We start from the raw sequence: 115,343 nt of genomic DNA on the forward strand, positions 1-115,343 counted from the left end.
AGTTCGGCGTTCGCGCGCAGGTGGCGCCATTCGCCGTGGACTGGCATGACGTTGCGGGGCTTGCAGATGTTGTAGAAGTACAGCAGCTCGCCGGCCGAGGCGTGGCCCGAGACGTGGACCTTGGCGTTGCCCTTGTGGACGACGTTGGCGCCCCAGCGGGTGAGGCCGTTGATCACGCGGTAGACGGCGTTCTCGTTCCCCGGGATCAGGGACGAGGCGAGGATGACCGTGTCGCCGGCGACGATGCGGATCTGGTGGTCGCGGTTGGCCATGCGGGACAGGGCGGCCATCGGCTCGCCCTGCGAGCCCGTGCAGACGAGGACGACCTCGTGGTCCGGCAGGTCGTCGAGGGTCTTCACGTCGACGACGAGGCCGGGGGGCACGCGCAGGTAGCCGAGGTCGCGGGCGATGCCCATGTTGCGGACCATGGAGCGGCCGACGAAGGCGACCTTCCGCCGGTACGCGTGCGCCGCGTCCAGGACCTGCTGGATGCGGTGCACGTGGCTCGCGAAGCTGGCCACGATGATGCGCCTCTGCGCCGCCGCGAACACTCCCCGCAGTACCCCGGAGATGTCCTTCTCGGGCGCCACGAACCCCGGGACCTCGGCGTTGGTGGAGTCGACGAGCAGCAGGTCGATGCCCTCCTCGCCGAGGCGCGCGAACGCGGGCAGGTCGGTGAGGCGGCCGTCGAGCGGCAGTTGGTCCATCTTGAAGTCGCCGGTGTGCACGACGACGCCCGCGGGGGTGCGGACGGCGACGGCGAGGCTGTCCGGGATGGAGTGGTTGACGGAGACGAACTCGCAGTCGAAGGGCCCGATGCGCTCCCTGCCGCCCTCGGCGACCTGGAGGGTGTACGGGCGGATGCGGTGCTCCTGGAGCTTGGCCTCGATGAGGGCGAGGGTCAGCTTGGAGCCGATGAGGGGGATGTCCGCCTTCTCGCGGAGCAGGTAGGGCACGGCGCCGATGTGGTCCTCGTGCCCGTGCGTGAGGACGATGCCCTCGATGTCGTCGAGGCGGTCCCTGATGGTGGAGAAGTCGGGAAGGATCAGATCGACCCCGGGCTGCTCCTCCTCGGGGAAGAGGACGCCGCAGTCGACGATGAGCAGGCGGCCGTCGTATTCGAGGACCGTCATGTTGCGGCCGATCTCGCCGAGTCCGCCGAGCGGGGTGACCCGCAGGGCGCCCTCCGCGAGTGCGGGGGGCGGGCCGAGTTCGGGATGGGGATGGCTCAAAGGTGTCTCCTCACCATGCGCACCGGCCGGGTCCCGGCGGCGGGCCCGGGCGGGGCGCACATGGATGCGTGCGACGGCGGCTTCCCTGAAGCCGCGCCGCGGCTTTCTCGGTATGCGGTTGTGACGTCTCTGTGGCGGTGAGGACGGCGGGTGTGCGACGCGTACGCCCGGGCGCGTACGGCTATACCTGCACGCCGCCGCCCTTGAGGTCCCGCTTGAGCTGCTCGGTCTCCTCCGGCGAGAGCCCCACGAGGGGCAGCCGCAGCGGGCCGCCGGGCATCTGCCGCAGGGCGAGCGCCGCCTTGACGGTGATGACGCCCTGGGTGCGGAACATGCCGGTGTAGACGGGGAGCAGTTGCTGGTGGAGTTCGGTGGCCTTGGCCACGTCGCCGCCGGTGTACGCCTCGACGAGGGCGACCAGCTCGGGGGTGACGAGGTGGCCGACGACGGAGACGAAGCCGACGCCGCCGACGGACAGCAGCGGCAGGTTCAGCATGTCGTCGCCGGAGTACCAGGCGAGGCCCGTCTGGGCGATGGCCCAGCTCGCGCGGCCGAGGTCGCCCTTGGCGTCCTTGTTGGCGACGATCCGGGGGTGTTCGGCCAGCCGGACCATGGTCTCGGTATTGATGGGGACGCCGCTGCGGCCGGGGATGTCGTAGAGCATCACGGGCAGGTCGGTGGCGTCGGCGATGGCCTTGAAGTGGGCGTAGAGGCCCTGCTGCGGCGGCTTGCTGTAGTACGGCGTGACGGTCAGCAGTCCGTGGGCGCCGGCGTCCTGGGCGGCGCGGGCCAGCTCGATGCTGTGCCGGGTGTCGTTCGTCGAGGCTCCGGCGACGACGTGGGCGCGGTCGCCGACGGCGTCCACCACGGCCCGTACGAGTTGGGCTTTCTCCGCATCGCTCGTGGTGGGCGACTCGCCGGTGGTGCCGTTGAGCACCAGCCCGTCGTTGCCTGCGTCGACGAGGTGGGCGGCGAGTCGCTGGGCGCCGTCGAGGTCGAGGGCGCCGTCGGGGGTGAACGGCGTGACCATGGCGGTCAGCATCCGTCCGAAGGGCGTCTGCGGGGTGGATGTCGGAGCCATGAGTGACACGCTACTCGCAAGAATGCCCTGAGTGCGCGCTTGGGTGGCGTGCGGTGTTGCAGGCGCGGGAGAACCCGGCACTGCCTGCTCGGGGGTTCAAGCAGTGCCGGGTCCGTATCCTCAGCCTAGGCGAACTTCGCGATAACCACCATTCCAGACATTTGACGGGCTTCGCGCGCCCGCGGGCCCCGCCGGTACGCCGGGCGTCCACCGCGCCCGGGTACCTTTGAGAGGTATTCGGCACATGGCCCTGGATCTGGGCACTTTACGGGACGTTCCGACGTTGTCCGGGTGGCAGGAGTCAAGTCGACAAACCCACGAGTCCTGAGGTGGTGCCCCAGCATGCTTCGCCGTCGGCGTGAGCCCGTTCCGTACGCCTTCATAGCGGAGGCCGACCGCTTCCGCAGCGACGTCCCCGTGCCGCCACCCGTGCCGCGCGCCGGGATCGGGGAGATCGCCGGGCGGGCGCTGGTGGGCGTGTTGATAGTGGCGGGGCTCGTCGGCGCGGTGGTCTTCGGCGTCCCGGCGATGCAGCTCACCGACGACCCCGGGTCCGCGCAGGACACGGAGACGGTGCAGACCCCCTGACGCCGCCCGCGGTGCCCGTGCACCGCCGTCACGGCCGTCGCGGGTGCCCCGTCCGCACCCCCGGGGTGGTGGGCCCGCCGGGGCCTCGCTAGCCTCGCAGGCGTGCCCCTGCCCTTCCTGACGGCCGACCGCGACTTCGGAGACGTCGCCGGCGACGCGCCGCTCCCCTACGCCGATCGCGACCGCTGGCGCCGGCCGTACCGCCCGGGCCCCTGGCGCGTGCTCATGGCCGCCGTCGAGCTGCTGCTCGCCTCGTATCTGCTCTTCGCGACCGTGATCATGCTGCTCGCCGGCTCGGTCACGGGCGCGCTGACATGCGCGGGCGTGGGGGCGGGCTTCATCGTGGCGGCGCTGCGGCTGCTGCGGGTCGGGGTGTGGGTGAGCGCGCACGGGCTGCGGCAGGTGCACCTCTTCCACACCGTCACCCTGCCGTGGGACGAGATCGCCGCCGTGCGGACCGTGCAGCAGCCGGTGAAGTGGCTCGGCCTGCCCCGCACGGTGCAGGGACAGGCGCTCCTGGTGACCCCGGCGGCGCGGCGGCGCGGGCGGGGCGGGGCCCAGGCGCCGCTGCGGCCGCTGCTGACGGACAGCAACGCGGACTTCCTCGGCCGCCCCGAGGCGTTCGACCGGGCGGCCGACACCGTCGAGGCATGGGCCACGGAGCTGCGCTGACGCGTTACCGCCCGTAGGCGCCGTTCGGCCGCTAGCCCGCCACTCTGCGCAGGGTGATCGCCCGCTGCATCGCCTTGCGCGCCCGCGGGGTGTCGCGCGCGTCGTGGTACGCGACCGCCAGCCGGAACCAGCACCGCCAGTCCTCCGGCGCGGCCTCCGTCTCCGCCTTGCGCCGCCGGAAGACCTCGTCGGCCGAGTCGCGGTCGATCCGGCCGCTCGGCGTGCGCTTCAGTTCGTCGACCGGCAGCCCGCCCTCGGCGTCCAGCTCCCGCGCCAGCGCGTTCGCGGCGCGGGCGAAGGCGGTGGTGTGCCACAGGAACCAGAGACCGATGGCGGGGAGCACGAGCACGGCGGCGCCGAAGGCGACGGTCAGCGGCGTGCCCTCGCGCAGCAGGTACCAGCCGCGGGTGCCGGCGAGGAAGAAGTAGACGACCAGCACGGCCGACAGCACGACGTACGTGATCTTCGAGCGCATGAGCGGTGTCCGGGCGTCGGCGTCAGCCGAGGTCGAGGAAGTGTTCGAGGCCGACCGTCAGCCCCGGGGTCTCCGGCACCCGGCGGGCGGCGAGCAGGATGCCCGGCATGAAGCTGCTGTGGTGCAGCGAGTCGTGCCGGATGGTGAGGGTCTCCCCGGTGTCGCCGAGCAGCACCTCCTGGTGGGCGAGGAGCCCCCGCAGCCGGACGGCGTGCACGGGCACCCCGTCGACGTCGGCGCCGCGGGCGCCGGGCAGGGCCGTGGCGGTGGCGTCGGGCTGCGGCGGCAGGCCGGCCTCGCGGCGGGCCTCGGCGATGAGGCGGGCGGTGCGGGTGGCGGTGCCGGACGGGGCGTCGGCCTTGTTCGGGTGGTGCAGCTCCACGACCTCGGCGGACTCGAAGAACCGGGCGGCCTGCCGGGCGAAGTGCATGGTGAGGACGGCGCCGAGGGAGAAGTTGGGGGCGATGAGCACGCCGGTGCCGGGGCTGTCGGCCAGCCGGGCGCGCAGCGCGTCGAGGCGGTCGTCGGTCCAGCCGGTGGTGCCGACGACGGCGTGGATCCCGTTGCGTACGCAGAAGTCGACGTTGGCGGGGGCGGAGTCCGGATGCGTCAGCTCGACGGCGACCTCGGCGCCGGCCTTCGCCAGCTCCGCGAGGTCGTCGTCGCGGTCGACGGCCGCGACGAGATCCATGTCCTCGGCGGCCTCGACGGCCCGGGCGGCCTCGGAGCCGATACGGCCGCGGGCGCCGATGACGCCGACCTTGAGCTGGCTGGTCATGCGCGTACTACCTCCGGTGTCGGTGGGTCGGTGGGGAGCACCCGGTGCCGCTCAGGCCACCGCCTCCCGCAGCGCGGTGGCCTGCCGGTCGGTGACCGGCCCGATGACGGACAGGGACGGGCGGCGCCCCAGGACGGCCGCCGCCACGTCGCGTACGTCGTCGGGGGTGACGGCGCGGATCCGGGCGAGGATCTCGTCGACCGACATCTGCTCGCCCCAGCACAGCTCGCTCTTGCCGAGGCGGTGCATCAGCGCGCCGGTGTCCTCCAGGCCCAGCACCAGGGAGCCGCACAACTGGCCGACGGCGCGGGCGACCTCGTCGTCGGCCAGGCCGTGCCGCGCGACGTGCGCCAGTTCCTCGCGGCAGAGCTTGAGCACGTCGGCGGCCTGCGCGGGGCGGCAGCCGGCGTAGACGCCGAAGAGGCCGCAGTCGGCGAAGCCGGAGGTGTACGAGTACACGGAGTACGCCAGGCCGCGCTTCTCCCGGATCTCCTGGAAGAGCCGGGAGCTCATGCCGCCGCCCAGGGCCGCGGACAGCACGCTCAGCGCCCAGCGGCGCTCGTCGTGCCGGCCGACGCCGGGGGCGCCGAGGACGAGGTGGGTCTGCTCGGTGCGGCGCTCCTGCAGTTCGAAGCGGCCCGCGGTACGGATCGTGCGGCTGCCGGCGCGCGGGCCGTGCGGTGCGGTGTCGGGGGCGTCGAGGGCGCCGGCCCGGTCGAAGGCGGCGGCGACGCGGCGTACTACGTCGTCGTGGTCGACGTTGCCCGCGGCGGCGACGACGAGCCGCGTGGGCGTGTAGTGGCGCTGGTAGAAGCGGGCGACGCGGTCGCGGGTGAGCGCCGTGACGGTCTCGACGGTGCCGAGGACGGGGCGGCCGAGGGGGGTGTCGCCGAGCATCGTGCGGGCGAAGAGGTCGTGGACGCAGTCGCCGGGGTCGTCCTCGGTCATCGCGATCTCTTCGAGGACGACGCCGCGCTCGGCCTCGACGTCCTCGGCGCGGATGACGGAGCCGGTGAGCATGTCGCAGACGATGTCGATGGCCAGCGGCAGGTCGGTGTCGAGGACCCGCGCGTAGTAGCAGGTGTACTCCTTGGCCGTGAACGCGTTCATCTCGCCGCCGACCGCGTCGATGGGCGCGGAGATGTCGAGGGCGGAGCGCGTCCTCGTGCCCTTGAAGAGCAGGTGTTCCAGGTAGTGGGTGGCGCCGCCGAGGGCCGGGGTCTCGTCGCGGGAGCCGACGTGCGCCCAGATGCCGAAGGTCGCCGAGCGGACGGAGGGCAGGGTCTCGGTGAGCACGCGCAGCCCGCCGGGCAGCACCGTCTTGCGTACGGTGCCGGAGCCGTCGGGGCCCTTCAGGACCGTGGCGGGGGTGGCGCGCGGACGGGGGACGGCCCGCCCCCGGTACGGGGGGCGGGCCGCCTTCCGGCTGCTGCGGGGCAGGGTCACGTCGCGGACTCGTCCCCGGACTTCTCGGAGTCGCCGTCCTTGTCCTTGTCCTCGTCCTCCAGGACGGGGATGAGGGACAGCTTGCCGCGCTGGTCGATCTCGGCGATCTCGACCTGGACCTTCTGGCCGACGCCGAGGACGTCCTCGACGTTCTCGACGCGCTTGCCGCCGGCGAGCTTGCGGATCTGCGAGATGTGCAGCAGTCCGTCCTTGCCGGGCAGCAGGGAGACGAAGGCGCCGAAGGAGGTGGTCTTCACGACCGTGCCCAGGTAGCGCTCGCCGACCTCGGGCATCGTCGGGTTGGCGATGCCGTTGATGGTCGTACGGGCGGCCTCGGCGGCCGGGCCGTCGGCGGCGCCGATGTAGATCGTGCCGTCGTCCTCGATGGTGATCTCGGCGCCGGTGTCCTCCTGGATCTGGTTGATCATCTTGCCCTTGGGGCCGATGACCTCGCCGATCTTGTCCACGGGGATCTTGATGGTGATGATCCGCGGGGCGTGCGGGGACATCTCGTCCGGCCGGTCGATGGCCTCCATCATCACGTCGAGGATGTGCAGCCGGGCGTCGCGGGCCTGCTTCAGGGCCGCGGCCAGCACGGAGGCGGGGATGCCGTCGAGCTTGGTGTCGAGCTGCAGCGCGGTGACGAACTCCTTGGTGCCGGCGACCTTGAAGTCCATGTCGCCGAAGGCGTCCTCGGCGCCGAGGATGTCGGTCAGCGTCACGTAGTGCGTCTCGCCCTCGATCTCCTTGGAGATCAGGCCCATCGCGATGCCGGCGACCGGGGCCTTCAGCGGCACGCCGGCGTTCAGCAGCGACATCGTCGAGGCGCAGACGGAGCCCATGGACGTCGAGCCGTTGGAGCCGAGCGCCTCGGAGACCTGGCGGATCGCGTACGGGAAGTCCTCGCGGCTGGGCAGCACCGGCACGATGGCGCGCTCGGCGAGCGCGCCGTGGCCGATCTCGCGGCGCTTGGGGGTGCCGACGCGGCCGGTCTCGCCGGTGGAGTAGGGCGGGAAGATGTAGTTGTGCATGTAGCGCTTGCGCGTCACCGGGTTGAGGGTGTCGAGCTGCTGCTCCATGCGCAGCATGTTCAGCGTCGTCACGCCCATGATCTGGGTCTCGCCGCGCTCGAAGAGCGCCGAGCCGTGCACCCGCGGGATCGCCTCGACCTCGACCGCCAGCGGCCGGATGTCGGTGACGCCGCGGCCGTCGATACGGACCTTCTCGCGGATGACGCGCTCGCGCACCAGTTCCTTGGTGAGCGCGCGGTAGGCCGCGGAGATCTCCTTCTCGCGGCCCTCGAACTGCGGCAGCAGCTTCTCGGCGGCGACGTCCTTGACGCGGTCCAGTTCGGCCTCGCGCTCCAGCTTGTTGCTGATGGTGAGGGCCTGGGCCAGCTCGTCGCGGACGGCCTGGGTGAGCGCCTGGAGCACGTCGTCCTGGTAGTCGAGGAAGACGGGGAACTCGCCGGTGGGCTTGGCGGCCTTGGCGGCGAGGTCGGCCTGCGCCTTGCACAGGGCCTTGATGAAGGGCTTGGCGGCCTCCAGGCCGGCGGCGACGACCTCCTCGGTCGGCGCGGTGGTGCCGCCCTTGACCAGCTCGACGGTCTGGTCGGTGGCCTCGGCCTCGACCATCATGATCGCGACGTCGCCGTCGTCGAGGACGCGGCCGGCGACGACCATGTCGAAGACGGCCTCCTCCAGCTCGGTGTGGGTGGGGAAGGCCACCCACTGGCCGCGGATGAGGGCGACGCGGGTGCCGCCGATGGGGCCGGAGAACGGCAGACCCGCCAGTTGGGTGGAGGCGGAGGCGGCGTTGATGGCGACCACGTCGTAGAGGTGGTCGGGGTTGAGCGCCTCGATGGTGGCGACGATCTGGATCTCGTTGCGCAGGCCCTTCCTGAAGGAGGGGCGCAGCGGCCGGTCGATGAGCCGGCAGGTGAGGATGGCGTCCTCGCTGGGGCGGCCCTCCCGGCGGAAGAAGGAGCCGGGGATCTTGCCGATGGCGTACATGCGCTCTTCGACGTCCACCGTCAGGGGGAAGAAGTCGAGCTGGTCCTTGGGCTGCTTGGAGGCGCTGGTCGCCGCGAGAACCATGGTCTCGTCGTCGAGGTAGGCGACGGCGGAGCCGGCGGCGAGCTTGGCGAGCCGGCCGGTCTCGAAGCGGATGGTGCGGGTGCCGAACGAGCCGTTGTCGATGACGGCCTCGCTGTAGTGGGTTTCGTTCTCCACCAGGAAATTCTCCTCGTCTGCGCCCACGCCCGTGTGGCGTGGGCGGTGAGCGGTGGAGCACCCGCGCGGCAGGCTCGGGCCGGATGAGCGGCTGTAGGCCGGGCCGGTCTTCGATCGAAGCCACCGGGGTGCGCGCTCTCGCGTGCTCCGAAGGCCACTACCGAGGACCGGCGCCCGCTGTCGGCACAGGTCCGGCGGCTGCGGGCGGTTGCTCCCCGTATTCACTCTGTGCTGATGTCCTGCCGACCAGAGTACAAGTCACCCCGGCGGCATCTCGACGGCTGGCTGGCAACCGTTCGGTAAGGGTCCGTACGGACGGACCGGCCCGCCCCGGCGTCCGGACGGGACCGGAGCCACTGCGGGCATACGCCGAGGGAGCGGCTCCCGGTGCGGGGGCCGCTCCCTCGTGCGGCGCTAGCGGGCGCCGGCGGCGCCGCGGCGGATGCCGAGGCGTTCGACCAGCGTACGGAAGCGGGCGATGTCCTTCTTCGCCAGGTACTGCAGCAGCCGGCGGCGGCGGCCGACGAGCAGGAGCAGACCGCGGCGCGAGTGGTGGTCGTGCTTGTGGGTCTTCAGGTGCTCGGTCAGGTCGCTGATGCGCTGGGTGAGCATCGCCACCTGCACCTCGGGGGAGCCGGTGTCGCCTTCCTTCGTGGCGTACTCGGCCATGATCTTCTTCTTCGTCGCGGTGTCGAGCGACATACTCTTTCCCAACTCCTCTGGTCGGCGCCGCCGAGCGTCCCTGGTTTTGGTCACAGGGAATCTGCGGTGACTCGGCAGGCGGGGCGGTCGCGGCGCCTCGCCCGTGGGATACGGGGGCGCTCACGCGAACCGTCCGCCAGCCTAGCAGCCGTGCGGCGGCCCGAGGACCGCCGCCGGCGCCGCCCGGCGGGGCCGGGGGTGCGGGTCAGATGTCAGATCTTGACGTCGTGCTTGGTCAGGAACGCGACCGGGTCCACGGCGGAGCCGTAGTAGGGGCTGGTGCGGACCTCGAAGTGCAGGTGCGGGCCCGTGGAGTTGCCGGTCGTACCGATCTTGCCGATCTCGGTCTTGGCGTTGACCGTCTCGCCGACCGAAACGTCGATCTTGGACAGGTGGGCGTACTGGGTGTAGATGCCGTCGCCGTGCTTGATCACGATGTTGTTGCCGTACGCGCCGCCCCAGCCGGCCTCGACCACGGTGCCGCTGTGGACCGAGCGGACGTTCGTGCCCGTGGGGGCGGCGAAGTCCTGGCCGCTGTGCTTCGAGGTCCAGCGGGCACCGCCCTGGTTGTACGAGGCGGTGAGGTCGTAGTCGGCCGAGACGGGCTTGACCCAGTCGGGCTTGCTGTCGGCCGTGGCCACCCCGGAACCGAGGGCGACGACCATGCCGGCGCCGGCGGCGAGCATGGCGGACGTGGCTATCGGGGCGGTGAACTTGGCGTGCTTGAACATTCTCGGAATTCCCTCCAGACAAGGTTTCGACCCCGGCTGCGCTCCGAGGTCGCTCCACCTTGGTAACGCGCCGGACCGGGACGGACAAGGACCCTTGGTACGAGCCGGGGTCGTAGCGACGAGTCGGGTTTTTCTGCCCCTTGCACACCCGTGGAGACCACCCGCGAGAAGGGTCCCGGAGGGCGTTCCGGAGGGCTGGAGGCGTACGAATATGCAGGTCAGAGCCTCTACTCGGGGCCGTTTCCAAAAGTCCGGCGGGCTCCCCTGCCGAAAGTCCGGCAACCGCAGAGTCGAAAGTCCCGGACCCTCGTCCGATTCATCTACTACCGCCTTTAGAATTCCTTCAGACGCCTGTGGCGCACGCCACTGCCGGATAAGAATGTGCGGCTTGCGAGCGGGACTTTCTCCCCTGCCGCGCGGGACCTTTTACCCCCCGCCTGGCGCGGCGCCCGCCCATCCCCGGTAGGCTGCGTGCGGCCAGTTCCTAGGAGGGGGTATGGAACCGCTGCGACTCGACGACCCCGAGCAGTTCGGGGCGTACCGGCCGCTGGGGCGTCTGGATACGGACGCGAGCGACCTGCGCGCGCCGGTCGCGCGCTACATCGCGCAGGCGCCGGGTGGCGAACGCACAGTCCTGATCACCGCACCGCGCGCTGAGGCGACGGCCGCCGACCACGGCCACGCCGGGCGCTTCCACGCCGCCGCCGCCGAGGCCCAGCGCCTCGGCGGTACGGGGGGCCCGTGGCTGGCGCCGGTGACCGAGCTCTCGGCCGGCGGCGCGCCGTGGTGGGCGATGCCGTACCGGCCCGCGCTGCCGCTGCCCGCCGCGCTGGACGCCCAGCAGGGGCCGCTGCCCGAGCGCACCGTGTACGCGGTGGGCGCCGCGCTGGCCGAGACGCTGGCCGCGCTGCACGCCGCGGGGGCGGCGCACGGCGGGCTCGACCCGACGGCCGTGCTGCTCACCGGCGACGGCCCGCTGCTGACCGGCTACGGCACGGTGAGCGCGGCGGGCGCCGACGGCAGCCCGCGCGAGAGCCTTGCCGGGCTCATACCGGAGTTCCTGCCGCCGGAGCAGGCGGCGGGCGGGCGGCCGCGGCCGCTGGGGGACGTGTACGCGCTGGCCGCGGTGCTCGTGTTCGCCGCGACCGGCCGGGTCCCCGGTGACCACGGGGCGGCGGATCCGCAGGCCGGTGCCTTCGGCGACCCGCTGACGGACCCGCTCGCCGGCGATCCCGCGTACGGCACGGACCCGTACGCCTCCGACCCCTACGGCACCCCCGCGAACCCGCTGGACCTCCTCCAGCCCGCACTCCGCGCCGCCCTGGAGCCCTGCCTCCACCCCGATCCCGCCCGCCGCCCCACCGCCGCCGCGCTCCTGCCCGAGCTGCTCCACGGCGCCGCGCCGGGTGGCACCCCCTGGGCGGCAGGGCCGGCCGCCCCCGGGACCGTGCTCGACGCGGCGACCACCCGCTCCGGGGCCGCCCTGGCCCCCGGCTGGCTGCCCCGCCGGGTCAGCGCCGCCCTGGCGCTCCAGGCCGCCGACGTGCTCGCCGCCGAGACCGAGCCCGACCCCGCCTTCCTCGCGGCGCCGGCCCCCGGCACCCCCGGCGCTCCGGACCTGATCGGCGGCGCCACCGTCATCGGCCGCCCCGCCACCCGGCGCGCCCTGCTCGCCGGCATCGTCGGCGGCGCGGTGGGCGTCGCGGCCGGCGGCGCCGCAGCCTGGGCCGCGACCGCCGAGGACCCGCCCCCGCCGCCGACCACCGCCGAGCGGCTGGCGTCCCGCAACACCGGGAACAAGCGGCTGACCGGCGCCCCGCCCTCCGTCCTGTGGGGCATGGGCCTGGGCAAGGTGGAGCCGGTCGGCCCCCCGGTGGTCGCGGGCGGCACGGCCGCGCTGGTCGTCGCCAGGTCCGGCGTGTACGCGAGGGACCTGCGCACCGGCGACGAGCTGTGGGAGCAGTCGGACGTCAGCGCCAGGGGCCCCGCGGTGCCGCTGGGCGGCGGGATGGTGCTGGTGCCCGGCAAGGACCTGACGGTGCTCGACGCCGCGGACGGCTCGGTCGCCTGGACGTCCGACAAGTTCAAAAAGGGCGGCAAGGCGCCGTACGGGACGCTCCTCGGCGTAGCGGGCGACACCGCGGCGTTCACCGTCGAGGAGGGCGGCGAGCTGACCGTCGTCGGCTACGACCTCGCCGAGCGGCGCGAGCTGTGGCGCTCGCCCGGCTCGGCCGCCGCGACCGCCGCGCTCTTCCTCGGCGGCTCCGTCGTCCTGGTGCCCGAGGCCGACGAGGACGCCGAGCACCGTGACGAGCCGGCCGCGGTCTCCGCACTCGACCTCGGCAGCGGCGAGGAGCGCTGGGCGCAGGAGTACGCCGGGATGGCGGGCGGCCACTGGGCCGCGGCCGGCAAGGACCTGCTCGTCGCCACCGCGGGCAAGACGATGCGCGGGTACGACGCGAGCGGTGACGGTGCCGAGGTGTGGAGCGTGACCGCGGAACCGTGGGACGAGGACATGGAGAGCACCAATCCGCAGAACTTCGGCCCGCCGGCGGTGCAGGGCGAGGTGATCCACGCCCTCGACACGTTCCGCGCGGTGCACTCGGTGGCGCGGGACTCGGGCGAGGAGCAGTGGAAGCGCAACCCGCTGCTCGCCTACGTCGGCGTGCTCGTGCAGGCCCCGGCGCTGCACGTCACGCCCGACGAGCGGTTCCTGATCGCCGGCGACGACACGCAGGTGCTGGCGTACGACGCGGACGGCGGCGACCTGCTGTGGCGGTTCACCGACATGCGGCCGGGCAAGCCGAAGTACGCTCACCGGCGCCGGGTGGCGGTCGGCAAGAACACGGCCGTGGTCGCGAGCGGGAGCAGCGTGTACGCGCTGCCGCTGGACTGAGCGCGCGGCGGCAAGGGGGATTGTTCGTATGCACACGTTGACCGGCTCCGGCGGCCCGAACGGCGGCGCGACCGGTGGCGCGACGGGCGCCGCGGGCGGCACGACCGCCGGCGGCCCGCGGCAGGGCGTGGGCCCGCACCGGATCGTCGCGCCGCTCGGCCCGTACGCCCCGGAGGGCGGCCCCGGCGCCGACGGGCCGCAGTTCCACCTGGCGTTCAGCGAGCCGCTGGGCCGGGTCGTGGTGCTCATGACGCCGCCCGCCGCGCTCGCCGCCGACCCCGGCTTCCGGGTCAGGTTCGCCTCCGAGGCCGGTACCTCCGCGCGGCTGGCGGGACCGGCCGCCGCGCCGGTGGCCGGGGTGGCGCCGCAGGACGAGGAGCCGTGGGTGGCGTACGACTGCGCGCCCGCGCTGCCGCTGCCCGCGGCGCTGGCGGCGCACGGCGGGCCGCTGCCGGTGCCGTACGTCTGCCAGGTGGGGGTCTCGCTGGCCGCCGCGGTGCTGCAGGCGCACGCCCAGGGTCTGGTGTACGCGGGGCTGACGCCCGCCGCCGTGCTGCTGACGGCGGCCGGGCCGCGCCTCGTCGCGTACGGCGCGGTGCGCGCGGCGGCGCCGGGCGACGGCCCGCGTACCGCGGTGCCCGGGCTGCCGCCCGCGTGGCTGCCGCCCGAGCAGCACGCCGGCGGGGTGCCCCGGCCGCTGGGCGACATCTACGCGCTGGGCGTGGTGCTGGCGTACGCCGCCACCGGCGCCCACTCCCCCGACCCGGGCGCGGTGCCGGAGCCGCTGGCCGCGGTCCTCGCGGGCTGCCTCGCCCCGGACCCGGCACAGCGCCCCCGCGCGGACGCGCTGCTGCAACAGCTCCAGCAGGCGCAGCAGGCCCTGCCCGCGGAGCCGGGGCAGGAGCAGGTGCCCGGTGCCGTGGCGGCGGCGCTGGCCGCCCAGGTGCCGGCGCTGCCGGCGCAGGGCCCGCTCACGCCCCCGCCGGGCCCCGGCGCGCCGGGCGGGCCCGGTGGCCCGCCCCTCCCCGGGCAGACGCCGGACACGTCGGCCGGGGCCGGCCTCGGGGAGACCTCCGTGTCCCCGGCGCGCCCGGGCCGCCGCGCGCTGCTGCGCGGCCTCGCCTTCGGCGCCGCGGGCCTCGCGGTCGGCGGGGGCGGCGTCTACGCGTACCGCCGTGCGACGAAGGAGGATCCACCCGTCTACCGCACCACCCCCGCGAAGGGCGCCCCGCCCAAGCCGCTGTGGCAGTACCCGCTGCAGGGCCAGGAGGCCAGGGTGGTCAGCCTCATCGGCAGGATCGCCGTCGTGCAGACGATGGGCGCCCTCACCGCCGTGAACGTGCGCACCGGCAAGAAGGCGTGGGACTCCGACGTGTTCGCGGACGCACCGCTGATCGACCTCGGCCGGGGCGAGGCGCTCGTCACGGGGACTCTGAGCGGCATCGAAGTCGTCGAGCTGGCCGGCGGCAAGTCGAAGGGCCCCATCGAGGAATACTCGCTGAACAGCAAGCTGGCCCTCCAGGAGGCCGTCGGCGCCGCCGACGGGATCCTCTACTTCCTGGCCACGGTCGGTTCCGACCTGGAGAAGTTCGCCATGGTGGCGTACGACACCCGCAAGGGCGAGGAGGTGTGGAACAAGCCGCTGCCCGAGGGCTACGGGGACCTGAGCGACACTCCGCTCAGCGACGGCGAGAGGATGAAGATCCGCGGGCGCGAACTCCTCATCCCCAGCGCCCCCACCTCCGGCTTCGCCTTCACGTACCTCGCGCTCGACCGGCGCAGCGGCGACAAGGCGTGGGAGCAGAAGTTCGAGGACATCAAGGACTACGACGGTCCCGGCACCTTCGCGACCGACGCCGGGACGCTCGTCAGCCCGGACAACGAGGCCGACACGCTGCGGGGGTTCGAGATGCGCGGCGCCAAGAAGTTGTGGGAGCGCCCGACGAAGGAGCACTTCTTCAGTGAGCTGACCGATGCGCGCTCCCGCGTGCTGTACGGCACGCAGGGTGCCGCGGTGACGGCGCTGTCGGTACAGAACGGCAAGCCGGTGTGGCGTACCCCGGTCTACTCCGGCGGCCGGTTCGACGTCACGGACGTCGTCCTCAGCGGCACCGGCCGGACCCTCTTCTACAGCAACGACGCCGAGGTACAGGCTTTCGACACCCGCGACGGCGCGCCGCTGTGGCGGTTCGCGACGGTCAGCGAGGGCGGGTCTTCCTCCGACGACGGCCCCGGCGTCTCCGGCCGGGTGCTCGCCGCGGACGACGGCATCGCCCTCGTCCTGTCCAAGGACGCCCTCTACGCACTCCCGGTGGACTGATCCCATGGTTACGCCCCTCACCCACGACGACCCGCAGCAGTTGGGCCCGTACCGGCTCGTCTCCCGCCTCGGCAGCGGCGGCATGGGCACCGTCTACCTCGCCCGCTCCGCGGGCGGGCGCACCGTGGCGCTGAAGACCATGCACGCCGACCTCGTCAGCGGCGAGGCCGGCACCGCGGGCGCCGAGTTCCGCACCCGGTTCCGGCTGGAGACCGACGCCGCCCGCGTCATCGGCGACCGCTACGGCGCCGAGGTCGTCGACGCCGACCCGCTGGCCGAGACGCCGTGGCTGGCGACCGAGTACGTGCTCGGCCCGCCGCTGGACGAGGCGGTCGCGGTGTCCGGCCCGCTGCCCGAGACCACGACGCGGGCGCTCGGCGCCGCGCTCTGCGAGGCGCTGGGGCAGTTGCACCGCTCCGGCGTCGTCCACCGCGACCTGAAGCCGTCGAACATCCTGCTGACCTCGTCGGGGCCGAAGGTCATCGACTTCGGCATCGCCCGCGCGGCGGGCGACGACCACCTGACCCGTACCGGCACCGCGGCGGGCACCCCCGCCTTCATGTCGCCCGAGCAGGCGTCCGGCGTCGAACACACCCCGGTCGGCGACGTGTTCGCGCTCGCGGGCGTGCTGGTCTTCGCCTGTACGGGCCACGGGCCCTTCGGCGGCGGGCAGGCCGCGGACCTGCTGTACCGGGTCCGCTACGGCGAGGCCGACCTGTCCGGCGTGCCCGCGGGGCTGCTGCCGCTGCTCCAGCGCTGCCTGGCCAAGGAGCCGGAGACGCGCCCCGGCACCGACGAACTGGCGGGGCTGCTCGCCGAGGGACTGCCGGGCGGCGCGGCGGACTTCGCCGACCATCTCCCGGACGCGCTGCACGCCGACATCCTGCGCCGCGCCGCCGTCGCCTGGCAGCCGCAGCCGCCCCGGCTGCCGTCGCCGGAGCAGGCCGCCATGGAGACCCAGTCGGGCGCGGCATCCGGTCCGTCGCGGCGCAAGGTGCTGGCGCTCGCGGGCGCGGGCGCCGTGGCGGTCGGCGGCGCGGGAGCCGGGGCGTGGGCGTTCCTCCGCGACGACGAGAAGGAGCCGGAGGCCAAGCCCGAGGCGAAGAAGCCGAAGGCGCCGAAGGAGCTGTGGACGCGCCCGGTCGTCGGCGGCGGCGGCGCGTTCAGCCTGGCCACCGGCCGCAACTACGTGCTGCTCCTCACCACGGCCGGCGGCGGGCAGTTCGTGGACGCGCGCAACGGGAAGCTGCGGGGGGTCAGCGAGTTCGTCTCCCCGTCCACCGGCATCATCGGCGACGACTCCGGGTTCTTCTCCCTCGCCAGCCGCAGCGTGTCGGGCGAGGGCACCCACGCGCTCTTCACCAACGACCCCGAGACGGGCGAGCAGGAGGAGGACGTCGTCCTCAACGGGGCGGACATCAAGGGAACGGCCATCGAGGCCGCCGAGAACGGCATCGTGCTGATGCGGGCGACCGCCCGCTGGGTCACCCGGGTCTACCGCGACAAGAAGACGAAGGAACGCATCGTCGAGAAGACGCCGTGGGCCTCGCAGTTCGTGGCGGCGGACATGAAGACCGGGAAGCTGCTGTGGGGGTACGACAACAAGTCCCCCGACACCGGCCCCTCGTACGCCACCGCCCTGACGAAGAACGAGGCGCTCATCCGCGTCGAGTCCACCCTGACGTGCCTCGACGCCAGGACCGGCGAGGAGCGCTGGACCTGGAAGGCGCCGGAGGCGGACCGCGAGTCGCTCGCCGGGCTGCAGCAGTTCCCCACCGCCGCGGGCCACGTCCTCCTCGGCCTGCGCGACCTGACCGCGCTGAAGCTGTCCGACGGCGAGGTGGGCTGGTCCCTCGGCAAGGACCGCGAGGCCCGCGCCGCCCTCGGCCCCGACACCCGCCTGTACGGCACCCCCGCGGTCAAGGACGGCAAGGTCTACGTCGTCGAGAACGGCAACGGCCTCATCGCCATCGACGGCGCCAGCGGCGAGGTCGAGTGGGAGGCCAAGGCCGACTGGGCCGGGCCGCAGGCGTTCATCGTCGCGCCCGTGGTCGGCAAGAAGTACGCGTACGTGGGCACCGGCGGGCGCGACTGGGTGCGGGCGGTCGACCTTGAGGAGCACCGGACGGCCTGGTCGTACCGAGGGCCCGAGGACAACGAGCGCCCCATGGTCCTCGAACAGGACGACGCGAAGGTCGTCCTCGTCGTCACCGCAGCCGAAGTGCGCGGGCTCCCCCTTCAGTAGGAACTTCCACCAGGAGCGGCACGTCCATGAAACCCCTCGGCACCGGAGACCCGCTGCGCCTCGGCCCGTACCGCCTCATCGGCGTGCTCGGCGCGGGCGGCATGGGCAAGGTGTACCTCGGCCGGGACTCCTCCGGGCGCCCCGCCGCGATCAAGGTGCTGCGGCCGGAGCTGGCCCACCAGTCGAACCTCGCGCAGCGCTTCGTGCGCGAGGCGCACGCCGCGCAGGCCGTGCAGAGCCCCGGCGTGGCGCGGGTGCTCGGCGCCGAGACGGAGGGCGGCCGGCCGTGGATCGCCTGCGAGTTCCTCGCCGGGCCGACCCTCGCCGAGGCCGTCGAGCGCTACGGGCCGCTGGACGGCACGGCGCTGCGCGCGGTCGGCGCGGCGCTGGCGAGCACGCTCACCGACATCCACGCGGCCGGCCTCGTCCACCGCGACGTCAAGCCGCCCAACATCGTGCTGACCGCGACCGGGCCGCGCATCATCGACTTCGGCATCGCCCGCCCCGAGCACGGCCTGACGCTCACCAGCACCGGCGAGGCCCCCGTCACCCCGGGCTACGGGCCGCCGGAGCAGGTGCTCGGGCAGCGCGTGGGCCCGCCGGCGGACGTCTTCGCGCTGGGCGCCGTGCTCACGCTGGCGGCGACGGGGCAGACGGCGTACCAGGGCAGCCATGTGGCCGCCGTGCAGTACGAAGTGGTGCACGGGGAGCCGCGGCTCGAAGGGCTGCCGCCCGACCTGTACCCGCTGATCGCCCCCTGCCTGGCCAAGGACCCCGCGTACCGCCCCACTCCGCCGCAGATCGCCGCCGCCCTCGCCCCGCCGCCCGGCGCCGAGGCCGTCTGGCAGCGGGGCCCGCTCGCCGAGGACATCGCGGGCCGCGAGCACGAGGCGGCCCGCCTCGCCGCGCTCCCCGCGGCCGGCGACACCCAGGTGCCGGGCCCTTCGCGGCGGCGGCTGCTGGTCGCGCTCGGCACCGGGGGCGCGGTGGTGGCGGCGAGCGCGGGCACGGCCGCCTGGTGGTGGCTGGGCAAGGACGACGGCGGCACGACCGCGGCGCCCCAGCGCGACCCGTGGGCGGCGCAGCCGCTGAAGGGCTACAGCGCGAACAACGCCCCCGCGGCTCTCTGGGGCCCGATAAGCGGGCTCAACTCCGATGCGCCGCTGCTGCTCCCGCTGCGCGAGACGCTGGTCGTCGCGATGGCCGACGGCACCATCGCGGGCCTGGACATCCGCACCGGCAAGCAGAAGTGGCGCCAGGAGGACGCCGCTGCGGCGGCCCGCGCGGCGGCGCTCGACGAGAACACGTTCGCCGCCGCGGACGCCGACGGCGCCCTGTACGGGCTGCGCGGGCGGGACCGGCGCGAGCAGTGGTCGGCGCCGGACGCCCGGGCGGAGGTCGTGCTCGCGGGCGACGCGAACGCGGCGTACGTGACGACGAAGGACGGCGAGCTGCGCGCGGTCGGCACCGGGGGCAGGGAGCGGTGGACGGTCGAGCTGCCGGTCCAGTCGTCCGTCAGCAAGCCGGCGTGGGCCACGACGGCCGACGGCATGCTCGTGCTCTCCGGCTCGGACGGCAAGCTCGCGGTGGTCGACACCGAGGACGGCAAGACGGTGTGGGACACCCCGAAGCGCAGCTCGTACGCGATGCCGTGCGCGGTCGGCGGGGGCTTCGTGTACGCGGGCGGGGACGGGCTGACGGCGTACGCGCTGAAGGGCGACGGCGAGCCGGAGTGGAACGAGAAGCCGAAGGGCGAGTACATCTGGAGCGCGCCTGCGCTGCACGACGGCCTGCTCTACGCCGTGAACGACGCGAAGCTCGTCGTGCGGAACGCGAAGACGCGGGAGACCGAGTGGACCGACGAGGCCCTGGCGGTCGCGCTCAAGTACCCGCCGGTGATCCAGGGGAACTCGCTGTGGGCCGGGACGACTTCGAACTTCGACCCCGACGCCCTGAAGGTCTACGACATCGCCAAGGGCAGGGTGGCGTGGGAGGATCGCCGCACGTCGCGTGAGCGGGACGACTGGACCATGGCCGCGGCGGACAACAGGGTGTTCGTCCTCTACACGGGGTCGCTGACCGCAAACCCGGTGTTCTGAGCGGCCGTCGGGCGGACGGCCGGCAGGGGTGCGCCGCGCCCACCGCGGGACCGGTGTTCTGAACGGTGACACATCCGTTGCCGATTGCGACAGTCCGGCCTGCCGACGCGCTCGGTACTCCCCTTAGGGTGGGAGAGGCACACGGCACCGGGCAGGCGCCGGCACGACCGCCGTGGTGCGAGGGGATACGGGAGGCACAGTGAGCAGCGATCGGGACGAGAACGGCGCGGGCCGGACCAGCCCCGATGTCGAGCGGTCCGGTACGGAGGCGGAGGGCACGGGCGAGTTCACCACCGGCCCGGCGCCCGCGGCCTGGTACACGCAGGGGGTGCCGGCCCCGGCCCCCAGACAGGACGAGGAGGCGGGCACCGGCTCGTCCCACGCCGGCTCGGCGATGCCCCCGTTGCCCAACGGCTTCACCGCCGCCCACGCGCAGGCCCCCGGGCCGGTGCCGGAGTCGATGACGCCGCCGCCGTTCCTGCTGACGCTGCCGGACGAGCCGTCGCCGGCTCCGGAGCCTCCCGCGACGCCGGAGACGGCACCGGAGGCCGCGGAGCCCGCCGAGGACCCGGACGTGGACGACCACCAGGACGACGACGACCAGGACGAGGCGTACGCGGCCGAGGACGACTCCCCGCCGCTGACGGCGGCGACGGACCCGGGCGCGGTGGCGTTCGCCGCGCTGCCGGTGGCCCCGGAGGTGCCGGAGGCCGCGGCGGACGAGACGGACGACGAGCCGGCGGCGGAGGCAGAGGAGTTCACGTCGTCCCCGGTGAGCGCGCCGAGTTGGTACGGAGGCGGCGCCTCCGCGACGACGGCGGGCACCGACGAGACGGACGACCGGGAGACGGCGGCGTACGACGAGCAGGACTCCGACTCCGCCGGTTCTGAGCCGGACGAGGAGCCCGCCGGCGCGGACGACGACCCGGACACCGGCGCGGCGTGGCCCGCCGCCGCCGAGGAGTTCACCGGCGCGGAGACCACCGACGCGTCCGGCGACGAGGACTCCGGCGCCTTCCCCGGGCCGGCGGCCGAGGCGGACGAGGACGACAGGGCCGACGAGACGTGGCGCAGCACCGGGCCGGATTCGGGGTGGCCCTTCCCGCCCGCGAGCACGTCCGCTGACAGGGCTGACGACGACGAACCGGCCGACGACGAACCGGCCGCGGCCACCGCGGACGCCGACGAGACCGGCGAGGCCCCCGCGGCAGACTCCGGGGCGTCCGGCACCGACTGGCACAGCCCCGCCGCGCCGGCCGCGGACGCGAGCGAGGGGTCCGACGCGGGAACGGGCCGGCCGTTCACGGCCGCCGCGGAGGCGGACGGCGACGAGGCCGCCGCGGCGGCGCCGGACCCGGCCGGTGCCCCGGCCGTCGACGGCTGGCGGAGCAGCGTGCCCGAGGCCGACACCGACGAGCCCGCGGAGTCCGGGTCCGCGTGGCCCGCCTTCGCCGGCGGCCCGGCGACCGCGGACGGCGGGGCCGACGCTCCCACTGACGGCGCCGAGGCGCCGGAGGCGGGGGCCGCCTGGCCGGCTCCGCCCGGGGCGCCGCCCGCCGCGGACCCGGGTGCCGAAGCCCCGTCCGCGGCCGGGGAATCCGCCTTCCCCGCACCGCAGTTCGCGCCGCCCCCGCGGCCGGACGCCGACGAGGCGGGTACGCCCGCCCCGTACCGCGACGACGCCACCCGGACGCTGACCCCGCTCGTCGCCCACGCCCCGCCCGGCGCGGCGCCGGCGGCACAGGAGCAGGACCAGGACCAGGACGACGACGAGGCGCCGGCCGACCCGGACAAGGGCGACGTGGTGAGCGGCGCGACCATGCGCTTCTCGCCCGCGTCGCTGCGCGCGCAGGCCGCGGAGATCCAGGACCGTACGCCCGCGGACGACGAGCCGAACGACGCCGTGCCCGCCGCCGCCGCCGAGGTGCAGGACCGGGTGCCGGCGGACGCCGCGCCCGCCCGCGACGACGAGCCGCAGGACGCGCCGCCGCAGGCCAGCCCGTACGTGACGGACCGCGCGCCCGCCGGTGCGAACCCGTGGGCCCCCGCGCCCGCCCCCGGCGACTCCGCCTCGCCGACGGCGCTGCCGCCGCTTCCCCCGCAGTTCCCGGCCGCCGAGCCGCAGCGCCCCGCGGCGGCGGACCTGCCGTCCGGCCCGCCGCCCGCCGCGGGCGCACCCTGGCAGTCGCCCACCCCGCAGCCCGTACCCGAGCAGTCCGCACCGCAGCCCCCCGCGGCTCCCCCGGCGGCGCCCTCCGCCCCGCCGGCCGTCCCGCCGCCCGGGCAGCCGTACCCGGCCCAGCCCGCTCCGGGCGCCGTCCCACCCGGCACCCCGGTGCCCGGCGCCGCCCCGGAGTCCGCCGGCGCCACGCCCGCGGCGTCCGCGCCGCCGGCCGGCGGCCCCGGCCCGGCGGCCCCGGCCTCGCCGCCGCCGGCCACCCCGCCCGGCGCCCCCGGCACGCACTCCGCGCCCGGCAGCCGGCTCCCGGCCCCGCACACCCCGCCCGGCGCCGGCGAGGCGCCCCGCTCCGGGCCTGCCGCCGAGCCGCCGCCCGGCTGGACCGTGGCGTCGCCCGCCGGCGTGCCCGTACCCCCGGCCGGCCAGCAGCCCGACTCCCGCGCCCCGCAGGGCGGTTACGGCTGGCCCCAGCCGCCCGGCGCGCAGCCCGGACAGCCCGGACAGCACAGCCAGATGGGCCAGCAGGGCCAACCCGGACAACCGGGACAGCAGCCCGGACAGCCCGGCGCCTACCCGGGCCCGCCCGGCCAGCCCCCGCAGCAGGCCCAGCCCGGCCACCCCGGCCAGCAGCCTCCCGGCCTGCCGCCCGCGGGCGGCTCCCAGCCCGGCGCCCCCGGCCAGGGCGCCCTCTCCCCCGCCACGTCCCCGGCGCCCCCGGCACAGCCCGGCCAGCCCGCCCAGCCCGGCGGCGACCCGCGGTCCGGCGGCTGGCCCGAGGTCACGCCCGAGCAGCGCCGCCAGCCGGTGCACAACGCCCCGCTGGGCTACACCGCCGCCGTCGAGCTGTCCTCCGAGCAACTGCTGCACGACAAGCACAAGCCGCAGCGCAAGTCGGAGCGCGGCGGCCTGTCCCGGTTCAAGCTCGGCGGCAAGGCGGCCGAGGAGGAGCGGCAGCGCAAGATCGCCCTCGTCCGCACGCCGGTGCTGTCCTGCTACCGCATCGCCGTGATCTCCCTCAAGGGCGGCGTCGGTAAGACGACGACCACCACCGCGCTCGGCGCGACCCTCGCCGCCGAGCGGCAGGACAAGGTCATCGCGATCGACGCCAACCCGGACGCCGGCACGCTGGGCCGCCGGGTGCGCCGCGAGACCGGCGCGACGATCCGCGACCTGGTGACGGCGATCCCGTACCTGAACAGCTACATGGACATCCGCCGGTTCACCTCGCAGGCGCCCTCCGGCCTGGAGATCCTCGCCAACGACGTCGATCCGGCGGTCTCCACGACGTTCAACGACGAGGACTACCGCCGCGTCATAGACGTGCTGGGCAAGCAGTATCCGGTGATCCTCACCGACTCGGGCACGGGCCTGCTCTACAGCGCCATGCGCGGCGTGCTCGACCTCGCCGACCAGCTCATCGTCGTGGCCACGCCGTCCGTCGACGGCGCGTCCAGCGCGAGCACCACGCTGGACTGGCTGCACGCCCACGGCTACGCGGACCTGGTGTCGCGGAGCATCACGGTCATCTCGGGCGTCCGCGAGACGGCCAAGATGATCAAGATCGACGACATCGTCAACCACTTCAAGCAGCGCACCCGCGCGGTGCAGGTGATCCCCTTCGACGAGCACCTGTCGGCCGGTGCCGAGCTGGACCTGTCGATGATGCGGCCGAAGACCAAGGAGGCGTACTTCAACCTCGCCGCGCTCGTCGCGGAGGACTTCACCCGCGCCCAGCAGGCGCAGGGCCTGTGGACCGGCGAGGGCGGCCAGCAGCCGCCGCACGCGATGCCGCCGCTGCCCGGCCAGTCCGGCGGCGCCGGGGGATACGGCGCGGGCGGGGGTTACCCGGGCGGCGGCGGCTATCCGGGTGGCGCTCCCGGCACGGGCCCGTCGCAGGCGCAGTCGGGGCCGAGCCCGTACGGGTGACGCCCCGGGCGCATCCGCCCGCCGCCCCGGCCGCGGTTCGCCCGGCCTGCCGCCATTGGGTTGAACCAATGAGGCCCGCAGCCTTTTTGAAGGCGCGGGCCTCATTCGCGTTTCAGCCGGGTATCGCCCTCGTACAGGCCGGTCACGGCCGTTGACATGGTTAGACCAACCTCGCTAGACAGACCCGACCCCGGGCCGGTCAGCCCGGCATCCCGCCCCCTTCAGCCCGCGAGGTGTCATGCAGCCCACCGACGAGAACGCCCCGACGCCCGGCCCGCTCAGCCCACCGACCCCCGCCGCCCGCTCCGGCCGCCGGCTGCGCCGCGCGCTCTGCGCGGGCGCCGCGGCCCTCGCCCTGATCGGGGCCGCCGCCGTCGGCCCGGCCGCGGCCCGGCCCGCCCAGGACGACGGCGGCGACGACGGCGACAAGAAGGTGCTGACGGCCGCCGTCGCGCAGAGCGTCGACTCGCTCAGCCCGTTCCTCGCGGTCAGCCTCGTGGCCACGAGCCTGAACCGGCTCATGTACGACTCCCTCGTCAACTACGACGTCAAGACGCAGGAGCCCATCCCGGGCCTGGCCGAGAAGTGGGAGCCCACGAACGCGGGCAAGACGTGGACGTACACCATCCGCGACGGCGTGAAGTGGTCGGACGGCAAGCCGCTGACCGCGGAGGACGCCCGCTGGACGTTCCACACGATGATGACCGACGAGGCCGCCGGCGCGGCCAACGGCTCGTACGTCGCCAACTTCGCGAAGGTCTCGGCGCCCGACGCGCGCACGCTCGTCGTGGAGCTGAAGGAGCCGCAGGCCACGATGAACTCGATGGACCTGCCCATCGTGCCCAAGCACGTCTGGCAGGACGTCGACGACCTCGGGAAGTTCAACAACGACGCCGAGTTCCCGGTCGTCGGCAGCGGCCCGTACGTCCTCACGGACTTCAAGACCGACTCGCACGTCACCTTCGAGCCGAACGAGAACTTCTGGCGGGGCGCACCGAAGTTCGACGAGCTGACGTTCAAGTACTACAAGGAGACCGACGCCGCCGTCGCCGCCCTGCGCAAGGGCGAGGTGTCCTTCGTACCGGACCTGACGCCGGCGCACGCCGCGTCCCTGAAGGGCCAGCCCGACATCAAGGTCAACGACGGCCAGGGCCGGCGCTTCTGGGCCATCGCCACGAACCCCGGGGCGCGAGACGTCAAGGGCCGCAAGTTCGGCGACGGCCACCCGGCGCTGCTCGACCCGAAGGTGCGCGAGGCTCTCTTCCTCGCGGTGGACCGTACGGCGATCGTGGACAAGGTGCTGCAGGGGCACGGCGTCGAGGGCGAGGGCTACATCCCGCCGCGCTTCGCCGACTACCACTGGAAGCCGTCGGCCGAGCAGAAGATCGCGTACGACCCGCGGAAGGCGGCGCGGCTGCTGGACGAGGCGGGCTACGAGCTGGAGGACGGCAAGCGCGTCGGCAAGGACGGCAAGCCGCTGAACTTCCGGATGCTGTGCCACGCCACCGACCCCAAGGACAAGGCCGCGGGCAAGTTCCTGGAGGAGTGGTGGGGCGACCTGGGCATCGGCCTGGACCTGCAGTGCCTGGACAACGTCGGCGACCCGTGGGTCGCCGGTGAGTACGACCTCGCCTTCGACGGCTGGTCGGTCAACCCCGACCCGGACTTCGTCCTGGCCATCCACACCTGCGCCGCGCTGCCGGCGTCCGAGGACGTCGTGGGGCAGACGGACAACTTCATCTGCAACAAGGACTTCGACCGGCTCTACGCCGAGCAGTTGGCGGCCTACGACGACCCGGCCAAGCGCGCGGAGATAGTCCGGGAGATGCAGTCGGTGCTCTACGACACCGGGTACATGAACGTGCTGGCGTACCCGAACTCCGTGGAGGCGTACCGCACCGACCACATCGAGTCGATCACCGCGATGCCCGCCGGCAACGGCAACATCTGGGGCCAGGACGGCTCCTGGAGCTGGGCCACCGCGGTCCCGGCCGCCGAGGCGTCCGACGACGGCGGCTCGGCGACGGGCGTGGTGCTCGGCGGCGGCGCGGCGGTCGTCGTGGCGGTCGCGGCGGGCGTGGTCTTCACGCTGCGCCGCCGGGCCACGGCGGAGGACCGCGAGTAGCCGGTACGCACCCTCGCCACCCCGGGGTGTCCGGCGCCGCGGCGCCGGACACCCGCCCGACCGACCCGAGCAAAGCGAGGGCCATGTCCACGACAGACCCACCCGTCACCCCCGCCGCCGTGAAGACGGCGCCGTCGGCACCGGCGGCACCCGACGCCCGCGGCGCCGCGGGCGGCTCCCGCCGCGCCTACCTCAGCTACGTGGCGGGCAAGCTCGCCGGCGCCGCGGTCTCCCTCTTCGCCATCCTCGTCACCAGCTTCTTCCTCTTCCGGATCATCCCCGGCGACCCGGTCAAGACGATGACGCACGGCCGCAAGGTCGACGCCGAGCAACTCGCCGCGCTGCGCCGGCAGTACGGCCTCGACCTGCCGCTGTGGGAGCAGTTCACGCACTACGTCGGGGACGCGCTGACCGGCAACCTCGGCGACTCGTACCAGTTCAACAAGCCGGTGCTGGACCTCATCTGGGAGCGCGTGCCGGCCACCGTGCTGCTCACCGGCACGGCGGTGGTGCTCTACAGCGCGCTCGGGCTGTGGCTCGGCACGCGCGCCGCCTGGCGGCACGGCGGGCTCGGCGACAAGGTCAACACGGGCATCGCGCTCACCTTCTGGTCGGTGCCGCACTTCTGGCTCGGGATGCTGCTCATCATCGTCTTCTCCGTCGGCATCGGGCCGATCCCCGGGCTGTTCCCCACCGGGGGCATGGAGTCGGGCGGCGAGGAGGGCCTCGCGTACGTCGTGGACGTGATCCACCACATGGTCCTGCCGGTGCTCACTCTCGTGGCCGCGAGCTACGCCCAGACGCTGCTCGTCATGCGCTCCTCGCTGCTCGACGAGATGGGCAGCGACTACCTGACGGCCGCCCGCGCCAAGGGGCTGCGCGACGACCTCGTACGCCGCCGGCACGCCGTGCCGAACGCCCTGCTGCCGACGATCACGCTCGTCTTCGTCAACCTCGGCTTCATCGCGGCCGGCTCCATCCTGGTCGAGACGGTCTTCTCCTGGCCGGGCCTGGGCGGGCTGTTCTACCAGGCGCTGAGCGTCCCCGACCTGCCGCTGATCCAGGGCCTGTTCATCGTCTACGCGGGCACGATGATCCTGATGAGCGTGGTCGCCGACCTGATCTATCCGCTGTTCGATCCCCGGGTGGGCCGATGAGTACGGAAGCACTGGGCGGCGAGCCGGGTCCCGAGCCCACCGTCACGCCCCCCGCAGAACCCGCCGGCACCGACCCGCGCGCACTCGCCCGCGCGCGCCGGCGCCGCTCCGCGGCCCGCTTCTGGCGCGCGTACCGCCGGCAGCGCGCGGGCCTCGTGGGCCTCGTCGCGCTCGTCGTCATCGCGTTCGTGGCGCTGGCCGCGCCGCTGCTGGTCGGCGCGGACGCCGACAGCGTCACCGACGCGCCGGGCACGGCGCTGGAGGACCCCAGCACGACGTTCCCGCTGGGCACCGACCAGTTCGGCCGCTCCGTCCTCGACCTCCTCGTCCACGGAGCGCGCATCTCGCTCACCGTCGGGCTGCTGGCCGCCGCGCTGACCGTCGGCATCGGCACCCTCGTCGGCATGATCGCCGGGCACTACGGCGGCTGGCTGTCCGGCGTGCTGATGCGCGTCACGGACTTCTTCCTCGTCATGCCGACACTCGTGCTGGCGATCGTGCTGGCCACGGTGATGTCCCGCTCGGTCACCACGGTCATCATCGCCATCGGCGTGGCGGCCTGGCCCAAGACCGCCCGGCTGGTACGGGCGCAGACGCTGGCCATCGAGGCGCGCCCGTACGTCGAGCGCGCCCGGGCGCTCGGCGGCGGGCACACGCACATCATGCTCCGGCACGTGCTGCCGAACGTGATGCCGCTGGTCCTCGCCCAGACCACCCTGGTCATCTCCGAGGCCATCCTCACCGAGGCCACGCTCGCGTTCCTCGGCCTGGGCGACCCGCAGGTCGTCTCCTGGGGCGGCATGCTCCAGGACGCCCGGGAGGCGGGCGCGATCAGCTCCGGGCACTGGTCGTTCCTGGTGCCGCCGGGCATCGCCATCGCGGTGGTCGCGCTGTGCTTCACGCTGTCCGGCCGGGCGCTGGAGTCCGTGCTCAACCCGAAGCTGGGGGTGGCGAAGTGACGCTCCTCGACGTGCGCGACCTGCACGTGACGTACGGTACGGGCGCCGAAGCCGTGCCCGCGGTGCGCGGCGTGGACCTCACCCTGGCCGCCGGGCAGAAGCTCGGCCTCGCCGGGGAGTCGGGCTGCGGCAAGTCGACGCTGGCGCTGGCGCTGCTGCGGCTGCTGCCGCGCTCGGCGCGGCTGGGCGGGGAGATCCTGCTCGACGGCGAGGACGTGCTCACCATGGCGTGGGGGCGGCTGCGCGCGGTGCGCTGGGCGGGAGCGTCGATCGTCTTCCAGGGCGCGATGCACTCGCTCAACGCCGTGCACCGCGTCCGCGACCAGATCGCCGAGCCGATCCTGCTGCACCGGCTGGAGACGTCCCAGGGTGCGGCCCGGCGGCGCGCGGAGGGGCTGCTGGAGCAGGTCGGGCTGCCGGCCGCCCGGGGCGGGGCGTACCCGCACGAGCTGTCCGGCGGCCAGCGGCAGCGGGTGATGATCGCGATGGCGCTGGCGTGCGAGCCGCGGCTGATCGTCGCCGACGAGCCGACGACGGCGCTGGACGTGATGATCCAGGCGCAGATCCTGCGGCTCATCGAGCGGCTGGTCGCCGACCAGGGCATCAGCCTGCTGATGATCAGCCACGACCTGGCGGTGCTGTCGGACACCTGCGACCGGCTGGCCGTCATGTACGCGGGCCGGATCGTCGAGGAGGGGCCGGCGCAGCGGGTGTTCACGGCGGCGGAGCACCCGTACAGCGGAGCGCTGGCGGCGGCGTTCCCGACCGTCGGCCGCGCCGCGGACCGCCGCGCACCGCAGGGCCTGCCCGGCGACCCGCCGGACCCGGCACACCTGCCGCCGGGCTGCGCGTTCCACCCGCGCTGCCCGGTGGCGCTGGAGAGCTGCGCGACGGCGGACCCGCGACTGCGGGAGGCGGGCCCGGGGCGGCGGGCGGCGTGTGTACACGTGGACAGCGTCAAGAGCGTGAAGGAGACACGGTGAGCGGGGAGCCGGCGGAGAAGGACGTAGGTGAGGACCGGGGCGGCGCCGGGGAGCCGCTACTCGCCGCCGAAGGGCTGCGGGTCGTCTTCCCCGGGCGGCACGGCGCACCGGCCGCCCGGGCGGTCGACGGCGTCAACCTGGCCATCGGCGCGGGCGAGATCGTCGCCCTCGTCGGCGAGTCCGGCTGCGGCAAGACCACCCTGGCCCGCGCGCTCCTCGGCCTGGTCCGCCCCACCGCCGGCGAGGTCGCGTTCCGCGGCTCCCCGCTGGCGTACGGCAGCCGCGCGCTCAAGGCGTACCGCCGGCGGGTGCAGCTCGTGCTGCAGGACCCCAGCGGGTCGCTCAACCCGCGGCACACCGTCTACGACGCCGTCGCCGAGGGCCTGCGCATCCACGGCCACCGCGGCGACGAACGCGCCGCGGTTGCCTCCGCGCTCTCCCGGGCCGGTCTGCGCCCGCCGGAGCGCTTCTTCCTGCGCTACCCGCACGAGCTGTCCGGCGGGCAGCGCCAGCGCGTGGTCATCGCGGGCGCCCTCGTCCTCGACCCGGAGCTGATCGTCGCGGACGAGCCGGTGGCCTCGCTCGACGCCTCGGTGCGCGGCGAGATCCTGGCCCTGCTGCTGCGGCTCCGCGCAGAACTGGGGCTGTCCGCGCTGGTCGTCACCCACGACCTGGGGCTGGCGTGGAACATCGCGGACCGGGTGGCGGTGATGTACCTGGGCCGGATCGTGGAGGCGGGCCCGGTGGAGGAGGTGCTGACCGCGCCGCGGCACCCGTACACGAAGGCCCTGCTGTCGGTGCTGCCGGAGTCGGGGACGGAGCCGGTGGTGCTGACCGGCGAGCCGCCGGACCCGGCACGGATCCCGGGCGGCTGCCGGTTCCACGCCCGTTGCCAACACCTCGCCTCCGGCGAGGCGGCCGCGGCAGGCGTCGCGGACGCCTGCCGCGGCACGGACCTGCCGGTACTGGACGGCGCCTCGGCGGGCGTGGCCTGCCACCTGGCCGAAACGCCGACGCCGGCCCCGGCGCCGTAGCGCCGGGGCCGGCGAGGCGACGGCGGCGTGGGCAGGCCGTCGTGCCGGGCACCGTGTCCGCCGCCGCGGGTCAGTTCCAGTCGCAACCGATGCCGTCGGCGTCCCTGTCGAGCCGGTGCGGGTCGCTGTCGCCGACCCAGACCGGGCCGGCGAGATCAGGGCAGTCGACATCGGGGCCGGGCGGCGGGCCGTCCGGGTAGCCGGAGGTGTTGGCGTCCCCCGCCCGGTCGTCCGAGCCCGGGTCGGCCCCGGAGTCGCCGCCGCCGTCCGGGGGCGGCTCCGCGGTGACGGTCTCCGTCTCGGTGACCTCGACCTCGACCTTCTCGGTCCTGGTGACGGTGGGCGCGGGCTCCGGCGTCGCGGTGACCGTCTCGGTGGACTCGGCGGTGGCGGTGACGGTCGGCGCCGCTCCCGCGGCGTCCGACTCGTCGCCGCCGCCGACGGCGGCTCCGATGCCGAAGACGACGACCGCGCCGGCCACGCCGATCGCTGTCCGGATCCGGCGGCTCCGCCGGGACGGGCCCGGGTCTGCCGCGGGTTGGCGGGGCCCCTCGGGGTGGAGCGGGTATGGCGAGTTACTCATGATCCCCCCTGCAAATGCGTGCAGGCGGGGACAGTAGCGGCGTTCTACGCGTGTCCGGCAGGGGCCGGACGGCACCGTCCGGCCCCTGCCGGACGGCCCTCTCCGGTCACCGGGCCGCGGTCAGGTCGCGGCTGGCGTCGACGTCGCGGCGCATCTGGGCCTTCAGGTCCTCGACCGTGTCGAAGCGCTCCTGGCCGCGGACGAAGGCGAGGAAGTCGACGGCCACGTGCAGCCCGTACAGGTCGAGGTCGTCGCGGTCGAGCGCGTACGCCTCGACCGTCCGCTCCGTGCCGTCGAACTGCGGGTTCGTGCCCACCGAGATCGCCGCCGGCATGCGCTCGCCGACGGCGTCCAGCCAGCCCGCGTACACCCCGTCCGCGGGGATCGCCGTGTGCGGCAGCGTCTCCAGGTTGGCCGTCGGGAAGCCCAGTTCCCGGCCGCGCTGCGCGCCCCGGACGACGATGCCCTCGACCCGGTGCGGCCGGCCCAGCACCTCCGCCGCCCCCGCGACGTCGCCGTCGGCGATCAGCCGGCGCGCGAGCGTGGAGGAGAACGGCGCGCCGTCGTCCGCGGCGCCGCTGACCTGGAGGTCGAGGACGTCCACGGTGTAGTCGTACGTCTCCCCGAGCGAGGAGAGGAACGCGACGTCGCCGGCGGCCCTGTGGCCGAAGCGGAAGTTGGGACCCTCCACCACCGCCCGCGCGTGCAACTTGTCGACCAGCACCTTCACCACGAAGTCCGCGGGCGACAGCTTCGAGAACTCCGCGGTGAACGGCAGGATCAGCAGCGCGTCCACGCCGAGGTCCGCCACCAGCTCCGCCCGCCGGTGGTGCGCGGTCAGCAGCGGGGGGTGGCTGCCGGGCCGGACGACCTCGCTGGGGTGCGGGTCGAAGGTCACGACGACCGACGCGACGCCCAGCTCCCGGGCGCGCTCCACCGTCCGGCCGATGATGAGCTGGTGGCCGCGGTGTACGCCGTCGAACGAGCCGATGGTGACGACGCTGCGCCCCCACCCCTCGGGGATGTCCTCCAAGCCACGCCAGCGCTGCACTGTGCCCGCTCCTCGGTCCGCCGTTGTCGTGCCTGCCCGTACAGGACTGTCGGAAGACAAGACTGCCATGCTCGCGGCCCGGCGCAGGACCCGGGCGCCGGTCGGCCCGGCGGGACGGCCGGTTTCGTGGCCCGGCGGCCGGTACCGGCGCCGCCGTCCGCCGGACGCGCGCGCCCGCGCGGTCAGGACGCGCGCCGCGGGTGCGACGTGCCGACGGCGAGCTGCGCGCTCGGCCCGAGCAGCACCGCCCACGCGTCCCGGTCCGCGGCCAGCCAGCCGCGCAGTTGGTCCGCGAACGCGGGCAGCTCGGCGGCGAGCGCCACCAGCCGCCGGTCGAAGACCGCCGCCCCCTCCGGCGTACGGGACAGCAGCAGCCCGATGCCCTGGACGAGGTCCCGCGTGCGGCACTCCGGGCGCCCGGCCGTGGTGCGGCCGACCGCGGCGAGCAGCGCGTCGAGGACGGCGGGTTCGCGCTCGCGGTCAAGGAGTACGCCGAGCAGCTCGCGGCGCAGGGGGCGGGACGTGCGGGTCCCCGGGGCCGCGACGACCGGCGCGAGCGCACGGCGCACCACCGGCGAGTGCGCGGTCAGCAACTCGACGGCGAGCGGGAAGAGCACGGCGCGCTCGCTCTGCCCGTGCTCCAGCCGCCGGTCGACGAAGTCGGCGGCGGCCGCGGCGCCTTCGGGGTGGTGGTCGACGTACTCGCGGACGAGGTCCGCGGCGCTCCGGGCGAGCGCCGGGGTGCAGGGCCGTACGCGAGCGAGGGTGCGCAGCACGTCGGCGGCTCCCGTCCCGGGGCGGTGGAGGAGGTCCCGGAAGGCGTCGAGCACGGGCCCGGGGTGGGTGGCGAGGGCGGGGGCGAAGTCCGCGGGGGCGAGGTGCGGGTCGTCCGCGGCGAGGAGGGCCAGGGCGCGGTCGAGGTGCCCGGCGCGGCTGTGGGGGTCGCGGAGGAGCACGGCGAGGGCGGGGCCGTGGAGGGCGTCGTCGTCGGCGTGCGCGAGCAGCGCCTGCGCGGCGTAGCGGAGCAGGGCGCGGTCGGCGGCGCCGCGCGCGTGCCGGGCGGTCGCCGGCGCGTACGCGGCGGCGGCTACGCGGCGCTCCGCGCGGGGGTCGCGCGCCCAGCGGTCCACGGCGCGGCAGAGGCCGGACGGCTCGTCCTCGGCGAGCTCGGCGAGGAGTTCGGCGGCGCGCGGGTGGGCGGAGGCGACGAGGGCCTCGGCGAGGTCGTCGACGGCGCGGGCGCGGTGGGTGTGCAGGAGCGCCTGGGCGGCGTCGGCGACGGTGGCGCCCCCGTGGGGCAGGGCGCGGTCGTCGTCGAACCAGCCGACGAGGAGCGGCTGCACGGCGGTCGGGTCGGCCTGGAGGAGCTCCCCCGCGGCGGTCAGGTACGCGGACGGGCGGCGGGTGTCCGCGGGCAGGAGGAGGCGCAGCAGGTCGAGGCGGTCGGCGAGCGGGAGGGGCAGCCGGGTGAAGAACGCGGGCCCGAAGGGGGCGAGGACGCCGGGGAGTTGGGCGGTGCCGCCGAAGCGGGCGGCATGGCCGGCGAGGCAGGTGGCGAGGCGCCGGAGCACGTGCCGGTACGGGCGGGCGTCGGGCACGCGCAGCAGGGTCTCGCCGAGCAGGTGGGCGCCCCACCAGCCGCCGTCGGCGGCGGGGGGCGTGCCGGCCCCCGGCTCCTCCGGGAACGCCGAGCGGCGGCTGACCGCGGCGTCGGCGGCGCCCAGCAGGTCCGTCAGCCGGTGCCCCAGCTCCGTACGCCCGTGCCGCCGCTCCAGCAGGAGAAGCGCCTCGACGCACGCCCCGATCCGGTGCGGCGCCACCGGCAGCGCGCGGCGCCCGGCGCCGCCGTCCGCGGAGGACGGCAGGTCGCCGGGGCGCCAGCGCTCGGAGGTCCGGTGGACGAGCACGGCGAGGGCGGCGTCGACGTCGAGATGCGCGCCCTGCAGCCAGTCGGCGAACTCCTCGTGCGCGAAACGGTAACCGGCACCCGCGGGCACCAAGAGCCCTTCGGCGAGCACCGCGGAGGCCCAGCCGGTGAGCCCGGCGAGGTGATCCGGCACCCGCCACGGAAACAGTTCCTCGAACGCGGCCCGCTCCAACTCCCCCTGGCCGGGGCCCAGACACCGCCGCGCCGCCTCGTGCACCTGCCCGGCGACGTACGCGGCGAGCCGGCCGACGGCGGCCCCGCGCGGGCCGGCGGGGCCGGCGCCGTGGGCAAGGCGCTCGGCGACGCGCAGGCTGACGAGCGCGAGATACGCCTCGAACACCTCCCACCGCCGCGGCCCCGGGCCGACCGCGACCGCCGCGATCCGGCGCGGCGGGCCGACACCACCGCCCGGGCCCGCGCCCGGCGCGGCGGAACCCGGTCCCGCCCCCGCGGGCGTCCCCGGGGAGCGAGCCCCCGGTACCGCGGACACCGTCGCGACGCCCGCATCCGGCAACTCCGCCCCGCCACTGCCCGATCCGTCCCCCTCCGCGCCCTCACCCGGCAGTGGCGCCGGGGACACAGGCCCGGCGCCCGCCCCCGGCGAGTCCGCGCCGGCGCCGATCGATGGACCTCCCGCCGCGGCTCCACCCGGCAGCGGTGCCGCGGACCCCGTGCCGGCGCTCACGCCCGGCGCCCGCACCGCGGCCGGCGGTGCAGCCGCCGCCGGTGCGGCCGGCCCCCTCCCACCCTGCGCGACGGCGTGGTCCGCAGGCGCCCCCAGACCGCGCCCCGCCCCCCGCGCCGCACCCCGGTATGCCGCCGCCGCGGCCCCGCCCGGCTGCGCCGGGCCCGCGACCCCGTACCCGTGCGACCCGGCGCCCCGCGGCAGCGCCGCGCGGACCTCCGCCAGCAGCCGCAGCGTCAGCGGGTGGCGGGCGTCCGCGGGCCGCAGGGCCGTGGCGGGGATGCCGTAGCGGGTGCGGGCCTCGCCCGCCTCCGCCGGAGTGAAGTCCCCCAGCGGCACGCACGGCGGCAGCGTCTCCGGGCACGCCTGCCCGGCGTGCAGCATCTCCGCCGGGAACAGCGCGCCCGCCCGCTCCCAGTACTCCGGCCGGCACGCCAGCACCAGCCGTACGCCGTGCTCGCCCAGCCACTCCGCCGTGTGCGCCGTCCACTCCCCCAGCGCCTGCGCCAGCACCGGCGGCATCTCCTCCGGGCAGTCGAGCAGGACGAGCAACGGCCGCCCCGCGACGTGCGCTTGCGCGGCGACCGCCTCCGGCGTGGCCGTCGCCGGGTCGCCCGCGCAGCCCGCGGCGCCCGCCGCCGCGGTCACCACCCCCGCGGCGTCGCGCAGCGCGCGGGCCACGGCATCCCGTACGCCCGCGTCCGCGACCTTCAGGTCCGCGCCGCGCAGGCACACCGACGGCGCGGGTGCCGCGCCGGCGGCGCGGCGGGCCGCGAGCCGGGCGAGTTCGGTGGACCGCCCGGTGCCGGGATGGCCGACGAGCGCGAGGACGTGCGCGGCACCGCCGAAGAACCGACCGAACTCCGCCGCCACCGCCCGCCGCTCGACGGGCTCCCCCCACACCGGCGCGGCCAGGCGTCCGGCTCCCGCGGCGCCGGCCGCGAAGGCGACGGGCCCACCCTCCGGCCCGACTCCCGTGGCCGCGACCGTCCCGCCCCGCGCACCACCGCCCGCGGCCCAGGCTCCCCCCGTCCCCGCCGCACCACCGTCCGCGACCGCACCGGCCCCCGCCGCCCCCAGCTCCAGCGCCCCCGCCAGGTTCAGGTCCCGCCCGTACGCCGCCACCTGCGCCCCGCCCCGGTCCAGCGCGTCCCCCAGGGTGCCCGCCGCGTCGTCCGCCGCCCCGCGCAGCGGCACCGCGAGCGCCACCCCGCCGCGGTCCGCGTGCAGCGCGGTGCCGACCACGGCGACCACCGCCCCGCTCGCCGCGTCCAGCACCGGCGCGCCGCTCGCCTCACCGCCCACGCGCAGCGACTCGTGCGGGGCGAGGGCGAGTTGCCGCACCCCCTCGACGAGGTGGTAGCGATCGGTCGCGGTGTACGTGGCCGTGGCCGCGGCCACCACCCGCCCCGGCACCCGTGCCCGCGGCAGCGCGACGGCCACCTCCGCGCCGTCGTCGGGCACCGCGGCGGCGAGCGCGAACGGCCGGGCGCCGGCCAGCCCCCGGGCCCGTACGACCGCGAGGTCCGCGCCCGGCAGCGATGTGACGTCCGGGGACTCGATCAGCCACGTGTGCCCGTCGCCCGGCGCGTACAGCACCAGCCGGGTGAGCCCGTCGACGGCCTCGTGGCTGGTGAGCACGGTGCCCTCGGCGTCGACGACGAATCCGGTGCCCCGCGGGCGGCCGGCGAGGTCGCGGATGCGTACGACGGTGCCGGGCGCGCGCGGCGGCGGCGATGAATGCGGCAACGGCCAGCCTCCCCGGGTGAGCCCCAGGGCATGGCTTGCCACCGGCTGATCACGGGAAACGAGGAGTGGCGCGATGCGCCCCCCTCGACACCCGTTCGGCGTAATCCCGGCCGCCGCAGGCACCCGCCGGGGCGACCGGAACGGCGGTCACGTCCCCGGCGCAACGGCTACGCGAACACCGCCAGCGCCTTCGCCCGCCCCCCGGCCGGCTCCACCAGCGCCAGAAAGCGCCCGTCCGGCCCGAACACCGCGTGCGGCCCCTCGGCCAGCCCCGCCGGCACCGCCACCCGCACCCCGTGCGACAGCAGCCGCGCCTGCTCGGCGTCCACGTCCCAGCGCGGGAAGGCCGCCGCCGCGGCGTCGCCGATCGGCAGCACGTCGAGCCGCTCCGCCAACTGCTCCAGCGTCCGCGCCCCGTCCAGCCCGTACGGGCCGACGCGGGTGCGCCGCAGGGCGGTGAGATGGCCGCCGACGCCCAGCCCGGCGCCGAGGTCGCGGGCGAGGGCGCGGATGTACGTGCCGGAGGAGCACGCCACCGTCACGTCCAGGTCCGTCACCCGCGTGCCGTCCCCGGCCGTCGCCGCCCGCACGCCGTGCAGGACGAACGTGCTCACGGTCACCGGCCGCGCCGGCAGCTCCACGGCCTCGCCGTCCAGCACGCGCTTGTACGACCGCTTGCCGTCCACCTTGATCGCGCTGACGGCCGACGGCACCTGCATGATGTCGCCGGTCAGCCCGGCGATGCCGGCGTCGACCGCGCCGGGCGGCAGGTCACCCGCGTCGGCGGTGGCCGTCACGTCGCCCTCGGCGTCGTCGGTCAGCGTCGTCTGGCCGAGCCGGATCGTGGCCCGGTACTCCTTGTCGGTGAGCGCGAGGTGGCCCAGCAGCCGGGTCGCCTTCTCCACCCCGACGACGAGCACTCCCGTCGCCATCGGATCCAGCGTCCCGGCGTGGCCGACGCGCCGGGTACCGGCGAGCCGGCGCAGCCGGCCGACGACGTCGTGCGAGGTCAGCCCGGCCGGCTTGTCGACGATGACGAGGCCGTCCGGGCCGGTCGACTTCCCCCTCATGCCCCCGCCGGGCCTCCGTCCGCGTCGCCGCGGGCCCCGCCGTCGCCGGTGCCGTCGTCGGCCCCGCTCTCGTCGGCCCCGCCCTCGTCGTCCTCGTCGCGGTCCCGCCTGTACGGGTCCGCCCCCGCCGCGTACTCCGCGCCCGCGGCGACGCTGCGCACCTGCTCGTCCTGGAGCCGGGCGCGCTCCAGGACGTCGTCGATGTTCTTGGCGTTCTCGGGCAGGGCGTCCGGCACGAACGCGAGCGTGGGGGTGAACTTCACCCCGGCCGCGGCGCCGACCGCCGAGCGCAGCACGCCCTTGGCGCTCTCCAGCCCCTTCGCCGCCTGCGCCCGCTCCTCGTCGTCGCCGTACACCGTGTAGAAGACGGTCGCCTCCCGGAGGTCGCCGGTCACGCGCGTGTCGGTGATGGTCACCCGGGAGCCGAGCCGCGGGTCCTTGATGCCCCGCTGCAGCTTCTCGGCCACGACCTCACGGATGAGGTCCGCCAAGCGCTTCGCCCGTGCGTTGTCGGCCACTGGTCCGTCTCCTTGCCCACTTGTCTACTCGTCGTCTTCGTGGTGGATCCGCCGCCGTACGGTCAGCAGCTCCACCTCCGGCCGGGCCGCGAGCATCCGCTCGCACCGGTCCAGCACATCGGTGAGGTGTCCGGCGTCCCCGGAGACCGTCGCGAGACCGATCACGGTCCGGCGGTGCAGGTCCTGGTGCCCGACCTCCGCGGCGGTCACCGCGTACTTGCGGATCAGCTCCGCGACGATCGGGCGGACGACGGAGCGCTTCTCCTTCAGCGACCGTACGTCGCCGAGGAGGAAGTCGCAGGAAAGCGTTCCTACGTACACGTGGTGTCCGGATCACCCGCCGGTACGGGATATACGGGAGTCAGGGGCGGCGAGGGGGCGGCCCTTCGTGAAGGGCCGCCCCCTGCCGGCGGTGCTGCGGATCAGCCGCGCGGCTTCTCGCGCATCTCGTACGTCGCGATGACGTCGTCGACCTTGATGTCGTTGAAGTTCCCGAGGTTGATACCGCCCTCGAAGCCTTCGCGGATCTCGGTGACGTCGTCCTTGAAGCGGCGCAGGCCCTCGATGTTGAGGTTCTCCGCGACCACCTTGCCGTCGCGGACGACCCGGGCCTTGGAGTTGCGCCTGACCTCGCCGGAGCGGATGAGCACACCGGCGATGTTGCCCAGCTTGGAGGAGCGGAAGACCTCGCGGATCTCGGCGGTGCCGAGCTCCACCTCCTCGTACTCCGGCTTGAGCATGCCCTTCAGCGCGGCCTCGATCTCCTCGATGACCTGGTAGATCACCGAGTAGTAGCGGACGTCGACGCCCTCGCGCTCGGCCATCTGCGTCGCCCGGCCCTCGGCGCGGACGTTGAAGCCGATCACGATCGCGTCCGAGCCCGTGGCCAGGTCGATGTCGGTCTCGGTGACCGCACCCACGCCGCGGTGCAGCACGCGCAGATCGACCTCTTCACCGACGTCCAACTGCATGAGCGAGGACTCCAGCGCCTCGACGGAACCCGCCGCGTCGCCCTTGATGATGAGGTTGAGCTGCTGCACCTCGCCGGCCTTGAGCACCTTGTCCAGGTCCTCCAGCGACACCCGGCGGGTGCGCTTGGCGAAGGCGGCGTTGCGCTCGCGCGCGGCGCGCTTCTCGGCGATCTGGCGGGCCGTCCGGTCCTCCTCGACCACCAGGAAGTTGTCCCCGGCGCCGGGGACGCTGGTCAGACCGAGCACCTGGGCGGGGGTCGAGGGTCCGACCTCGTCCAGGGGGTTGCCCAGGTCGTCGAGCATGGCGCGCACGCGGCCGTAGGCGTCGCCGACGACCATCGTGTCCCCGACGCGCAGCGTGCCGCGCTGGACCAGCACGGTCGCCAGGGCGCCGCGGCCGCGGTCGAGGTGGGCCTCGATCGCGATGCCCTCGGCGGCCTGCTTGGGGTTCGCGCGCAGGTCCAGGCTGGCGTCCGCGGTGAGGACGACGGCCTCCAGCAGGTCCTCGATGTGCAGGCCCTGCTTGGCGGAGATGTCGACGAACATCGTCTCGCCGCCGTACTCCTCGGCCACCAGCCCGTACTCGGTGAGCTGGCCGCGCACCTTCGACGGGTCCGCGCCCTCGACGTCGATCTTGTTGACCGCGACGACGATCGGCACGTCGGCCGCCTTGGCGTGGTTCAGCGCCTCGACCGTCTGCGGCATCACGCCGTCGTTGGCCGCGACCACGAGGATCGCGATGTCGGTCGCCTTCGCACCGCGGGCACGCATGGCGGTGAACGCCTCGTGACCCGGGGTGTCGATGAAGGTGATCCGGCGCTCCTCGCCGTTGACGTCGGTCGCCACCTGGTACGCGCCGATGTGCTGGGTGATGCCGCCGGCCTCGCCCTCCAGGACGTTGGTCTTGCGGATCGCGTCCAGCAGGCGCGTCTTGCCGTGGTCGACGTGACCCATGACGGTGACCACCGGGGGCCGCGCCACGAGCGCTTCCTCGCCGCCCTCGTCCTCGCCGAACTCGATGTCGAAGGAGTCGAGCAGCTCCCGGTCCTCCTCCTCCGGGCTGACGACCTGGACGGTGTAGTTCATCTCCTCGCCCAGGAGGTGCAGCGTCTCGTCGGAGACGGACTGCGTCGCGGTGACCATCTCGCCCAGGTTGAACATCACCTGGACCAGGGACGCCGGGTTGGCGTTGATCTTCTCCGCGAAGTCCGTGAGCGACGCGCCGCGGGAGAGACGGACCGTCTCGCCCTTGCCGCGCGGGAGCATCACGCCGCCGATGGACGGCGCCTGCATCTGCTCGTACTCCTGGCGGCGCTGCCGCTTCGACTTGCGACCGCGGCGCGCGGGACCGCCCGGACGTCCGAAGGCGCCCTGGGTGCCGCCGCGGCCACCGGGACCGCCGGGACGGCCGGCGAAGCCGGGACGGCCACCGCCGCCACCGCCGCCGCCGGGACGACCGCCGAAGCCGCCGCCACCGCCGCCGCCCCCACCGGGACGACCGCCGAAGCCGCCGCCACCGCCGGGACGACCGCCGCCACCGCCGCCGCCGCCCGGACGACCGCCGGGACCGCCGCCGCCCGGACGGCCACCGCCGCCGGGACGACCGCCGGCCGGGGCGCCGGGGCGCCCGCCGGGGGCGGGGCGCTGCGGCATCATGCCGGGGTTCGGGCGCGGGCCGCCGGGACGCGCGCCGCCGCCCTGGCCGCCCTGCGGCCGGGGCATGCCGCCCGGGGTGGGCCGGGAGCCGCCCGGCGCCTGCGGGCGCGGGCCGCCGCCCTGCGCGCCGCCCTGGGCACCGGCGGGGCGGGGGGCCTGCGGGCGCGGGGCCTGCGGCCGGGCCATGCCGGTGGAGCCGCTGGAGGTGAACGGGTTGTTGCCGGGGCGCGGGCCCGCGGGCCGGCCACCGGGACGCGGGCCGGGCGCGCCGGGGCGCGCACCGCCGGTACGGCCGCCGGCGCCGCCGGGCTGGCCACCGCCCTGACCGCCGCCGCGCGCGGGGGCGGGCGGACGGGGACCCGGCTTCGCGCCGGGCTTCGGGGCGCCGCCGCGGTCCGCGGCGGGCGGCGCGGTGAACTCCGGCGCCTCGGGCGCCGGGGCCTTCTGCGCCGGCGGGGTCGGGCCCGGAGCCGGACGGGGCGCCGGGGTGGGCGCGGGCCTGCCGGCGTCGGTGCCGGGGCGCGGCGCGGGCTTGCGCTCCGCGGCCTGCTCGGGCTTGACGGGGGCGGGCTTCGCCGCTTGCGCGCCGGGGACGCCGGGCTTGGCGGCGGCCTTCTTCTTCGGCGCGGCGGGCTTGCCGGCGGGCTTGGCCGCAGCCGAGCCGTTGCCGGACTGGAATGCATCAGTCAGTTTGCGTACGACCGGCGCCTCGATGGTCGAGGACGCCGAGCGGACGAATTCGCCAAGTTCTTGGAGCTTGGCCATGACGACCTTGCTCTCGACGCCGAACTCCTTGGCGAGCTCGTATACCCGGACCTTAGCCACTTCGCTCCTTCTGGTCCGGGGGTGTCCGCCGGACCGTCGCTACTTCTGCATGGGCGTACTCATCGCGTACTCATCGAGTGCTCATCGCAATCTCGACCCACTTCCGACTCGCGAGGTACCTGGCCGCGCGGGGTTCCGCACGGCGCTCGTGTTCTTCGTGCTCATGTCTGCCTCCACGGCCTGCTGCTCCACGAAACGGTCCACGTCCGCGGTGCCGAGCGGGCCCCGGGCCCGCAGGGCCCGGACGAACGCCCGGCGGCGGACCGCCAGGTCGAGGCATGCCTGAACGGGGTGCAGATAAGCGCCCCGGCCGGGCAGCGTACCGCGGGGATCGGGGACGCACGCGCCGCCGACCTCCACCACACGCAGCAGATCGTCTTTGGTCGCACGCACCCGGCACCCCACGCAGGTGCGCTCAGGGCAGCCCCCGGCGCGCGTCCGGCCAGACACGCTCAAGTCTACCTCCACGACCGACGGACACCCGCTTCGGGGTGCCAATCGAACGACTGTTTTCGCCCAGGGCAGCCCGCGGCCCACGGCGGGCCCGACGATACGTGATCTACGCGCGGCGGTGCGACCCGGTTTTCGCGGGACGGCCTCCCGCCCCGGCACGCGGGAGCGGACCGTCCGGGCCGGGCGCGGACGGTCCGGGCTCAGTCCGCCGGCTGCTCCGTGTCCGGGCGGATGTCGATGCGCCAGCCCGTCAGCCTGGCCGCCAGCCGCGCGTTCTGGCCCTCTTTGCCGATCGCCAGCGAGAGCTGGTAGTCCGGCACCGTCACCCGCGCCGAGCGCGCCGCCAGGTCCACGATGTCGACCTTGGTGACCCGCGCCGGCGACAGCGCGTTGCCGACGAGGTCCGCCGGCTCGTCGGACCAGTCGACGATGTCGATCTTCTCGCCGCCCAGCTCCGCCATCACGTTGCGCACCCGGCCGCCCATCGGCCCGATGCAGGCGCCCTTCGCGTTCAGCCCGGAGCGGGTGGACCGTACCGCGATCTTCGTGCGGTGCCCGGCCTCGCGCGCGATGGCCGCGATCTCCACCGAGCCGTCGGCGATCTCCGGCACCTCCAGCGCGAAGAGCTTCTTCACGAGGTTCGGATGTGTGCGCGACAGGGTCACGGACGGGCCGCGTACGCCCTTGGTCACCCGCACCACGTACGTACGCAGCCGGGTGCCGTGCTTGTACTCCTCGCCCGGCACCTGCTCCTGCACCGGCAGGATGGCCTCCAGCCGGCCGATGTCGACCAGCACGTTGTTCGGGTCCTTGCCCTGCTGCACGACGCCCGTGACGATGTCGCCCTCGCGGCCCGCGTACTCGCCGAAGGTGATCTCCTCCTCGGCGTCCCGCAGCCGCTGCAGGATGACCTGCTTCGCGGTGGTGGCGGCGATCCGGCCGAACCCCGACGGGGTGTCGTCGAACTCCCGCGCCTCCCCGCCCTCCGGCACGTCGTCCGGGTCCTCCTTGGCCCACACCGTGACGTGCCCGGTCTCCCGGTTCAGCTCCACGCGGGCCTGCTGGCGGCTGCCCTCGGTGCGGTGGTAGGCGATGAGGAGGGCCGACTCGATGGCCTCGACCAGCAGGTCGAAGGAGATCTCCTTCTCCCGCACCAAGCCGCGCAGGGCGCTCATGTCGATGTCCACGGCTACGAGCCCTCCTCGTCCTTCGTCACCTTGCGGTTGAACTCGATCTCGACCCGGGCCCCGGCGATCTCGCCGAAGTCCAGCCGCCGGGCGCCGGGCTTGCGGCCCTTCACCCCCGGCACCTCCAGCTCCAGTCCCGCGTCGTCCACCGCGGTGATCCGTCCCACGACCTCGCCGCCCTCCCGTAGCCGCACCTTGACCAGCCGGCCCGCGGCACGACGGTAGTGGCGTGGCAGGGTCAGCGGGCGGTCCGTACCCGGAGACGTGACTTCCAGGACGTACGGGCGGTCGCCCATGGCGTCGGAGGCGTCCAGCTCCTCCGCGACGCGCCGGCTCAGCTCCGCGCAGGTGTCCAGGCCCACGCCGCCGTCGGCGTCGACCACGACCCGCAGGACACGCCGCCGGCCCGTCGGGGTGAGCTCGATCTCCTCCAGATCGAGGTCGCGTTCCTTGACGAGCGGCTCCAGCAGATCGCGCAGCCTCTCGTTCTGGGTGGTGCTCATCCGGGTGACTCCTCGGCCGCGTGTGCTGTTGTGTGACGTCACGTGTCCGGTCAAAGCGTATCCGCTCCACGACGGGTGCGTTGCCCACCGGTACGCTCGGCTCGTGCGGATCAAGGGACTCCCGGCGAGAAGAACCGTGCTGGCCGGTGCCGCCGTGCTGGCGGCGACAGGCACCACCGCGGGCTGCTCCGGAGACGGCGACGACGGGGACGCCGACTCCGCCCGTACCGAGCGGCTCCGGCGCCGGGCCGCGGAGGAGTCGCGCGGCCTGCTGCGCCGCTACGACGCGACGGCGGCGGCGCACCCCGGCCTGGCCGGGGCGCTCGACCCGCTGCGCACGGAGGTGGCGCAGCACGTCTCCGCCCTGGCCCGCGGTCTGCCCGCGGACACCCGCGCCGCGTCCCCGGGCCCGGAGGCCGAAGGGTCCGGCGACCGCGCGGACGCCGCTCCCCCGCCGGCGGGCAAGCGCGGCGGCGAGGCGGTTCCCGCGGACCCGGCGGAGGCGGTCGCCGCGCTGGTCGCCGCCGAGAAGAGAGCCGCGGACGCCCACAACGCCACCCTGGCCACGGCCCCGGGCGAGTTCGCCGGGCTGCTGGCGTCGGTCGCCGCGGCGGGTGCGGCGCACGTCTACCTCCTCGGGGCGATGGCGTGAGAGCCACGGCGCGCGGCCCCCGGCGCCGCCGCGGCGCCGGGCCCGGCCCTGCGGGCGGCCCGGTCCGCGGTGAGCGGGCCGGACGTCCGTCACGCCCGGTGCCGCCGACCGGTCATGGCGCCACCGGGCGGCCGGCGGGCCGCCCCCGTCCCGTAGCCCAGGAGTCATCGTGAGCGAACCGTCCGACGAGGCCCGCGCCGCGGCACAGCGCGCGCTGGCCGCCGAGCACGCCGCCGTCTACGGCTACGGCGTCGTCGGCGCCCGCGCCGGGCGCCTGGCCGACCAGGCGCGCGCCGGCTACGACGCCCACCGCGCCCGCCGCGACGCCCTGAGCCGCGTCGTCAGCGACCTCGGCGACCGGCCGCAGCCCGCCGCCGCCGCGTACGCGCTGCCGTTCGCGGTGCCGGACGAGGCCGCCGCCGTGCGGCTGGCGACGGAGCTGGAGGACCGGATCGCGGGCAGCTACGCCGACCTCGTCCGGGCCGCCGAGGGCGGCCTGCGCCGCGACGCGGCGGCGGCGCTGCGGGAGGCGGCGGTCCGGGCGGCGCGCTGGCGCGGGGGGAGCGTAGCCTTCCCTGGGCTGGCCGAACGCACGCCCGACACCGCACCCGCGGGCCGGCAGGAGGGCGCCGGCCGCACGGACTGATCCGCCCGCCCCGGTCTGACCCAGCAAGAGGACACCGCGCGTATGGCATCTGCAGCGCAGTACCGGCCCCAGCCGCCGGAGCGCCTGGTGCGCCACGTCTCGGCCCACGGCGAGCCGGGCCGCGCCTGGCTGGCGGGGCTGTCCGGGCTGGTGGACGGCCTGCTGCGGCGCTGGGCGCTGACCGCAGAGCGGGTGCACGCGCCGGGCGGCCGGACCAGCGTCCTCGTCCTCGTCCGGCAGGAGGACGGCACTCCGGCCGCGCTCAAGGTCGCGTACGAGCCGGAGCGCATCGCGGCGGAGCAGCGCGCGCTGGAGCACTGGAACGGCGTCGGCGCCGCGCGGCTGCTGCGCGCCGACGCCGCCTCGGGGGCGCTGCTGCTCGAACGGCTGCAGGCGGACGTCAGCCTCCGGTCGCTGGCGGAGGCGAAGGCGCAACTGGAGGCGGCGGCGACGCTGCAACGGCTGTGGACCGCCCCACCCCCGGACCACGCGCTGCCGACGGTGGCGGACCACACCGGGCGGCTCGCGGAACGCCTGCGCGAGCTGCGCGCGGAGCCGTACGCGGAACTGGTCGACGCGGCTCTGGAGCGCCGCGAGGCGCTGCTGGGCGACCGGGCGGCGGCGGGCCCCGACGTGCTGCTGCACGGCGACTACCACCAGGGGCACGTGCTGGCCGCCGAGCGGATGCCGTGGCTCGCGGTGGGCCCGCGCCCGCTGGTGGGCGAGCGGGCGTACGACCTGGCCTGGCCGGCCCGGGACCGCGTCGACACCCTCGTGGCCGCGCCGGGCGCGGCGGCGGCGACGCGGCGGCGGCTGACGAAGCTGGCGGACTCCCTGGACGTCGACCGCGACCGGCTGCGGGACTGGACGCTCTTCCGCTGCGTCGCGACGGGCGTGACGGCGCTGGCCCGCGGCGACCGCAACGGCGGCGAACTCCACCTGGAGTACGCGGGCTGGCTCTGACCGCTCCGGGACCGGCGGCGGCAGCCGACCGCCGTTCGCGGACGGCCTGTTGGCGGCCCGTCGCCGTCTCCCTGCGGCCGGGACGACGGGCCTAGGATGCCCGCATGGATCTGGCTCCGCCCGCGCGCGTACGGTCCCGGTGGGCCCTGGTCGCCGGGGCCGTCGTGGTCGCGGCCGGGGTGCTGGCCGGCGGCATCGCGTACGTGTCGGGCGGCGGCGACGGGGCCGCCGCCGAGGCGCGTCAGGAGGTGCGGGCGTACACGGCCGCCTGGGCGCGCGGCGCCCAGGAGGAGGCCGCGCGCCACACCGACAGGCCCCGGGCCGCCGCCGACCTGCTGAACTCCGTCCAGCGCGGGCTCGGCCCGCAGGATGTGCGCGTGTCCCTGGACGACGCCGAGAAGGGCGACGACGGCACGTACACCGTGCCGTTCTCCGTCCGCATGCGGCTGCCGGGCTTCGGCACCTGGGAGTACGAGACCCGCGCGGTGGCCCTGCCGCCGGACGACGGCGAGGGCGGCGAGGCCGGCGAGGCCGGCGAGGGAAGCGGCCCGGCGGAGGCGGCGGGCGGGCGGGACGGCGGCTGGCGGGTGCGCTGGGAGCCCCGGCTCGTCCACCCCGCGCTGCGCCGCCACCAGACCCTCGTCACCACCACCCGGCGCGCCGAGCGCGCCCCGATACTCGCCGCCGACGGCTCCGAACTGGCCGGCGACGCCAAGGTGTGGGCCGTCTCCATCTGGCCCGCGAAGCTGTCGGAGCCCGACCGCGCGTACGCCGTCCTCGCCGACCCGGCGCTCGACGCCGGCCTCGACGTGCCGCGGCTGAAGAAGCGCGTGGCCGACGCCGAACCCGACGAGTCGGTGCCGGTCGTGACGCTGCGGGACGAGGTCTACCGGCAGCACCGCGACCGGCTGCTGGGCGTCCCCGGGCTGCAGTTCGTGGACTCCATGCAGCCCGTCGCGCATCTCGCCCGCTCCCTGGTCGGCGCCGTCGCACCGGACACCGGCAGGGGCGCCACGGCGCTCCAGGCACGCTACGACGAGCGGCTGTACGCGGCGCCCGGCGGCGAGGTCGTGGTCGCCGACCGGGCGACGGGCGCACCCGTGCGCACCCTGGCCCGCAAGAAGCCGGGCGCGGGCGAGCCGGTACGCACGACGATCGACCCCGGGGTGCAGCGCGCCGCCGAGGAGGCGGTCGGCGGGCTCGGCAAGACCGCCTCGATCGTCGCCGTCGACCCCGGTACGGGCCGGGTGCTGGCCGTCGCCGACAGCCCGGACTCCGGCGAGAGCCGCGCGCTGACCGGCCGCTTCCCGCCCGGCTCCACGTTCAAGACGGTCACCGCCGCCGCGCTCCTCGACGGCGGCCTCGCCGCCGGGGACCGGGTGGCCTGCCCGGCGGCGGCGCACGTGGCGGGGCAACGCTTCGAGAACCAGGACGAGTTCGACCTCCCGGCCGGCAGCACCTTCGCCGAGGCGTTCGCGCAGTCCTGCAACACCGCCTTCGTCGGCCTGCGCGACGAACTGGACGAGCGGACCCTGACGCGCACGGCCCGCGCCTTCGGCATCGGCGGCACCTGGCAGGTCGGCGCGGCCACCTTCGACGGCAGCGTGCCGGCGGCCGACGGCGCCAACGACCAGGCGGCGGCGATGATCGGCCAGGGCCGGGTGGAGGCGAGCCCGCTGGTGATGGCGTCGGTGGCGGCGACGGTGAAGGCCGGCCGGTTCCGGCAGCCGGTGCTGGTGCCGGACGCGGTGGACAAGCCCTACCGGGCGCCGGAGACCCTCGACGCGCGCACCTACGAGCAGGTGCGCGCGCTGATGCGCGACGTGGTCACCGACGGCTCGGGATCGGCGCTCGCCGGCCTGCCTGGCCTCCCGCACGCGAAGACGGGCACCGCCGAGTTCGGCACGGAGAACCCGCCGCGCACCCACGCCTGGATGATCGGCTACCTGGAGGACGCCGATCTCGCCTTCAGCGTGCTCGTCGAGGACGGCGGCTCCGGCGGCAGGGACGCGGGCCCGGTCGCCGCCGAATTCCTCCGCGCCGCCACCGACGCCGGCTAGCGCCCCTGCGCGTACGCCGACGTCAGCCCGCCGCGCTCACCCGGTCGTCGTCAGCCGCGCCAGGGCCTCGTCCACCGGCAGTTCCTCGCGCTCCCCGGTGCGGCGGTCCTTCAGCTCCACCACGCGGTCGCCCGCGCGCCGGCCCGCGACCAGGATCTGCGGCACCCCGATCAGCTCGGCGTCGGTGAACTTCACGCCCGGCGACACCGACGCCCGGTCGTCCACGAGCACCCGCACGCCCGCCGCGCCCAGCTTCTCCGCCAGCTCCAGCGCCAGCTCCGTCTGCTTGGCCTTGCCGGCCGCGACGATGTGCACGTCCGCCGGGGCCACCTCGCGGGGCCAGCACAGCCCCAGCTCGTCGTGGGTCTGCTCGGCGAGCGCGGCGACGGCCCGGGAGACCCCGATCCCGTACGAACCCATGGTCACCCGCACCGGCTTGCCGTCCTGGCCGAGGACGTCCAGCTCGAAGGCGTCGGCGTACTTGCGGCCGAGCTGGAAGATGTGGCCGATCTCGATGGCCCGGTCCAGCTCGATGCCCGCGCCGCAGCGCGGGCAGGGGTCGCCGGGCTCGACGACGACCACGTCGAGGTACTGGTCGACCTCGAAGTCGCGGCCGCACACCACGTTGCGCGCGTGCGAGTCGGGCTTGTTGGAGCCGGTCACCCACGACGTGCCCGGGGCGACGCGGGGGTCCGCGAGGTAGCGGAACGCCCTCTTCTCGGGGGGCCCGGTCATGCCCTGCGGGCCGACGTACCCGCGGACGAGGTCGGGGCGATCGGCGAAGTCCTCGGCGGTGACGACCTCGACCTCCGCCGGGGCCAGGTGCTCGGCGAGCTTGCCGAGGTCCACCTCGCGGTCGCCGGGGACGCCGACCGCGGTGATCTCGCCGTCGACCTTCACCAGCAGGTTCTTCAGCGTCGCGGAGGCGGGGACGCCCAGGTACGCGGCGAGGGTCTCGATCGTCGGGGTGTCCGGCGTGTCCAGCTCCTCGACCGGCGGGTGCCCGTCGGCCGGGACGGGCGCCACCGTCGTCGTCAGCGCCTCGGTGTTCGCGGCGAAGCCGCAGGAGGGGCACTGCACGTACGTGTCCTCACCCGCGGCGGCGGGGGCGAGGAACTCCTCGCTGGCCGAGCCGCCCATGGCGCCGGAGACGGCGGAGACGATCCGGAAGTCGAAGCCGAGCCGCTCGAAGATCCGCCGGTACGCCTCGCGGTGCAGCCCGTAGGAGGCGGCGAGGCCCTCGTCGGTGGTGTCGAAGGAGTACGAGTCCTTCATGTGGAACTCGCGGCCGCGCAGCACCCCGGAGCGGGGCCGGGCCTCGTCCCGGTACTTGATCTGGATCTGGTAGAGGATCACGGGCATGTCCTTGTAGGACGAGCACTGATCCTTGACCACCTGGGCGAACAGCTCCTCGTGCGTGGGACCAAGCACGTAGTCGACGCCCTTGCGGTCCTTGAGCGCGAACAGCAGGTCGCCGTACTCCTCGGCGCGGCCCGTCGTCTCGTACAGCTCGCGGGGCAGGAGCGCGGGCAGCAGCACCTCCTGGCCGCCGATCGCGTCCATCTCCTCGCGGACGACCCGCGCCACGTTCTCCAGGACCCGCTTGCCGAGCGGCAGCCACGTCCACACCCCGGCGGACGAGCGGCGGACGTAGCCGGCGCGGACGAGCAGCTTGTGGCTCGCGGTCTCGGCGTCGGCGGGGTCGTCGCGCAGCGTCTTGAGCATCATCCGGGACATGCGCTGAACGTGGCTGTGCTGGCTCATGCCCCGGACTCTAGCGCCGGACGCGGGCCCGCCGGTAATTCGTCCGCCGAACCTGTGGACAACCGGCCGGTTGTGGACAACTCAGCGCAGCAGCGGCAGCTTCGCGCCCATCACCACGTACGGGCTGGGTGCGCCGGGGAAGACCACGCGGCGGGCGAGGTCGCGGTAGCCGAGCTGCCGGTACAGATGGCGCGCCGGGCTCTCCACGTCGATCGCCGAGAGCAGGCTCTTCGGCTGCGCGGCGGTGTCGGTGATCCGCGTGATCAGCTCGCGGCCGATGCCGCGCTGCTGGAAGGCGGGATGCACGTGGAGTTCGGTGATGACGAAGGAGTCGTCGAGCCAGCGCTCCTCGCCCACGGCGCGCAGGTACGGCTGGACGACGGTGGACCACCAGTAGACGTGGTTGTTCGGCATGCCGTAGACGAACCCGGCGAGCCGGCCGGTGGCGGTGGTGGCGCCCAGCGCGCGGGCGCCCGCGTTGGTCAGGTGCCGCAGCACGACGTGGCGGCGGACGGCGATCTCGTCGTCGGTGAGCCCGAAGGCGACGGCCTGTACCGCGAGCGCGTCGTCCACGCGGGCGGCGAGGTCGAGAGGGCCGACGACGACGTCATCCATGGCTGGGCACCCTACCGTGCGGTCGCGGGCCGCCCGGCCACCCCCGCGGCGGTGCCCCCGCAAGGCCCCGGCACGGTGCCGGAACGCCGCGGACACGACGCCGTCCGAGGCCCGCACAGCCCGCGGACGGGCCCCTCAGAACAGCACGCTCATGAACGCGCCGACCTCGCGGAAGCCCACCCTGCGGTACGCCGCGCGGGCCACCGTGTTGTAGTCGTTCACGTACAGGCTGACCACCGGCGCCACCTCGCGCAGCGCGTACCGCAGGACCGCCGCCAGGCCCGTCTCCGACAGCCCGCGCCCGCGGTGCTCCGGCGCCACCCACACGCCCTGGATCTGGCACGCGTGCGCCGTCGCCGCGCCGATCTCCGCCTTGAAGACGACCTCGCCGTCCTCCACGCGCGCGAAGGACCGGCCGCCGCCGACGAGTTCGGCGACCCGCGCCTGGTACAGCAGCCCGCCGTCCCCGGCGAGCGGCGAGACGCCGACCTCCTCGGTGAACATCGCCACGCAGGCCGGCATGATCAGGTCCATCTCGTCCTTGCGGATGCGGCGGACCAGCGGGTCCGGCTCGACGTCCGCGGGCACCGAGGTGGTGACCATCAGCGGCTGCCGCGCGCGCACCTCGCGCGCGGGCCCCCAGGCGGGCTCCAGCAGGGACCACAGCCCGGCGGTGGGGCCGGCCGGGCCGACGATCGAGGAGCAGCGCCGCCCGGCGCGCCGGGCGCGCTCGGCGAAGCCGCGTACGGCCTCGGGGGTGGCGCAGACGGGCACCAGGTTGGCGCCCGCGTAGCAGAGGGACTCCAGTCGCCCGCCCGCGTACCAGCCCCACAGCTCACCGCCGAGCCGCCAGGGGTCGAGGCCCGCGACGGCGACGCGGGAGGCGACGAACGCGTTGGCGACCGGTTCGCGGTCGAGCACGGCGCGAGCCGCGTCGAGCTCGGCGGGCTCCAGCAGCCGTGTGGTGGTGGTCGTCAACACAGCGGCACTGTACCTGTGCGCGCGTCCGCCCGCTTCCTGTGGGTACGTGCCGTGCCCGGCGGTCAGCCGACGGTGACCTCCGGCTCGCCGGCGGCGGCGCCGTCGGCCTCCATCCGGTCGGCGATCTTCATCGCCTCCTCGATCAGCGTCTCGACGATCTTCGACTCGGGAACGGTCTTGATGACCTCTCCCTTGACGAAGATCTGGCCCTTGCCGTTGCCGGAGGCAACGCCGAGGTCGGCCTCGCGGGCCTCGCCCGGGCCGTTGACGACGCAGCCCATGACGGCGACGCGCAGCGGCACCTCCATGCCGTCCAGGCCGGCGGTGACCTCGTCGGCGAGCTTGTAGACGTCGACCTGGGCGCGGCCGCAGGACGGGCAGGAGACGATCTCCAGCCGGCGCTCGCGCAGCCCGAGGGACTCCAGGATCTGGATGCCGACCTTGACCTCCTCCACCGGCGGGGCGGAGAGGGAGACGCGGATGGTGTCGCCGATGCCCTCGCCGAGGAGCGAGCCGAAGGCGACGGCGGACTTGATGGTGCCCTGGAAGGCGGGGCCCGCCTCGGTGACGCCGAGGTGCAGCGGGTAGTCGCACCGGGCGGCGAGCTGCCGGTAGGCGTTGACCATGACGACCGGGTCGTTGTGCTTCACCGAGATCTTGATGTCCGTGAAGCCGTGCTCCTCGAAGAGCGAGCACTCCCAGAGCGCGGACTCGACCAGCGCCTCCGGGGTGGCCTTGCCGTACTTCGCGAGCAGCCGCTGGTCGAGCGAGCCGGCGTTGACCCCGATGCGGATGGGGGTGCCGGCGGCGGAGGCGGCCCGGGCGATCTGCTTGACCTGGTCGTCGAACTTCTTGATGTTGCCGGGGTTCACGCGGACCGCGGCGCAGCCGGCGTCGATCGCGGCGTAGACGTACTTGGGCTGGAAGTGGATGTCCGCGATGACGGGGATCTGCGACTTCTCGGCGATCACGGACAGCGCGTCGGCGTCGTCCTGCGTGGGACAGGCCACCCGGACGATCTGGCAGCCGGAGGCGGTCAGCTCGGCGATCTGCTGGAGGGTGGCGCCGACGTCGGAGGTGCGGGTGGTGGTCATCGACTGGACGGAGACCGGCGCGTCGCCGCCGACGGCGACGGACCCGACCTGCAACTTACGACTCGCCCTGCGCTCGGCCATCTTCAGCGGAACGGACGGCATTCCCAGCGAAACGGCAGTCATCTGGCGGCAACCCCTGTTGGACGGATCACGGCCCCCACATGGACGGGGGCCCGGCTACCGAGATTACGGCACCCGCGCGCCGCGCCGCCGCCGGTCCCGGGGAGGTCACCGGAAGTGTCGACAAACCGGCACCGGGCGTTCACCGCGGCGCGCCGGGCGGGCGACCCGCGTACGCCCGAGGGGGCGCGGGCGGCGGAGCGGGCGCGTACGCCGTGGGTACGCGCCCGCTCCGCCGCCCGGGTCAGCCGGTGAGCTTCACCGGGTTCACCACGTCCGCGACGAGCACCAGCAGCGTGAAGCAGATGAACACCCCGGCGACCACGTACGCCACCGGCATCAGTTTGGCGACGTCGAACGGCCCGGGGTCGGGTCGCCGGAAGACCCGCGCGAACGCGCGCCGCACCGACTCCCACAGCGCCCCGGCGATGTGCCCGCCGTCCAGCGGCAGCAGCGGCAGCATGTTGAACAAGAACAGCGAGAGGTTGAAGCCGGCGACCAGCAGCAGCATGGACGCCACCCGCTGCTCGGGCGGGATGTCGAGGTTCAGCACCTCGCCGCCGACCCGGGCCGCGCCGACGACGCCGACCGGCGAGTCCTCCTTGCGCTCCTCCCCCTGGAACGCCGCGTTCCACAGGTCGGGAACCTTCGACGGCAGCGCGATGAGCGCGTCGACGCCGTTGACGACCATGTCGCCCATGCGCTCCACGGACTGGCCGAAGTCCTGCCTGACCACGCCGGTGGCGGGCGTGAAGCCGAGGAAGCCGGCCTTGACGTACTCGCCGTCGACGTAGCCGCCGTCGCCGTCGCTCTTGCTCACCGTGTTCTCGGTGAGGGTGGGGTGCAGGTCGACGCGTCGGCCGTCACGCTCGACGGTGACGGTGGCCGGGCCGATGGTGTTGCGGATGCTGTTCTGCAGGCCCTCCCAGTCGTCGACCGGGCGGCCGTTGAACGCCACGATCTCGTCGCCGCGCTCCAGTCCCGCCTTCTTCGCGGGCGCGGCGGGGTCGCCTTCCCGGCACTTGCGGTCCGGGTTCTCGGCGACCGACTCGGCCTTGATCACGCAGTCGGAGACCGAGCCGACGGTGGTGGTCTGCGTGGCGATGCCGAACGTCATCATGACGCCGACGAACACCACGACGGCCAGCACCAGGTTCATGAACGGCCCGGCGAACATCACGATGACCCGCTTCCACGGGGCCCGCGTGTAGAACAGCCGGCTCTCGTCGCCGGGCTTCAGCTCCTCGTACGCCGCCTGCCGTGCGTCCTCGATCATCCCGCGGAACGGCGAGGTGGAGCGCTGCTGCACCCGCCCGTCCTCGCCGGGCGGGAACATCCCGATCATGCGGATGTAGCCGCCGAGCGGGATCCACTTGATGCCGTACTCCGTCTCCCCCTTCTTCCGGGACCACATGGTGGGGCCGAAGCCGACCATGTACTGGGGGACGCGGATGCCGAACATCTTGGCCGTGCTGAGGTGGCCGAGTTCGTGCCAGGCGATGGAGACGAGGAGCCCGAAGGCGAAGACGACGATGCCGAGAATCGTCATGAGTGTCGTCATGGGCGCACCTTCGTCATCAGTTGTCGGTCGTCACTTGTCGTGCTGGTCGGCCGGCAGCCCGGCCAGCTCCCTGGCCCGGGCGCGCGCCCAGGTCTCGGCTTCGAGGACGTCCGCGACCGTCAGCCGGGTTCCCGGAGCGTCCGTGCCGTGTTCCGCGACGACCTGGCTGACCGTGTCCATGATGCCAAGGAACGGGAGCCTGCCGGTGAGGAAGGCGTCGACACACTCCTCGTTCGCGGCGTTGAAGACCGCCGGGGCGGTGCCGCCGAGCGCGCCGACGTGGCAGGCGAGCGGCACGGACGGGAACGCCTTCTCGTCCAGCGGGAAGAACTCCCAGGTGGCGGCGGTGGACCAGGAGAAGGCGGGCGCGGCGTCCGGCACCCGGGCCGGCCAGCCCAGCGCCAGCGAGATCGGCATCCGCATGTCGGGCGGACTCGCCTGGGCCAGCGTGGAGCCGTCCGTGAACTCGACCATGGAGTGCACGTGGGACTGCGGGTGGACGACGACCTCGATGCGGTCGAAGGGCACGTCGTAGAGCAGGTGCGCCTCGATGACCTCCAGGCCCTTGTTGACGAGGGTCGCGGAGTTGATGGTGACGACCGGGCCCATGGCCCACGTGGGGTGGGCGAGCGCCTGCTCCGGGGTGACGTCCGTCAGCTCCTCGCGCGTCCTGCCGCGGAACGGGCCGCCGGAGGCGGTGACGAGCAGCTTGCGCACCTCGCCGCGGGCGCCGCCGAGCAGGGCCTGGTAGAGGGCGGAGTGCTCGGAGTCCACGGGCACGATCTGGCCGTGCCGGGCCACGTCCTTGACCAGCGGGCCGCCGACGATCAGCGACTCCTTGTTGGCCAGCGCCAGCATCCGGCCGGCCCCGAGGGCGGCCAGGGTGGGCGCGAGGCCGATGGAGCCGGTGATGCCGTTGAGCACGGTGTGGCACTCGCCGGCGGCGACCTCGGCGGCGGCGTCCGGGCCCGCCAGCACTTCGGGCAGCGGCTCCCCGGCCCCGTACCGCGCGGCCAGCGCCTTCGCCACCTCGCCGGCCTTGTCCGCGCGGGCGACGGCGACGCGGCGCACCCGCAGCCTGTGCGCCTGCTCGGCCAGCAGCTCCACCCGGCCGCCGGCCGCGGACAGGGCCGTGACCCGGAACCGGTCCGGGTTGCGCAGCACGATGTCGACGGCCTGGGTGCCGACGGAGCCGGTGGAGCCGAGGACGACGATCTCGCGGGGGCCTTCATCGGCGGTCCCGCCGGTCGCGCCGGTCGCGGCGGTGGCGGAACGCAGGTGCGGATCGGCGAGCGGGGCAGCGGGGGTGTCGGTCATCGCCCCATTGTGACCGCTCAGAGCCGGCGCGGAGCAGACGCCCTCTCGATGCCGTCCCCCGCCTCACCCGCCGGTCCGCCGTCCGCCCCCGCGGTGGCGGCGGCGGTCGCGGCCCGCGGGCGCCGGGGGCGGCTGCTGACCACGGCGTACGCGGCGAGGACGACGCAGGCGGGCACGATGACGGTCTCCGGCACGTGCACCAGGGACAGTCCGGTGGCGAGCAGGATGACCGCCAGCACCCAGCGCAGCACGGCACCGGGGGCGCGGGTGGAGAGCACGGCGCCGACCAGCACGCCCGGAATCGCGCCGAGGAGCAGCACGGCGGCCAGCCCGAGGCTGGCGTCGCCGACGATGAAGTGGCCGGCCGCCGCCGCGGCGACGATCGGGATGGCCTGGACGAGGTCGGTGCCGACGAGGTGGTTGGCCTTGAGCCTGGGGTGCACGAGCATCAGCATCACGATGATCAGCGAGCCCGAGCCGACCGACGTCATGCCGACGACGAGGCCGCCGACGAGGCCGATGAGCAGCGTGGCCCCGGGCCGTACGGGCACGTGCGCGTCCTCGGTCTCCTCGCCGTCGCGCGCGGCGCGCCGCCGGTCGAGCCACATCCGGGCGAGCATGCCGGTGACGGCGAGCAGCAGGGCGGCGCCGATGACGATCTTCACCCGGCTCTGCAGATCGTCCCCCTCGCCGAGGAACTGCAGCAGAAAGGCGCCGCAGAACGCGGCCGGCACCCCGGTGGGCAGCAGCCAGCGCACCACGTCCCAGCGGACGGTGCCCGCCTTCTGGTGCACGGCGGCGCCGAAGGGCTTCATGAACACCGACGTCGCCAGGTCGCTGCCGATGGCCTGGGTGGGATTGACACCGAAGACCGTCACCATGATGGGGGTCATGAGGGCGCCGCCGCCCATGCCCGTGAGGCCGACCATGCAGCCCACGAGGGCGCCGGCCACGACCATCGACCACGAAAAGTCCATAGACATCGATACTAGGGATTTCCTATCGGGATGCTAGGGATAGCCTTCTGTCATTTTTGCCCGCGAACCGTGAGCTGCGCCACTCGGGAGGCCCGGCTTGACAGGCAACCATTTGGTTGCCAATCTGGGCCAACGAGGTGGTGACCATGGACGACGTCTTCCGGGCGCTCGCCGACGGCAGCCGCAGAGAGCTGCTCGACCGCCTCAACGAACGGAACGGCCAGACCCTGCGGGAGTTGTGCGCGGGGCTGGAGATGAGCAGGCAGGCGGTGAGCAAGCACCTGGCGGTGCTGGAGTCCGCCGGCCTGGTCACCGCGGTACGGCACGGCCGGGAGAAGCTGCACTACCTCAACCCCGTGCCGATCCACGACCTGGCCGACCGCTGGATCGGCCGGTACGAGCGCGGGCGTCTCACGGCCCTGTCCGCGCTCAGGCAAGCGTTGGAAGGAAATTCCGTGAACAAGCCCGCGTTCGTCTACACGATCTACATCGACACCACGGCCGAGCGGCTCTACGAGGCGCTGACGACACCCGAGTTCCTGAAGCAGTACCACGGCGGCTGGGCGCCCCGCTCCGACTGGCAGGCCGGCTCCACCGTCTACTGGCCCACGGAGGAGAACGGCGAGCCCCAGGACCTGGGCCAGCGCGTCCTGGTGGCCGAGCCCGGCAAGCGGCTGGTGTACACCTGGCACACGCTGCAGCCGATGCACCAGGAGATGCTGGGCATGTCCGACGCGGAGTTCGAAGCGGCACGCACGGAGCGTTCGCAGGTCGCCTTCGACATCGAGCCGGCCGAGATCCCGCAGTTGGGGGTGAAGCTGACCATCACCCACGACGGCTTCGACAGCCCGGAGAGCAAGATGCTCGAAAGCGTCAGCGGCGGCTGGATCATGCTCGCCTCGCAGCTCAAGTCGATCCTGGAGCGGCAGCCGGCCTGACGGCCGTGCGCGGACGGCCGCACCGGTCCGGGAGCGGTGCGGCCGTCCGCGGGCGCTAGCGGATGGGCCGGTGCAGGTTCGGCGTCTTCGCCGGGCCCGGCTCGGCCTCGGCGATCCACGGGCCGTCGCCCGACGGGTCGACGATGCCCTCCTCCAGCCAGGTGTACGCGTCGTCCAGCACCTGCCGCACCACACGGCGGTCAAGGTCGTCGGTGTTCGTCCACAGCCGGCCGAACAGCTCCTCGACCCGGATGCGGGCCTGCCGGCAGAAGGCGTCGGCCAGTTCGTACGCCTCCTTGCCGTGCCCGCCCCGGCCGGCCGCGGTGCGCAGCATCTCGGCCCGTACGCACGCGGCGCTCATCGCGAACAGCTCCGCGCCGATGTCCACCACCCGGCCGAGGAACCCCTGCTTGGTCTCCATCCGGCCCTGCCAGCGGGACATCCCGTAGAAGGTGGAGCGCGCCAGCCGGCGGGCGCCGCGCTCGACGAAGCGCAGGTGGGTGGAGAGGTCGCGGTGCCCGGGCGGATGGAACTCGCCGTACGTCCGCGGCACCTGCCCCTTGCCCGCGACCAGCTTCGGCAGCCAGCGGGCGTAGAAGCCGCCGGCCCGGGCGCCGGCGCGCGCCTTCTCGGAGAGGTTCTTCTGCGGGTCGATGAGGTCGCCGGCCACCTTGAGGTGCGCGTCCACCGCCTCGCGGGCGATGAGCAGGTGCATGATCTCGGTCGAGCCCTCGAAGATCCGGTTGATCCGCAGGTCCCGGACGATCTGCTCGGCCGGGATCGCCCTCTCGCCGCGGGCGGCGAGCGACTCGGCGGTCTCGTAGCCCCGGCCGCCGCGGATCTGGATCAGCTCGTCGGCCATGAGGCTGGCCATCTCCGAGCCGTAGAGCTTCGCGAGCGCCGCCTCGATGCGGATGTCGTTGCGGTCCTCGTCGGCCATCTGCGACGACAGGTCGAGCACCGCTTCCAGCGCGAAGGTCGTCGCCGCGATGAAGGAGATCTTCGCGCCCACGGCCTCGTGCGCGGCGACCGGCCGGCCCCACTGCTCGCGGGCGCCGCCCCAGCCGCGGGCGATCTTCAGGCACCACTTGCCCGCGCCCACGCACAGCGCGGGCAGCGAGAGCCGCCCGGTGTTGAGCGTGGTGAGCGCGATCTTCAGGCCCGCGCCCTCGGGGCCGATGCGGTTGGCGGCGGGGACGCGCACCTGATGGAAGCGGGTGACGCCGTTCTCGATGCCGCGCAGGCCCATGAAGCTGTTGCGGTTCTCCACCGTGACGCCCTCGGCGGCGGCCTCGACGACGAACGCCGAGATGCCGCCCCGGTGGCCCTCGGACTTCGGCACCCGCGCCATGACCACGAGCAGGTCGGCGACGACGCCGTTGGTGGTCCAGAGCTTCACCCCGTCGAGCAGGTAGTCCGCGTCGGGTCCTTCGCCGTCGGGGACCGCGGTGGCCGCCAGCCGGGCCGGGTCGGAGCCGACGTCGGGCTCGGTGAGCAGGAAGGCGGAGATGTCCGTACGGGCGCACCGGGGCAGGAACTCCTCCTTCTGCTCCTCGGTGCCGAAGATCTTCAGCGGCTGCGGCACGCCGATCGACTGGTGCGCCGAGAGCAGCGCCCCGACGGCGGGGCTCGCGGTGCCGACGAGGGCGAGGGACTTGTTGTAGTAGACCTGCGTGAGGCCGAGACCGCCGTACTTCCGGTCGATCTTCATGCCGAAGGCGCCGATCTCCTTCAGCCCGCGGACGGTCTCGTCCGGGATCTGCGCGTCCCGCTCGATCCGGGCGCCGTCGATGTGCTCCTCGCAGAAGTCGCGCAGCGTGGCGAGGAACTCCTCGCCGCGCTTCACGTCCGCGGGGGCGGGCTCGGGGTGGGGGTGGATGAGGTCGAGCCGGAAGCGGCCGAGGAACAGCTCCTTGGCGAAGCTGGGTTTGCGCCAGTCCTGCTCGCGTGCGGCCTCGGCGACCTCCCTGGCTTCCTTCTCGGAGACGGACGGCCGTGTGGATGCTGCGGTCATGAGGGAACTCACCTCGCCGCTGAGTAGGGGTTACCAGCCGGTGCTACTTGTGCGTATGTACCCGATTCGGCCGGTCGACACCACCCCGCGCGCGCCAATCGGGTGCCGCGTTCCACACATGGCCCGCATGCAGCCCGCACACGCGCCTCCCACGCGCCGCCTGCGCGCCCCCCGCGCCCGCCGTCCCGGCCCCCGCACCCGCTGTCCCCCACCCCCCGCACCCTGCTTCTCCCGCACTCCCGCCCAGGGTATGCGCCGCCTACGACAAGATCATCCGGTCGCGGCCGGCCCTCACCCTTCCGCCACGTAGCGGCGCACCCGCCGAGTGCTACGCGCCGGACAACGCACCCGGCCCCGCCGACCGCCTACGGTGGGCAGCAGAGGTACATGACTCTCCGGAGGGACTCTGCCGTGACTTCCACACAAGCGTTCTGGCTCGCCGGCCGGCAGGCGACCGGCGAGGACACCCTAGACGTCACCTCGCCCTGGGACGGCCGCAAGGTCGGCACGGTGAGCATTCCCACCGACGCCCAGATCGAGGAGGCCGTCGCCGCCGCGCACGCGGTGAAGGACGACTTCGCCGCCACCCCCGCACACGTGCGCGCCGCGGCGCTCGACCACGTGACCAAGCAGATCGCCGGGCGCGCCGAGGAGATCGCCCGGCTGATCTCCGCCGAGAACGGCAAGCCGCTGAAGTGGGCCCGCGGCGAGGTCGGCCGCGCCGTGTCCACGTTCCGCTTCGCCACCGAGGAGGCCCGCAGGTGGGGCAGCGGCGAGGGCCAGCGGCTGGACACCGACCCGGGCGGCGCCGGGAGGCTGGCCTTCAGCCGTCGCTTCCCGTACGGCCCGGTCCTCGGCATCGCGCCGTTCAACTTCCCGCTGAACCTGTGCGCCCACAAGGTCGCCCCGGCACTCGCCGTCGGCGCGCCGATCATCCTCAAGCCCGCCCCCGCCACCCCGCTGTCGGCGCTGCTGCTGGGCGAGCTGCTGGCGGAGACCGACCTGCCGGCGGGGAGCTGGAGCGTGCTGCCGGTGCCGAACGACCGGATGCCCGACCTCACCGAGGACGACCGGCTGCCGATCATCTCCTTCACCGGCTCGGACAAGGTCGGCTACGCGATCCTGGAGGCCGTCCCCGGCAAGCGCGTCACCCTGGAGCTGGGCGGCAACGGCGCCGCGGTCGTCCTGGCCGACTACTCCTCCGAGGCCGACCTCGACCACGCCGCGCAGCGGATCGGCACGTTCGCCAACTACCAGGCGGGCCAGTCGTGCATCTCCGTCCAGCGCGTGGTCGCCGACGCCTCGGTGTACGACCGCCTGGTGCCCAAGGTCGTCGCGGCCGTGGAGGCGCAGGTCACCGGCGACCCGGCGGACGACGCGACCGACGTCGGCCCGATGGTCAGCGAGGAGGCGGCCAAGCGGCTGGAGTCCTGGGTCGAGGAGGCCGTGGGTTCCGGCGCCCGGGTGCTGACGGGCGGCAAGCGGGACGGCGCCTCGTACACGCCGACGGTGCTGACGGAGGTGCCGAGCGGCGTGAAGATCTCCAGCGAGGAGGCGTTCGGGCCGGTCGTCGCGGTGCAGCGGGCGGACGGCGAGGACGCCGCTTTCGCGGCCGTCAACGACTCGAAGTACGGGCTGCAGGCGGGCGTGTTCACGCACGACCTGCAGAGCGCCTTCCGGGCGCAGCGGAAGCTGGAGGTCGGCGGCGTGATCGTCGGCGACGTCCCGTCGTACCGCGCGGACCAGATGCCGTACGGGGGCGTGAAGCGCTCCGGCATGGGGCGCGAGGGCGTGAAGTACGCGATGGAGGACTACACGTACGAGAAGGTCATGGTCTTCACGGGCCTCGACGCACTCTGACGGCACGCGCGCGCCGGCGACGGCCGAGGACCCCCGGGGACGCCCCGGGGGTCCTCGCGTTTCGGCCAACCCGGGAATAACTACGAATTAATCGATGGCAGGCTCCTGACAAGCCGAGCCCGGCCCTCTAGGGTGCTCGGCGACCCGCCGACTCCCAGGCCCCCAGGGGGATTCACCACATGAGACGCATACGCGCCTGGCGGCCCGCGGGTGTGGCCGCCGTTCTGCTCTCGCTCACCGCGACGCTCGTCTCCGGCGCCACCGCCGCCGACCACGAGCCGACGCCCGAGCGGAACCCCGCCGTCGCGCAGCCGGTCGCCGTGCGCCCCGCGGCCGCGAAGCCGGTCCCCGCGCAGCCCGCCGCCGCGAAGCCCGTCGTCAACGGCCCCGTCTTCAACGACCCGCTCGGCTCCGCCGCCCAGCGCGGCGCGGTCTTCACCCAGCTCATCGCACTCATCGACGGCACCCCCGCCGGCCAGACCATCCGCGCCTCGGTGTTCGAGCTGGAGGACGCGGCCGTCGCCGACGCCCTCATCGCCGCCCAGCGCCGCGGCGTCGCCGTCAAGCTGATCGTCGACGACAACACCCGCGACAAGGGCAGCGCCGCCTGGATCTCGCTGCGCGACGCGCTGGGCACGGACGACACGAAGACGTCGTGGATCGTGGTCTGCGACGACCGGTTCGAGGACCCGGGCCAGGACAACGTGCAACGCGGCTGCCTCCCGACCCCGCCGCCGGGGCCCGCGTACAACCACAACAAGTTCTTCGTCTTCACCAAGGTCGGCCCCTTCGACGACGGGACGAGCTACGACAACGTGGTCTTCCAGTCGTCCTCCAACCTCAACGACTGGTACCGGAACGAGTCGTACAACGACGCCGTGACCTTCGCCGACGCCACCGTCCACGACGGCTTCGCGACGTTCCACGAGGACCAGCGACGCCTGCGCCACTCGGCGAACGGCGACAACACCTACTACTGGTCCACGCCGACCGGCTCCCCCTACCGCGCGTTCTTCTTCCCCCGCGGCGACGCGAACTACGGCAACCCCGCCACCGACACGATCGTCAACACCCTCGACGAGGTGGCGTGCGCCTACACCGGCACGGACGGCAAGCGGCACCAGACCGACATCCGCGTGGCCATGTTCCAGTTCCTCGGCTCCCGCAAGCAGGTGGCCCAGAAGCTGGCGCAGAAGCGCGCGCAGGGCTGCTGGGTCGACGTCGTCTACAGCGAGGGCGACGCGACGGTCGAGGGCATCCTCGACGGCGCGGGCATCCAGCGCCAGTACTGCAACTTCCCCAACGGCCCCGGCATCGACGTGCGCACCCACACGAAGTTCTGGCTGCTGGACGGCGACTACAACGGCAGCATCACGCCGCGGGTGTACACGGGCAGCCACAACTGGACCGGATCCGGGCTTCGTTCCGCGGACGAGGCGATGGTACGGATCACGAGCGCGGACTACCACGCGAAGTACCTGTCGTACTTCTACAAGATCCGCGACACCTGCAAGGCCCGTACGCCCTGAGCGGCCCGCGGGGGCGCGCGCTGCGTCCTGACGGCTGCTCTGACGGCTGCTCTGATCGGCTACGCCTTGAGGGCCAGCCACAGCTCCATCCGCGTGTCCGGGTCGTCCAGCGAGCGCCCGAGGATCTCCTCGACCCGCCGCATCCGGTAGCGCAGCGTGTGCCGGTGCACCCCGAGGTCGGCCGCCGCCGCGTCCCACTGGCCGTGCCGCGACAGCCACGCGCGCAGCGAGGCGACGAGGTCGCCGCGGCCCCGCTCGTCGTGCTCGCGCAGCGCCCGCAGCGTGCCGTCCGCGAACGCCTGCACCGCGTCGTCCGCCAGCAGGTCCACCACCGAGCCCGCCGTGACGTCCTCGTGCTCCACCAGCACCCGCCCGCGCCGCCGCGCCACCGACAGCGCCTGCTCGGCCTGCTTGTACGCCACCGTCACCACCGCGGGACCGGCCGGCGCCGACACCCCGGCGACCAGCGGCAGCGTCCCCTGCCCCGCGCCCGACCCGCGGGCCTGCCCCACGGCGCCCGGGTGCGCGGCCTCCACGCGCGCGGCGTGCTGCGCCGCCGCCTCGGCGACCGCGCCGCCGTCCGCGGCCAGGACGACCAGCCGCCCGGCGTCCGGCACCGCGAGGAACGCCTCGCCGGATCCGGCCGCGGCGGCGTCCAGCGCGTCGGCCAGCTCCGCCAGCGCCTCCGGCAGCGGCTCCGGGTCGCCCTCCCCCACCGGCGCCACCGGCGCGGCTGCCTCGGCGACGAGGAGGCGCACGGGTGCGTCCAGCAGCCCTCCGTACAGCGGTCCGGCGACGGATCGCGCGTGGTCGGGCTGGCCGGCGAGCAGCAGCCGCAGCACGGCGGTGCCGAGCCGCTGCTCGGCTGCCGAGAACGCGCTGGAACGTTCGGTGACGAGGGTGAGGAGGGAGACGGCGGCGTGGACGGCGTAGCGCTCGGCCGGGGCGAGCTTGCCGCCGGTCCCGACGGCGAGCACGCCGCAGCAGCGGCGGCCGGAGCCGAGGGACTGCAGCTCGACGCGGTCCTCGTCGGTCTCGGCGGCGGGCCGGTCCGCGGGAGGACGGACGGCGGAAGCACCCGACGCGGCCGGCGCCCCGTTCCGCGGGCCCCCGCCGGCGCCCGCGCCCCCCGCCCCGGCGCCCCCGGCGCCGTCCACGTCCGCCGAGTCCCCGGCGTCCGCCACGTCCGCCGCCCGTACGCCCGCCACCACCGCGCTCGCCGGCGCCTGCCGCCGCCGCAGCCGCGCCACGTCGCCCCTCAGCGCCTCGGCCCGCGCTGCCGCCCGCGCCGGGGACACCGCGAGCACCTCCCCCGCCGGGTCGTACAGCGCCGCCCACCCGCGCACGTGGGCCGCGAGCCGGCTGACGACGGTCGCCGGGCCGTCCGCGCCCAGCGCCGCGCGGGTCAGGTCCCGCTGCGCCTCGAAGCCGCGGGTCAGCGCCCGGTACTGGTCGGCGGCGATGGCCGCCGAGACCACCTTGGAGATGGCGATGAACGGCGTCGTCCGCGGCACCTCCAGCAGCGGCACCCGCGCCTCCCGGGCGGCGGCGAGCAGCGCCTCGGGTACGGCGTCGAAGTTCACGCCGACCCCGAAGCCGACCCCGACCACGCCGGCGTCCGCGAGGCGCCGCATGTAGCGGCGCGCGGCGTCGGCGTCCTCGACGTCGAGCTTGAGCGCGGTGGTCAGGATCAGCTCGCCGCCTTCGAGGTACGGCACGGGGTCGATCAACTCGCTGGTCTGCGCCCAGCGCACGGCCACGCCCAACTCGTCGGCACCGGTGAGGACGGAGAGCTTGAGGGTCGGATGGCGGACGAGCGAGGCGAGCGTGGGCATGGCACCTTCTGGCTGCTGCAGCGGCCGGGGCCGCCGGGCTGTTCGTGACTGTCTGCGCGACCGCCTCGGCCGGGCCGGTCCCGTGCGTACGTTCCTTGCGTTCGTACGCGACCGACCCTGACCGCCCCCGTCCGGCCCCGGCCGGGTGACTCTCCCTCCGGGGCCTGACGATCCACACCGCCCTCCGACCGACGCGGAGGCCTTCGACCGCTTTCAGACTGCCGCTCTGTCTTACGCCGCTCCGTATGAACGACTGTGGCTATTGTGCCTCAGTGGTGCAAGTCGACGAGCACCGGAGGCGTCCGCTCACCTTCCACGGTCGTCACGGAGAGCACCGCGTGCCCGGGCGGCAGCGTGTTCGCCAGCTCCGAGGCCGACCATCGCTCCCGCTCCACGGTGCGCACCGTCACCGAGCGGCTCATGGCTTTCGTACCCGTGAACACCTGCCGTACCCACCTCAGCAGCCGCCGGATCAGCCCGCCGGACACGTCCGGCACGTGCGTGACGTCCTCCGCCTCGACCCACTCCGCGCCCCAGGCTTCCGCGAAGTGCCGCCCGTCCCAGGTGCTGACGCCGGTCAGCGCCATCCGGCAGCCGACCGCGGCCAGCAGCGGCCCGCGCACCGGCTCCGCCACGTCGTCGAGCCCGCGCAGCCCGAGTACCACCCCGGCGTGCGCGGCCCGCAGCCGACCGAGGGCCCGCACGGACTCGGGGCTCGCGGTGCGCGCGGCGTCGTCGAGGACGAGCGCGGCGAAGCGGGAGCGGTCGGAGCGGGCCGGGGCGGTGGCGGTGAACTGCGCGAGCAGCAGCCTGGCCAGCACGCGGGACGCCTCGGCGTGTGTACGCTCCGGCAGCACGATCCGCACCCGCATGGGGTGCTCGATCGCCCGCATGGAGAACTGGCGCCCGCGACCGCGGGGGTCGAAGAACCGGGCGAAGACGGGGCGGTCCAGCACGGCGAGCCGGTCGGCGAGGAGGGCGCCGATGTCGCCGGGGCGGGAGAGCTGGCGCTCGCGGGCGTCGAGCTCGCGGAGGGCGGCGACGGCACCGTGGGCGGCGACGGCGTCGGCGCCGTCGAGCGCCCCCTGGGCCACGGCGGCGCAGTCGCGCCGCAGGGCGGCGAGGGCGGTGCGGTCGCCGTCGAGGAGGCCGCGCAGCTCCGCGATGCCGGGAAAGAAGCCGTACGCCGACTGGTAGGCGCCGATGAGCTGGCCGAGGGCGGTGACGGCCGGCCGGCCGTGCGCCCAGTCGGCCTGGTCGCCGCCGAGCAGGGCCTCGGCGAGCAGGGCGGCGGCCTCGTCGGGGTCGGCGGTGCCGCCGTAGAGGTCGAGGTCGTGCTGGGAGGAGGGATCGGCGATGCGGATGACGACGTCGTACGCGTCGTCGCCGCCGAGCGGCGCGTCGGGGGCCCCGACGACGACGACGGCGGCCTGCCCGGTGAGGGCCTGCAGACAGAGCAGCTCCGCGACGGGACCGGTGACGCGGTCGCCGACCACGTTGCCGGCGGGGCCGACGGCGAGTAACCCGGTGCCGAGGACGCCGGCTTCGAGGGCGATGCCGCCGCCGCGGTAGGCGTGGGGGTTGCGCTTGTCGTCGGGGGCGGCGCCGATACGGACCTGGCCGGTGACGAGGTCGTGCCGGTGCGCACGCGAGCCGATGTCCCGCAGCCCGGAGGGGTGCGGGCAGGCGGCGGGGCCGTCGCGCCGCACGGAACCGGCGAACGCGGTGAGCCGCTCGGGGCGGGCCCGTACGGACTCCCAGGCCCGCGCTATCCGCACCAGATCGACGTCGTTCATCCCCCCGCCCCGCGCGGCCCCACCCAGCACCTCCGCCTCACCCACCAACCCGGCGGCCCGCAACTCGGGCCACGCCACGGGGTCTTCGGCCTCGGCGTCCCCCTGGTTCCGGTCGGGCTCCGGAGAGCTGAGGACCGGCTCCAGGAAACGGGTCCATACCTCGCGCCACCGCCCGATCCGGCCGAAGACATACGCAAGCAGCAGGATGAACAGGCCGTAGTAGACGTATCCCGCGACGACCATCGGGCCGGATCCCCGCCAGGCGTCCAGGGTGATCCAGTCGAACGGCCACAGCCAGATGCCGATGACGCCGTTCCAGCACAGGGACCACACCAGCAATCCGCTGAGCAGCGCCAGGACGGCACCGCCGAGCAGTTGCCGGTCGGAGATCCGGTCGGCTTCGTCATCCGGCCGGGGCACGTGCCCGTAGCGCCATATCCCCGGCCTGGCCTTCGGCCGCGGCGTGCGCATCCACCGGACGAACGGGTTCTCCCACTCCTCGGCCCCGCCGCCCGTCCCGGCTCCGGAGTACGGCGCCACCCCCGGCGCCTCTCCCCGGGACTGCGGCGGTACCGCGGGGCCGATGGGCGGCTGCGGGGGGCGCACGGGACGACGGGGCCGGTCCCCGTGCTCCGGTCCCCGCTTCCGCGGCCCGAGTCGGCCGTCCTCGCCCATGTTCCGCTCTTTCCCTCCGCCGGCCCGACCCCGGGTCCGGCCCCGACCTTGCGTCTCTGCGCCCGAGCCCCCACCCACCGGCAACTCGGCGCCATCCCGCCCAACTTAGCGCGTGCCGCCCACCGACCCGGTGCCCGTCCTGGGCAGGCGTCAACCGCTCCCGTACCCTCACCGTGCACCCCGGAGTCACACATCCATGCCCCGCGTCGTCCTGAGGGCATGAGAGACACCGCCCGCCGGGCATCCCGCCCGTCGACCGCCCAGGCCACTTCCCGAGGGAGACGATGAGCGTGCCGCACGAGGACGAGCTCGCCCGCGCCTTCGAGGACGAGCGCCCCCGCCTCCTGCGGGTCGCGTACTCCACCACCGGCTCCCTCGCCGAGGCCGAGGACTGCGTGCAGGAGTCCTGGCTGCGGCTGCGCCGCCTGCCCGATCCCGGGGCGATACGCGACCTGCGCGGCTGGCTCACCACCGTCGTCGGCCGGCAGGCGCTCGACGCGCTCGGCAGCGCCCGCTCCCGGCGGGAGCGGTACGTGGGCACCTGGCTGCCCGAGCCGCTGGTGGAGCCGGCCGGGGCCGAGGCGTCCGATCCGGCCGAGCGGGTGACGCTCGACGAGTCGGTGAGCATGGCCCTGCTCGTCATGCTCGACGAGCTGTCCCCCGCGCAGCGCACCGCCTTCCTCCTCCACGACGTCTTCGGCCTGCCCTTCGACCAGGTCGCCGAGGTCGTCGGCCGCACCCCGGCCGCCGTGCGCCAACTGGCCTCCCGGGCGCGGCGGCACATCGAGCAGAGCCGCCCGCACACGCCCGCCCCGCGGGCGGAGCAGTGGCGGCTGGTGCACGCGTTCGCCGCCGCCTGCCGGGAGGGGGACCTGGAAGCGCTGGTGCGGCTGCTCGATCCTGAGGTGACGTGGCGCGGCGACGGCGGCGGGCTGGTCGCGTCGCTGCCGGGAGTGGTGCGGGGTGCGCGGGACGTGGCGCGCGGGCTGATCGCGCTGGGGCCGCTGCCCGCCGGCACCTCGCACGTGGTCACCGTCAACGGCGCCGCCGGGCTGGTGTTCTACGAGCCGGAGGGGATGGTGTCGGTGGCGTCGTTCACCGTGGACGGCGGGCGGATCACGGCCATCGACGTGCAGCGCAACCCGGAGAAGCTGACGTCGGTCCGCTTCCGGCAGACGCCGTAGCGGACGCCGCAGGAGGCGTGAGCCGCACGCGGCGTCAGCCGCATGAGGCGCCCGGTCCGTGCTACGTACGCCGCCCCGCGCCGCCGTACGCCCCCGCGTTTCCCCAGCTCACCGGCCCTCTGTCCAACCTGGACAAAGCGACACGGCACACCGCTCCCCCGCGTAGCATGCCCCCACCCTGTGCCCGGCCCTAGCCTGCGAGGGAGAGCATCGTCGTCCGGACCCGGAGGAGATCCCCCATGACCAGCGCTTCCGCCACCGCAGGCGCCGCGCTCCCCCAGGAGCGGCGGCTTGTCACCCCGATTCCGGGGCCGAAGTCCCAGGAGCTGATGGCGCGCAAGCACGGCGCCGTGGCGCAGGGCGTGGGCACGGTGATGCCCGTCTTCGCCGCCCGCGCCGCCGGCGGCGTCGTCGAGGACGTCGACGGCAACCGGCTCATCGACTTCGGCGCCGGTATCGCCGTCACGTCCGTCGGCAACAGCGCCGAGGCCGTCGTCCGCCGGGCGTCCGCCCAGCTCGCCGACTTCACGCACACGTGCATGATGGTCACCCCGTACGAGGGCTACGTGGAGGTCTGCGAGCAGCTCGCCGAGCTGACCCCCGGCGACCACGCCAAGAAGTCCGCGCTCTTCAACTCCGGGGCCGAGGCGGTGGAGAACGCGGTCAAGGTCGCCCGTTCGTACACCGGCCGCCAGGCCGTCGTCGTCTTCGACCACGGCTACCACGGGCGGACGAACCTCACGATGGCGCTCACCGCCAAGGACATGCCGTACAAGCACGGCTTCGGCCCCTTCGCGCCGGAGATCTACCGCGTGCCCGTCGCGTACCCCTACCGCTGGCTGACCGGCCCCGAGAACTGCGCCGAGGAGGCCGCGGCCCAGGCCATCGACCTGATCGGCAAGCAGGTCGGGGCCTCGAACGTGGCGGCGATCGTCATCGAGCCGATCCTCGGCGAGGGCGGCTTCATCGTGCCGGCGGCCGGCTTCCTGCCGCGGATCGCCCAGTTCGCGAAGGACAACGGCATCGTCTTCGTCGCGGACGAGATCCAGTCCGGCTTCTGCCGTACGGGCCGCTGGTTCGCGTGCGAGGAGGAGGGCGTCGTCCCCGACCTCGTCACCACCGCCAAGGGCATCGCCGGCGGACTGCCGCTGGCGGCGGTCACCGGCCGGGCGGAGATCATGGACGCCCCGCACGTCGGCGGCCTCGGCGGCACGTACGGCGGCAACCCGGTGGCGTGCGCCGCCGCGCTCGGCGCCATCGAGACGATGCGCGAGCTGGACCTGAACGCGAAGGCCCGGCGCATCGAGGAGATCATGAAGACCCGGCTGACGGCGCTCAAGGAGAAGCACGACGCCATCGGCGACGTGCGCGGGCGCGGTGCGATGCTGGCCATCGAGCTGGTGAAGCCGGGGACGAAGGACCCGGACCCGCAGGCCACGGCGGCGCTGGCCAAGGCCTGCCACGCGGAGGGGCTGCTGGTGCTGACCACCGGGACGTACGGGAACGTGATGCGCTTCCTGCCGCCGCTGGTGATCGGCGAGGATCTGCTGGCGGAGGGGCTGGACATTCTGGAAGGGGCGCTCTCGCGGACCGTGTGAGGCAGGCGGTACGGGCACGGCGTACCGCGCGCCGGCCGGCGGCGCAGGCCGCGGAGCCGGCGCGGGGACGGAAGCCGGCGCCGGAACAGGGACCGGCGCCGGGACGGGAGCCGGCGCGGGGGCATGCGCCGCGGCGGTGGGCCGTCGCGGCGTGGGCCGTCCTCGGCTGCGCCGTGCTGTACGGGCTGCTCGCCTGGCAGGTCGCGGTGGCCGGGCCGGTGCGCGACCTGGACGAGCGCGCCGGCCCCGCGCTGGCGCGGCACGCCCCGCCCGGCGCGGAGCTGCTGGCCGACCTGGGCGGGGTGTGGGTGACGCTGCCGGTGCTGGCGGCGGCGATGCTGTACGCGGTGTGGCGTACGCCGGTACGCGCCGGGGCGGCGCCCGGCAGCGCGGCACGTACCGCGTCCGCCCCCGCGCGCCGTCACACCCCCCGCACCCCGCACCGCCTCCCGTACCGCCTGCTGGACCCCCTCGTGCGCCGCGTCCCCGCCGCCGTCCGGGTCCCGCTGGTCGCCGGCGCCGCCGCGTTCGCCGTGCTGCCCGCCGTCGTCCTGCCGCTGAAGTCCGCGCAGGCCCGGCCCGGTCCCCGAGGGCCACTCGCCGACGACTACGCCGGTTTCTTCCCCTCCGGCCACGCCACCACCGCCGCCGTCGCCTACGGCGCCGTCGTGCTGCTCCTGCTCCCGCTGCTCCGCTCCCGCGCCGCCCGGCGGCTGCTGGCCGCCGCGGCGGGAGCGGTGGTAGCGGGAGCGGGTGCGGGTCTGGTGTGGCGGGAGTACCACTGGCCGCTGGACGTGCTGGCCGGGTGGTGTGTGGCGGGGGCGCTGCTCGCCGGCTGCCGGTACGGGGCCGCCCGGCTCACGGCGTACGCCGCGGCCCGCGTCATTCCGCACCGGCCGGACCGCCTCCCCCCGGCGGACCGCCCCTAGCGTCCGGGCCCCCGGCGGCACCCGGGCCGTCCGCGAGCAGCGCCGCCGCCTCGTGCATCGCCAGTTCGAGCACCACCGGATCGGTCAGCCGCCCGCTGCCGTCCGGCGGTACGAGCCACCGCACCCCGCCGGTCGACCGGCCCGGGTAGGGCACCACGACCCACGTTCCGTGCCCCGCGCTCCGCACCCCCGTGCCGACCCACCGCGCGGACGTCCCCGGCGGCACGAAGAACCCCAGCCGCGCGTCCGTCAGGTCCGCGAGCACCGGGCCGGGACGGTCGGTGATCCCGGCGACCACGTCGAGCGTCGGCCGCCCCAGCTCCCCCGGCAGGATGAGCACGTCCCACAGGCGGCCGGCCGGCAGCAGGGCCACCCCCAGCGGATTGCGCTCCCACTCCCAGCGGCAGGCCTCGGGGTCGGGCGCCGCCGCCACCAGCCACTCCACCGCGGATTTCGCCCCCGCTCCAGTCATCACGCTCATTCCCTCGTTCTCCCCTCGCACCGGCCCCTGCTAGACCGGCTGTCAGCTTGGGGACAAGGCAGGGCCCCGGCTCTTATGCGGCTTCGGGGAATTCGCCGGGGTGGTGCGGGTCACAAACGGGCGGCGGGGGCGTACGCCGGAGGGCGCGGGAGCGCGTCAGGCGGGGCGCTCGTCGGCGGGACCGCCGAGGTCCGTCCACCAGTACGCGTACTCGTACGGGCCGCCCGGCGAGACCTCGAACTCGACGTCCCCCGGCCCGCCGTCCAGCACGAAGCGGTACACGGCCACCGCGACGTGGTCCTCGGCGAGGGTCAGGGGCAGCCCGTGACCGCTCTCCTGTTCCAGGTCCCCGTCGTCGGAGCCAATGGGGTACGCGCTGACCTCGCTGTTCGCCAGGGTCGCCATGCCGCCGGTGCCGTTCTCGACCCGGACCCGTACCTCCAGGAAGTCGCCCCGGACGCGCGCCGCGTCGAGGGTCACCTCGAGGCCGTCCTCGTACGCGATGGTCCTGCCCGCCTCGACGGCGCTGTCCGTCTCGGGCGGGACGGGGGCGAAGAAGTCGATCGCGAGGACGACGAGCAGGATGCTCATGCCGATGCCGACGACGGCCGCGACGCCGCCGAGCCAGATCCCCGCCAGGCCGGAGCCCCTGTTGCGCGCCTCGCCGCGCCGCACGCGGCGGAGGGTCACGATGCCGAAGCCGAGGGCGAGGCCGCCGAGGATGACGGCGAGAGGGCTGAGCAGGAGCGTGAACGCGAGCACGGCGCCGATGACGCCGAGGATCACCGCCGCGATCCCGGAGCCGTTGCGCGGCCCCGCGGGCGGCACCCAGACGTAGGGGCCGGGGAGGTAGGGCTTCGGGCCGTACGGGCCGGGGTCGGGCCCGGGCACCGGCCGCTGCCAGCCGGGCGCGAGGGGCACGGGCGGACCGCCGTCGGGCGCGGGCACCCGTGCGACGCCGGGGGCCGCCGCGGGGCCGGCCTGCCCGCCCGCCGCGGGGTCCGCGGTGCCGGAGACCCGGCTGCCAGCCGCCTCAGCGTCCCCGGCCGCGGCCGCGCCGTCACCGGCGGGCGCGTCTCCGTCCGCCTCCGCGGTGGACCGTGACCCGGCGGGTCCCTCGGCGGGGTGCTCCGGCTCCCGGCCCTCCTCCACGCGGAGCGCGCCCCGCCCCGCCGCGTCGTCCCGCCGGTCCCTGTCCATGGGCTCAACTGTACGAGCCGCCCGTACGCCGTCGGACCTGCTCACCCGGCGGTGTCACCCGCCCACGGCAGCGTCCCCGAACGGTCCTCCATGACCTGCACGCTCGGCCCCTGCCGCCGGTCCGCGGGCTTCTCGTCCTCCTCGTCCCCGGAGAAGACCACACCCGTCAGCGCCAGCACGATGACCGCCGCCGCGACCGCGAACGCCACCGCGCCCGTCGCGATGCCGATGACCGCGTTGCGGCCCGCGCTCACCCCCTCGCGCCGCGCGCGGCCGCGCGCGACCAGGCCGAGCGCCACCGCCGCCGGGCCGAGCAGCACCGAGAGGATCATGCCGTAGACCGTGGGCAGCAGGGTGACGCCGACGATGCCGCACACCATCGCCTTCGTGCCCACACCGGCCGGTCCCCGCCGCGCCCCGGCGGCGGCCGGCGCCGCCGGACTGCTCGCCGCCATGTCCGCTCCCTCCGCTGCCCGTGCGTGCGCACATGCTACGGAGCCGGGGCAGTGCCGTCAGTCCGTTGGCCTACGATATTGCGATGGCCGATCTCGACTCCTTCATCGCCGGTCTGCCGAAGGCAGAGCTCCACGTCCACCATGTCGGCTCCGCTTCCCCCCGCATCGTCGCCGAACTGGCAGCGCGGCACCCGGACTCCGCGGTGCCCGCCGACCCGGACGCGCTCGCCGACTTCTTCACCTTCCGCGACTTCGCCCACTTCATCGAGATCTACCTCTCCGTCGTCGACCTCGTCCGCGACCCCGAAGACGTCCGCCTGCTCACGTACGAGATCGCCCGCGACATGGCCCGGCAGCAGATCCGCTACGCGGAGCTGACCGTCACGCCGTACAGCTCCACGAGCCGCGGCATCCCCGACGGCCCCTTCCTCGACGCCCTCGAAGACGCCCGCCGCAGCGCCGAGGCCGAACTCGGCGTCATGCTGCGCTGGTGCTTCGACATCCCCGGCGAGGCGGGTCTCGCGGCGGCCGAGGAGACCGCGCGGATCGCCGTCGACGTCGGCTGTGAGGGCCTGGTGGCGTTCGGCCTCGGCGGCCCCGAGATAGGGGTGGCGCGCGGGCAGTTCAAGCCGTACTTCGACCGGGCCATCGCGGCCGGGCTGCGCAGCGTGCCGCACGCCGGCGAGACGACCGGGCCGCAGACGGTCTGGGACGCGGTCACGGACCTGCGCGCCGAGCGCATCGGGCACGGCACGAGCGCGGCCCAGGACCCGCGGCTGCTGGCGCACCTCGCGGAGGCGGGGATCCCGCTGGAGGTCTGCCCGACCTCCAACGTCGCCACGAAGGCGGTCCGTTCGCTCGACGAGCACCCGCTGCGGCAGATCACGGAAGCGGGCGTGCTGGTCGCGCTGGGCAGCGACGACCCGCCGATGTTCGGTACGGACCTCAACACGGAGTACGGGGTCGCCGCCCGCCTTCTCGACCTCGACGAGGCCGGGGTCGCGGCGCTGGCGAAGAACTCGGTGACGGCCTCGTTCATGGAGCCGGCCGCGAAGTCGGCGCTGACGGCGGAGATCGACGCGTACCTCGCCGCCTGGCCCGCGGGCGGCGCCCCCAGGGCCGCGACCCCGCCCCCCGCCTCGTGACGCGCACCGCCGCCGTTCTCGCCGTCGCCCACCGCGGCGATCCGTACGTCGTACGCGAGAACACCCTCGGCTCGCTGCGCTCGGCGGTGGCGGCGGGCGCCGACGCGGTCGAGTTCGACGTCCGGCTAACGAGGGACCGCATGCCGGTGCTGCTGCACGACCGCACGCTGCAGCGGCTGTGGGGACAGGAAGCGGTTCTGTCGTCGCTGACGTACGCCGAGGTCCAGGAGCGCTCCGAGGGCGGCATCCCGACGCTCCGCGAGGCGCTGAAGGTCATGGCGGAGAGCCCGGGCGTGCGCTCGTTCATCGACCTTCCGGACCCGGCCGCCGCCGAGCCCACCATCGCGGAGGTGCTGGACAGCGACGCGGCGGATCGCACGTACTACTGCGGCGGCACCGCCGCCCTGCTCACCATCCGCGCCGCGCACCCCCCCGCCGAGATAGCCCTCACCTGCTCCTCCCCCGTGCCGTTCCGCGCGGGCCTGCTGCGGCGGCTGCGCCCGCAGTGGCTCAACTACCGCTTCGGCCTCCTCGACGAGGCCACGGTCCGCGAGGACCACGAGGCGGGCTACCGGGTGTCGTGCTGGACGGTCGACTGGCCCCGCAACTGGCGCCGCCTGACGGCGCTGGGCGTGGACGCCATCACCAGCAACCGCATCCGGGGCCTGCGCCGCCACCTGGACTCCTGAGGGGGCCACCGCAACGGCGGGTGCCGCGTGGCGGGGGCTCGACTCCCCCGCCACGCGGCTTTCTCTCCCGCTCCGTACGCCGGCTGTCCGGGACGGCGTACGGGCCTCAGCGACCGGCGTCCGCCGGCACCGGGGTCTCGTCGCGCCCGGCGGGCGCCGGGTCGGCCGCGGGCTGCGGCTCGGTCCCGGACTCGGCCCCGGGCCCGGTCTCCGGCTCCGGCTCCGCCGCGCCCGCCGCCGGGACGCGGCGCAGCAGGGTCACCGACAGGACCGCCGCCGCGAGCGCCAGGCCCGCCGCCAGCGCCGCCGCCACGTTGAGGCCGCTCGCGAACGCCGCCTTCGCCGGCGCCAGCACCGCCTCGCCCAGCGCCGCCGGCAGGTTCTCGGCCGCGCTCAGCGCGCCCGGCAGGGTCTCGCGGGCGGCGGCGTCCGCGCCGTCCGGTACCCCGGCGGGAACCGCGTCCGCCATCTCGCCGCGGTAGACGGCGGTGCCGACGCTGCCCAGCAGGGCGATGCCGAGGGCCACGCCGAGGTCGCTCGCCGTGCTGTTGACCGCGGACGCGGCGCCCGCCTTCTCCGGCGGGGCGGAGCCGATGACGAGGTTGGTGGCCAGGGCCATCACCGGCGCGATGCCCGGGTAGAGCAGGTAGAACCCGGTGATCAGCATCGGCAGGCCGCCCACGCTGTCGACCTGGGTGAGGACCACGTAGCCCGCCGCCGACAGCACGCTGCCCGCCGCCACGACGTACCCCGGGCGGACCCGGCGGGCGATCACCGGCGACAGCATCGAGACGATCACCAGCATCACCGCCGCCGGCAGGATCCACAGCCCCGCCTCCAGCGGTGTCAGCCCCTCGACGAGCTGCAGGTACTGCGTGAAGAGCAGGTACACGCCGCCGAGGGCGACCGCGCTGAGGAGGAAGACGGCCAGCGCGCCGCTGAAGGTGCGGTCGCCGAAGAGCCGCATGTCGAGCAGGGGGTTGTCCAGCCGCAGTTGCCGCCGTACGAAGACGGTCGAGAGCAGGACGCCGAGCACGAGGGCGACGATCGCCTCGGCGTTCACGCCGTGCGCGGCCATCTCCTTCACCCCGTACACGACGGGCAGGACCGTGACCATCGACAGCGCCACGCTCGGCAGGTCGAGCCGCCCCGGCTGCGGCGCCCGGTACTCGGGCACCAGGAACGGCGCCGCGAGCAGCACCAGCGCCATCACCGGCGCGCCCGCGAGCAGGGCGGCGCCCCACCAGAAGTTCTCCAGCAGCAGCCCGCCGACGAGTGGGCCGACGGCCACGCCGACGGACACGGACGCCGCCCACAGGCCGATGGCGGTGGCGCGCTGCTTGGCGTCCTGGAACATGTTGCTGATGAGCGACAGCGTCGACGGCATCACCGCCGCCGCGCCCAGGCCCATCACCGCGCGCGCCCCGATCAGCGCCTCCGCGTTCGGCGCGAACGCGGCCGCCGCCGACGCCGCGCCGAACGCCACGGCGCCGAAGAGCAGGATGCGGCGGCGGCCGATGCGGTCGCCGAGGGTGCCCATGGCGACGAGCAGGCCGGCCATCATGAAGCCGTAGATGTCGTTGATCCACAGCAGTTGGCCGCTGCTGGGTTCGAGGTCGGCGGCGATGTCGGGGGTGGCGAGGAACAGCACGGTCATCGTGACGAACAGCAGGATCGTCGGCGCGAGCAGCACCGCGAGGCCGAGCCACTGCCTGGGGCCGGCGCGCAGCGCGGGGGCCTCCGGGGCGATTGCGGACATGGTTCTTCTCGTTTCGGGGTTCGGGGACGGTCGGGATCAGAAGGGGTACGGGGTGTGGGCGCGGACCGTGCGCAGGGCGCGGGCCCACCAGATGAGTTCGTCGAGCGCGTGGTCGGGGCAGTCGGTCTCGTGGACGGTCAGCGCGTGCGCCTCGGCGAGGTCGGCGCGCAGGGTGCGCAGGGCGCCTGCGCTCTGCTCTCCCGCGCGTACGTGCAGCGCCACCGGCCGCGCCTTGAACGCCTCGGCGCACCACACCAGCGCGCGCTGCAGCGGCCCGGCGGGGTGCGGCTGTCCGGCGGGGTGCGGCTGTCCGGCGGGGTGCGGCTGTCCGGCGGGGTGCGGCTGTCCGGCGGGGTGCAGGTGCGCGGCGGCCGGGGCGACGACGACGAACCCGTCGGCGGCGTCCAGCCACGGCCGCAGCTCCCGGACGGCGGGCGGCTCCGGCGCCTCGCCGGGCAGCACGCCGGGGCACGGCTCCGGCAGGCACGCCGCCGCGAGGTCGATGAGGTCGACCTCCAGCCGGGCCCGCCGCCCCGCGAGCCCGGCGAGCCGCCGGGCCTCGGCGCCGGCCGCCCGGCCGGGCACGAGACCGCCGAGGACCGTCAGGCGCAGCGTGACGTCCGTACTCATCCGGGGCCTCCTCCCGCTCGCGGTGACGACGGGAACCACGCTCCGGCAGAGCTCTCCAGGTCTCCTTCGGATCCGCTTCAGGTCCGCTGCGGGTACGGGCCGGACGAGCGCCGCCGGGCGGTGTCGGCGGGCTGGGTTACCGTGAACGCATGCGCTTCGGGGTGCTCGGTCCGCTGGCGGTGTGGACGGCCGGCGGCCAGGCGGTCCGCGTGCCGGAGGTGAAGGTCCGCAGCCTCCTGGCCGACCTGCTGATCCACGCCGGCCGTGCCGTGCCCGCCGACCGGCTCGTGGACGACCTGTGGGGTGACGCCCCGCCCGCCAACCCGGCCGGGGCCCTGCAGACCCGCGTCTCCCAACTGCGCCGCGCGCTGGAGGACGCCGAGCCCGGCGCCCGCGCGCTCGTCGTCTCCCGCCCGCCCGGCTACCTGCTGGACGTCGACCCCGAGGCCACCGACACCGGCCGGTTCACGGCCCTGACCGCCGCCGCCCGCCGCGCCGACGGCCCGCGGGCGCGCGCGGCGCTGCTCGCCGACGCGCTCGCGCTGTGGCGGGGCGAGGTGCTGGCGGACTTCGCGGACGAGGAGTTCGCGCGGGCGGAGATCGCCAGGCTCGACGAGCTGCGGCTGACGGCGCTCGAAGAGCAGGCGGAGGCCCGGCTCGACCTCGGCGAGCACGCGCTGCTGGCCGACGAGCTGGGTGACCTCGTCGGCCGCCACCCGCTGCGCGAGCGGCTGCGCGCCGCCCAGTTGCGCGCGCTGTACCGCGCGGGGCGGCAGAGCGAGGCGCTGGCGAGCTACGGCACGCTGCGCGTGCAGCTCGCGGAGGAGCTGGGCCTGGATCCCGGCCCCGAGTTGGTCGCGCTGCACCAGTCGATCCTGGAGCAGGACCCGGCGCTCGGCGCGCCGGAGCGGGAGCAGACGGCGGTCCGGGGCAACCTGCCGGCGCCGCACGGCGAGCTCATCGGCCGCGACGAGTCGGTGACGGCGGTGCGGGCGCTGCTGGCGACGGCCCGGCTGGTGACGCTGACCGGCCCGGGCGGGGTGGGCAAGACCCGGCTGGCGCTGGAGACGGCCCGGGGGCTGCCGGGGTCGTTCCCGGACGGGGTGTGGCTGGTGGAGCTGTCGGCGCTGGCGCCGCCGCGGCCCACGGCGGCGGCTCCCCCCGGGGACACGGCCGCCGCCCCGGACGCCGACGAGGCGGCGGAGGTCGTGGCCGCGGCGCTGGGCGTACGGGACGAGACCGCCGGCGGCGGCGTGCTGACCGGCGCCGGGGGCGCGGCCCCGGCGGAGCGGCTGGCCGACGCGCTGCGGACGAAGCGGACGCTGCTGGTGCTCGACAACTGCGAGCACGTCGTGGACGCCGTCGCGGCGCTCTGCGCCCGGCTCCTGGCCGCGGCGCCCGGCGTGCACGTCCTGGCCACGGGGCAGGAGCCGCTGGGCGTCGGCGGCGAACACCTGTGGCCGGTGGCCCCGTTGGACCTCCCGCCGCCGGAGGTGGCGACACGTCCGACGGCGCCGCCGACCGCACCCCGGACCGCGGCCCCCACGCCGGACCCGACCACCACCGCCGCCGCACACGGCACCGCGGACCGGGCCGCCTCCCCGGCGGGCGCGGACGGCGCCGCTCACCCGGCCGCCGACCCCGGCCTCGCCGCCCTCCGCGCCTCCGGCGCCGTACGCCTCTTCGCCGAGCGGGCGGCGGCCGTCGCCCCCGGCTTCGCCGTCGACGCGGCCAACGCCGCCGCCGTCGCGACCGTCTGCCGCCGGCTCGACGGCATCCCCCTCGCCCTGGAGCTGGCCGCCACCCGCGTACGGGCCCTCGGGGTGCACGAGCTGGCCGCCCGCCTCGACGACCGCTTCCGGCTGCTGTCCGCGGGCCCGCGCGACGCGCCCGCCCGGCAGCGCACCCTGCGCGCGATGCTCGACTGGAGCTGGGAGCTGCTGACCGGCCCCGAGCAGGCCGTGCTCCGTCGTCTCTCCCTGCACGCGGACGGCTGCACGGTGCATGCCGCCGAGGCGGTCTGCGCGGGCGACGGCATCGCCGAGGACGACGTGCTCGACCTCCTCGCCCGCCTCGTCGACCGCTCCCTGGTCATGACCGCCCCGGGCGACGGCGTGACCCCCGCGCGCTACCACCTGCTGGAGTCCGTCGCCGCCTACGGCCACGAACGGCTCTGCGAGGCCGGCGAGTTCACCTCCGTACGGCGCCGCCACACCGCGTACTACGCGGCCCTCGCCGCCGAGGCCGAGCCCCAGTTGCGCGGCCCGGCCCAGCGCCAGTGGCTGCTGCGCCTGGACGCCGAGTCCGCCAACATGCGCGCGGCGCTGGAGGACGCGGTGGCCACCGGCGCCGCGGCCACGGCGCTGGGCCTGGCCGGCGACCTGGCGTGGTACTGGGTGCTGCGCGGCCGGCTCGGCGAGGGCCGCCGCTTCCTCACCACGGCCCTGGCGACTCCCCCGGCACCCCCGGAACCGCGGACCCCCGGGACGGACCCCGCGCCGGAACCGGCCGCGGCGCCCGCCGAACCCGCCGCGGCCCGCCCCGACACCAGCGCCGACGCCCTCACCGCGGCGCGCACCGCCGCCCTCACCTGGCGCGCCGCCATGACCCTCCGCCTCGGCGAGACCCTCGCCCCCGACGCCCTGCCCGCCGTCCGCCCGCCGCCGCCCACCACCCTCCCCGAACTGGCCGCCGGCGCCCGCGCGGACGCCTTCCTCGGCCTCACCCGCCTCGGCCTCGGCCCGCTGCCCGGCGGCGACGACCCGCTGACCCGCGCCGAGGAGGTGTTCCGCGCGCTCGGCGACCAGTGGGGCACCGCCGCGGTGTCGAGCACGCTCGCCCGGCAGGCGGTGCTCCGCGGCGACCTGCCCGCCCTCGCGGAGTACGGCGAGCGCAGCATGGCGCTCTTCGCCGGGCTCGGCGACCGCTGGGGGCAGTTGCACGCGACGTACGCGCTCGGCACGCACGCGGAGATCACCGGCGACTACGCGCAGGCCGCCCGGCTGCACCGCGAGGGCCTGCGGATGGCCGAGGACCTGGGGCTCTGGTCGGAGGTGTCGGACAAGCTGTCCATGCTCGGCCGCGTCGCGCTGCTCACGGGCGAGGTCGCGCAGGCCGACGAACTCCACGGCCGCGCCGCCCGGCTGGCCGCCGAGCAGGGCTACGTGGTGGGCGAGGAGTTCGCGGGCCTCGGCCTGGCGATGGGCGCCCGCAGGCAGGGCCGGCTGGCGGAGGCGGAGGCGCATCTGCGCCGCTGGCTGGAGTGGGACCGCAAGATCGAGTCGGACGTGGGCACCGCGCTGATCCTCGCCGAGCTGGGCTTCGTCGCGGAGCTGGCCGGCGACCCGGAGCGGGCCCGCGCCCACCACCGCGAGGGCCTGGCCTTCGCCCGCCCCACCGGCGACCCCCGGGCCGTCGCCCTGGCCCTGGAGGGCCTGGCCGGCGCCGAGTCCCTGGCCGGCAACGCCACCGGCGCCGCCCGCCTCCTCGGCAGGGCCGCGGCCCTGCGCGCCTCCGCCGGCGCCCCCCTCCCCGAGGCCGAACGCACCGACGCCGACCGCATCACGGCCCGCCTGCGCGCGGAGTTGGGCCCGGAGGGCCTGGCAGCGGAGCTGGCGAAGGGCGAAGCGGCGGACGAGCAGGACCTGACCGGAGACGCCTGAGAGGCCGTACGCCGTAACCGTGCGGCGCGGCGCCGGCCGGGAGCCCGGGTCCGCGCCGGGCGCCCGGGCGATCGGCAGCCGTCCCCGGGTCAGCCTCCTTCGCGCACGGCCCACGGGGAGCCGTAGGCCGTCAGCAGGTCCAGGAACGGCCGCGGCGGCAGCGCTTCCGGGCCCAGGACGCCCGCCCCGCTCCACCGGTCGGTGGCCAGGAGTTCCAGGGCGATCACCGGGTTGAGGCCCGTCTGCCAGACGACCGCCTGGACGCCGTCGAGCGCCATCGTCTCCTCGTTGTCCGCCACGTGGTACAGGTACACCTCCCGCGGCAGGCCGTCCTTCGTCCCCCGTACCCACGTCCCCGCGCACGTCCTGCCGTGCATCCGGTCGCCGAGGGCCGCCGGGTCCGGGAGGCACGCGGCGACCACGTCCCGCGGCGAGACCCGCGCGCCGCCGGCCTCGACGGGCGCGGTGCGGTCCAGGCCCAGCTTGTGCAGGGTCTTCAGGACGTCGATGAACTCCTCGCCCAGCCCGTACTTGAAGGTGACCCGCCGGGCGTCGATCCAGCGCGGCACGAGAAGCACCTCCTCGTGCTCGACGTTGACGCACTCCACCGGCCCGATGCCGGCCGGGAAGTCGAAGACCTCCGGTTCGCTGAAGGGCTCGGTGGTGTGCCAGCCGCGGCCGGCCTCCCAGACCACCGGCGGGTTGAGGCACTCCTCGATCGTCGTCCAGATGGAGAACGAGGGCGCGAAGCCGTAGCCGTCCACGGTGAGGTTCGCGCCGTCGCGCACGCCGATCTCGTCGACGGCGTCGAAGAGTTCGTCGGCGGCGTAGCGGGCGAAGACGTCGGAGAGGCCGGGTTCGACGCCCATGCCGACCAGGGCCAGGCGGCCGGCGGCGGCCCAGCGGTCGGCGGCGGCGAACTGCTCGTCGCCGAGCTTGACGCCGCACTCCTCGTACGGGCGGACGGGGTGCGGGCGGGACAGGGACATCGCCATGTCGACATAGGTGGCGGCGGTCTCGTACGCGGTCTCGAAGAGGGGCATGACGAAGCGCGGGTCGGTGGCGTTGAGGAGCACGTCGCAGCGGTGGGTACGCAGCAGGGCGGCCACCGCCGTACGGTCCGCGGCGTCGACCCGGGCGGCGGTGAACCGGGCGCCGGACGGGCCGGGGTGGGCGGCCCGTACCCACGCCACCGCGGCTTCGGCGCGGGCGACGTCGTAGTCGGCGACGACCATCGACTCGAAGAAGTCGCGACGCGCCGCGATGCGGGTGACCGCCGTGCCGACGCCGCCCGCGCCCACCAGCAAGATGCGCATGTGCTCTCTCCGCCTCTCCGCCGCCGTCAACTGTCGAAGCCCATGCCCAGCCGGTCCAGCGCCCTGAGCCACAGGTTGCGCCGCCCGCCCGCCGCGTCCGCCCGCGCCAGCGACCACCGCGTCAGTCCGATGCCCGCCCACGCCAGCGGCTCCGGCGGGAACGGCAGCGGCTTGCCGCGCACCATCCGCAGCTCGGTGCGCTCCGTGCGCTCGCCCGCGAGCAGGTCGAGCATCACGTCGGCGCCGAAGCGGCTGGCGCCGACGCCGAGGCCGGTGTAGCCGGCGGCGTACGCGACGCGGCCGGCGTGGGCCGTGCCGAAGAAGGCGGCGAAGCGGGAGCAGGTGTCGATGGCGCCGCCCCAGCGATGGGTGAACCGGACGCCGGCGAGCTGCGGGAAGCAGCGGTGGAAGTGGCGGGCGAGCTTCAGGTGGGTCTCGGGGCGCTGGTCGTACTCGGCGCGCACCCTGCCGCCGAAGTGGTGCACGGCGTCGTAGCCGCCCCACAGGATGCGGTGGTCGGCGGTGATGCGGAAGTAGTGGAACCGGTTGGCGCTGTCGGCGAGCCCCTGGCGGTGCTGCCAGCGCACGGCGTCGCGCTGGGCGGCGGTCAGCGGCTCGGTCATGAGCGCGTAGTCGTAGACGGGGGTGAGGTAGGGGCGGACGCGGCGGACGAGGTTCGGGAAGGCGTTGGTGCCGAGCGCGACGTGCGGCGCGCGCACCCGCCCGTACGGGGTGCGCACCTCCATCGCACCGCCCTGCCCCCGCCCGCCCGGGACGCCGGCGGACCGGAACGCCCCGCGCCCGCCGCCGACCCGGCCGGCGGGGGCGAGGGAGAGGCCCGGGGTGTGTTCGTAGATCCGTACGCCCGCCTCCAGGCACGCCCGCCTGAGCCCCCAGGCCAGCCGCGCCGGATGGACCATGGCGACGCCGTCTCGGTCCCACAGCCCCCCGAGGAAGGTCGGCGAGTCGACCTCGGCGCGTACCGCGTCCCGGTCCATCAGCAGCAGCCCCGCGCCGAGCCCGCGGCGCGTCGCCTCCTCGGCGAACTCGCTCAGCTCGTCGAGCTGGTACGGCTCGGTGGCCACGGTGATCTCGCCGGTGCGCCGGAAGTCGCAGTCGATGCCGTAGCGGTCGACGGCGGCGCCGATCGCGTCGAGGTTCTCGGCGCCCAGCCGCTCCAGGGTGCCGACCTCTTCGGGCCAGCGCTCCAGCCCGTTGCCGAGGCCGTGGGTGAGCGACGCGGCGCAGAAGCCGCCGTTGCGGCCGGAGGCGGCCCAGCCGCACTCGGCGGCCTCGATGAGGACGACGTCGCGGCCGGGGCCGCGCTCCTTGGCGCGCAGCGCCGTCCACAGGCCGCTGTAGCCGCCGCCGACGACGAGCAGGTCGGCCTCCTCGGCGCCGGTGAGCGCGGGCAGCGCGGCGGGGCGGTCGGGGTCGTCGAGCCAGTACGGCCGCGGGGCGGCCGACGCCAGGGAGCGTGCGGGGTCCGTCATGCCCGTGCCCTCCGCCGCGCGCCGACGACCTGCCCGGCGACCACCAGTGCCAGCGCGGCCACGAACATCGCCGTGCCGACGACGTTCACCTGCACCGGGATCCCGCGCTGCGACGCGCCCCAGACGTACATCGGGAACGTGACCGTGGCGGGCCCGGCGTTGAACTGCGTGATGACGAAGTCGTCCAGCGAGATCGCGAAGCTGAGCATCGCCCCGGCGGCGATCCCCGGCGCCGCCAGCGGCAGCGTGATCCGCAGGAACGTCTGCAGCGGCCCCGCGTACAGGTCCCGGGCCGCCTCCTCCAGCTTCGGGTCCATGCTCGCCACCCGCGCCTTGACGGCGACGACGACGAAGCTGAGGCAGAACATGATGTGCGCGATGAGGATCGTGGTGACGCCGAACTCGACCCGCATGTTGAGGAACAGGGTGCCCAGCGAGGCGGCCATGACGACCTCGGGCATCGCCATGGGCAGGAAGATCAGCGAGTTGCCCGCGGCCCGGCCGCGGAAGCGGTGGCGGGCGAGCGCGAAGGCGGCGAGGGTGCCGATGACGGTGGCGGCGGCGGTCGCCGCCAGGGCGATCCGCAGGCTGAGGCCGACGGAGTCGCACATGCCGGCGACGCCGCAGGGGTCCCGCCAGGCCTCCGTGGAGAAGGACTGCCAGGTGTAGTTGTAGCGGCCCGCGGGGTCGTTGAAGGAGAAGACGAGCACGACGACGTTGGGCAGCAGCAGGTAGACCAGCGCGAGCGTGCCGGCGATGACGACGAGGTGGCGGCGGATCCAGCGCATCACACCAGCTCCTCGGTGCCGGCCCGGCGGATGTACACCGTCACCATGATCAGGATCGCCGCCATCAGCAGGAACGACATCGCCGCGGCGGTCGGGTAGTCGAGCACGTTGAGGAACTGCTTCTGGATGGCGTTGCCGGCCATCTGCTCCTTCGGCGAGCCGAGGAGCTGGGCGTTGATGTAGTCGCCGGAGGCGGGGATGAACGTCAGCAGCGTGCCCGCGACGACGCCGGGCATCGACAGCGGGAAGGTGACCCGGCGGAAGACGGTCGCCGGGGCGGCGTAGAGGTCCCGGGCGGCCTCGTGCAGGCCCGGGTCGATGCGCTCCAGCGAGGTGTACAGCGGCAGGATCATGAACGGCAGGAAGTTGTACGTCAGTCCGCACACGACCGCCAGCGGGGTGGCGAGCAGCCGGTCGTCCGTGGTCAGCCCCAGGGTCGCGGTGACGTCGAGGACGTGCAGGGTGTCCAGGGCGCCGACGAGCGGGCCGTTGTCGGACAGGATCGTCTTCCACGCCAGCGTGCGGATGAGGAAGCTGGTGAAGAACGGGGCGATGACGAGGACGAGGAGCACGCCCCGCCAGCGCCCGGCGCGGAAGGCGATCATGTACGCGAGCGGGTAGCCGATGGCGAGGCAGAGGACGGTGGCCGCGGCGGCGTAGCCGAAGGAGCGGGCGAAGTGCTCGGCGTACCGGTCGAGCGCGTCGGTGTAGTTGGCCCACCGCCAGGTGACCTCGAAGCCCTCCTCGAAGGAGCCGGACTGCACGGAGGTCGACGCCTGGTAGACCAGCGGCGCGGCGAAGAAGAGGAGGAGCCACAGCGCGGCGGGCAGCAGCAGCCAGTACGGGGTGAGCCGGCGCCGGGCGCGGCGCGGGGGCGGTGGCTCCGGCGGCCGGCCGGGCGCCTCCGGCGGCGCGGCGAGCGCGGTCACAGGGCCTCCTCGCCCGTACCCGCGTCGATATCCTGGTCGCCGTCGAGGGCGAAGGTGTGCGCCGGGTTCCAGTGCAGGACGACCTCCGCGCCCGGTACGAGCCGGGGGTCCCGCTCGACGTTCTGCACGAACACCGCCAGCTCGGGGCAGACGGGGCTGTCGACCACGTACTGGGTGGCGGCGCCCGTGAAGGAGGCGTCCACGACGGTGCCGGGTATCCGGTTGCGGCCGTCGGCGACGGCGCCGTCCGCGGCGGCGTCGCGGTGGGTGAGGGAGATCTTCTCCGGCCGCATCCCGGCGAGCACCCGCGTGCCCACGGCGGTGGAGCGGGCGCGGCAGCGGGCCGCGGGCAGCGCCAGCTTGACGTCGCCGGCGGCGGAGAGCAGCAGGTCCGCGCCGGCGGTGCCGGTTATCTCGGTGGCGATCAGGTTGGACTGGCCGAGGAAGTTGGCGACGAAGGAGCTGGCGGGCTCCTCGTACAGCTCGACGGGCGCGCCCCGTTGCTCGACCCGGCCGGCGTTCATCACGGCGATGGTGTCGGCCATGGTCATGGCCTCCTCCTGGTCGTGCGTGACGTGCACGAACGTGATGCCGACCTCCGTCTGGATGCGCTTGAGCTCCAACTGCATCTGCCGGCGCAGCTTGAGGTCGAGGGCGCCCAGCGGCTCGTCGAGGAGCAGCACCTCGGGCCGGTTGACGACCGCGCGGGCCAGCGCGACGCGCTGCTGCTGGCCGCCGGAGAGCTGGTGCGGCTTGCGGCGCGCGAGGTGGCCGAGCTCGACCAGCTCCAGGGTCTGCCGGACGTCCTTGGCGACGGAGCGGATGCCGCGGCGGCGCAGCCCGAAGGCGACGTTGTCGTGGACGTCGAGGTGGGGGAAGAGGGCGTAGCTCTGGAAGACGGTGTTGACCTTGCGCCGGTGCGGCGGCAGGGCGGTCACGTCGTCGCCGCCGAGGCGTACGGTGCCGGTGGTGGGCTGCTCCAGGCCGGCGATCATCCGCAGCGTGGTGGTCTTGCCGCAGCCCGACGCGCCGAGGAGGGCGAAGAACGAGCCCCGGGGGACGGTGAGATCGAGGGGGTGGACGGCGGTGACGTCACCGAACTTCTTGCTGATCCCGGTGAGCGTGACGCCCGCCCCCTCCTCCGCCACCGCGCTCACGCCCCGATCACCTGGGTCCACTTGTCCTGGTAGGCGGTCTCCTTGTCGTCGTTCATCGACATGAAGACCTGGCCTTTGTCGATCATCTGCCGGTCGGGGAAGATCAGCGGGTAGTCGGCGAGCGAGGCGTCGATCTTCTTCATCTCGGCGCGGGCGCCGACGACGGGGCAGATGTAGTTGACCCAGGCGGCCAGCTCGGCGGCGACGTCGGGCCGGTAGTAGTAGTCGATCAGCTTCTCGGCGTTGGTCTTGTGCCGGGCCCTGGCGGGGACGAGCAGGTCGTCGGTGGCGTAGAGATAGCCCTTGGCGGGGATCACGAACTCGATGTCGTCGGTGTCCAGTTGGAGCTGCACGATGTCCCCGGCCCAGGCCAGGCACGCGGCGATGTCGCCCTTGACGAGTTCCTCGGTGTAGTCGTTGCCGGTGAAGCGGCGCAGTTGGCCGTCGTCCACGGCCCGCTGGACGCGGGCGAGGGCGGCGTCGAAGTCGTCGTCGGTGAACTTCGTCGGCGACTTGCCCATGTCGATGAGCGTCATGCCGATGGTGTCCTGCATCTCGGTGAGCAGCGACACCTTGCCCTTGAGCGCCTCGTCCTCCAGCAACTGGGCGACGGAGGCGACCTCGCGGCCCCCGGTGGCCTTCTTGTTGTACGCCACGACCGTCGCCAGACCCGCCCAGGGCATCGTGAACTGCCGGCCCGGGTCGTGCGCGGCGTTGCGGAAGCGGGGTTCGAGGTTGACGTTGGCGTGCGGCAGGTTGCGCGGGTCCAGGCGCTGCGCCCAGCCGTGCCGGATGAGCCGGCCGGCCATGAAGTCCGAGAGACAGACGAGGTCGCGGCCGGTGTCCTGGCCGGCGGCAAGCTGCGGCTTGATGCGGCCGAAGAACTCGACGTTGTCGTTGACGTCCTCGGTGTACGTCACGCGGATGCCGCTGCGCTCCTCGAAGCGCTCCAGGGTGGGGCGGACGTTCTCGTTCTCGTCGTCGACGTCGATGTACAGCGGCCAGTTGGAGAAGGCGAGTTCCTTCTCCTTCGCCGAGTGGTCCTCGGCCGCGGCGGCTTCGCCGTCGTCGCCGCCGGTGTCGGCGGCCGGGATGCCGCAGGCGCCGAGCGCCGGCAGCGCGGCGGCCCCGGCCAGCGCGCCGCCCGCGGCGAGCAGCCGGCGCCGGGACATCGCGGCCCGGCCGCTGGTCAGGCTGCGTTCCCAGGCCCTCGCTACGGGTTCGGGGAGTTGGGCGAACGGATCCATGGGGGTCGGCCTTCCTCGGGGACGGGCCAGTGGGCTGCGGGGGCGCGTGGTGCGTCGTGCCTGTGGCCGCGCGAGCGGTGCGCGGCGGGCGTACGCGGGCGCCGGGGGGCTCAGGGCGTGAACACGGTGCGGTGCCACTCCTTGCGCGCGGTCCCGGTGATGTCCTGCATCACGTGCTTGATCCGGGTGTACTCCTCGAAGGAGTACACGGACATGTCCTTGCCGAAGCCGGAGGCCCCGTAACCGCCGTGCGGCATCTCGCTGATGATCGGGATGTGGTCGTTGAGCCACACGCAGCCGGCCCGGATCTCCCGGGCGGCGCGCGCGGTGCGGTAGACGTCGCGGCTCCACGCGGAGGCGGCGAGGCCGTAGGGGGTGTCGTTGGCGAGCGCGATGCCCTCGTCGTCGGCGTCGAAGGGCAGCACGGCGAGCACGGGACCGAAGACCTCGCTCTGCACGATCTCGCTGTCCTGCGCGGCGCCGGTGACGAGGGTCGGTTCGTAGTACGCGCCCTTCAGGTCCGGCGCCCGGCCGCCGGTGACGACGCGGGCGCCGGCGGCGCGGGCCCGGTCGACGAAGGCGCTGACGCGGTCGCGCTGGGCGTACGAGACGAGCGGGCCGAGGTCGGTCGCGGGGTCGAAGGGGTCGCCGAGGCGGACGCGGGCCATCAGCGCGGCGACGCCGTCGGTGAAGGCGTCGTACAGCGGGCGCTGGACGTACGCGCGGGTGGCGGCGGTGCAGTCCTGGCCGGTGTTGATGAGCGCGGCGGCGACGGCGCCGTGCACGGCGGCCTGAAGGTCGGCGTCGTCGAAGACGACGAACGGGGCCTTGCCGCCCAGTTCCAGATGGAGCCGTTTGACGCCGGCGCCGGCCGCGGCGGCGAGGGCGGCCACGCGGCGGCCGACGGCGGTGGAGCCGGTGAACGAGGTCATCGCCACGTCCGGGTGCGCGACGAGGTGTTCGCCGGCGTCGGGGCCCGTGCCGCTGACGACGTTGACGACGCCCGCGGGGATGCCCGCGTCGACGGCGGCCTGGGCGAACATCAGCGAGGTCAGCGGCGTCAGCTCGCTGGGCTTCAGGACGATGGCGTTGCCGGCGGCGACGGCAGGGAGCACCTTCCAGGCGGCCATCTGCAGCGGGTAGTTCCACGGGGCGATGGAGCCGACGACGCCGACGGGCTCGCGGCGGACCACCGAGGTGTGGTCGGCGCTGTACTCGGCGGCGGCCCTGCCCTCCGGCAGCCGGGCGGCGCCGGCGAAGAACGCGGCGTTGTCGACGGTCCCGGGGACGTCGAACTCCGTGCTGAGCCGGATCGGCTTGCCGCACTGCAGCGACTCGGCGTACGCGAACTCCTCCGCCTGCCGGGCCAGCAGCCCCGCGAGCCGGTGCAGCGCGTCGGAGCGCTCGCCGGGTGTCGCGGCGCCCCAGCCGGGCTGCGCCGCCACGGCCGCCGCGACGGCGGCGTCGACGTCGGCGGGGCCGGCCGCTTCGTACCGCAGGACCTCCGTGCCGGTGGCCGGGTCGGTGACGGACAGCGTGCGTCCTGACGTGCCGGGGACGAGGCGGCCGGCGACGAACTGCGCGCCGGGGGCGAAGCGTGCCGCCGCATCGAGGCGAGGGGCCATCGAACCACTCCGGATGTCGTTTCGGCAGGATGTTCCGGCAGAAGGTGATGGCCGATCATGACAGGAGACGCTATATCCGGCAAGGGATTCCGTCGTCTTCATTTGAGGAAGCGACGGAATCAGTCTTCTGTGGTGTCCTCGGGCGCCATCGTCCAGTCCAGACACCGGCGCTGGAAGACCGCCTCCTCCCCGAGCCGGACCAACTGCTCCATGCCGTACCCGCGCACCGGCCGCGCCATCCGGACCGGCCGGTCGGCCGCGCCGGCCGCCGCCCGGTCGCCGCTCCCCTCCCGTACGGCGAGGAGGCCCTGGCGCAGCAGCCCGCGGAAGACGGCGGGCAGCGCGTCCGCCGGCAGCCGCTCGTCGGCGCAGACTTCGGCCGCGTCCGGGAGGCGAAACGTTCCTGGAAACACACTGCAGCGGGCCCACAGCAACTGCTCCACGGGCGTGAGCAGGCGGTGCGTCCAGCGCAGCGAGGCCCGCAGCGAGCGCTGCCGGGCCGGCCAGCGGGGCTCCTCGACGGCCAGGTCGAGGCAGCCGGCGGGGCGGGAGATGCGTTCCAGCAGCCGGTCGGGGCAGTGCCGGGCGAGCTGGGAGGCGGCGATCCTGGCCGCGAGGGGCAGGCCCTCCAGGAGGGCGCAGGTGGCGTGCAGCGCCTCGCGGTCGGCGTCGCCGGCGAACGCGGTGCGCGGCGCCAGGCTCTCCAGCAGCGCCACGGAGTCCTCGGGCGCCAGCGGGTCCAGCCGCAGGGTCACCCCGCGCGGCCCCGGCCGCCGCCGCGCACCGGCGGCTCCGGGTCCGGGTCCGGGTCCGCCGCCGCGTCCGGACGCGGCCGGGGACGCCCCGCCGGCACCGCCGGCCCCGCCGGCACCGCCGGCACCCGCCCCCAGCGGCACCCGGCTCGTGGCCACCACCCGCAGCCCCGTCCGCTGCCGCAGCAGCGCGTCGAGCCCGTCGACCACCGCCCCGGCGACGTGCTCACAGGTGTCCACGAGCAGCACCGCCGCCCGCCGCCCGCTGTCCGGCAGCCGCCGCGCGGCCTCCGCCAGCCGCCGGTGCACCGCCGCCGCCTCGCGCACCGGCGCCATGTCGACGCGCAGCACCTCCGGCGCGGAACGCCCGCGGCCGAGACGACCGATCGCCTCGGCCGCGAGCGCGCTCTTGCCCACCCCGCCGGGGCCGGTCACGGTCACCAGCCGCGTGTCACGTAAGAGTTCCCCGAGGCGTGCGGTGTCCGCCCGCCGCCCGATCAGCGTCATGTGGCCGTGCCCATCGTCCAGGCTGTGTCTTCGGCGTGTCTGCGTCCGCCGCGTCCGTGTGGAGACCAGCCTGCACGGCGCGACGGCCGCGGACATCGGTAGCCCGCGCGGATTCGGTATACGTATCCGCGCGGGCCGGTCCCGCGGCCTACCTAGGTAGTGCGCGGGGGCGGCGCTTCACAGTGCCGTCATCACGTGCTTGATCCGCGTGTAGTCGTCGAACCCGTACGACGAGAGGTCCTTGCCGTAGCCGGACTTCTTGAAGCCGCCGTGCGGCATCTCGGCGACCAGCGGGATGTGGGTGTTGATCCACACGCAGCCGAAGTCCAGCGCCTTCGACAGCCGCATCGCGCGGCCGTGGTCCTTGGTCCACACCGAGGAGGCCAGCGCGTACTGCACGCCGTTGGCGAACGCGACGGCCTGCTCCTCGTCGGTGAAGGACTGCACGGTGATGACCGGGCCGAAGACCTCGTTCTGGATGATCTCGTCGTCCTGGCCGAGCCCGGAGACGACGGTGGCGGCGTAGTAGTAGCCCTTGTCGCCGATCCGCCGGCCGCCGGCCTCGACGCGCGCGTGGGCGGGGAGCCGGTCGACGAAGCCGGCGACGCGCTCCAGTTGCGCGGCGTTGTTCAGCGGTCCGTAGAGCGCGTCCGCCTCGCCGGGGCCGGTCTTCGTCTCGGCGGCGGTCTTGGCGAGCGCGGCGACGAACTCGTCGTGGACGGACTCGTGGACGAGCACGCGGGTGGCGGCGGTGCAGTCCTGTCCGGCGTTGAAGTAGCCCGCCACGGCGATGTCCTCGACCGCCTTGGGGATGTCGGCGTCGTCGAAGACGATGACCGGCGCCTTGCCGCCCAGCTCCAGGTGCACCCGCTTGAGGTCCTTGGCCGCGCTGCCGGCGACCTCCGTGCCGGCCCGCACCGACCCGGTGATGGAGGCCATCGCGGGGGTCGGGTGCTCGACCATCAGCCGGCCGGTGTCGCGGTCGCCGCAGACGACGTTGAAGACGCCCTTGGGCAGGATGCCGCCCATGATCTCGGCGAGCAGCACGGTGGCGGCCGGGGTGGTGTCGGAGGGCTTGAGCACCACCGTGTTACCCGCGGCCAGCGCGGGGGCGAACTTCCAGATCGCCATCATCACGGGGTAGTTCCAGGGCGTGACCTGGGCGCAGACGCCGATCGGCTCGCGCCGTACGTACGAGGTGAGGCCGTCCATGTACTCGCCGGCGGACTTGCCCTCCAGCATGCGGGCCGCGCCGGCGAAGAACCGGATCTGGTCCAGCATCATCGGCAGCTCTTCCTCACGGGTGAGCTGCAGCGGCTTGCCGGTGTCCCTGCACTCGGTCTCCAGCAGCTCGTCCGCCCGGGCCTCCAGGGCGTCGGCGATCTTCAGCAGCGCCAGTTGCCTGGCCCCGGGGGTGGCGTCCCGCCAGCCGGGGAACGCGGCCGCCGCGGCCTGCACGGCGGCGTCCACGTCGGCGGCACCGGACAGGGGTGCGGTCGCGTAGACCTCCTCGGTGGCCGGGTCGATCACGTCCATGGTCCGGCCATCGGCGGCGTCCCGGAACTCCCCGTTGATGTAGTTGCGCAGACGGCGCGGTTCGCTGGTCACTGCGACCCTCCAGTAGTCGGTCCGCTGTATGCGCCCCACCCTAACGGCGGGAGATTTGCCCGTCACGGGGCGCCTGGACAGGAAGACTTCCGTCGCCGCCCGCGGCGTCGCCGGCGCGGCCGCTTCCCCGTCCTCGTACGAGATTGACAGCTCAAGCATCGCAGAACAAGCGAATCCCTCGCATGTGCGCGATTCGGCCACGGATTCAGTTTCCATGCCCCTTGCGGCGGGCTCGGGCGCTCGGGCAGAGTGACCATGTGGCCACACATGACAAGAAGCAGCCGGGCTCGGGACTGGACGAGGTCTCGCTGAAGATCGTCGAGCAGTTGCAGCAGGACGGCCGCCGCTCGTACGCCGCGATAGGCAAGGCCGTCGGCCTGTCCGAGGCGGCCGTGCGGCAGCGGGTGCAGAAGCTGCTGGAGCAGGGCGTCATGCAGATCGTCGCCGTCACCGACCCGCTGACGGTCGGCTTCATGCGGCAGGCGATGATCGGCGTCACGGTCGACGGCGACGTCGAGCCGGTCGCGGACGCGCTGGCGGACCTCGACGAGGTGGACTACGTGGTGGTGACCGCCGGCTCCTTCGACCTGCTCGCCGAGGTCGTCTGCCACGACGACGCCCACCTGCTGGAGCTGATCACCAAACGGATCCGGGCCCTGCCGGGCGTCCGCGCCACCGAGAGCTTCGTGTACCTGAAGCTGCGCAAGCAGACCTACTCGTGGGGAACCTGATGACCGTGAGCAAGGACAGCACCGCCGCATCCGCCGCCGCCCCGTCGCCCACCTCGAAGGCCGCGTACGACCACCTGTGGATGCACTTCACCCGCATGTCGTCGTACGAGAACGCCCCCGTCCCCACCATCGTGCGCGGCGAGGGCGCCTACATCTACGACGAGACGGGCAAGCGCTACCTCGACGGCCTCGCCGGCCTGTTCGTGGTGCAGGCCGGCCACGGCCGCACCGAGCTGGCCGAGGCCGCCGCCAAGCAGGCCGCGGAGCTGGCGTACTTCCCGATCTGGTCCTACGCCCACCCCAAGGCCGTCGAACTCGCCGAGCGGCTCGCGGCCGGCGCCCCCGGCGACCTGAACAAGGTGTTCTTCTCCACCGGCGGCGGCGAGGCGGTCGAGACGGCCTGGAAGCTGGCCAAGCAGTACTTCAAGCTCACCGGCCGGCCGGGCAAGCACAAGGTGATCTCCCGGGCCGTCGCCTACCACGGCACCCCGCAGGGCGCCCTGTCGATCACCGGCCTGCCGGCGCTCAGGGCCCCCTTCGAGCCGCTGGTCCCCGGCGCCCACAAGGTGGCGAACACCAACATCTACCGCGCGCCCGTTTATGGCGACGACCCGGAGGCGTTCGGCCGCTGGGCCGCCGACCAGATCGAGCAGCAGATCCTCTTCGAGGGCCCGGAGACGGTCGCCGCCGTGTTCCTGGAGCCGGTGCAGAACGCCGGCGGCTGCTTCCCGCCGCCGCCCGGGTACTTCGCGCGGGTGCGGGAGATCTGCGACACGTACGACGTGCTGCTCGTCTCCGACGAGGTCATCTGCGCCTTCGGCCGGCTGGGCCACATGTTCGGCTGCGAGAGGTTCGGCTACGTGCCCGACCTCATCACCTGCGCCAAGGGCATGACCTCCGGCTACTCGCCGCTCGCCGCCTGCCTGGTCTCCGACCGCGTCGCCGAGCCCTTCTACGCCGGCGGCAACACCTTCCCGCACGGCTACACCTTCGGCGGCCACCCCGTCTCCTGCGCGGTGGCGCTGGCAAACCTCGACATCTTCGAGCGCGAGGACCTCTACGGCCACGTACGCGCGCACGAGGAGGCGTTCCACGCCACCCTGCGCCGGCTGCTCGACCTGCCGATCGTCGGCGACGTGCGCGGCAGCGGCTACTTCTACGGCATCGAGCTGGTCAAGGACAAGGCCACCAAGGAGACCTTCACGGCCGAGGAGACCGAGCGGGTGCTCTACGGGTTCCTCTCCAGGGCGCTCTTCGACAACGGCCTGTACTGCCGCGCCGACGACCGCGGCGACCCGGTCGTGCAGCTCGCCCCGCCGCTCGTCGCCGACGAGGCGGTCTTCGACGAGGCGGAACAGATCCTGCGGGGCGTCCTCACGGAGGCCTGGGCGCAGCTCTGAGGCCGCCGCCGCCGTTCCGGTGGACGCCCCGGGCGGTCCGTCCGTACGAGCGGACCCCCCGGCGCGCCGCCCGCCGCCTCGCCTGCCCTCCCGCCGCCCCTTCCTAGGGTGCGAGTGACCGGATCCCCACCGTCCTCGTTCCACCAGGTGGGGACCCAGGGTCCCAGGGAAAGAGGTGTGCGATGACCGCGGCGACCACTCGGACCGCCCCACCCGACAACGACGTGCTGTGGGCCCGCTCCCTGCACTACGCGCACGGTGGCACCCCGGCGCTCGCCGGGGTCTCCCTGGGCGTCGCGCGGGGCGAGATCCTGGCCGTCACCGGCCCGCGCGGCAGCGGCAAGACGACGCTGCTGAAGTGCCTGTCCGGGCAACTGCTGCCGCAGCAGGGCGAGGTGTGGTTCAACAGCGGCCCCGTGCACACCCTGTCCACCGGCGCCCGCGAGCGGCTGCGCCGCGACCGCTTCGGCTGGATCGGCACCCGCCCCGAACTGGTCCCCGAGCTGACGACCTGGGAGAACGTGGCGCTGCCGCTGCTGCTGGCCGGCGACGCGCACCGCGTGGCGCGGCGCATGGCGATGGAGTGGCTGGAGCGCCTCGACGCGGCCGACATCGCGCGCTGCCGGCCGGCGGTGCTGCCGCAGGCGCAGCGCCAGCGCGTCGCCATCGCCCGCGCGCTGGTCGCCGGGCCGGACGTGATCTTCGCCGACGAACCGACCGCGCCGCTGCGGCGCGCGGAGGGGGTGCAGGCGATGCGCACGCTCGTCGCCGCGGCGCGCTCGCACGGCATGAGCGTCGTGCTGACGGGGCCGGAGGGCGACGCGGCCGTCACGGGGTCCGCGGACCGGACGTTCCCGCTGGTGGACGGGCGAGGGGTGGGCGGGGCGCGGGCGGGCGCGGCGGGGGCCGCGGGTTACGGGTACGGGGACGGGGGTACGGACGTGGGCGCCGCAGGGGGCGCACGGGCTTCGGGGGCTTCGGGGGCTTCGGGGGCCGCGGAGAACTCGGAGGACTCGTGCTCAGTCTCCGCCTAGCCCGCGGCTCCCATCCGCTGGTCCTGCTGCGCCGGCTGCTCGTCGTGTGCGCCTCCGCCGGCGTCGGCTTCCTGCTGCTCGCCGCCCTGGGTCACGCCTCGCCCGAGCAACTGCTGTGGTGCGCGGCGCCGCTGGCGGCCACCGTCCACTTCGCGGTGGCCGTGGCGCGTACGGACCCGCACGCCAAGCCGTCGCCGGGGCTGTCCTCCGCGGGCTTCGGACCGGCCGCCGCGCCGGTGGTGGCGGCGGTGACGACGGCGGTGTCGTGCCTGCTGGGCAGCGCGCTGGCGCTGCTGTTCTTCCTGCACCTGCGCGGCGAGCTGGCGGGGCTGCCGTTCGACGGCGCCGCCGCCGCGCTGCTCGGCGCCGGCGGCCCGCTGCCCGTCGTCGGCGCGCTCACGCTGCTCGCCTGTGTGCCGGCCCTGGCCGCGGCGGCGAGCGCCGTCAGCCTGCGCCCGCGGCGTACGGCGGCCCGGTACTCCGCTGCCGCGGCGGCGCGGCTGCGGGCCCGGCGCGAGGCGGCGGACGCGGCCGGCGCGGACGACGCCGGGATGACCGCGCCGCGGCCGGTCGGCGCGGCGACGGACGACCCGCCGATCCCCGCCGACCTGCCGTGGGGCACCGCGCTGGCGACGACGGGCCTGGCCCTCGGCGCGTACGCGGGCAGCTTCGCGGGCGCCGGGGACGCCGCGGAGCTGAAGCTGCCGCTGCCCGGCGGCTCCGGCGTCGCGCCGCCCGCGGTCGTCGCGAGCTGGGTGCTGATCGCCGCCGGGCTGATCCTCGCGGGCCCCGGCGTCGTGCACGTGTGCGGCAGGCTGCTGTGCGCCCTGCACCCCGGTGCGCTGCGGCTCCTCGCCGGGCGGGTGCTCCAGCAGGAGGCCGGCCGCGTGGGCCGCCCGCTGGGCGCGCTGTGCGCGGTGGCGGCGGGCGGGGTGCTGTGCACGCTGGTGTGGCCGGACGGCGACGACGCCCGGTCGCTCGGCCCGTTGACGGTGCTGGGCGCGGCTCTGGTGGTGGGCTGCGCCCTGGCGACGGTGTGCATGGCGGCGCTGGAGTCCAAGCGCGCCCGCACCCACACCACGACGGCCCTCCTCCGCCTCGGCGCCTCCCCCCGCCTCCTGCGCCGCGCGGCCCTGCTGCGCACGACGGCGCTCCTGGCGGCCTTCACCCCGCTGGCCGCGGCACTGGGCGAACTGGCGTCGCTGCCGCTGCGCTAAGCCTGTCCCGTCGTTCGAGGCCGGGAGCCGCGGGCAGGGCCGGCCGGACGGCTCACGGCGCGAGGAGTTCATCGAAATTGGTGAGGTGCGTCCCGTGACGCACGTTCGATCCCTCCAGGACGGCCGCCTTCAGAATCTCCCGGTCCACCTCCTCACTGCGGCGGGGGGAGGCCACGCCGGGCGTGTGCTCGTAGTTCCACGCGATGACGTCGAGGAACACCGGGGCCTTCAGTTTCCAGCCGCTGGACAGCAGCGCCTGCGCGAAGGCGGGATAGGGGGTGTGCTGAGGATTGCCGAGCCAGTCGCGCAGATCGGTCTCCGCGACGCTGAAATCCACGCCGATTCCTCCCAGCGCACGAATGGTGTCCGCCGGGGACATCTCCACCGGTGCCGGCGTGGGGGGCGGCAGCGGGCGTCCGTCCGGCGGCGTGTGGGGGTTGTAGCCGTCGGTGCGGAAAATACAGAAGATCCGCGGCTCACCAGGCCGCCAGGGCCCGAGGCGCTCGACGTGGACCTCGCCCGTGGTATGGGTGATGTCGAACTTGAGGTGCAGGTCGTCTTCGCCCGGGTAGTTGTTGTCGTAGACCCACAGCTTGACTTCCTGACCGCTCTGCTCGTAGGCGTAGGCGAGCACCTGGTGGTTGTCGCCGATGTCGAGCGAGTCCGTCTGGATCAAGCCGATCGGGGAGAGCCGCCCGGCGTCGATGTCGTCCCGGATACGGGGCCACTCGTCCCGGTAGGTCACCCAGGAACGGCCCCGGGCCAGCCCGGTCAACTGGATCACGCCCTCATCGCCGTTGGGGTAGTGCGGCGACGAGTAGCCCAGCCACCGGTGCCCGGAGCCGGTGATGTCGAAACTGTCGAGAAGCCGGTCCCTGATGAACTGGAAAAGGGGATCGGTCTCGGAATCGGGTGCCGTGGTCGTGGCGGGCGGCAGCTTGCCGGCGGCGAAGTAGTCCATGGCACCGAACGTCATGCCACCGCACATGCCGGCGCGGGCCTGCGTGATGGGGAGCCAGCCGTCATCGACACGGGCGAGCGCCAGCACACTGGCGGCCTCCTCGCCGAGTTCGTCGAGCAGTCGGTTCCAGAGGAAGCCCAGGGTCATGGCGGGAAGACCGGGTTTCCACGAGTTGCGAAACTGGAAGCCGTTGACCGACGGGGTGAAGTTCGGAACCCGGCGGCGTGCGGTTTCCCGGAAGCGGATGGTGAGCCGCGCATGGTGCCCCTGGCCGCCGCTGAACGCCGCTTCGAATCCGGGCGGTGCCCGGATATGGAAGGTGTTGCCGTACGGTGACTCGACGAGCGGGCTGTTGAAGTATATGTACAACTGTCGCGCCGGGTCGCCGTTCACGTTGTAGTACACCTTGCCCTCGGTACCGCTCGTCGGTACGAGGGTCAAATCTCCTTCGGCCCGCCATTCCGCGGTGGCGCCGGGGGCGATGGGGCTGGCCCGGGAGGGATACCACGGATCGGTCCAGTCACCTGATTTCATGCTGTCCGTGGCCCAGACGAGGGGGAAGGACGAGTCGTTGCGGATCTCCACCGCCATACGTATGCGTGACACCGTGATCGCCTCGCTTCAGAGTCACCCGGACGCGCACGCCCCACGCGACGAGCGCGCCCGGAGCAGGGTCACTTCCAGGCTCCGACGGCGGTTCCGGTCGTGCAACCCGGGGCCGCGGCGCCTCCCTCCTGCGGGGGACGCTCCGTCCCCCGTCGTAGCGCGGGCGGCTGGCTCCGTCGCGTGACGACCCGGCGGGTGCGCGCTGCCTAGCCTCCCCGCATGAGGACGTACGGAGACATCACCGCCCGGCGCACACTCGCTTCCCTCCTGGGGCTGCTGCTGGCGCTCACCGCCTGCGGCGCGGACCGCGGCGAGGACGTGCGGGAGCTGCGGGACGACGGCGGCACCGCCGCCGTGGGCACGCGGGGCCACGCGCCCGGCCGGACGGACCCCGCCGATCCCGCCGCCCGCGCGGTGGAGAAGTATCTCGACGAGGTCTGGCCCGACGGCGCCCCCGGCACCGTTGTCGCCGCCCGCGGCGGCGACCTCGTGACCTGCTCCGGGCGCGGCCTCGCCGACATCAGGGACGGCCGCCGCACGCGCTGCGGCACCGTCTACGACATCGCGTCGATGACCAAGCAGTTCACCGCCGCCGCGATCGTCAAGCTCCAGTCCGAGGGCCGGCTGCGCACCACCGACCGCCTCGGCCGGTACGTCGACCGCGTCCCCGCCGACAAGCGCGGCATCACGCTGCACCACCTGCTCACCCACACCGCCGGCCTCCCCGAGGCCGTCGGCGACGACTACGACCCCCTCTCCCGCGACGAGTTGGTCGCCGCCGCCCTCGCCACCCCCCTCGACACCCCGCCCGGCGAGACCTACGCCTACTCCAACACCGGCTACAGCCTCCTCGCCGCCGTCGTGGAGAAGGCGTCCGGCACCGACTACGAGGCGTACCTCGCCGACCGCCTCTTCCGACCCGCCGGCATGACCGACACCGGCTACGTCCTGCCCGACTGGGACACCGACCGCATCGCCACCGAGTACGACGAGAAGGGCCGCCCGCAGGGCACTCCCCTGGATCACCCCTGGGCCGCCGACGGCCCGTACTGGAACCTCCGCGGCAACGGCGGCATGCTCTCCACCGCCCGCGACATGCTCCGCTGGCACCGCGCCCTGCTCGGCGACCGCATCCTCGGCGACCACGAGAAGTCCCTGCTCTTCCGGCCGTACGTCTCCGAGGGCGAGGCCGGCGGCATCGAGTCCTTCTACGGCTACGGCTGGAGCATCCTCGATCTCGACGGCTCCCGCCTCGCCACCCACGACGGCGGCAACGACTGGTCCGGCGGCCGTGTCGCCCGCTACCTGGACGACGGCGTGCTGGTCTTCTGGATCAGCAACCACGTGGCGCGCGCCGGGCGGTGGGACGTCGCCGCCGGGGACCGGGAGCTGGTCACCGGAATCGCCGAACGGGTGCGCGCCCGCCCGTAGGGTGGGCCCATGCCGCACTCGCCGTTCGAGATCGAGTCCCTCGCCGAGTTCGACGCCGCCGTCGCCTCCGGCTCCATCAGCGGGTTCCGCGTGCAGTCCGTCGATCTGACGGCCCGTACGCGGCTGCTGCTCACCGCCGACGTGCACGGCGCGGTGTTCCTCGGCTGCCCGATGGCCGAGGAGGCGGCGCGGCGCGTGCAGCGCGACGGCGCGCTGGTCTTCCCCGTGGTGCCGGATCTGCCGTTCGACCCGTACCGGGGTGCGCTGTACACCGCGGACGAGCTGTTCGCGGGCCTGGCGCGGGGGTACGAGGAGACGCCGGACGCCCGCTCGTACGCCTGGTTCCGCCGCACCCGTGCCGAGCACGACATATTCGCCGCCGTGATCCGCGGCATGCACGACGAGTCGATGTCCAACGCCCTCGACGAGCGGCTGCGCGCGGGCCGCCCGGTCGTCGGCGTCATGGGCGGGCACGCCCTGGCGCGCGGCGGCGAGGACTACGCGGGCGCGGCCCGGCTGGGCCGGGCGCTGGTGCGCGCCGGGTTCGACGTGGCCACCGGCGGCGGGCCCGGCGCCATGGAGGCGGCCAACCTGGGGGCGTACGGCGCGGAGTTCGACGACGCGACGCTCGACGAGGCGGTGCGGATGCTGGGCAAGGCGCCGTCGTTCAGCCCGTCGGTGGCCCAGTGGGCGGACGCGGCGTTCGCGGTACGGGAGCGGTGGCCGGGCGGCGGCGACTCGATCGGCATTCCCACGTGGTTCTACGGCCACGAGCCGCCGAACGCCTTCGCCGGCCACATCGCGAAGTACTTCACGAACGCGCTCCGCGAGGACGGCCTGCTGGCCCGCAGCACGGCGGGCGTGGTGTTCCTGCCGGGCGCGGCGGGCACGGTGCAGGAGGTCTTCGACGCGGCGACGCCCAACTACTACGAGTCGCGCGGCGCACCGCGGCCGATGGTGCTGGTGAACCGCGACCACTGGACGGCGCGGCTGCCGGCGTGGCCGTTGCTGTCGGCACTGGCGGCGGGCCGGTCGATGGCACCGCGGATCGCGCTCGTCGACACGGTGGACGAGGCCCCGCAGGCGCTGCTGCGACTGGGAGCGGCGGACTAGGGACGGGCTCGGGGAGATGTAGCCCGCGGGGGTCTCGGGGGCGGAGCCCCGGCATCGGGTACAAGCCGCGGAGATCAGTGACGGCATTGTCCGTGACCAACAGTGTTGAGCGTGTTGTTGCGGTGGGTGCGTACCCGAGAGGGCGGCGAATCGCGCTCTCGGGTACACCCTTGGGTGCGGGTGGTGCCGATCGTGGAGCTGTGGGCGGTGCCGAACTCTGCGACGTGCCGCCCCCTGCCCTCGCCACCCGGGCGCCTGCTCACGGGTCGCGCTGTTCGCCCCGGGCCTCGGGCCGGCGATGGGGTCCCGCGGCGGTCGGGGCGGGGTTCTCGGCCAGCAGGGCGCCGAGGGCGGCGGCTTCGGGGGTGCCGAGTTCGCCGAACAGTTCCAGGGCCCGCTGCCACTGGGCGCGGGCCGCGTCCGGCTGGGCCAGCAGTTGGTGGCAGTGGCCACTCTCCTCCAGGGCCCGCGCCTGCTGGTAGCGGTCGCCCAGCTCCGCGGCGCGGTCGGCGGCCAGCCGGTGGCATTCCAGCGCCTGCTGGGCCCGCGCAGCCCCGCCCGAGACGCGCAGCGTGGTGCCCAGCTCGTTGAGAAGCGCCACCTCGGCGCTGCGGTGGCCGATCTCCCGGACCACTTCAAGCGCCTCGTGGATGGCGGTCAGGGCCGCCGGGTAATGCCCGGAGTGCCGTTGGATGGAGCCGATGGTGCCCAGCACGTTGGCCTCGCTGACCCGGTCACCCACTGTTTGCGCGACGGCGAGGATCTCTCGGCTCATGGCCAGGATCTCGGCACCGGTCTCGAACGTCTCCGCGAAGCGGCCCAGCGGCTCGTACCACGCTCCGCGTGCGCCCAGCCGGTCGTGCCCACCGTCCGGCGCGGCCAGTTCCCGGGCGATCGCCAGCGCCGCCGTGTAGTGGTCGCGGGCCTCCGGGTATCGGCCCTGGTGCTGGAGCACCTCGCCGAGGTTGCCCAGTGCCCATCCCTCGCCCGCCCGGTCGCCCAGCGCGCGGAAACCCCTCAGCGCCTGCCGGAAGCTGGACTCGGCCCGCGGGAAGCGGCCCAACCGCCAGTGCACCGCGCCGAGTCGGGCCAACGCGACGGCCCGGGTGGCGGGGTCCGGGTCCTCGGCGGCCAGGCCGTGCAGCGCCTCAGCCTCCGGATAGTGGCCGGCGGTGTCGAGGTAGCGGGCGAGCAGCCCGGAAAGCACCCCCGCGTGACCGGCACCCTCCCTTTGCCCGCCGCCTCGCTGCGCGCCCCCGTCGGCGGCGGCCACCGCGACGGCGAGCAGGCCGTCCCGTTCGCTCTCCATCCACGCCGCGGCGGCCCGCCGGTCGCCCGGCGCGGGCAGTTCCGGTCCGCCGGGCCCGGGATCCGGGCGGCGGTGGCGCTCGTACGGCGCCAAGACGTCCATCGCCCGCGCGGCGGCGTGCCGGTGGTAGGACAACAACCGCTCGAACGCCGCCCTTCGGGTCCGCGCCGGTTGCTCGTCGTGGGCGCGGGCCGTCGCGTAGACGCGTACCAGATCGTGGAACTCGTACCGCCCGGGTGCCGGCTGGCGCAGGAGGTGGGCGGCGTGCAGGGCGGCAAGCCCGGCCGCGGCAGCCGGCCGGTCGGTCCCGGTGAGCGCGGCGGCGGCCCAGGAGTCCACATCGGGGCCCGGGTGGCAGGCCAGCAGCCGGAACAGTCGCCGGCAGTCGGGCGCCAGGCTCTCGTAGGAGAGCCGGAGCGCCAGCTCGACGCTGTCCTCGCAGCGCAGCCGGGTCCGCTGCCCGGTGAGGAGTTCCAGGTGGTCGGCGAGGGTCCAGCCGAACCGGTCCCGGATCCGCCCGGCCACCACCCCGAGCGCCAGCGGTAGGTGGCCGATCGAGCCGGCGATCAGCGCGGCGGTCGCCGGGTCGGCATCTACACGCTCCGCGCCCGCGGTCCTGCGCAGCAGGTCCAGCGACTCGCGCGGGCTGAACACCTCAAGCGGCAGCCGCTCGGCGCCGGTCAGTCCGGTCAGCCGATGGCGGCTGGTGACCAGGGTCCGGCAGCCCTCGCCGAGCAGCAGCGGCGCCACCTGCGCCGCCGATCCCGCGTCGTCCAGCACCACCAGCGTGCGCAGCCGGGTGGCCCGGCGGCGGAACTCGCGTACGCGTCCGGCCGCGTCCAGCAGCCGGATGCGGTCGGCGGACATCCCCAGCCGCCGCAGGAACCCTTCGAGCACTGCCTCCGGGGCGGCCGGCGGCAGGTCGGGAGCGTGCCCGCGGAGGTTGACCCAGAGGACCGCGCCGAACCGTTCGCGCCGCAGCAGCAGGTGAACGGCACGCACGGCCAGGGTGGTCTTACCGATCCCCGCCATGCCCTCCACGACCGTCACACGCGGGGCCACGCTCGGCGCCAGCAACACGGCCAACTCGGCCTCGCGGCCGGTGAACGCCGGGAGGTCGTCGGGCGGCGTACCCGCCACCGTGGCCACCCCGGCGCCCGCCGAACCGCCGACCACCCGCGCGTGGGCCGCCCGCCAGCGGCCGGCCCCGCCGGCCACCAGCGCCTCGGCCACGTCGGCCAGCAACTCCGCGTCGAGCCGACGGCGGCCCGGCCGGAAGCACCGGTGCACGGTGTCGAAGGCGGGCACCTCGGGCACCCCGCGATCGGCCCGGGCGCGCACGACCCGCCGGTGCACCTCCCGCTCCGACACACCTGCCCAGACGCGTAACTCCCGCAACCGGGACACCAGGTCGTCCACCGTCCTGGCACCATCCGGCTGCGGCAGCGCGCCATCGTCGCCTTCGCGTACGGAGGACGTCATCCGCTCCCCCCGGAGACCCGCCCGATACGAGCGTTCACCTACCCGCGGCGCGCCCCCGCCATTCCCGGGCGCGACGGGGACCCCGCCGTGGCGGTCCACCCACGACCACCCCGGCGGCGCTTCGCCCGGCGATCAGTTCGGGCAGCCGGTGGAGTTGTGGCGGCACAGGGAGCCGATGAGGTAGCGGCCACTGAGGTTGCCTCTGTCGCCGGCGACGGTGCTGCCGATGCGGCTCTTGTATCCCGGGTCCAGGTAGTAGTGGTAGCGGTATGCGGTGCGGTTGTAGACCGAGTGGGGGATGACTTCGTTGCGGATCCAGGAGCAGGCCGCAAAGACGTCCGGGTAGTTCCTCCCGAAGGTGCACCGCAGGCCCTGGCCGTTCTCGCCGGACCAGAAGCAGATGTAGCCGACGGGGCAGTCGCCGTACGCGGCGGTGCCGACGTCGTCGCCGAAGCCGGCGGCCTGGCCGGGAGCGAGCGACAGAGGGACGTGCGCCGGAGCGGCCTGTGTCGCGGAGGCCACCGGAGCGGCTTCCGACGCGAAAACCGCCGGCGCGGCGGTCAGGAGCGAGCCGAGCAGCGTCGCGATCACCATCGCCACGGGCGCCAGGAGTCGTGAGAGAAAGCGCAAGGTGTTCCCTCCTCAGGCGGTGAGCCTGTGAGCCGCATCCTCACGCGGGGCCCCGGTGGCAGTCCTGCATCCCGGTCAAAGTCGGTCAGCGTCGGTGACCCGCAGCGGCCTTCGTGCAGGTGCGGGCCGGCACCGGGGGCGGGGCCGGGGAGCAACCCCCGCCGCCCGCTCAGTCCCCCAGCACCACCACCTCCGACGCCTCGAACCCCACCCCCACCCTGTCCCCCACCTCCGGCGAACCCCGCAGCGCCACCGACGACTCCAGCGACGGCCCCCGCTCCGGCCGCAGCGTCAGCAGCACCTGCTCCCCGCGGAACGTCCGCCCGACCACCTCGCAGTCCAGCCCCGACCCCGCCGGCAGCACCCGCACCCCCGCCGGCCGCACCAGCAGCGACCGCTCCCCCGCCCCCGCAGCGGCACCGCCCCCGGCACGAGCCCCCGACACCCCCACCTTCCCCCACGGCGTGTCCGCCACCGCCCCGTGCACCGTCCCCCGCACGACGTTCGCGAATCCCAGGAACCGCGCCACGAACTCGTCCGCCGGGCGCTCCCACACCTCCACCGGCGTGCCGGTCTGCGCGACGCGGCCCTCCCGCATCACCACCACCCGGTCCGCCAGCGCGAACGCCTCCCCCTGGTCGTGCGTGACCGCCAGCACCGTCGTGCCCAGCCGCCCGAAGAGCTGCCGCAGCTCCACCACCAGCCGCTCCCGCAGCGAGCGGTCCAACTGCCCCAGCGGCTCGTCCAGCATCAGCAGTTGCGGCGACGGCGCCAGTGCCCGCGCCAGCGCCACCCGCTGCTGCTCCCCGCCGGACAGGGCTCCCACCGCCCGCCGCTGCGCCCCCGGCAGGCCGACGAGCTCCAGCAGTTCGGCGACCCGTTCCCGGGCCGCCGCCCGCGAGGCCCCGTGCATGCGCAGCCCGAAGGCCACGTTCCCGCCCACGTCCCGGTGCGGGAACAACTGCTGGTCCTGGAACATCAGCCCCACCCCCCGGCGGTGCGCCGGCACCCCGGCCAGGTCCCGCCCGCCGAGCAGCACCCGCCCGCCGGCCACGGGCTGCAGCCCGGCCACGGCCCGCAGCAGCGTGGACTTGCCGCTGCCGCTGGGCCCGAGGACGCTGACGATCTCGTGGTCCGCGACGTCGAGGCCGATCCCGTCGACCGCCGCGCGGTCGCCGTAGCGCACGGTGACGTCGTCGAGTGCGAGCGTGGCTTCTCCGCTCCCTGAGGGGAGGGGCTTCGTTCCCTCGCGGGAATGAGTTTCCTGATTCATCGGGCCGTGCCTCCCCGGAAGTCTCCGGGACCGGTCTTACCGGCCCTCCCCAGGCGTTTCAGCTCTCCGCCAGCCCGGCGGCGAGTGTGTTGCGGGCCGCGTTCACATCGCGGTCGTGGAGGGCGCCGCACCTGTGGCACTTCCAGGACCGCACGTTGAGCGGCATCGTGTCGTTCACGTGGGCGCATCCTGGCGTGGAGCACAGTTTCGAGCTGGGGAACCATCGGTCCACGAGCAGTACGCGGCGCCCGTGCCAGTCGGCTTTGTACTCCAGCATGCTGCGCAGCTCGGACCATGCCGCGTCCGAGATGGCACGGGCCAGGCTGTGGTTTTTGAGCATGTTGCGTACGGTCAGGTCCTCGATGGCGATGGCTTGGTTCTCGCGTACCAGTCGAGTGGTGACCTTGTGCAGGTGGTCGCGTCGCCGGTCCGCGATCCGGGCGTGAATCTTCGCGACCCGAAGCCGGGCCCTGGCCCTGTTCTGGGAACCCTTCGCCGTGCGGGACAGTACCTTGCTCGCCTTGGCCAGCTTGCGCCTGTCCCGGCGTTCGTGACGCGGGTTGGAGATCTTCTCCCCCGTGGACAGGGTGAGCAGATGATCCAGCCCGGCATCCAGACCGACCGCCGCGCCCGTCGAGGGCACCGGTGTGTGCGTCTCCTCCACCAGGAGGGACACAAACCAGCGGCCCGCGCTGTCGCAGGAGACCGTGACCGTGGACGGCTGGGAGCCTTCCGGGAGAGGGCGGTGCCACACGATGTTCAGCGGCTCGCTGGATTTCGCTAGTTTCAGTGCGCCGTCCCGGAAGGTGAAGGCGTTGTTCTGGAATGTCGCCGACTTCCGGGACTTCTTCCTGGACTTGAAACGCGGGTACCTGGCCCGCTGTGCGAAGAAGTTGTTGAACGCCACCTGCTGGGCACGCAGTGTCTGCTGGAGCGGAACGTTTGACACCTCCCGCAGGAACCCGGACTCGGCGTCCTTCTTCCATGCGGTCAGCCACTTCGCGGTGTCCACGTACGAGGTGGACCTTCCCTCGTCCTTGTACCGGCGCGTCCGTTCGGCGAGGGCCTTGTTCCATACGTATCGGACGCAGCCGAACGTGCGGTGCAGCAGCGCCGCCTGCTCGCTGGTCGGGTAGAAGCGGTACTTGTACGCCCGCTTGATCACCTGAGACACGGCTAACACGGTAGCGCATGATCGTGTCAGAATTCACCGGCACCGACCAGTCCCCGCCCTGAAGGACGGTGCTTGCAGCCTTGACAGTCTTGATCAGAACTCTCCCGCCTGGTTCTTGCGGACCCGTTCCAGCAGCAGCAGCGCCGCCGCGCACACGGCCATGAGGATGGTGCTCAGCGCCATCGCCTGCCCGTAGTTGGTCTCCCCGGCGCGGCCGAGGAGCCGGGCGACGGCGACGGGCAGCGTCGGCCGGTCGGGCCCGGCGATGAAGACGGTCGCGCCGAACTCGCCGAGGGAGACGGCGAAGGCGAAGCCGGCGGCTACGAGCACGGCCCGCCACACCAGCGGCAGGTCGACCTCCCGCCACGCCCGCAGCGGGGACGCGCCGAGGACGGCGGCGGCCTCCCGCAGCCGCTCGTCGACGGCGCGCAGCACGGGCAGCATGGTCCGTACGACGAACGGGACGCCCACCAGCGCCTGCGCGAGCGGCACGAGGATCCAGGAGGACCTGAGGTCGAGCGGCGGGCTGTCGAGGGCGATGAGGAAGCCGAAGCCGACGGTGACGGCGGAGGTGCCCAGCGGGAGCATCAGCAGTGCGTCGAAGCCGCGGACGAAGGGGCCCGCGCGGCGGGTGACGGCGGCCGCGGCGAGGCCGCCGACGACGACGGCGATGACGGTGGCGACGGCGGCGTAGGCGAGGGAGTTGCCGACGGCCTCCAGCGGCGGGACGGCGAACGTGCCGTCGCTCTCCTGCAGCGCGCGGTAGAAGCCGGTGCCGTGGCCGCCGGGGGTGGCGAAGGAGCGTTCGACGAGGACGGCGAGCGGCGCGAGGAGCAGCACGGCGACGACGGCGACGACGCCGCCGAGGAGTGCGCGTTCGCCGGCGCCGCGCGGGCGGCGGGCGGTGGTCTCGGGGGCGACGAGGCGCAGCGCGGTCTCCCGGCGGCGTACGGTCCAGGCGTGCACGGCGAGGACGCCGGCGACGGCGGCGAGCTGGAGGAGGGTGAGGACCGCGGCGGTGGGCAGGTCGAGGAAGTCGGCGGTCTGGCGGTAGATCTCCACTTCGAGGGTGGCGTAGCGGGGGCCGCCGAGGATCTGGATGATGCCGAAGGAGGTGAAGGTGAAGAGGAAGACCATGAGGGCCGCGGCGGCGACGGCGGGCCCGAGCGCGGGCAGGGTGACGTGCCGCCAGGCGGCGAGGCGGCCGGCGCCGAGGACGCGGGCGGCTTCTTCCTGACGGGGGTCGAGCTGCGCCCACAGGCCGCCGACGGTCCGTACGACGACGGCGAAGTTGAAGAAGACGTGGGCGAGGAGGATGGCCCACACGGTGGTGTCCAGGCGGATGCCCCACCAGCCGTCGAGGACGCCGCCGCGGCCGAGGAGGGCGAGGAACGCGGAGCCGACGACGACGGTGGGCATCACGAACGGCACGGTGACCAGGGCGCGCAGCAGTTGTTTGCCGGGGAAGTCGAAGCGGGCGAAGACGTACGCGGCGGGGAGCGCGAGGACGAGGGTCAGTCCGGTGGACGCGGTGGCCTGCCAGAGCGTGAACCACAGGACGCCGAGGATGTCGGGGTCGCCGAGGACGTCGGGGACGCGGCCGAGCTGCCAGCGGCCGTTCTCGCGCAGGCCGCGGGCGACGATGGCGCCGACGGGGTAGGCGAAGAAGACGGCGAAGAACGCGGCGGGGACGGCCATGAGCGCGAGCCGGCCGGCGGCTCCGCGCCCCCGGCGGCGGCGCGCGCCCCCGCCCGCGCCGCGCGGGCCGCGCGGGCCGCCGGGGCCGTCCGGGCCGCGTCCTGCCGCGCGGGTTACTTCACGACCAGCGAGGTCCACGTCTTGATCCACTGCTCCCGGTTGTCCTGAACGGCCGCCGGGTCGAGGGTGTGCGGGTCGGGGATCTCCTCGCCGTAGCGGGTGAAGACCTCGGGCAGCTCGGTGTTCTCGCGCGCGGGGTGGACGAACATCTGCAGCGGCATGTCCTTCTGGAACCGCTCGCCGATGAGGAAGTCGATGAGGGCCTTGCCGCCTTCGGTGTTGCCGGCGTTCGCGAGCAGCCCGGCGAACTCGATCTGGCGGAAGCAGGTGCCGGTGGACACGCCGGTGGTGGCTTCCTTCGGCCGCGATTCCATGTCGAGGACGGGCGGGCTGGAGGCGTAGGAGACGACGAGCGGCTTGTCGCCCTTGCCGGCGCCGGAGAAGCGGTCGTAGTACGCCTGCTCCCAGCCGTCGACGACCTCGACGCCGTTGTCCCGCAGCCTGCTCCAGTAGTCCTCCCAGCCCTCGTCCCCGTACTCGTCGGCGGTGGCGAGGAGGAAGGCCAGCCCCGGGGAGGAGGTGGCGGCGTTCTCGGTGACGAGGAGGTCCTTGTAGCGGGGTTCGGCGAGGTCGTCGAGGGTCTCGGGCGGGTCGAGGTTCTTCTCCTCGAAGTACGCGCGGTCGTAGTTGACGCACACGTCGCCGTAGTCGACGGGGGTGACGCGGTGTTCGCCGGCGTCGAGCTGGAGCTCGCGGGGGATGCGGTCCAGCCCCTTCGCTTCGTACGGCGTGAAGAGCCCGTTGTCGAGGCCGCGGGAGAGGAGGGTGTTGTCGATGCCGAAGAAGACGTCGCCCTGGGGGTTGTCCTTGGACAGGATCGCCTGGTTGACAGCGGAGCCGGCGTCCTTGCCCCTGAGGACGTCGACCTTGTACCCGGACTGCTTCTCGAACGCCTTGAGCACGTCGTCGGAGGCGGCGAAGGAGTCGTGGGTGACGAGGGTGACGCTCTTGTCGCCCGAGCCGGACCCGGATCCGTCGCCGGAGTCCGAGCCGCAGGCGGCCAGGCCCAGGGCGAGCGACGCGGCCAGGGCGGTGGTGACGATGCGCTTCATCGGGCTGCTTTCGTGGCGGCGGGCAGCCCGGGCAGCAGCGGAGAGGGGACCGAACTTCCTACCCAGAATGACCTGGGCGAGGTTCGAGGGTCTGCGGCCTGGACGCTTCCGCACTCTCAGCGCTGCGAGCGCTCCCCTGTCGGTTGGTACAAACGCACGGTATCAGGCGGGTGCCTCGGACGCCGCGAGCTGTCCACAGGCCCCGTCGATCTCCTGGCCGCGGGTGTCCCGCACGGTCACGGGCACGCCGTGGGACTCCAGGGCGGCGACGAACGCCCGCTCGTCCTCGGGCCGGGAGGCGGTCCACTTCGAGCCGGGGGTGGGGTTGAGCGGGATGAGGTTGACGTGGGCGCGGCGGCCCCTGAGGAGGCGGCCGAGGAGGTCGGCGCGCCAGGCCTGGTCGTTGATGTCCCTGATCAGCGCGTACTCGATGGAGACGCGGCGGCCGGAGCGTGCGGCGTACTCCCAGGCGGCGTCGAGGACCTCGCGGACCTGCCAGCGGGTGTTGACGGGCACGAGCGTGTCGCGCAGTTCGTCGTCGGGCGCGTGGAGGGAGACGGCGAGGCGGCACTTCAGGCCCTCGTCGGCGAAGCGGTGCATGGCGGGCACGAGGCCGACGGTGGAGACGGTGATGCCGCGCTGGGAGAGCCCGAGGCCGTCGGGCTCCGGGTCGGTGAGGCGGCGCACGGCGGCCAGCACGCGGTTGTAGTTCGCCAGCGGCTCGCCCATGCCCATGAAGACGATGTTGGACAGCCGCGCCGGGCCTCCGGGCACCTCGCCGTCGCGCAGGGCGCGCATGCCGTCGACGATCTGGTGGACGATCTCGGCGGTGGACAGGTTGCGGGTCAGCCCGGCCTGGCCGGTGGCGCAGAACGGGCAGTTCATGCCGCAGCCGGCCTGGGAGGAGATGCACATGGTGACGCGGTCGGGGTAGCGCATGAGCACCGACTCGACCAGCGTGCCGTCGAAGAGCCGCCACAGGGTCTTGCGCGTCGTGTCGCCGTCGCAGCTCAGATGCCGGACGACGGTCATCAGCTCGGGCAGCAGCCCTTCGGCGAGCTTCGCCCGGGACCCGGCCGGCACGTCGGTCCAGCCGGCCGGGTCAGTGGCGTAGCGCGCGAAGTAGTGCCGCGAGAGCTGCGCGGCGCGGAACGGCTTCTCGCCCAGCTCGGCGACGGCGTCGCGGCGCTCGGCGGGGGTGAGGTCGGCGAGGTGGCGCGGCGGCTTCTTGGCACCACGGGGGACGGCGAAGGTGAGCTCTCCTGGCTTGGGCATAGCCGTACCAGTGTCGCAGACGGAACCGCGTGCGCCTGCATCGTCCCCGGATGCCCGGATGCGACGGCGGGGCGGGGTCAGCCCGTGCCGACGAAGATCACCATCAGCAGCCACACCACCGGTGCCGTCGGCAGCAGCGAGTCCAGCCGGTCCATGATCCCGCCGTGGCCGGGGAGGAGAGTGCCCATGTCCTTGATGCCGAGGTCCCGTTTGATCATCGACTCGGCGAGGTCGCCGAGCGTGGCGCTGGCGGCTGCCGCGGCGCCCAGCAGGAGTCCCTGCCACCAGCGGCCGTCGTCGACGAGCAGCTCCATGCACACCGCGCCCGCGGCCATCGCGAAGGCCAGCGCGCCGGCGAGTCCCTCGCGGGTCTTGCCGGGGCTGATGCGGGGGGCGAGTTTGTGGCGGCCGAACTTGTAGCCGACGGCGTACGCGCCGGTGTCGCTGATCACCGTGAGGATCAGGAACGTCAGCACCCGCTGCGGGCCGTCGCCGTCCGCGGCGAGCATGAGGGCGACGAAGGTGGCGAGGAAGGGCACGTAGAAGGCGGCGAAGACGCCGGCGGTGACGTCGCGGAGATAGTCCTCCGCGGGGCCCTTCAGGCGCCAGACGGGGACGGCGAGGGCGGTGAGCGCGAGCGCCGCCCCGGCGCCCTCGGCGCCGCGCGCGTACCCGGCGACGACCGTGGCGACGCCGCCGACCACCAGCGGCACCAGCGGGGTGCGGATGTCGCGGCACTCCGCCAGCCGCGACGTCAGTTCCCACAGCCCGACCGCGACGGCGATGACGATGACGCCGACGAAGAGCACTTTCACGACGAACAGCGTGGCCAGCACGATGGCGCCGAGGCCGAGCCCGACGCCTATGGCCGCGCCGAGGTCCCGGCCGCCGCGGCGCCGTCGGGGGGCGGGCGGCGGCGCGGAGGAGGCGTCGTCCGGGACGCCGGGTCCCCCGGAGGGACCTGGGGGGGGTTCGTCGGCAGGGGCGTCGCCGGACACGATGGGCATGCGCGGAGTCTGCGCCCTTTCACCCCCGCCGTACACGGGACCCGCCGGGGCCCCCCTGGAGGATTCGTTCATCAGACTTCGAGCAGCTCTGCTTCCTTGTGCTTGAGCAGCTCATCGACCTGGGCCACGTACTTGTGGGTGGTGTCGTCGAGCTCCTTCTCGCCGCGACGGCCCTCGTCCTCGCCGATCTCGCCGTCCTTGATGGCCTTGTCGATGGTCTCCTTGGCCTTGCGGCGCACCGAGCGGATGGCGATCCGCGCGTCCTCGCCCTTGGCCTTGGCGACCTTGATGAACTCCTTGCGGCGCTCCTCGGTGAGCTGCGGGAAGACCACCCGGATGATGTTGCCGTCGTTGGAGGGGTTGACGCCGAGGTCGGAGTCCCGGATCGCCTGCTCGATGTTGCGCAGAGCGGTCTTGTCGAACGGTGTCACCACCGCCATCCGCGGCTCCGGCACCGAGAACGACGCCAGTTGGTTGATGGGCGTCTGGGCCCCGTAGTAGTCCGCCGTGATCTTGTTGAACATCGCCGGATGGGCCCGCCCGGTGCGGATCGCGGCGAAGTCGTCCTTGGCGACCACGACGGCCTTCTCCATCTTCTCCTCGGCTTCGAGGAGGGTCTCTTCGATCACCACTGGCTCCTGGTCTCTTCTGTGAACGGATCGGGGGCGTGCGCCCCGCCCGCCCGTACCATGCCTGCACGGTGTCCGACCGGCAGGCCGTTGTCCATCCCTCAGACCCGGCTGCCGTGCGCGCTCACGAGCGTACCGATCTTCTCACCCCGCACCGCCCGGGCGATGTTGCCCTCCTTGAGCAGTTCGAAGACGAGGATCGGCAGTTCGTTGTCGCGGCACAGGGTGACGGCCGTGGCGTCGGCGACCTTGAGGTCACGGGTGATGACCTCGCCGTATTCGAGCGCGTCGAACTTCACCGCGTCGGGGTTCTTCTTGGGGTCGGCGTCGTAGACCCCGTCGACGCCGTTCTTCCCCATGAGCAGGGCCTCGGCGTGGATCTCCAGGGCGCGCTGCGCGGCGGTGGTGTCCGTCGAGAAGTACGGCATGCCCATGCCCGCGCCGAAGATGACGACGCGGCCCTTCTGCATGTGCCGGATGGCGCGCAGCGGGATGTACGGCTCGGCGACCTGGCCCATCGTGATCGCCGTCTGCACCCGGGAGTCGATGCCCTCCTTCTCCAGGAAGTCCTGCAGGGCGAGGCAGTTCATGACCGTGCCGAGCATGCCCATGTAGTCGGAGCGGGCCCGGTCCATGCCGCGCTGCTGCAGTTCGGCGCCGCGGAAGAAGTTGCCGCCGCCGATCACCACCGCGATCTCGTATCCGTCGCGGACGACGGCCGCGACCTCGCGGGCGATGGCGTGCACGACGTCCGGGTCGACGCCGAGGTCCCCGCCGCCGGAGAACGCCTCGCCGGACAGCTTCAGCAGGAAGCGCGCGCTGTCCCTCTTCGTGTGGCGGCCGTTGTCCGCCTTGTCCCGCTGGCCGTGGTCTGCGTCGGCGTCCTCGTTCATGAACTCTCCTCGTGCGCATGCGAAGGAGGCCATCGCCGTAGGGTTCTCATCCACCCATTCCCGGCAATGGCCTCCTCGTCACTTCAGCGGCCCGGCGGCGGTCACCCGCGCCGGCCCGCAACAACTCAACCCGACCCTAGCGGGGCCGGTGGCCGTTCGCCGTACACCGTGCGCGCCGTTCACCGTGGAGACGCGCCCTGCGGCGCGTACCGCGGCGGCGTGCGCCGTCCGGTCGCGCTTGCGCGCGCCGGGCGACGCGGTACCCGCCGGTGGCGCCGGTGTCAGGCGCCGACGCGGATCCGGGCGAAGCGGGTCACCTGCACGCCCGCCTCGCCGAGCACCTTCTGCACCGACTTCTTGGGGTCCTTGGCAAACGGCTGGTCCACCAGCACGTTCTCCTTGAAGAAGCCGTTCACGCGGCCCTCGACGATCTTCGGCAGGGCGGCCTCCGGCTTGCCCTCCTCGCGCGAGGTGGCCTCGGCGACGCGGCGCTCGTTCTCCACCGTGTCGGCCGGGACGTCCTCGCGGGACAGCCAGCGCGGCCCGAAGGCGGCGATGTGCTGCGCCACCTCCTTGGCCGTCTGGGGGTCGGCCTTGTCCAGCTCGACGAGCACGCCGACCTGCGGCGGCAGGTCCGGCGAGGTGCGGTGCATGTACGTGCCGACGTAGGCGCCCTCGAAGCGCGCGAAGCGGTCGAGGACGATCTTCTCGCCGAGGGTGGCGTTGGCCTCGTCCACGTACGCCTGGACGGTCCTGCCGTCGATCTCGGAGGCGAGCAGCTCCTCCAGGTCGGCGGGCTTGGTGGCCGCGACGTGCTCGGCGAGCGCGTTGGCGACGGCGACGAACTTGTCGCCCTTGGCGACGAAGTCGGTCTCGCACTTCAGCTCCAGCAGGACGCCGGAGGTGTTGTCGTCGGCGATCACGGAGACGACGGCGCCGTTCTCGGCGGAGCGGCCCTCGCGCTTGGCGACGCCCTTCTGGCCCTTGACGCGGAGCAGTTCCACGGCCTTGTCGACGTCGCCCTCGGCCTCTTCCAGCGCCTTCTTGCAGTCCATCATGCCGGCGCCGGTGAGCTCCCGGAGCTTCTTGACGTCGGCGGCGGTGAAGTTCGCCATGATTCGGTGGTTTTCTCTTCTCGACGGGTGGACTGGGATCGGCGGATCAGGACTGCGGGGCGTCGCCGGCGGGCTCGGTGCCCTCGGCGGCCTCAGGGGCCTCGGCAGCCTCGGCGGCCTCCGGGGCCTGCTCGGCCGCCGGGGCGGGGGTCTCGTCGGCCTGCTCGGCGTCGGCGACCTTGGCGGTCTCGGCGGAGGTCTGCACCTCGGCCTCGGCGGCGGCCTCGTCCTTCTTCTCGGCCGGCGCGGCCGGGGCGGCGGCCTTCGCGTCCTTCTCGCCGGCGAGCAGGTCGCGCTCCCACTCGGCGAGCGGCTCGGCGTCGGCCTTGGCGGCCTTCTCGTCACCGGTGGCGGCGCCGGAGCGGGCGATCAGACCCTCGGCGACGGCGTCGGCGATGACGCGGGTCAGCAGCGTGACGGAGCGGATCGCGTCGTCGTTGCCCGGGATCTTGTAGTCGACCTCGTCGGGGTCGCAGTTGGTGTCGAGGATCGCGACGACCGGGATGCGCAGCTTGCGCGCCTCGCCGACGGCGATGTGCTCCTTCTTCGTGTCGACGATCCAGACGGCGCTCGGCACCTTCTGCATGTCGCGGATGCCGCCGAGGGTCTTCTCCAGCTTGGCCTTCTCGCGGGAGAGGACGAGCAGTTCCTTCTTGGTGAGGCCGGAGGCGGCCACGTCCTCGAAGTCGATGGCCTCCAGCTCCTTGAGGCGCTGCAGCCGCTTGTGGACCGTGGAGAAGTTGGTGAGCATGCCGCCCAGCCAGCGCTGGTTCACGTACGGCATGCCGACCCGGGTGGCCTGCTCGGCGATGGCCTCCTGGGCCTGCTTCTTCGTGCCCACGAACATGATGGTGCCGCCGTGCGCGACGGTCTCCTTCACGAACTCGTAGGCGCGGTCGATGTACGACAGCGACTGCAGGAGGTCGATGATGTAGATGCCGTTGCGCTCGGTGAAGATGAAGCGCTTCATCTTCGGGTTCCAACGGCGGGTCTGGTGCCCGAAGTGGACGCCGCTCTCCAGCAGCTCCCGCATCGTGACGACGGCCATGGCCGTACTCCTCGTGTGTCTCGGTTGTGCGCGGCGGCCGGCCGGCCACCGCTCCTGACGCCCCTGCGCGTCGCGCCTCCGGCGGGCAGCCGGAGGACCGAGTGACGCGGCCACCTTCAGGCAGGTGGCGGGGCGTGCGAAGTCGACCCGGAGAGCCGGGTCGCCACCAGAAGTGTACGGGACGTCCTCGCCCGCCCGTGCCACGGAGCCCGGCCCCGGGCGGGTGTCCGGGGGCGCGCGGCACCGGGTTGTCCACAACCGGTCGGTAATCCACAGAATCCGACCATGATCCCCCCGCACCCCGTCCTCCGGCCAGGCTGACCCCATGAACGGACGACGCGACCACCGCGCGGCCGGCACGTCCGGGGGCGTGCCGCGGTGGCTGCTCGCCGCCGGGCTCGCCGCGGCCCTGGCGACGGGCACCTGTGCGGCACCCCGGTTCACGACGCCGCCGACGAAGGAGGCGGCGGACGGAGAGGCGGCGGACGGGGCGGGGGTGGGGGCGGGGCGGGGGGAACGGGAGACGGGGACGGCGCCGGAGCCGGGCGGCCGGTCCG

General features: G+C 74.4%; 87 protein-coding genes, 1 pseudogene and 1 riboswitch (2 of these 89 only partly in view). Of the genes and pseudogenes, 33 read left to right on the forward strand and 55 right to left on the reverse strand.

Annotated elements, in window-relative coordinates:
• Both O7599_RS09245 and dapA read right to left on the reverse strand, forming a co-directional pair.
• Positions 1 to 1,232: the 5' portion of a ribonuclease J gene (locus tag O7599_RS09245; protein WP_281621646.1), read on the reverse strand. The gene continues 454 nt to the left of window position 1, outside the view; only the first 1,232 of its 1,686 coding nucleotides appear in the window; the start codon lies at positions 1,230 to 1,232; the stop codon falls past the left edge of the window.
• Positions 1,233 to 1,413: 181 nt separating this feature from the next.
• A complete protein-coding gene (gene dapA / locus O7599_RS09250) occupies positions 1,414 to 2,313 on the reverse strand; it encodes a 4-hydroxy-tetrahydrodipicolinate synthase (protein ID WP_281621647.1) in 900 nt (299 codons plus the stop codon).
• Positions 2,314 to 2,655: 342 nt separating this feature from the next.
• Between dapA and O7599_RS09255 the strand changes: the two genes are divergently transcribed.
• Both O7599_RS09255 and O7599_RS09260 read left to right on the forward strand, forming a co-directional pair.
• Positions 2,656 to 2,901, forward strand: coding sequence for a hypothetical protein (locus tag O7599_RS09255; RefSeq protein ID WP_281621648.1), 246 nt, complete (start codon positions 2,656 to 2,658; stop codon positions 2,899 to 2,901).
• A 102-nt stretch (positions 2,902 to 3,003) separates the two neighbouring features.
• Complete coding sequence (locus O7599_RS09260; protein WP_281621649.1) at positions 3,004 to 3,573, forward strand: hypothetical protein; 570 nt, start codon at positions 3,004 to 3,006, stop codon at positions 3,571 to 3,573.
• 31 nt (positions 3,574 to 3,604) lie between these two features.
• Here O7599_RS09260 and O7599_RS09265 read toward each other — a convergent pair whose 3' ends face one another.
• From O7599_RS09265 to O7599_RS09290, 6 genes are all read right to left on the reverse strand, one after another.
• A complete protein-coding gene (locus O7599_RS09265; RefSeq protein ID WP_281621650.1) occupies positions 3,605 to 4,048 on the reverse strand; it encodes a hypothetical protein in 444 nt (147 codons plus the stop codon).
• 22 nt (positions 4,049 to 4,070) lie between these two features.
• Positions 4,071 to 4,826 (reverse strand): 4-hydroxy-tetrahydrodipicolinate reductase, encoded by a 756-nt coding sequence (gene dapB / locus O7599_RS09270; protein WP_281621651.1) that lies wholly within the window; start codon positions 4,824 to 4,826, stop codon positions 4,071 to 4,073.
• 51 nt (positions 4,827 to 4,877) lie between these two features.
• A complete protein-coding gene (locus O7599_RS09275; protein ID WP_281621652.1) occupies positions 4,878 to 6,272 on the reverse strand; it encodes a pitrilysin family protein in 1,395 nt (464 codons plus the stop codon).
• Positions 6,269 to 8,503 carry a polyribonucleotide nucleotidyltransferase gene (locus O7599_RS09280; protein ID WP_281621653.1) on the reverse strand — a complete coding sequence of 745 codons (2,235 nt, stop codon included), beginning with the start codon at positions 8,501 to 8,503 and terminating at the stop codon, positions 6,269 to 6,271. Before O7599_RS09280 ends, O7599_RS09275 begins: the two co-directional genes overlap by 4 nt.
• Positions 8,504 to 8,917: 414 nt before the next feature.
• Positions 8,918 to 9,205, reverse strand: a complete 288-nt coding sequence (gene rpsO / locus O7599_RS09285) for a 30S ribosomal protein S15 (RefSeq protein WP_027771451.1) — start codon at positions 9,203 to 9,205, stop codon at positions 8,918 to 8,920.
• 212 nt (positions 9,206 to 9,417) lie between these two features.
• A complete protein-coding gene (locus O7599_RS09290) occupies positions 9,418 to 9,936 on the reverse strand; it encodes a M23 family metallopeptidase (RefSeq protein ID WP_281621654.1) in 519 nt (172 codons plus the stop codon).
• 496 nt (positions 9,937 to 10,432) lie between these two features.
• Here O7599_RS09290 and O7599_RS09295 point away from each other — a divergent pair, with 496 nt between their 5' ends.
• The 10 genes from O7599_RS09295 to O7599_RS09340 all read left to right on the forward strand — a co-directional run bounded on the left by O7599_RS09295 (position 10,433) and on the right by O7599_RS09340 (position 29,859).
• Complete coding sequence (locus O7599_RS09295; protein WP_281621655.1) at positions 10,433 to 12,832, forward strand: PQQ-binding-like beta-propeller repeat protein; 2,400 nt, start codon at positions 10,433 to 10,435, stop codon at positions 12,830 to 12,832.
• Between the two features lie 28 nt (positions 12,833 to 12,860).
• The gene (locus O7599_RS09300) at positions 12,861 to 15,152 is read left to right on the forward strand and encodes a PQQ-binding-like beta-propeller repeat protein (protein ID WP_281621656.1); all 2,292 of its coding nucleotides are present in this window, start codon (positions 12,861 to 12,863) and stop codon (positions 15,150 to 15,152) included.
• A gap of 4 nt (positions 15,153 to 15,156) precedes the next feature.
• Entirely contained in the window at positions 15,157 to 17,397 is a 2,241-nt protein-coding gene (locus O7599_RS09305; protein WP_281621657.1) for a protein kinase, read from the forward strand.
• Between the two features lie 26 nt (positions 17,398 to 17,423).
• Positions 17,424 to 19,496 carry a protein kinase gene (locus O7599_RS09310; protein ID WP_281621658.1) on the forward strand — a complete coding sequence of 691 codons (2,073 nt, stop codon included), beginning with the start codon at positions 17,424 to 17,426 and terminating at the stop codon, positions 19,494 to 19,496.
• Between the two features lie 199 nt (positions 19,497 to 19,695).
• Positions 19,696 to 23,601: an SCO5717 family growth-regulating ATPase gene (locus O7599_RS09315; protein WP_281621659.1), complete on the forward strand. Its 3,906-nt coding sequence runs from the start codon at positions 19,696 to 19,698 to the stop codon at positions 23,599 to 23,601.
• 238 nt (positions 23,602 to 23,839) lie between these two features.
• A complete protein-coding gene (locus tag O7599_RS09320) occupies positions 23,840 to 25,726 on the forward strand; it encodes an ABC transporter substrate-binding protein (protein ID WP_281621660.1) in 1,887 nt (628 codons plus the stop codon).
• 83 nt (positions 25,727 to 25,809) lie between these two features.
• Complete coding sequence (locus tag O7599_RS09325) at positions 25,810 to 26,883, forward strand: ABC transporter permease (RefSeq protein ID WP_281621661.1); 1,074 nt, start codon at positions 25,810 to 25,812, stop codon at positions 26,881 to 26,883.
• A complete protein-coding gene (locus tag O7599_RS09330) occupies positions 26,880 to 27,842 on the forward strand; it encodes an ABC transporter permease (protein ID WP_281621662.1) in 963 nt (320 codons plus the stop codon). The genes O7599_RS09325 and O7599_RS09330 overlap by 4 nt, the downstream gene beginning before the upstream one ends.
• Positions 27,839 to 28,825 carry an ABC transporter ATP-binding protein gene (locus tag O7599_RS09335; RefSeq protein WP_281621663.1) on the forward strand — a complete coding sequence of 329 codons (987 nt, stop codon included), beginning with the start codon at positions 27,839 to 27,841 and terminating at the stop codon, positions 28,823 to 28,825. The genes O7599_RS09330 and O7599_RS09335 overlap by 4 nt, the downstream gene beginning before the upstream one ends.
• Positions 28,822 to 29,859 (forward strand): ABC transporter ATP-binding protein, encoded by a 1,038-nt coding sequence (locus tag O7599_RS09340; RefSeq protein ID WP_281621664.1) that lies wholly within the window; start codon positions 28,822 to 28,824, stop codon positions 29,857 to 29,859. The genes O7599_RS09335 and O7599_RS09340 overlap by 4 nt, the downstream gene beginning before the upstream one ends.
• A gap of 70 nt (positions 29,860 to 29,929) precedes the next feature.
• Here O7599_RS09340 and O7599_RS09345 read toward each other — a convergent pair whose 3' ends face one another.
• The 10 genes and pseudogenes from O7599_RS09345 to rimP all read right to left on the reverse strand — a co-directional run bounded on the left by O7599_RS09345 (position 29,930) and on the right by rimP (position 43,037).
• Complete coding sequence (locus tag O7599_RS09345) at positions 29,930 to 30,442, reverse strand: hypothetical protein (protein ID WP_281621665.1); 513 nt, start codon at positions 30,440 to 30,442, stop codon at positions 29,930 to 29,932.
• Between the two features lie 106 nt (positions 30,443 to 30,548).
• Positions 30,549 to 31,493, reverse strand: coding sequence for a bifunctional riboflavin kinase/FAD synthetase (locus O7599_RS09350; protein ID WP_281621666.1), 945 nt, complete (start codon positions 31,491 to 31,493; stop codon positions 30,549 to 30,551).
• A gap of 182 nt (positions 31,494 to 31,675) precedes the next feature.
• Positions 31,676 to 35,854, reverse strand: coding sequence for a trypsin-like peptidase domain-containing protein (locus tag O7599_RS09355; RefSeq protein WP_281621667.1), 4,179 nt, complete (start codon positions 35,852 to 35,854; stop codon positions 31,676 to 31,678).
• A gap of 167 nt (positions 35,855 to 36,021) precedes the next feature.
• Positions 36,022 to 36,924 carry a tRNA pseudouridine(55) synthase TruB gene (truB, locus tag O7599_RS09360; RefSeq protein ID WP_281621668.1) on the reverse strand — a complete coding sequence of 301 codons (903 nt, stop codon included), beginning with the start codon at positions 36,922 to 36,924 and terminating at the stop codon, positions 36,022 to 36,024.
• Entirely contained in the window at positions 36,921 to 37,442 is a 522-nt protein-coding gene (rbfA, locus tag O7599_RS09365; protein WP_281621669.1) for a 30S ribosome-binding factor RbfA, read from the reverse strand. Before rbfA ends, truB begins: the two co-directional genes overlap by 4 nt.
• Positions 37,443 to 37,466: 24 nt before the next feature.
• Positions 37,467 to 37,763 carry a DUF503 domain-containing protein gene (locus tag O7599_RS09370; RefSeq protein WP_281621670.1) on the reverse strand — a complete coding sequence of 99 codons (297 nt, stop codon included), beginning with the start codon at positions 37,761 to 37,763 and terminating at the stop codon, positions 37,467 to 37,469.
• Positions 37,764 to 37,864: 101 nt separating this feature from the next.
• The gene (gene infB / locus O7599_RS09375; protein ID WP_281621671.1) at positions 37,865 to 40,894 is read right to left on the reverse strand and encodes a translation initiation factor IF-2; all 3,030 of its coding nucleotides are present in this window, start codon (positions 40,892 to 40,894) and stop codon (positions 37,865 to 37,867) included.
• Positions 40,895 to 41,077: 183 nt separating this feature from the next.
• Positions 41,078 to 41,344 (reverse strand): annotated as a pseudogene (locus O7599_RS09380) (YlxR family protein); the annotation flags it as partial.
• A 203-nt stretch (positions 41,345 to 41,547) separates the two neighbouring features.
• Positions 41,548 to 42,534, reverse strand: a complete 987-nt coding sequence (gene nusA / locus O7599_RS09385) for a transcription termination factor NusA (RefSeq protein WP_281621672.1) — start codon at positions 42,532 to 42,534, stop codon at positions 41,548 to 41,550.
• Positions 42,535 to 42,536: 2 nt separating this feature from the next.
• Positions 42,537 to 43,037 carry a ribosome maturation factor RimP gene (gene rimP, locus O7599_RS09390; protein ID WP_281621673.1) on the reverse strand — a complete coding sequence of 167 codons (501 nt, stop codon included), beginning with the start codon at positions 43,035 to 43,037 and terminating at the stop codon, positions 42,537 to 42,539.
• A 103-nt stretch (positions 43,038 to 43,140) separates the two neighbouring features.
• Here rimP and O7599_RS09395 point away from each other — a divergent pair, with 103 nt between their 5' ends.
• From O7599_RS09395 to O7599_RS09410, 4 genes are all read left to right on the forward strand, one after another.
• Positions 43,141 to 43,689, forward strand: a complete 549-nt coding sequence (locus O7599_RS09395) for a hypothetical protein (protein ID WP_281621674.1) — start codon at positions 43,141 to 43,143, stop codon at positions 43,687 to 43,689.
• A 169-nt stretch (positions 43,690 to 43,858) separates the two neighbouring features.
• Positions 43,859 to 44,335 (forward strand): DUF4439 domain-containing protein, encoded by a 477-nt coding sequence (locus tag O7599_RS09400; protein ID WP_281621675.1) that lies wholly within the window; start codon positions 43,859 to 43,861, stop codon positions 44,333 to 44,335.
• A gap of 42 nt (positions 44,336 to 44,377) precedes the next feature.
• Positions 44,378 to 45,298, forward strand: coding sequence for an aminoglycoside phosphotransferase family protein (locus O7599_RS09405; protein ID WP_281621676.1), 921 nt, complete (start codon positions 44,378 to 44,380; stop codon positions 45,296 to 45,298).
• 104 nt (positions 45,299 to 45,402) lie between these two features.
• Entirely contained in the window at positions 45,403 to 47,358 is a 1,956-nt protein-coding gene (locus O7599_RS09410; RefSeq protein ID WP_281621677.1) for a penicillin-binding transpeptidase domain-containing protein, read from the forward strand.
• Between the two features lie 36 nt (positions 47,359 to 47,394).
• Here O7599_RS09410 and O7599_RS09415 read toward each other — a convergent pair whose 3' ends face one another.
• From O7599_RS09415 to ispG, 4 genes are all read right to left on the reverse strand, one after another.
• On the reverse strand, positions 47,395 to 49,122 hold the full coding sequence (locus tag O7599_RS09415) for a proline--tRNA ligase (RefSeq protein ID WP_281621678.1): 1,728 nt from the start codon (positions 49,120 to 49,122) through the stop codon (positions 47,395 to 47,397).
• Between the two features lie 81 nt (positions 49,123 to 49,203).
• Positions 49,204 to 49,737: a GNAT family N-acetyltransferase gene (locus tag O7599_RS09420; RefSeq protein ID WP_281621679.1), complete on the reverse strand. Its 534-nt coding sequence runs from the start codon at positions 49,735 to 49,737 to the stop codon at positions 49,204 to 49,206.
• Positions 49,738 to 49,872: 135 nt separating this feature from the next.
• A complete protein-coding gene (locus tag O7599_RS09425; RefSeq protein WP_281621680.1) occupies positions 49,873 to 50,718 on the reverse strand; it encodes a GNAT family N-acetyltransferase in 846 nt (281 codons plus the stop codon).
• A gap of 62 nt (positions 50,719 to 50,780) precedes the next feature.
• A complete protein-coding gene (gene ispG / locus O7599_RS09430) occupies positions 50,781 to 51,935 on the reverse strand; it encodes a flavodoxin-dependent (E)-4-hydroxy-3-methylbut-2-enyl-diphosphate synthase (RefSeq protein ID WP_281621681.1) in 1,155 nt (384 codons plus the stop codon).
• A 114-nt stretch (positions 51,936 to 52,049) separates the two neighbouring features.
• Here ispG and O7599_RS09435 point away from each other — a divergent pair, with 114 nt between their 5' ends.
• The gene (locus tag O7599_RS09435; RefSeq protein ID WP_281621682.1) at positions 52,050 to 52,187 is read left to right on the forward strand and encodes a hypothetical protein; all 138 of its coding nucleotides are present in this window, start codon (positions 52,050 to 52,052) and stop codon (positions 52,185 to 52,187) included.
• On the opposite strand, the gene O7599_RS09440 is transcribed toward O7599_RS09435, so the two are convergent.
• Genes O7599_RS09440 through O7599_RS09450 form a run of 3 tightly spaced genes read right to left on the reverse strand, consistent with a single transcriptional unit; the run spans position 52,177 to position 55,787 of the window.
• Complete coding sequence (locus tag O7599_RS09440) at positions 52,177 to 53,493, reverse strand: site-2 protease family protein (protein WP_281621683.1); 1,317 nt, start codon at positions 53,491 to 53,493, stop codon at positions 52,177 to 52,179. The two genes, O7599_RS09435 and O7599_RS09440, sit on opposite strands and share 11 nt — an antisense overlap.
• 30 nt (positions 53,494 to 53,523) lie before the next feature.
• Complete coding sequence (dxr, locus tag O7599_RS09445; protein ID WP_281621684.1) at positions 53,524 to 54,810, reverse strand: 1-deoxy-D-xylulose-5-phosphate reductoisomerase; 1,287 nt, start codon at positions 54,808 to 54,810, stop codon at positions 53,524 to 53,526.
• Between the two features lie 17 nt (positions 54,811 to 54,827).
• Entirely contained in the window at positions 54,828 to 55,787 is a 960-nt protein-coding gene (locus O7599_RS09450) for a sulfite exporter TauE/SafE family protein (protein WP_281621685.1), read from the reverse strand.
• Between the two features lie 146 nt (positions 55,788 to 55,933).
• On the opposite strand from O7599_RS09450, the gene O7599_RS09455 reads away from it, so the two are divergent.
• On the forward strand, positions 55,934 to 56,725 hold the full coding sequence (locus tag O7599_RS09455) for a metalloregulator ArsR/SmtB family transcription factor (protein WP_281621686.1): 792 nt from the start codon (positions 55,934 to 55,936) through the stop codon (positions 56,723 to 56,725).
• A gap of 55 nt (positions 56,726 to 56,780) precedes the next feature.
• Here the strand turns inward: O7599_RS09455 and O7599_RS09460 are convergent, their stop codons facing one another.
• A complete protein-coding gene (locus tag O7599_RS09460; RefSeq protein WP_281621687.1) occupies positions 56,781 to 58,739 on the reverse strand; it encodes an acyl-CoA dehydrogenase family protein in 1,959 nt (652 codons plus the stop codon).
• Between the two features lie 411 nt (positions 58,740 to 59,150).
• On the opposite strand from O7599_RS09460, the gene O7599_RS09465 reads away from it, so the two are divergent.
• A complete protein-coding gene (locus O7599_RS09465) occupies positions 59,151 to 60,599 on the forward strand; it encodes an aldehyde dehydrogenase family protein (RefSeq protein WP_281621688.1) in 1,449 nt (482 codons plus the stop codon).
• A 179-nt stretch (positions 60,600 to 60,778) separates the two neighbouring features.
• On the forward strand, positions 60,779 to 62,128 hold the full coding sequence (locus O7599_RS09470; RefSeq protein WP_281621689.1) for a phospholipase D-like domain-containing protein: 1,350 nt from the start codon (positions 60,779 to 60,781) through the stop codon (positions 62,126 to 62,128).
• Between the two features lie 59 nt (positions 62,129 to 62,187).
• On the opposite strand, the gene O7599_RS09475 is transcribed toward O7599_RS09470, so the two are convergent.
• Positions 62,188 to 63,963, reverse strand: a complete 1,776-nt coding sequence (locus tag O7599_RS09475; protein WP_281621690.1) for a PucR family transcriptional regulator — start codon at positions 63,961 to 63,963, stop codon at positions 62,188 to 62,190.
• Positions 63,964 to 64,232: 269 nt separating this feature from the next.
• Entirely contained in the window at positions 64,233 to 66,299 is a 2,067-nt protein-coding gene (locus O7599_RS09480; protein ID WP_281621691.1) for a hypothetical protein, read from the reverse strand.
• A 419-nt stretch (positions 66,300 to 66,718) separates the two neighbouring features.
• Between O7599_RS09480 and sigJ the strand changes: the two genes are divergently transcribed.
• The 3 genes from sigJ to O7599_RS09495 all read left to right on the forward strand — a co-directional run bounded on the left by sigJ (position 66,719) and on the right by O7599_RS09495 (position 70,145).
• Positions 66,719 to 67,618, forward strand: a complete 900-nt coding sequence (gene sigJ / locus O7599_RS09485; protein WP_281621692.1) for an RNA polymerase sigma factor SigJ — start codon at positions 66,719 to 66,721, stop codon at positions 67,616 to 67,618.
• A 239-nt stretch (positions 67,619 to 67,857) separates the two neighbouring features.
• Complete coding sequence (gabT, locus tag O7599_RS09490) at positions 67,858 to 69,216, forward strand: 4-aminobutyrate--2-oxoglutarate transaminase (protein WP_281621693.1); 1,359 nt, start codon at positions 67,858 to 67,860, stop codon at positions 69,214 to 69,216.
• Positions 69,213 to 70,145, forward strand: a complete 933-nt coding sequence (locus tag O7599_RS09495; protein ID WP_281621694.1) for a phosphatase PAP2 family protein — start codon at positions 69,213 to 69,215, stop codon at positions 70,143 to 70,145. The genes gabT and O7599_RS09495 overlap by 4 nt, the downstream gene beginning before the upstream one ends.
• On the opposite strand, the gene O7599_RS09500 is transcribed toward O7599_RS09495, so the two are convergent.
• From O7599_RS09500 to O7599_RS09510, 3 genes are all read right to left on the reverse strand, one after another.
• A complete protein-coding gene (locus tag O7599_RS09500; RefSeq protein ID WP_281623323.1) occupies positions 70,099 to 70,617 on the reverse strand; it encodes a hypothetical protein in 519 nt (172 codons plus the stop codon). The genes O7599_RS09495 and O7599_RS09500 overlap by 47 nt on opposite strands.
• Before the next feature lie 165 nt (positions 70,618 to 70,782).
• Positions 70,783 to 71,826 carry a DUF4190 domain-containing protein gene (locus O7599_RS09505; protein ID WP_281621695.1) on the reverse strand — a complete coding sequence of 348 codons (1,044 nt, stop codon included), beginning with the start codon at positions 71,824 to 71,826 and terminating at the stop codon, positions 70,783 to 70,785.
• Positions 71,827 to 71,867: 41 nt separating this feature from the next.
• Positions 71,868 to 72,281: a hypothetical protein gene (locus O7599_RS09510; RefSeq protein ID WP_281621696.1), complete on the reverse strand. Its 414-nt coding sequence runs from the start codon at positions 72,279 to 72,281 to the stop codon at positions 71,868 to 71,870.
• Positions 72,282 to 72,364: 83 nt separating this feature from the next.
• On the opposite strand from O7599_RS09510, the gene O7599_RS09515 reads away from it, so the two are divergent.
• Both O7599_RS09515 and O7599_RS09520 read left to right on the forward strand, forming a co-directional pair.
• A complete protein-coding gene (locus tag O7599_RS09515; RefSeq protein WP_281621697.1) occupies positions 72,365 to 73,426 on the forward strand; it encodes an adenosine deaminase in 1,062 nt (353 codons plus the stop codon).
• Positions 73,423 to 74,115: a glycerophosphodiester phosphodiesterase gene (locus tag O7599_RS09520; RefSeq protein ID WP_281621698.1), complete on the forward strand. Its 693-nt coding sequence runs from the start codon at positions 73,423 to 73,425 to the stop codon at positions 74,113 to 74,115. Before O7599_RS09515 ends, O7599_RS09520 begins: the two co-directional genes overlap by 4 nt.
• A gap of 106 nt (positions 74,116 to 74,221) precedes the next feature.
• On the opposite strand, the gene O7599_RS09525 is transcribed toward O7599_RS09520, so the two are convergent.
• Together O7599_RS09525 and O7599_RS09530 are read right to left on the reverse strand one after the other, a co-directional pair.
• On the reverse strand, positions 74,222 to 75,874 hold the full coding sequence (locus O7599_RS09525) for an MFS transporter (protein WP_281621699.1): 1,653 nt from the start codon (positions 75,872 to 75,874) through the stop codon (positions 74,222 to 74,224).
• Positions 75,875 to 75,910: 36 nt separating this feature from the next.
• Positions 75,911 to 76,504 carry an NAD(P)H-dependent oxidoreductase gene (locus tag O7599_RS09530; protein WP_281621700.1) on the reverse strand — a complete coding sequence of 198 codons (594 nt, stop codon included), beginning with the start codon at positions 76,502 to 76,504 and terminating at the stop codon, positions 75,911 to 75,913.
• Between the two features lie 149 nt (positions 76,505 to 76,653).
• Between O7599_RS09530 and O7599_RS09535 the strand changes: the two genes are divergently transcribed.
• Positions 76,654 to 80,166 carry a BTAD domain-containing putative transcriptional regulator gene (locus O7599_RS09535; RefSeq protein WP_281621701.1) on the forward strand — a complete coding sequence of 1,171 codons (3,513 nt, stop codon included), beginning with the start codon at positions 76,654 to 76,656 and terminating at the stop codon, positions 80,164 to 80,166.
• A gap of 89 nt (positions 80,167 to 80,255) precedes the next feature.
• Here the strand turns inward: O7599_RS09535 and O7599_RS09540 are convergent, their stop codons facing one another.
• The 9 genes from O7599_RS09540 to O7599_RS09580 form a co-directional block, all read right to left on the reverse strand.
• Positions 80,256 to 81,482 carry a saccharopine dehydrogenase C-terminal domain-containing protein gene (locus tag O7599_RS09540; RefSeq protein ID WP_281621702.1) on the reverse strand — a complete coding sequence of 409 codons (1,227 nt, stop codon included), beginning with the start codon at positions 81,480 to 81,482 and terminating at the stop codon, positions 80,256 to 80,258.
• Positions 81,483 to 81,508: 26 nt separating this feature from the next.
• Positions 81,509 to 82,975 carry an FAD-dependent oxidoreductase gene (locus O7599_RS09545; protein ID WP_281621703.1) on the reverse strand — a complete coding sequence of 489 codons (1,467 nt, stop codon included), beginning with the start codon at positions 82,973 to 82,975 and terminating at the stop codon, positions 81,509 to 81,511.
• Positions 82,972 to 83,763, reverse strand: coding sequence for an ABC transporter permease (locus O7599_RS09550; RefSeq protein WP_281621704.1), 792 nt, complete (start codon positions 83,761 to 83,763; stop codon positions 82,972 to 82,974). Before O7599_RS09550 ends, O7599_RS09545 begins: the two co-directional genes overlap by 4 nt.
• Positions 83,763 to 84,692: an ABC transporter permease gene (locus tag O7599_RS09555; RefSeq protein WP_281621705.1), complete on the reverse strand. Its 930-nt coding sequence runs from the start codon at positions 84,690 to 84,692 to the stop codon at positions 83,763 to 83,765. The genes O7599_RS09550 and O7599_RS09555 overlap by 1 nt, the downstream gene beginning before the upstream one ends.
• Complete coding sequence (locus tag O7599_RS09560; RefSeq protein WP_281621706.1) at positions 84,689 to 85,849, reverse strand: ABC transporter ATP-binding protein; 1,161 nt, start codon at positions 85,847 to 85,849, stop codon at positions 84,689 to 84,691. Before O7599_RS09560 ends, O7599_RS09555 begins: the two co-directional genes overlap by 4 nt.
• The gene (locus O7599_RS09565; protein ID WP_281621707.1) at positions 85,846 to 87,096 is read right to left on the reverse strand and encodes a spermidine/putrescine ABC transporter substrate-binding protein; all 1,251 of its coding nucleotides are present in this window, start codon (positions 87,094 to 87,096) and stop codon (positions 85,846 to 85,848) included. The genes O7599_RS09560 and O7599_RS09565 overlap by 4 nt, the downstream gene beginning before the upstream one ends.
• A gap of 110 nt (positions 87,097 to 87,206) precedes the next feature.
• On the reverse strand, positions 87,207 to 88,721 hold the full coding sequence (locus O7599_RS09570; RefSeq protein ID WP_281621708.1) for a gamma-aminobutyraldehyde dehydrogenase: 1,515 nt from the start codon (positions 88,719 to 88,721) through the stop codon (positions 87,207 to 87,209).
• 119 nt (positions 88,722 to 88,840) lie between these two features.
• Positions 88,841 to 89,980 carry a hypothetical protein gene (locus tag O7599_RS09575; protein ID WP_281621709.1) on the reverse strand — a complete coding sequence of 380 codons (1,140 nt, stop codon included), beginning with the start codon at positions 89,978 to 89,980 and terminating at the stop codon, positions 88,841 to 88,843.
• A gap of 177 nt (positions 89,981 to 90,157) precedes the next feature.
• Complete coding sequence (locus O7599_RS09580) at positions 90,158 to 91,588, reverse strand: gamma-aminobutyraldehyde dehydrogenase (RefSeq protein ID WP_281621710.1); 1,431 nt, start codon at positions 91,586 to 91,588, stop codon at positions 90,158 to 90,160.
• 257 nt (positions 91,589 to 91,845) lie between these two features.
• Between O7599_RS09580 and O7599_RS09585 the strand changes: the two genes are divergently transcribed.
• From O7599_RS09585 to O7599_RS09600, 4 genes are all read left to right on the forward strand, one after another.
• Positions 91,846 to 92,319: an Lrp/AsnC family transcriptional regulator gene (locus tag O7599_RS09585; protein WP_281621711.1), complete on the forward strand. Its 474-nt coding sequence runs from the start codon at positions 91,846 to 91,848 to the stop codon at positions 92,317 to 92,319.
• A complete protein-coding gene (locus tag O7599_RS09590) occupies positions 92,319 to 93,719 on the forward strand; it encodes an aspartate aminotransferase family protein (protein WP_281621712.1) in 1,401 nt (466 codons plus the stop codon). Before O7599_RS09585 ends, O7599_RS09590 begins: the two co-directional genes overlap by 1 nt.
• Positions 93,720 to 93,901: 182 nt before the next feature.
• The gene (locus O7599_RS09595) at positions 93,902 to 94,753 is read left to right on the forward strand and encodes an ATP-binding cassette domain-containing protein (protein ID WP_281621713.1); all 852 of its coding nucleotides are present in this window, start codon (positions 93,902 to 93,904) and stop codon (positions 94,751 to 94,753) included.
• Positions 94,735 to 95,970 carry a hypothetical protein gene (locus tag O7599_RS09600; protein ID WP_281621714.1) on the forward strand — a complete coding sequence of 412 codons (1,236 nt, stop codon included), beginning with the start codon at positions 94,735 to 94,737 and terminating at the stop codon, positions 95,968 to 95,970. The genes O7599_RS09595 and O7599_RS09600 overlap by 19 nt, the downstream gene beginning before the upstream one ends.
• Before the next feature lie 52 nt (positions 95,971 to 96,022).
• Here O7599_RS09600 and O7599_RS09605 read toward each other — a convergent pair whose 3' ends face one another.
• Complete coding sequence (locus O7599_RS09605) at positions 96,023 to 97,522, reverse strand: hypothetical protein (protein ID WP_281621715.1); 1,500 nt, start codon at positions 97,520 to 97,522, stop codon at positions 96,023 to 96,025.
• A 234-nt stretch (positions 97,523 to 97,756) separates the two neighbouring features.
• On the opposite strand from O7599_RS09605, the gene O7599_RS09610 reads away from it, so the two are divergent.
• Together O7599_RS09610 and O7599_RS09615 are read left to right on the forward strand one after the other, a co-directional pair.
• Positions 97,757 to 98,968: a serine hydrolase domain-containing protein gene (locus tag O7599_RS09610; protein WP_281621716.1), complete on the forward strand. Its 1,212-nt coding sequence runs from the start codon at positions 97,757 to 97,759 to the stop codon at positions 98,966 to 98,968.
• Between the two features lie 9 nt (positions 98,969 to 98,977).
• Positions 98,978 to 100,081 carry an LOG family protein gene (locus O7599_RS09615; protein ID WP_281621717.1) on the forward strand — a complete coding sequence of 368 codons (1,104 nt, stop codon included), beginning with the start codon at positions 98,978 to 98,980 and terminating at the stop codon, positions 100,079 to 100,081.
• Positions 100,082 to 100,340: 259 nt separating this feature from the next.
• Here the strand turns inward: O7599_RS09615 and O7599_RS09620 are convergent, their stop codons facing one another.
• The 12 genes from O7599_RS09620 to rpsB all read right to left on the reverse strand — a co-directional run bounded on the left by O7599_RS09620 (position 100,341) and on the right by rpsB (position 114,786).
• A complete protein-coding gene (locus O7599_RS09620) occupies positions 100,341 to 102,872 on the reverse strand; it encodes a tetratricopeptide repeat protein (protein ID WP_281621718.1) in 2,532 nt (843 codons plus the stop codon).
• Positions 102,873 to 103,004: 132 nt separating this feature from the next.
• Complete coding sequence (locus O7599_RS09625; protein ID WP_281621719.1) at positions 103,005 to 103,502, reverse strand: peptidase inhibitor family I36 protein; 498 nt, start codon at positions 103,500 to 103,502, stop codon at positions 103,005 to 103,007.
• Between the two features lie 169 nt (positions 103,503 to 103,671).
• Positions 103,672 to 104,775, reverse strand: a complete 1,104-nt coding sequence (locus O7599_RS09630) for an ABC transporter ATP-binding protein (RefSeq protein ID WP_281621720.1) — start codon at positions 104,773 to 104,775, stop codon at positions 103,672 to 103,674.
• Positions 104,776 to 104,833: 58 nt separating this feature from the next.
• On the reverse strand, positions 104,834 to 105,949 hold the full coding sequence (locus O7599_RS09635) for an RNA-guided endonuclease TnpB family protein (RefSeq protein ID WP_281621721.1): 1,116 nt from the start codon (positions 105,947 to 105,949) through the stop codon (positions 104,834 to 104,836).
• A 93-nt stretch (positions 105,950 to 106,042) separates the two neighbouring features.
• On the reverse strand, positions 106,043 to 107,647 hold the full coding sequence (locus O7599_RS09640; RefSeq protein ID WP_281621722.1) for an iron ABC transporter permease: 1,605 nt from the start codon (positions 107,645 to 107,647) through the stop codon (positions 106,043 to 106,045).
• Between the two features lie 113 nt (positions 107,648 to 107,760).
• Positions 107,761 to 108,819 carry a thiamine ABC transporter substrate-binding protein gene (locus tag O7599_RS09645; protein WP_281621723.1) on the reverse strand — a complete coding sequence of 353 codons (1,059 nt, stop codon included), beginning with the start codon at positions 108,817 to 108,819 and terminating at the stop codon, positions 107,761 to 107,763.
• Positions 108,820 to 108,856: 37 nt separating this feature from the next.
• Positions 108,857 to 108,967: riboswitch (TPP riboswitch) on the reverse strand.
• A gap of 14 nt (positions 108,968 to 108,981) precedes the next feature.
• Positions 108,982 to 110,094, reverse strand: a complete 1,113-nt coding sequence (rlmN, locus tag O7599_RS09650) for a 23S rRNA (adenine(2503)-C(2))-methyltransferase RlmN (protein ID WP_281621724.1) — start codon at positions 110,092 to 110,094, stop codon at positions 108,982 to 108,984.
• Positions 110,095 to 110,171: 77 nt separating this feature from the next.
• Complete coding sequence (locus tag O7599_RS09655) at positions 110,172 to 111,101, reverse strand: phosphatidate cytidylyltransferase (RefSeq protein ID WP_348652597.1); 930 nt, start codon at positions 111,099 to 111,101, stop codon at positions 110,172 to 110,174.
• A gap of 71 nt (positions 111,102 to 111,172) precedes the next feature.
• Entirely contained in the window at positions 111,173 to 111,730 is a 558-nt protein-coding gene (gene frr / locus O7599_RS09660; RefSeq protein ID WP_281621726.1) for a ribosome recycling factor, read from the reverse strand.
• 101 nt (positions 111,731 to 111,831) lie between these two features.
• A complete protein-coding gene (gene pyrH, locus O7599_RS09665) occupies positions 111,832 to 112,623 on the reverse strand; it encodes a UMP kinase (protein ID WP_281621727.1) in 792 nt (263 codons plus the stop codon).
• A gap of 281 nt (positions 112,624 to 112,904) precedes the next feature.
• Entirely contained in the window at positions 112,905 to 113,738 is an 834-nt protein-coding gene (gene tsf / locus O7599_RS09670; RefSeq protein ID WP_281621728.1) for a translation elongation factor Ts, read from the reverse strand.
• 46 nt (positions 113,739 to 113,784) lie between these two features.
• Positions 113,785 to 114,786, reverse strand: a complete 1,002-nt coding sequence (gene rpsB, locus O7599_RS09675) for a 30S ribosomal protein S2 (protein ID WP_281621729.1) — start codon at positions 114,784 to 114,786, stop codon at positions 113,785 to 113,787.
• A gap of 325 nt (positions 114,787 to 115,111) precedes the next feature.
• Here rpsB and O7599_RS09680 point away from each other — a divergent pair, with 325 nt between their 5' ends.
• A protein-coding gene (locus O7599_RS09680) for a peptidoglycan DD-metalloendopeptidase family protein (RefSeq protein ID WP_281621730.1) crosses the window boundary here: on the forward strand, positions 115,112 to 115,343 show its beginning. The gene runs 545 nt beyond the window's last position; 232 of the gene's 777 nt are visible here — the first part of the coding sequence; the start codon lies at positions 115,112 to 115,114; its stop codon lies off the right edge, out of view.

Source organism: Streptomyces sp. WMMC500 (assembly GCF_027497195.1).
Classification (GTDB): Bacteria; Actinomycetota; Actinomycetes; order Streptomycetales; family Streptomycetaceae; genus Streptomyces.

What these genes read in the sequence shown, in the direction of transcription:
- O7599_RS09290 (WP_281621654.1), bottom strand. Translation starts at nt 9,936, where the DNA reads ATGTTCAAGCACGCCAAGTTCACCGCCCCGATAGCCACGTCCGCCATG.
- O7599_RS09265 (WP_281621650.1), bottom strand. Translation starts at nt 4,048, where the DNA reads ATGCGCTCGAAGATCACGTACGTCGTGCTGTCGGCCGTGCTGGTCGTC.
- ispG (WP_281621681.1), bottom strand. Translation starts at nt 51,935, where the DNA reads ATGACTGCCGTTTCGCTGGGAATGCCGTCCGTTCCGCTGAAGATGGCC.
- rpsO (WP_027771451.1), bottom strand. Translation starts at nt 9,205, where the DNA reads ATGTCGCTCGACACCGCGACGAAGAAGAAGATCATGGCCGAGTACGCC.
- O7599_RS09295 (WP_281621655.1), top strand. Translation starts at nt 10,433, where the DNA reads ATGGAACCGCTGCGACTCGACGACCCCGAGCAGTTCGGGGCGTACCGG.
- O7599_RS09450 (WP_281621685.1), bottom strand. Translation starts at nt 55,787, where the DNA reads ATGGACTTTTCGTGGTCGATGGTCGTGGCCGGCGCCCTCGTGGGCTGC.
- O7599_RS09515 (WP_281621697.1), top strand. Translation starts at nt 72,365, where the DNA reads ATGGCCGATCTCGACTCCTTCATCGCCGGTCTGCCGAAGGCAGAGCTC.
- O7599_RS09410 (WP_281621677.1), top strand. Translation starts at nt 45,403, where the DNA reads ATGGATCTGGCTCCGCCCGCGCGCGTACGGTCCCGGTGGGCCCTGGTC.
- O7599_RS09550 (WP_281621704.1), bottom strand. Translation starts at nt 83,763, where the DNA reads ATGCGCTGGATCCGCCGCCACCTCGTCGTCATCGCCGGCACGCTCGCG.
- O7599_RS09300 (WP_281621656.1), top strand. Translation starts at nt 12,861, where the DNA reads ATGCACACGTTGACCGGCTCCGGCGGCCCGAACGGCGGCGCGACCGGT.
- rlmN (WP_281621724.1), bottom strand. Translation starts at nt 110,094, where the DNA reads ATGCCCAAGCCAGGAGAGCTCACCTTCGCCGTCCCCCGTGGTGCCAAG.
- O7599_RS09440 (WP_281621683.1), bottom strand. Translation starts at nt 53,493, where the DNA reads ATGACGACACTCATGACGATTCTCGGCATCGTCGTCTTCGCCTTCGGG.
- dxr (WP_281621684.1), bottom strand. Translation starts at nt 54,810, where the DNA reads ATGACCGACACCCCCGCTGCCCCGCTCGCCGATCCGCACCTGCGTTCC.
- O7599_RS09420 (WP_281621679.1), bottom strand. Translation starts at nt 49,737, where the DNA reads ATGGATGACGTCGTCGTCGGCCCTCTCGACCTCGCCGCCCGCGTGGAC.
- dapA (WP_281621647.1), bottom strand. Translation starts at nt 2,313, where the DNA reads ATGGCTCCGACATCCACCCCGCAGACGCCCTTCGGACGGATGCTGACC.
- O7599_RS09530 (WP_281621700.1), bottom strand. Translation starts at nt 76,504, where the DNA reads ATGAGTACGGACGTCACGCTGCGCCTGACGGTCCTCGGCGGTCTCGTG.
- O7599_RS09590 (WP_281621712.1), top strand. Translation starts at nt 92,319, where the DNA reads ATGACCGTGAGCAAGGACAGCACCGCCGCATCCGCCGCCGCCCCGTCG.
- O7599_RS09595 (WP_281621713.1), top strand. Translation starts at nt 93,902, where the DNA reads ATGACCGCGGCGACCACTCGGACCGCCCCACCCGACAACGACGTGCTG.
- O7599_RS09470 (WP_281621689.1), top strand. Translation starts at nt 60,779, where the DNA reads ATGAGACGCATACGCGCCTGGCGGCCCGCGGGTGTGGCCGCCGTTCTG.
- O7599_RS09545 (WP_281621703.1), bottom strand. Translation starts at nt 82,975, where the DNA reads ATGACGGACCCCGCACGCTCCCTGGCGTCGGCCGCCCCGCGGCCGTAC.
- pyrH (WP_281621727.1), bottom strand. Translation starts at nt 112,623, where the DNA reads ATGAACGAGGACGCCGACGCAGACCACGGCCAGCGGGACAAGGCGGAC.
- O7599_RS09610 (WP_281621716.1), top strand. Translation starts at nt 97,757, where the DNA reads ATGAGGACGTACGGAGACATCACCGCCCGGCGCACACTCGCTTCCCTC.
- dapB (WP_281621651.1), bottom strand. Translation starts at nt 4,826, where the DNA reads ATGACCAGCCAGCTCAAGGTCGGCGTCATCGGCGCCCGCGGCCGTATC.
- O7599_RS09505 (WP_281621695.1), bottom strand. Translation starts at nt 71,826, where the DNA reads ATGGACAGGGACCGGCGGGACGACGCGGCGGGGCGGGGCGCGCTCCGC.
- O7599_RS09570 (WP_281621708.1), bottom strand. Translation starts at nt 88,721, where the DNA reads ATGGCCCCTCGCCTCGATGCGGCGGCACGCTTCGCCCCCGGCGCGCAG.
- O7599_RS09405 (WP_281621676.1), top strand. Translation starts at nt 44,378, where the DNA reads ATGGCATCTGCAGCGCAGTACCGGCCCCAGCCGCCGGAGCGCCTGGTG.
- O7599_RS09255 (WP_281621648.1), top strand. Translation starts at nt 2,656, where the DNA reads ATGCTTCGCCGTCGGCGTGAGCCCGTTCCGTACGCCTTCATAGCGGAG.
- O7599_RS09535 (WP_281621701.1), top strand. Translation starts at nt 76,654, where the DNA reads ATGCGCTTCGGGGTGCTCGGTCCGCTGGCGGTGTGGACGGCCGGCGGC.
- sigJ (WP_281621692.1), top strand. Translation starts at nt 66,719, where the DNA reads ATGAGCGTGCCGCACGAGGACGAGCTCGCCCGCGCCTTCGAGGACGAG.
- tsf (WP_281621728.1), bottom strand. Translation starts at nt 113,738, where the DNA reads ATGGCGAACTTCACCGCCGCCGACGTCAAGAAGCTCCGGGAGCTCACC.
- O7599_RS09330 (WP_281621662.1), top strand. Translation starts at nt 26,880, where the DNA reads ATGAGTACGGAAGCACTGGGCGGCGAGCCGGGTCCCGAGCCCACCGTC.
- O7599_RS09475 (WP_281621690.1), bottom strand. Translation starts at nt 63,963, where the DNA reads ATGCCCACGCTCGCCTCGCTCGTCCGCCATCCGACCCTCAAGCTCTCC.
- O7599_RS09620 (WP_281621718.1), bottom strand. Translation starts at nt 102,872, where the DNA reads ATGACGTCCTCCGTACGCGAAGGCGACGATGGCGCGCTGCCGCAGCCG.
- O7599_RS09630 (WP_281621720.1), bottom strand. Translation starts at nt 104,775, where the DNA reads ATGAATCAGGAAACTCATTCCCGCGAGGGAACGAAGCCCCTCCCCTCA.
- O7599_RS09525 (WP_281621699.1), bottom strand. Translation starts at nt 75,874, where the DNA reads ATGTCCGCAATCGCCCCGGAGGCCCCCGCGCTGCGCGCCGGCCCCAGG.
- O7599_RS09655 (WP_348652597.1), bottom strand. Translation starts at nt 111,101, where the DNA reads ATGCCCATCGTGTCCGGCGACGCCCCTGCCGACGAACCCCCCCCAGGT.
- O7599_RS09605 (WP_281621715.1), bottom strand. Translation starts at nt 97,522, where the DNA reads ATGGCGGTGGAGATCCGCAACGACTCGTCCTTCCCCCTCGTCTGGGCC.
- O7599_RS09615 (WP_281621717.1), top strand. Translation starts at nt 98,978, where the DNA reads ATGCCGCACTCGCCGTTCGAGATCGAGTCCCTCGCCGAGTTCGACGCC.
- O7599_RS09415 (WP_281621678.1), bottom strand. Translation starts at nt 49,122, where the DNA reads ATGAGCCAGCACAGCCACGTTCAGCGCATGTCCCGGATGATGCTCAAG.
- O7599_RS09320 (WP_281621660.1), top strand. Translation starts at nt 23,840, where the DNA reads ATGCAGCCCACCGACGAGAACGCCCCGACGCCCGGCCCGCTCAGCCCA.
- O7599_RS09645 (WP_281621723.1), bottom strand. Translation starts at nt 108,819, where the DNA reads ATGAAGCGCATCGTCACCACCGCCCTGGCCGCGTCGCTCGCCCTGGGC.
- O7599_RS09345 (WP_281621665.1), bottom strand. Translation starts at nt 30,442, where the DNA reads ATGAGTAACTCGCCATACCCGCTCCACCCCGAGGGGCCCCGCCAACCC.
- O7599_RS09305 (WP_281621657.1), top strand. Translation starts at nt 15,157, where the DNA reads ATGGTTACGCCCCTCACCCACGACGACCCGCAGCAGTTGGGCCCGTAC.
- O7599_RS09565 (WP_281621707.1), bottom strand. Translation starts at nt 87,096, where the DNA reads ATGGATCCGTTCGCCCAACTCCCCGAACCCGTAGCGAGGGCCTGGGAA.
- O7599_RS09510 (WP_281621696.1), bottom strand. Translation starts at nt 72,281, where the DNA reads ATGGCGGCGAGCAGTCCGGCGGCGCCGGCCGCCGCCGGGGCGCGGCGG.
- O7599_RS09540 (WP_281621702.1), bottom strand. Translation starts at nt 81,482, where the DNA reads ATGCGCATCTTGCTGGTGGGCGCGGGCGGCGTCGGCACGGCGGTCACC.
- O7599_RS09575 (WP_281621709.1), bottom strand. Translation starts at nt 89,980, where the DNA reads ATGACGCTGATCGGGCGGCGGGCGGACACCGCACGCCTCGGGGAACTC.
- truB (WP_281621668.1), bottom strand. Translation starts at nt 36,924, where the DNA reads ATGAGGGGGAAGTCGACCGGCCCGGACGGCCTCGTCATCGTCGACAAG.
- gabT (WP_281621693.1), top strand. Translation starts at nt 67,858, where the DNA reads ATGACCAGCGCTTCCGCCACCGCAGGCGCCGCGCTCCCCCAGGAGCGG.
- O7599_RS09460 (WP_281621687.1), bottom strand. Translation starts at nt 58,739, where the DNA reads ATGACCGCAGCATCCACACGGCCGTCCGTCTCCGAGAAGGAAGCCAGG.
- O7599_RS09500 (WP_281623323.1), bottom strand. Translation starts at nt 70,617, where the DNA reads ATGACTGGAGCGGGGGCGAAATCCGCGGTGGAGTGGCTGGTGGCGGCG.
- rpsB (WP_281621729.1), bottom strand. Translation starts at nt 114,786, where the DNA reads ATGGCCGTCGTCACGATGCGGGAGCTGCTGGAGAGCGGCGTCCACTTC.
- O7599_RS09640 (WP_281621722.1), bottom strand. Translation starts at nt 107,647, where the DNA reads ATGGCCGTCCCCGCCGCGTTCTTCGCCGTCTTCTTCGCCTACCCCGTC.
- O7599_RS09325 (WP_281621661.1), top strand. Translation starts at nt 25,810, where the DNA reads ATGTCCACGACAGACCCACCCGTCACCCCCGCCGCCGTGAAGACGGCG.
- O7599_RS09455 (WP_281621686.1), top strand. Translation starts at nt 55,934, where the DNA reads ATGGACGACGTCTTCCGGGCGCTCGCCGACGGCAGCCGCAGAGAGCTG.
- rimP (WP_281621673.1), bottom strand. Translation starts at nt 43,037, where the DNA reads ATGAGCACCACCCAGAACGAGAGGCTGCGCGATCTGCTGGAGCCGCTC.
- O7599_RS09310 (WP_281621658.1), top strand. Translation starts at nt 17,424, where the DNA reads ATGAAACCCCTCGGCACCGGAGACCCGCTGCGCCTCGGCCCGTACCGC.